Here is a 112783-nt window from a genome sequence, read left to right as displayed (position 1 = left end):
TGCTCCGGCAGCGGCTGCGGCTGGCAGCGATCTGATCAGTGATCACGAATTCGAATCGCTGCTCGACGAATTGCACGGCAAAGGCAAGTTCACTGAGGTAGGGACTGCGTCTGCCGGCAGCACTGCCGCCGTCGCAAAACCTGCCGCCAAGGCCCCGGCCGCAGCGCCCACGCCTGCGCCGAAAGCCGAATCGCCAAAACCGGCGGCCGCTGCTGCACCGGCTCCGGCCCGTGCGCCAGCCGCGCCACCGCCGGAAAAACCGGCCAGCGAAGCCGAAACCACCGTGCGGGTCGACACTGCACGTCTCGACGAAATCATGAACATGGTCGGCGAGCTGGTGCTGGTGCGTAACCGTCTGGTGCGCCTGGGCCTGAACAGCGGCGACGAAGCCATGCAAAAGGCTGTGTCGAACCTCGACGTGGTCACGGCTGACTTGCAGACTGCGGTGATGAAAACGCGGATGCAACCGATCAAGAAGGTCTTCGGGCGCTTCCCGCGTCTGGTTCGCGATCTGGCTCGTCAGCTCAAGAAAGAAATCAACCTGGAACTGGTCGGCGAAGAAACCGACCTCGACAAAAACCTTGTCGAGGCCCTGGCCGATCCGCTGGTCCACTTGGTGCGCAACGCGGTCGACCACGGCATCGAGTCGCCGGAAGAACGCGAAGCTTCGGGCAAGGCCCGTGGCGGTAAAGTGGTGCTGGCCGCCGAGCAGGAAGGCGATCACATCCTGCTGTCGATTTCCGATGACGGCAAAGGCATGGACCCGAACGTCCTGCGCGCCATCGCGGTGAAACGCGGTGTGATGGACAAGGATGCAGCCGATCGCCTGAGCGATACCGAGTGCTACAACCTGATCTTCGCCCCTGGGTTCTCGACCAAGACCGAGATCTCCGACGTGTCCGGCCGCGGTGTCGGCATGGACGTGGTGAAGACCAAGATTTCCCAGCTCAACGGTTCGATCAACATCTACTCGACCAAGGGCCAGGGCTCGAAGATCGTCATCAAGGTGCCGTTGACCTTGGCGATCATGCCGACGCTGATGGTCATGCTGGGCAATCAGGCGTTTGCGTTCCCGCTGGTCAACGTCAACGAAATCTTCCACCTCGACCTGTCGACCACCAACGTCGTCGACGGTCAGGAAGTGGTGATCGTGCGGGACAAGGCCTTGCCATTGTTCTACCTCAAGCGCTGGCTGGTCAGCTCCGCCGCTCACGAAGAGCAGCGCGAAGGCCATGTGGTGATCCTTTCGGTGGGCACCCAGCGGATCGGCTTCGTCGTCGATCAACTGGTTGGCCAGGAAGAAGTGGTCATCAAGCCATTGGGCAAAATGCTTCAGGGCACTCCGGGCATGTCCGGCGCCACCATCACTGGTGACGGCCGTATCGCACTGATCCTTGATGTTCCGAGCATGCTCAAGCGTTACGCCGCACGGCGTATTTGAATCCGGGGCGGCGGGGCGATGACGCTCCGCTGCACCTAATGGAGTGTTTATGGCAGTCAAAGTCCTGGTGGTGGACGATTCGGGTTTTTTCCGCCGCCGCGTCTCGGAAATTCTTTCAGCGGATCCGAGCATCCAGGTTGTCGGTACGGCAACCAACGGTAAAGAGGCGATCGATCAGGCTATGGCGCTCAAGCCTGACGTGATCACCATGGACTACGAGATGCCAATGATGGACGGCATCACGGCAGTGCGGCACATCATGCAGCGCTGCCCGACCCCGGTGTTGATGTTCTCCTCGCTGACCCACGAAGGCGCCCGGGTAACCCTGGATGCGCTGGACGCCGGCGCGGTGGATTTTCTGCCGAAGAATTTCGAAGACATCTCGCGTAATCCCGAGAAGGTCAAGCAACTGCTGTGCGAAAAGGTGCATAGCATCTCGCGCAGTAATCGTCGTTTCAGTGCCTACAGCGCGCCTGCACCTGTTGCTGCTCCAGCCCCTGCGCCGACGCCGGCCCCGGCTGCGTCGAGTTTCAGCGGCCATGGCAGCCACACCAGCAGCGCGCCGGCACGTCCGGCACCTGCTCCGGCGCCGACCCGCGCGCCGGCAGCCAGTGCTTCGTCGCCGGCACCAAAACGCAAGGCCTACAAACTGGTCGCTATCGGTACATCGACAGGTGGCCCGGTTGCGCTGCAACGCGTGCTGACTCAGTTGCCGGCGAATTTCCCGGCGCCGATCGTGCTGATCCAGCATATGCCGGCGGCGTTCACCAAAGCCTTTGCCGAACGTCTGGACAAGCTCTGCCGCATCAGCGTCAAAGAGGCCGAGGATGGTGACATCCTGCGTCCGGGGCTGGCGCTGCTGGCGCCGGGTGGCAAGCAAATGATGATCGACGGCCGTGGCGCGGTGAAAATCCTGCCCGGCGACGAGCGCCTGAATTACAAGCCGTGCGTGGACATCACCTTCGGTTCTGCGGCCAAGTCGTACGGCGACAAAGTTCTGGCGGTCGTGCTGACCGGCATGGGTGCCGACGGCCGTGAAGGCGCGCGCCTGCTCAAGCAGGGCGGCAGTTCGGTGTGGGCCCAGGATGAGGCAAGCTGCGTGATCTACGGCATGCCGATGGCCATCGTCAAAGCCGACCTCGCTGACGCGGTGTACGGTCTGGACGACATCGGCAAGCACATCGTCGAGGCGTGTATCTGATGGATGTTCTAAGCCTTATCGGGATCATCATGGCGTTCGTCGCCATCATCGGCGGCAACTACCTGGAAGGTGGTCACCTCGGTGCGCTGGCCAACGGCCCGGCGGCACTGATCGTAATAGGCGGCACCATCGGTGCCGCGCTGTTGCAATCGCCGATGAGCGCGTTCAAACGCGCGATGCAGATCCTCGCGTGGATCTTCTTTCCGCCACGCGTGGACCTGGCTGGCGGCATCGACCGCGTGGTCAACTGGAGCCTCACCGCACGCAAGGAAGGCTTGCTCGGGCTGGAAGGGGTGGCTGACGCCGAACCTGACAACTACTCGCGCAAAGGCCTGCAACTGCTGGTCGATGGCGCCGAGCCGGAAGCGATCCGCAGTATCCTCGAAGTGGATTTTTACACCCAGGAAGCGCGCGATATCGAAGCCGCCAAAGTCTTTGAAAGCATGGGCGGCTACGCGCCAACCATCGGCATCATCGGCGCGGTGATGGGCCTGATCCACGTGATGGGCAACCTCGCCGACCCGACGCAACTGGGCAGCGGCATCGCCGTGGCGTTCGTTGCGACGATCTATGGTGTGGCCAGTGCCAACCTGATCCTGTTGCCCGTAGCGGCCAAACTGAAGTCCATCGCGTTACGGCAGTCGCGTTATCGCGAAATGTTGTTGGAAGGGATCCTGTCGATCGCCGAAGGTGAAAACCCGCGTTCTATCGAGCTGAAGCTTCAGGGCTTCATGGATTGATGGGGGTAATGGACTATGGCTCGTCGCAGGCATCAGGAAGAACACGTTAATCACGAGCGCTGGCTCGTGTCCTACGCCGACTTCATTACGCTGCTGTTCGCTTTCTTCGTGGTGATGTACTCGATCTCGTCGATCAACGAAGGCAAGTACAAGGAAATTTCCGAAGCGCTGGTCGGGGTCTTTACCGACTCCGATCGCGCGCTCAAGCCGATCCAGATTGGCGACGAGCGACCGAAGACCGTGACCCCGGCCAAGCCGCTGGTCAAGGACGCCGAGCAGGTTGACGCCGGTATCGCCGGCGCCAGCGATCCGCTGAAGAGCATCGCCGACGACATCAGCGCCGCATTCGGTGACCTGATCAGCTCCAACCAGATGACGGTGCGCGGCAATGAGTTGTGGGTCGAGATCGAACTCAACTCCAGCCTGTTGTTCGGCAGCGGCGACGCCATGCCGAGCGACATCGCCTTCACTATCATCGACAAGGTTGCAGCGATCCTCAAACCGTTCGACAACCCGATTCACGTCGAAGGTTTTACCGACAATCAGCCGATCCGCACCGCGCAGTACCCGACCAACTGGGAACTGTCCTCGGCGCGCTCGGCGAGCATCGTGCGCATGCTGGCGATGCAGGGCGTCAACCCTGGTCGACTGGCTTCGGTGGGCTACGGCGAGTTCCAGCCGGTAGCCAATAACGCTACCGCCGAAGGCCGGGGCAAAAACCGTCGCGTGGTGCTGGTGGTGTCGCGCAATCTGGATGTGCGCCGCAGCCTGACCGGTACCGGAACCGCTCATGCGCAACCGGACGCCGCCCTGAAGCGCGCTGGCACACAAACTGCACCGACCCCGGTCAAGACGCCGGGACGCGAGAGTGCCGTCAATTCTCCGTCACCCGCATTAATACGCTGAGCCATGTCTCGGCCGAGCATCTCGGTCGAGAGGAACGAACTGAATGAGAGTCTGGGCAGTCGCCAATCAAAAGGGTGGGGTCGGTAAAACCACCTCTTCCATCGCTTTAGCCGGATTGCTGGCCGAGGCGGGCAAGCGCGTGGTCGTGGTCGATCTCGACCCGCATGGCTCGATGACCAGCTATTTCGGCTACGATCCCGACAGCCTGGAACACAGCAACTATGACCTGTTCCTGCACAAGGGCAGCGTGCCGCAAGGCTTGCCCGGGCAGTTGCTGCTGTCGACCAGTGACGAACGCATTTCCCTGCTGCCATCGAGCACCGCGCTGGCAACGCTCGAGCGCCAGTCGCCCGGGCAAAGTGGCCTGGGGCTGGTGATCGCCAAGAGTCTGGCGCAGTTGTGGCAGGACTTTGATTACGCGGTCATCGACAGCCCGCCGTTGCTCGGCGTGCTGATGGTCAACGCCCTTGCGGCGAGCCAGCAACTGGTGATCCCGGTACAGACCGAGCACCTGGCCGTCAAAGGCCTGGAGCGCATGGTCAACACATTGGCAATGATCAACCGCTCACGCAAACAGGCGCTGCCGTTCAGCATCGTGCCGACGTTGTTCGACCGCCGTACTCAAGCGTCGATGAGCACCTTGCGCGTGCTGCGCGACAAATTTCCCGACGATATTTGGCAGGGCTACATCCCGGTCGATACGCGTCTGCGCGACGCCAGCCGCGCGGGTGTCACGCCTTCGCAATTCGACGGCAAGAGTCGTGGCGTGCTGGCTTACCGCGCGCTGCTCAAGCATTTGTTGGCGCAACAACTTGTTGCGCAGGTGGCTTGAGATGATTTTGTCCTGTGTAGGAACTGCCGCAGGCTGCGATCTTTTGATCGGGCTTTGTCGCGCTTCTGAAAAGATCAAAAGATCGCAGCGTTCCGCAGCGCCTACAGGGGGTTGTGTATGAATCGGCCGGTGAAGCTGACATCCAGGCCGCAGATGGCGTTGCAGTCCTATCTGGACAGTTTGTTGGAGGAAATCCCGGACGAGTTGCCGGAGCAGGTCGCTTCCCAGCCTGAGGTGATTGAAAGCGCCGAAGCGCTGGATGAGTTCCAGGCGGCGGTGCTTGAAGAGCAGGCGCGCGACGCCGAGAAAGCGGCCAGACCTGTTGCGCCGGTCGCTGCGCCCGCCCCGGTGGCCAAGGCGCCCGTGGTGTTGCTCGAAACAGCTGAACCTGTGCGCGTGGTATCGACCCTTGCGCCGCTTCTGCAAACGCAGTTGCTGCAAGCCGTGCCTGAACCCGTCGAGCCAGAGCCAGAAGCGCCAGCCGCCGAACCGGTTGTTCAAGCGCTCGTCACGCCGCTGGTGGAAGTGCATCTGCCGCCAAGCAACACACCGCCGCCGGTCGACACCGACGGCCGTCCGGCCTGGGCCTCCGAAGCCTTCGAATGCCTGCTGTTCGATGTCGCCGGATTGACTCTGGCCGTGCCACTGGTCTGCCTGGGTTCGATCTACTCGCTGGCCGGTCACGAGTTGACGCCGCTGTTCGGTCAGCCGGAATGGTTCCTCGGGATTCTGCCGAGCCAGGCCGGCAACCTGAAAGTGTTGGACACCGCGCGCTGGGTCATGCCGGATCGCTATCGCGATGATTTCCGTCAGGGCTTGCAGTACGTGATTTCGGTACAAGGTTACGAGTGGGGCCTGGCGGTGCATCAGGTCAGTCGTTCGTTGCGTCTTGATCCGAATGAAATCAAATGGAGAAGTCATCGGGGTCAGCGGCCATGGCTTGCCGGCACCGTGATTGAACACATGTGCGCCTTGCTCGATGTCGCAGCTCTTGCGGAGTTGATCGCCAGCGGCGGGGCAAAGCACATGCCCGGCAGTAAGCCGAACCACAAACCGATTTAACACTTACATAACAGACAAGCACCGGCATACGCATGGCGGGGCACGGAACATACACCGCCAGTGGCGGTACTTCGAGGGGCTAGGGTATGAACGACAAGGCGACGGCGGCAAAGGGTTCTGAAGATCCGATCCTGCAATGGGTGACCTTCAAGCTGGACAACGAAACCTACGGCATCAACGTGATGCGCGTTCAGGAAGTGCTGCGCTACACCGAGATCGCTCCGGTGCCGGGTGCGCCAAGCTACGTGCTGGGCATCATCAACCTGCGCGGTAACGTGGTCACCGTGATCGACACCCGTCAGCGCTTCGGCCTGAGCACCGGCCAGATCAGCGACAACACCCGTATCGTCATCATCGAAGCCGACAAGCAAGTCGTCGGCATCATGGTCGACAGCGTGGCCGAAGTGGTTTACCTGCGTCAGTCGGAAATCGAAACGGCGCCAAACGTCGGTAACGAAGAGTCGGCCAAGTTCATCCAGGGCGTGTGCAACAAGAACAACGAGTTGCTGATCCTGGTCGAGCTGGACAAGATGATGAGCGAAGAAGAGTGGTCGGACCTGGAGAACATCTGATTGATTCTCGAAGTGGCGGTCATTGTCCTGTTCCTCTTCTGGGCAGGCACGCTGGCAATGTTTCTGGCGTACATCAAGGCGCAGCGGGTGATCGCTGCGCAACAGGCCGAGGGCGATGCGCTGCGTGATCAGCGCATCAAGGAACTGGCCAAGCGCGTTGACGATTATCAGAACGGCAATGTGCGCATGGGCGACGCCCTGCACGAACTGCGTGCGGTCGTCGGCCCGTTGCCGGACAAAATCGTTCAGCTGGAACAGCGTGATCCATCCAGCCTGTCGTTCGCCCAAGCGGCGAAACTGGTGGGGATGGGCGCGAGCGTTGATGAACTGACTCAGTCCTGCGGCTTGACCCAGGCTGAGGCGGAGTTGATGCGCAAGCTACACAAGAACTGAAGCAAGCAAGATCAAAAGATCGCAGCCTTCGGCAGCTCCTACATCGGAATTCGCATTTCCCTGTAGGAGCTGCCGAAGGCTGCGATCTTTGCTTTTACGGCCTAATAATCATCGCCGCGCTCTGTGACATCCTTCTCGACCATCGGCGCATCCGGGTCGTGTCCCTCGGGGAATTTCCCCTTCAGATTCCACGCAAACGCGATGATCTCGGCGATGGTGCGGTACAGCTCTTCGGGAATGCTGTCGCCCAATTCCATTCGCGCCAACAGCCTCACCAGTTCGGCGTTCTCATAGATCGGCACTTCACAGTCGCGGGCGATCCGCAGGATTTCTTCGGCCAGTTCGTCGTCACCTTTGGCGGTGAGCGTCGGTGCGTGGTTGCCGTCGTATTTGAGGGCGATGGCCTGGCGTGGAGCGGTGGCGTCATTCATGCGGTTTCATCAACCCAGCGGTGGTCGAGACGGGTTTGATTGCCTTGTGGCGGGGTGCCGTGGTGGCAGTCGATATCACCCACGTTGAGCCCACGATCCAGCAGGCGCTGGCGCAGCGCGAACAGGTTGTTTTCGATCAGATCGGCGGTGTACGGCCGTTCGGCCCACAGCTGGCCCGATAGGCTGCCGGCGATCAATTGCGCCTGAATCTGCATCGGCCCGAGCGGTTCCATGTCGAACGCCAGATCGACGCGCCACAGTTGCTGTTTCGGCTCGCGTTCGTCGCGGCGCTCGTTCGGTTGCGGTTCTTTCTCCGGCGCTTCCTCACGCTGGAACTTGACCTGCAACGGCACGATGTCTTGCAGGTTGCGCATGGGAATTTCCAGCTGCCAGGTGCTGAGCAGCCGGCCGTCATCGGTGACGCCCGTCTGTTCCAGGCTCGACAACTGATGGCTTTGCAAGCGCGATACGGCAGCAGCCGCGAGGCGCAGCAAGTGCTCCAGATCACCTTCGCCGTCCTGGCTTTGCAGCAAACGGTCGGGCAGCGGGAAGCTGCTGGGCAGCGGTTTGGCGCTGACCTGGCCGAGCATGCCGAGGGCGTTGCGTACGAAACTCGGCATCGCCTGCGCGAGGGTGTTGGCGGCGATGATGGCGTTGAAATTGGTGCTGCTCGGCAGGCCCGGTGTCAGTTGCGCGACCAGTTTGAGCAGATCGGCTTTCATGTCCGGCGCCAGCGTCGGGGTTTGTCCGGTCAGCAGTTTGGCTTCGAGAAACATCCCGCTGTTGGCCAAGGCCTGTGCGACGCCTTTGGCGGTGCTCAGTTGTTGCACATTCGGCAGGCTGGCGAGCAGGCGATCTACCGCAGCGCGTAAATCCGTGGACGTTTGATCGGTGTTGGCTGGCAGGTTTTGCAGCGCGTTCATCAAACCGGTCAACGAAGCCTGACGACTTTGCTGGCCGAGCAGTTGCTGGCTCACCGCCAATTGCTCCTGACGGTTGCTCAGCGGCAGGAATTTCAACGTTTGCGAATCTTCGACCAACGCCGAGAGCAGGGTGCCAATGCGCAGTGGCTGCGGGCTGTCGACGGTCAATGTGCTGCCGCTCAAGGCGGTATTGAGCAGGCTGACCATCGAACGAAACACCGTCGCTTGCCCCGGCGTTTGCGGGAGCACCTGCGAGGTCAGCACTTTGCCTTGCAGCAGGGTGCCCACCGGCAGTTGCGCAGTATCGATGCGGGTGAGGGTGGCGACGCTGCTGGCAATGGCCTGTTGCACGGTAATTGCCAGGTTACCGGCAGACGGCTGGGTAATCGCCAGACTGGTGCCTTGCGCCAGCGGTAAATTGCTGGTCGCTTGCACGGTGGTCTGGCGACCGCTGTCCAGCGTTACCTTGAGCAGCAGTTCAAACGTCTGATCCGCCTGCTTGAGCGACAACACCTCAGCTTTGGCGCTCTGGCCGGTCCCGATCAAGCCTTCGACCGGTGTCAGCAGCTTGAGCAACTCACCGACCTGCGGGCGAACGGTCGCCGGGGTGGTCGTCGGGAGCGGGAGGATGTTCATTTCGCCTGTCATACGCGGACACAACCTGAGGAAATTGCACTCTTGAGAGTAAGGCACGACATGTATAATGCCGCCCGTCTTGCGCTTCGTTCAAAAAACATAGCAATTGTTTGACGCAGCTCTCTAGATCGAGCCGTCATTGCATTTATGCTGCATCTCTTTAACGGCCGCACCAGAGCCGACTTGAACCGTATAAGGCCCGTGATCCCTTGACCAGTCCTGTCCTGCAAACCGTTGCCCTTGCGTGTGAACGTGATCTGAGGCTGCTCTTCGAAAATCTCGAATTGCGACTCGTCAGCGGCGATATGGTGCAGATCAGCGGCCCTAACGGCAGCGGTAAAACCAGTTTGCTGCGTTTGCTGGCCGGTCTGATGCAGCCGACCGAAGGTCAGGTCCTGCTCAATGGTCAGCCCTTGACCGAGCAACGCAGTGAACTGGCGCGCAATCTGTTATGGATCGGCCATGCCGCCGGGATCAAGGACTTGTTGACCCCGGAAGAGAACCTGTCGTGGCTCTGCGCCCTGCATCATCCCGCCGAACGCGACGCCATCTGGCAAGCCTTGGCAGCAGTAGGATTGCGCGGCTTCGAAGATGTTCCCTGCCACAGTCTTTCTGCCGGCCAACAACGTCGCGTGGCGCTGGCCCGCCTGTATCTCGATAGCCCGCCGCTGTGGATTCTCGATGAGCCGTTTACCGCCCTCGACAAGCAGGGCGTGGCGCAACTCGAAGAACATCTGGCCGGACACTGTGAGCGCGGCGGTCTGGTGGTGTTGACCACGCACCACACCCTGACACGGATGCCTTCGGGTTATCGCGACATCGATTTGGGGAGCTGGGCAGTATGAGTGTTTTCGGCCTGCTGGTTGCCCGTGAATCCCGACTGCTGTTTCGCCGCCCGGCGGAGCTGGCCAATCCACTGATTTTCTTTGCCATCGTCATCGCCTTGTTCCCGCTGGCCGTCGGCCCGGAAACTCAAGTGTTGCAAAACCTGTCCCCGGGGTTAGTCTGGGTGGCGGCGCTTTTATCCGTGCTGCTCTCGCTGGACGGGCTTTTCCGCAGTGATTTCGAAGACGGCTCTCTGGAGCAGTGGGTCCTTTCGTCGCACCCGCTGCCACTTCTGGTTTTGGCCAAGGTGCTGGCACACTGGCTCTTTTCCGGGCTGGCGCTGGTTTTGCTCTCACCCTTGCTGGCGTTGATGCTCGGTTTGCCTGCTGCCTGCCTGCCGGTATTGCTGCTGTCATTGCTACTGGGTACCCCGGTGCTGAGCTTGCTCGGCGCGGTGGGTGCGGCGTTGACTGTGGGTTTGAAGCGTGGCGGCCTGTTGCTGGCGCTGCTGATTCTGCCGTTTTACATCCCGGTGTTGATCCTCGGCAGTGGCGCCTTGCAGGCAGCCTTGCAAGGCATGCCGGCGACCGGTTATCTGCTGTGGCTTGGGAGCCTGACCGCCCTGGCGATAACCCTGACACCCTTTGCAATAGCGGCTGGCCTGAAGATCAGCGTCGGCGAATAATAATGAGGTCTGGTTAAAAATTAACCGCTTTTTTCAGGAAAGGCATGACCCAAATGCCAGCTCACACCGATGAGCGGCACCCGTGATGGATACAGTATGAACTGGACCTGGTTTCACAAGCTCGGCTCGCCCAAGTGGTTCTACGGCATCAGCAGCAAGTTTTTGCCGTGGTTGAGCATTGCAGCGTTGCTGCTGATTGGTGTCGGCGTTGTCTGGGGCCTGGCCTTCGCGCCGCCGGATTATCAGCAAGGCAACAGCTTTCGCATCATCTACATTCACGTGCCCGCCGCGATGCTCGCTCAGTCGATTTACGTGATGTTGGCGGTGTGCGGTGTGGTGGGTCTGGTGTGGAAGATGAAACTGGCCGACGTCGCCCTGCAATGCGCCGCACCGATCGGCGCGTGGATGACCGCCGTGGCGCTGGTCACCGGGGCGATCTGGGGCAAACCGACGTGGGGCTCGTGGTGGGTCTGGGATGCGCGCCTGACGTCAATGCTGATTCTGCTGTTCCTGTACTTCGGCCTGATCGCGCTGGGCAACGCGATCAGCAACCGCGACAGCGCCGCCAAGGCCTGCGCGGTGTTGGCCATCGTCGGTGTGATCAACATCCCGATCATCAAGTACTCGGTGGAGTGGTGGAACACCCTGCACCAGGGCGCGACGTTCACCCTCACTGAAAAACCGGCAATGCCCGTCGAAATGTGGCTGCCGCTGTTGCTGACAGTGTTGGGTTTCTACTGCTTCTTCGGCGCCGTGTTGTTGCTGCGCATGCGCCTCGAAGTGCTCAAGCGCGAAGCCCGCGCCAGTTGGGTGAAAGAAGAAGTGCAGAACAGTCTGGAGGGCGCGCGATGAGTTTTGCTTCGTTCGGCGACTTCCTCGCCATGGGCCATCATGGCCTGTATGTCTGGTCCGCCTACGGCATCTGTCTGGCGGTACTGGTCCTCAACGTCGCGGCGCCCATTGCCGCCCGCAAGCGCTATCTGCAACAAGAGGCGCGTCGTCTGCGCCGGGAGAACGGCAAGTGAATCCGCTGCGTAAAAAGCGTCTGATCATCATTCTGGCAATTCTGGTCGGGGTCGGCGCTGCCGTCGGCCTGGCCTTGAGTGCGCTGCAGGAAAACATCAACCTGTTTTACACGCCAACCCAGATCGCCAATGGCGAAGCCCCACAGGGTACGCGCATTCGCGCCGGCGGCATGGTGGAGGCCGGTTCCCTGCAACGCTCCCCGGACTCGCTGGACGTCAGATTCGTCGTCACCGATTTCAAGAAGTCCGTGACCATCACCTATCGCGGCATCCTTCCGGACCTGTTTCGCGAAGGGCAGGGCATTGTCGCCCTGGGCAAGCTCGACGCCGACGGTGTCGTCGTCGCCGATGAAGTGCTGGCCAAGCATGACGAGAAGTACATGCCGCCGGAAGTGACCAAAGCGTTGAAAGACAGCGGTCAATCCGCCCCGACCCCAGCGAAGGAGAGTTGATTGATGACTTCCGCAATCTTTATTCCCGAGCTCGGCCATCTGGCGATGATTCTGGCGCTGTGTTTTGCGCTGGTGCAGGCCGTGGTGCCCTTGGTCGGTGCCTGGCGCGGTGATCGCTTCTGGATGAGTCTGGCCCAGCCGGCCGCGTGGGGGCAGTTCGCGTTTCTGCTGTTCGCCTTCGGCTGCCTGACCTACGCATTCATGGCCGATGACTTCTCCGTCGCCTATGTGGCCAACAACTCCAACAGCGCGTTGCCGTGGTATTACAAATTCAGCGCGGTGTGGGGCGCCCACGAAGGCTCGTTGCTGCTGTGGGCATTGATCCTCGGCGGCTGGACGTTCGCCGTGTCGGTATTCTCGCGCCAGTTGCCGCAAGTCATGCTCGCCCGCGTGCTGGCAGTGATGGGCATGATCAGCACCGGTTTCCTGCTGTTCCTGATCCTCACGTCCAACCCGTTCAAACGCATCCTGCCGCAAATGCCCAGCGATGGCGCCGACCTGAACCCGTTGTTGCAAGACATCGGCCTGATCGTTCATCCGCCGATGTTGTACATGGGTTACGTCGGGTTTTCGGTGGCGTTCGCGTTTGCCATCGCGGCATTGATGGGGGGTCGTCTTGATGCGGCGTGGGCGCGCTGGTCGCGTCCCTGGACTATCGTTGCCTGGGCCTTTCTCGGTATCGGTATCACCCTCGGGTCGTGGTGGGCTTACTACGAACTCGGCTGGGGCGGCTGGTGGTTCTGGGACCCGGTGGAAAACGCCTCGTTCATGCCATGGCTGGTCGGCACCGCGCTGATTCACTCGCTGGCGGTTACCGAAAAACGTGGCGTGTTTAAAAGCTGGACGGTGTTGCTGGCGATTGCCGCTTTCTCGCTGAGCCTGCTCGGTACGTTCCTGGTGCGTTCCGGTGTGCTGACTTCGGTGCATGCATTTGCATCCGACCCGGAGCGCGGTGTGTTCATCCTGATCTTCCTGCTGTTTGTCGTCGGTGGTTCGCTGACCCTGTTTGCGTTGCGCGCGCCGGTCGTAAAAAGCCAGGTCGGATTCAACCTGTGGTCGCGTGAAACACTGCTGCTGGGCAACAACTTGGTGCTGGTCGTGGCGGCGTCAATGATCCTGCTTGGTACCTTGTACCCGCTCATTCTCGATGCCCTGAGCGGCGCCAAACTGTCGGTCGGGCCGCCGTACTTCAACGCGCTGTTTATTCCGTTGATGGCGCTGTTGATGATGGTGATGGCGGTGGGCATGCTCGTGCGCTGGAAAGACACTCCGGTGAAATGGCTGCTGAACATGCTGGCCCCGGTGCTGCTCGGCAGCGTTGCGCTGGCCGTGATCGCCGGTATTGCTTACGGCGATTTCAACTGGGCGGTGATCGCCACCTTCCTGCTCGCCGCGTGGGTATTGCTCGCCGGTGTGCGCGACATCTTCGACAAGACGCGCCACAAAGGCCTGATCAAAGGCCTGCCAACCCTGACTCGCAGCTACTGGGGCATGCAGATCGCTCACCTCGGTATCGCCGTTTGCGCGTTGGGCGTGGTGTTGTCGAGCCAGAACAGTGCCGAGCGCGACCTGCGTCTGGCACCGGGCGAGTCGATGGATCTGGGCGGTTACCAATTCGTGTTCGAAGGCGCCAAGCACTTCGAAGGGCCGAACTTCACGTCCGACAAAGGCACCATCCGCGTGATCCGTGACGGCAAGGAAATCAGCGTGCTGCACCCTGAGAAGCGTCTATACACCGTGCAGAACTCGGTGATGACCGAAGCCGGGATCGACGCCGGTTTTACCCGTGACCTCTACGTCGCATTGGGTGAACCGCTGGAAAACGGCGCGTGGGCGGTGCGCGTACACGTCAAACCGTTCGTGCGCTGGATCTGGTTCGGCGGCTTGCTGACCGGTTTCGGCGGGTTGCTGGCGGCGATGGATCGACGCTACCGAGTCAAGGTTAAAGCCCGTGTGCGTGAAGCACTGGGCATGGAAGGAGCGGCTGCATGAGACGTTGGTTGATGCTGGTGCCCCTGGCGATTTTTCTGCTGGTGGCGGTATTCCTTTATCGCGGTCTGTACCTTGATCCGGCCGAACTGCCGTCGGCGATGATCAACAAGCCATTTCCGGAGTTTTCCCTGCCAAACGTGCAGGGTGATAAAACCCTGACCAAAGCCGATATTCTCGGCAAACCGGCACTGGTCAACGTCTGGGGCACCTGGTGCATTTCCTGTCGGGTCGAGCATCCGGTGCTGAACAAGCTCGCCGAGCGCGGGGTGGTGATCTACGGCATCAACTACAAGGACACCAACGCCGATGCCTTGAAGTGGCTGGCCGAGTTCCACAATCCTTATCAGCTCGACATCCGTGACGACGAAGGCTCGCTGGGCTTGAACCTCGGTGTTTATGGCGCGCCGGAAACCTTTTTCATCGACGCCAAGGGCATCATCCGCGACAAGTATGTCGGTGTGATCGACGAGCAGGTCTGGCGCGAAAAACTCGCGGCCAAGTACCAGGCGCTGGTCGATGAGGCCAAGCCATGAAGCGCTTTTTAGCTGCCCTGATGCTGGGTTTGAGTCTGGTCGGCGTGGCTCACGCGGCCATCGACACTTACGAGTTTGCCAAAGAAGGTGACCGCGAGCGTTTCCGCGAACTGACCAAGGAACTGCGTTGCCCCAAGTGCCAGAATCAGGACATTGCAGACTCCAATGCACCGATTGCCGCTGACCTGCGCAAAGAGATTTTCCGCATGCTGGGCGAGGGCAAGGACAATCAGCAGATCATCGACTTCATGGTCGATCGCTACGGTGATTTCGTCCGCTACAAACCCGCGCTGAACGCCAAGACCGCGCTGCTGTGGTTTGGCCCGGCCGGTCTGCTGCTCGGTGGTTTTGTGGTGATCGCCGTGATCGTCCGCCGCCGTCGCGGACAACGCGCCCAGACACCGCAATCGCTGTCTGCCGAAGAACGTCAGCGCCTCGACCAACTGTTGGATAAAAACCAAGAATGATTGATTTCTGGCTTGCCGCAGGGCTGTTGCTTCTGGTCGCCCTGAGTTTTCTGCTGATCCCGGTGTTGCGTGAACGTCGCGCCCAGCGTGAAGAGGATCGAACTGCCCTGAACGTCGCGCTCTATCAGGAGCGCGTTGCCGAGTTGCAAACGCAACAGGCCGAAGGCGTACTCGATGCCGTGCAAATGGACAGCGGCCGCGCTGAAGCGGCGCGCGAGTTACTTGCCGATACCGAAGGCGTTACCGCGCCGCGGGTGTCCCGACTGGGCAAGCCGTTGCCGCTGCTGGCTGCCGTGTTGGTGCCGGTATTGGGCCTGGCGCTGTACTTGCACTTCGGCGCCGCCGACAAGGTTGAACTGACCCGCGAATTTGCCCAGGCGCCGCAGTCGATGGAAGAGATGACCCAGCGTCTGGAGCGCGCCGTTGCGGCGCAACCGGATTCCGCTGAAGGCCTCTACTTCCTCGGCCGTACTTACATGGCTCAGGAGCGTCCGGCGGACGCGGCGAAGATGTTCGAACGCGCTGCCAGCCTCGCCGGTCGCCAACCGGAGTTGCTTGGTCAGTGGGCGCAGGCACAGTATTTTGCCGACGGTAAAAAGTGGTCGGACAAGATTCAGGCCTTGACCGACGAAGCACTGAAGGCTGATCCGAAAGAAGTGACCAGCCTCGGCCTGCTCGGCATCGCCGCGTTTGAAGGCGAGCGTTATCAGCAAGCCATCGATTACTGGAACCGCTTGCTGGCGCAACTGCCACCGGACGACAAATCCCGGGCCGCGCTGCAAGGCGGGATCGAACGTGCAGCCGAGCGTCTCAAGGCCAGTGGCGGCACAGTCGCTGAGGCCACAGCGCCGAAAGCCGCATTGTTGAAGGTCCGCGTCGATCTGGCCAGCGAACTCAAAGGCAAAGTGCAACCGGGCGACAGCGTGTTCATTTTCGCCCGCGCCACGTCCGGTCCGCCGGCGCCATTGGCGGCCAAGCGCCTGACCGTGGCTGATCTGCCGGTGACTGTTGAGCTGGGCGATGCCGACGCGATGATGCCGCAGTTGAAACTGTCGAACTTCCCTGAAGTCCAACTGGTTGCGCGCATCTCCCGTGCCGGCCAGCCGACTGCTGGCGAATGGGTCGGTCGCAGCGGGCCTTTGCCCAGCAGCACCACCGCGCCGCAAAAACTGACCATCGACAGCCCGGATAAATAACCGGCACCAGAGGAAAGCACCGACATGCACACCATCGCCCGAATCACAGTCCTTACACTGGCCCTGGGCATGAGTGCGTGTGCGGTGCAACGCCCGGAACCGACCACCAACCTGCCGCCGATTCCGCCCTCACAGCCAAGCCCGACCCCGTCGACTTCGCCGACGCCAGGCAAAAGCATCCCGGCCAAACCGGCAAAACCGGTGCCGCGCACCTCGGCCAGCTTCGCCCCACCACCGGGCGGCAACAGCCACTGGGATCAGAAACTTGGCGTCTACGTGCTCGACGATCAGACCAATACGTTCTATCGCCAGCGCACCTACTACCGCTGGAACAACGGCTGGAGCCGCGCGGTCAGCCCCAACGGCCCATGGGAAGACACCAACATCCATGGCGTGCCTCCGGGGTTGGGCAAGAAATTCGGGCAGTAAATGAAAACGGCGATCTTCGGATCGCCGTTTTGCTGTGTGCCTGTTGGGTGCGCACAGAAATTGCTCATGGAAGTGCTGCACAAAGCTCAGGGTTTAGCGGTTTCAATCACACCCTGTAAAACAACCAGACGTCGTTCTGCCTATTCCTGTGCTTGAGTAAAGATAACTCTAGAGTTATTTTTAACGGGCCTTGGCAAGGAGGCGATTGGTGCAAAGCAGGTTATTGATCAAGGAACTGGAGGAAGCAGGCTGGACGCTGGATCGTGTCACCGGCAGTCATCACATCTTCAGGCACCGTTACAACCCGAACACGATTCCCGTCCCGCATCCGAAAAAGGATCTGCCATTGGGAACGGTCAAAAGCATCAGGAGGCGTGCTGGGTTGTACAACCCGCCAGCCAGTTATGAAGGAGATCCATAATGCAATATCCAATCTGCATCGAGTGGGGCGATGAGAGCACCGCCATTGGTATTCAGATCCCCGATATTCCTGGCGCCGTAACGGCCGGGGATACCTTTGAAGATGCCTACAACGCAGCGGTAGAGATTGCACACATCATGCTGCAAGAGATTGCGGCGGATGGACATTCGATCCCGTTGCCGACCTCGGCGGCGGCACATCGCAATAACCCGGAATTCGCCGAGATGGGCTGGGGCATGCTGGAGCTGGATATCTCGCCGTATCTGGGCAAGACCGAAAAGGTCAATGTGACGCTGCCCGGTTACGTGATCCAGCGAATCGACCGTTATGTGCGCGAGCACAACGTCAAAAGCCGCTCCTCGTTTCTGGCGGATGCGGCGATGGAAAAATTGGTTCGGTATTGACGACAATGCCCCGGCAGGGTCAGTGATTAACCTGTGGGGGCGAGTCTGCTGGCGATATTTTTAGCGTGTCAGGCAGCCGCCAGTGAGCGCTTTTCAGAAACACTCAAGAATCGCAGCAACGCCAGCAACGGAAACACGCTGCCGACGATCACGATCCATAACCAACCGCCATGTTCATACACCGCGCTGGCCACCGACGAGCCGAAAGCGCCGCCGATGAAGATACTGGTCATGTACAGCGCGTTCAGACGACCACGGCTTTTCGCGTCCAGCGAGTACACCGCACGCTGGCCGAGCACCATGTTCATCTGCACGCAGAAGTCGAGGACGACGCCGGTCACGGCCAGGCCGATGACGCTGTAGGCCGGGTGGATGAAGGCGGGCAGGAAGCTCAGGCTGGCGAACAGCATGGCCAGCAAGGACGCGATTCGGGTGTGGCCGGCGTCGGCCAGGCGACCGCTGATCGGCGCGGCGATGGCACCGATGGCGCCGACCAGGGCGAAGATCGCAATCTCGGTTTGCGACAAGCCATGATTGCGCGCCAGTTCCAGCGGCACTGCGGTCCAGAACAGGCTGAACGCGGCGAACATGCAGCCCTGATAAAACGCACGCTGACGCAGCACCGGTTGCTGGCGCAGCAACGTCCATAGCGAGCCGAGCAGTTGTCCATAGGACGCGCTGTGATCCGGTTGGCGCTTGGGGACTGTCAGCGCCAACACCACGCTGATCGCCGCCATCAGCGCCGCCGCGATCATGAACATCGCCCGCCAGCCCAAGTGGTCGGCCACCACGCTCGATACCGGCCGCGCCAACAGGATGCCCAGCAATAAGCCGCCCATGATTCCGCCGACAACGCGACCGCGAGATTCCTCAGGCGCCAGATGCGCGGCCAATGGAATCAGGATCTGCACCGACACCGAACTGAAGCCCACCAGCAACGAGATCAGCAGAAACAGGTTGGGTTGATCGGTGAACGCCGCAGCCAGCAGGCTGGCTATCGCCACCACGGTGGTGATGATCATCAACCGGCGGTTTTCCAGCAGGTCCGCCAGCGGCACCAGAAAGAACAGGCCCAACGCATAGCCGATCTGCGTCAGCGAGACGATGAAACTGGCCATGGTGTCGGTCAGACCGATGTCCGGCGCGATCAGGCCGATGATCGGCTGCGCGTAGTAGATGTTGGCAACGATGGCGCCGCAGCAAAAAGCGAACAGCAGCACCATGCCTCGGGTCATTGCGTGAGTCGTGGCGGTCATAGGGTTTCTCGATCCAGCGAAAGGAATGCGGTGAGGCTATGGGACAAACCGGGCGGGCAGAAGACGCCGTTGGTTGATATCAGTTATCAAGGTGCGCAATGTTGGAGTGTTTCAGCGTGTCGTCCTGGATCGACTGTCGTCCGACGGATGAGCGCTGATGATACATTCACTTACATCTGTTCGATAGCGTGCTTATGATCACAAGCTTCCCCTCACCCTAGCCCTCTCCCGAGGGAGAGGGAACTGATTGGGGGATGCTGGAGAAATACGCCGACTTGAACGAGCGTAACCGAATCCATAATCGCCACCATCTTTCAGGTCGACGCATGACCCAGAACAACGCGGTCGGCTCCCTCTCCCTCTGGGAGAGGGCTGGGGTGAGGGGATGCTTGGCCACAAAAAAGGCGACCTGCCGAGGTCGCCTTTTTCACTGCCACTTAAGCCTTACTGCCCCGTGTAAATCTGATCAAACACCCCACCGTCATTGAAGTGAGTCTTCTGCACGGTGCGCCAGTCACCAAAAGTCTTCTCCACCGACAGGAAATCGACTTTCGGGAAACGATCGGTGTACTTCGCCAGCACCGCCGGATCACGCGGGCGCAGGTAGTTGGCGGCAGCAATTTCCTGACCTTGTGGCGACCACAGGTACTTCAGATATTCATCAGCCGCCGCACGCGAGCCTTTCTTGTCGACGACTTTGTCGACCACGGAAACCGGTGGCTCGGCCTCAGCGGAGACACTTGGGTAGACGACTTCAAACTGATCACGGCCAAACTCGCGGGCGATCATTTCGGCTTCGTTCTCGAAGGTCACCAGCACGTCGCCGATCTGGTTGGTCATGAACGTGGTGGTGGCGGCGCGGCCACCGGTATCGAGCACCGGCGCTTGCTTGAACAGTTTGCCGACGAAGTCCTTGGCCTTGTTCTCGTCACCGCCGTTCTTCAGCACATAGCCCCATGCCGACAGGTAGGTATAGCGTCCGTTGCCCGACGTTTTCGGGTTCGGCACGATCACTTGCACGCCGTCCTTGAGCAGATCCGGCCAGTCTTTCAGGGCTTTCGGGTTGCCTTTGCGGACGATGAATACGGTGGCGGAAGTGAACGGCGCGCTGTTGTTCGGCAGGCGTGTGACCCAGTTCTCCGGCACCAGTTTGCCGTTGTCGGCGAGGGCGTTGATGTCAGTTGCCATGTTCATGGTGATGACGTCAGCCGGCAGGCCGTCGATCACTGATCGCGCCTGTTTGCTCGAACCGCCGAAGGACATCTGCACCGTGATGTTTTCGTTGTGCTCGGCTTGCCAGTGTTTCTGGAACGCAGTGTTGTAGTCCTTGTAGAAATCGCGCATCACGTCGTACGAAACGTTGAGCAGGGTCGGTGCGGCTTGAGCCACGCTGCCGAACGCGAGACCTGCGGCGAGAAGTGAGGCGCCAAAGAGTTTTTTCACTGCGCATTCCTTGTTCTGTGGGGGTGTTGTGCCAAAACTGAGGCCATTTGCCAGCGACTATAGCGGGCCTCGCATAGTCGCTTAAAGATTAAAAAGCTCTTTGCTTATTCCATTTTTTTGAACAGCGCGTTGCCACAGCGCGAGCAAAACGCGGCGCCATGTTCGTGGCTGTTTTTCTTGCACACAGGGCAATCATGTTGCAGCTGTTCACCGCGCATGGCGTTGGCCAGTTCGGCGGTGAAAATTCCGGTTGGCACGGCGATGATCGAGTAACCGGTGATCATCACCAGCGACGAAATCACCTGACCCAGAGGCGTTTTCGGCACGATGTCGCCAAACCCCACGGTGGTCAGCGTCACGATAGCCCAATAGATGCCTTTGGGAATGCTGGTGAAGCCGTGCTCCGGGCCTTCGATCACGTACATCAACGTACCGAACACCGTCACCAGCGTGCAGACACTGACCAGAAACACCACGATTTTCTGTTTGCTGCCGCGCAGCGCCGACATCAGGTAATTGGCTTGCTTGAGGTACGGACTGAGCTTGAGCACGCGGAAAATCCGCAGCATGCGGATGATGCGAATAATCAGCAGATACTGCGCATCGCTGTAATACAGCGCGAGAATGCCCGGCACGATCGCCAGCAAATCCACCAGCCCGTAAAAACTGAAGGCATAGCGCAGCGGCTTGGGCGAACAGTAAAGACGCAGGATGTACTCACCGAGAAAGATGATCGTGAAACCCCACTCGATGTAGGCCAGCACGTTGGCGTAGTTCTGGTGAATGCTGTCGATGCTGTCGAGCATCACGATCACCAGACTGGCGAGGATGATCAACAGCAAAATGCCGTCGAAGCGCCGTCCGGCGAGGGTGTCGCTCTGGAAAATCATGACGTAAAGCCGTTCACGCCAGTTGCTGCTGCTGTCCATGAATAATGCCTGAATCAAAGATCAGCGCAGCCTAGGTTGATTCTCCCCCTGAGCGCAAGGCGTGCTGTCGACGTTGGCTTTGCCAAGCATCTGGATACCGGCGCGGATCAGCCAGCAGGCCAGGATGAACGGCGCGGTCAATGTGGCCAGACCCATGGCGGCGAACAGCGGTGTGATCAGCAATGCCAGGACGATGCCGAGCAATGGCAACCACGGTTGTTCGCGTTGAGCACTGAAGGCGAGGGCGGCGAGCACGGCGTTGTAGCTGCCCAGGCCCAGCAGCGCGGAACTGGTTTCGTGGTGCAGCAAACTGGACGCCAGACCGATTGCAGAAGCCAGCAGTGCCCAGGCAAAAGCGCGGCGATCAGCGATCAGCAAACCGATGGCAATCAACCCCCCGGCCAATGGATGCCCGAGGAACATCACCTGTCCGAGCCCTTTGAACTCGGCAGCGAACAGATTGAGCAGGTTCATCTCGACGTGAGGCATCGGCGCCGACGGTTCGGCGAACAGCAGTAACACCCAACTCATGGCCACGAACGGCGAGGTGTAGGCCGGTATGAATCGGTTGCGGTACACATGTTTGAGCCATTGTTGCGTGAGCATCGCACTCAAGCCACCAGCGGCGAGAATCAGCGGCGGCAGCAGCGGTGACCACGGGAAATACAGGCTCAGCAACAAACCAAGCAGGACGCCGTTGTAGCTGAACAACCCGGCCTGGCGATCAGCCTTGGCGTAGTTGCGCCGTTGCGCGGTGAGCAATCCGGCGACGGCGCCCAGCAGCGCACCGGCGAACAGCACAGGCGCTGTCAGCAGGATCGCTAGCAGACACAGCAGGCCGCACAGTGGATGGCGCTGGAGGAATATCTGACTGAAACCGTTGAGCAAAGCCTCGGCCCAGTCGGGGCAGTGGGTATTGAAATGTTTGGCAGGCATGGCAGTTCTGAAAGTCAGTGAAACCGAGTCGCCTGCTTCGCGAGCAAGCTCACTCCCACATTGAATCTTTGTTCAGTCATTGAATTTGTGATTCACACAAATCAACTGTGGGAGCGAGCTTGCTCGCGAAGAGGCCAGTAAAAACGATGAGTCTCTTTGTCATAGGAACTCTGTGGCCAGAGGATTTCCCCCCTCGCCACAGGTTGTGTCGCTGTCTTTAAATCAACGTCTCGATACGCAGCGAGTTCGTCGACCCCGGCTGCCCAAACGGCACGCCGGCAGTGATCAGCAGCGTGTCACCACGCTCGGCCATTCCCTGCGCCTGGGCGATTTCCAGCGCGGTCGAGCAGACTTCATCGACCTGACGCAGGCGATCATTGACCACCGAGTGAATGCCCCATGCCACGCTCAAACGGCGCGCGGTCTGCAGGTTCGGCGTCAGGTTGAGGATCGGTGCTTTTGGCCGTTCCCGCGATGCACGCAGGCTCGATGCGCCCGACTCGCTGTAGTTGACCAAAACGGCCACCGGCAACACGTTGCTGATGCGCCGGATCGCGCAACTGATCGCATCCGACACGGTGGCCTCAGCCTTCGGCCGACTGACGTCCAGTTGCGTCTGATAATCCGGACCGTTTTCCACCTGGCGGATGATCTTGCTCATCATCTGCACAGCTTCCAGCGGGTACTCGCCGGACGCGGTTTCCGCCGACAGCATCACCGCATCGGCACCCTCGGCCACCGCGTTGGCGACGTCGGTGACTTCGGCGCGAGTGGGGGCAGGGGAGAAGCGCATCGACTCGAGCATTTGCGTCGCGACGACGACAGGTTTGCCGAGTTCGCGGCAGGTGGTGATGATGTTTTTCTGGATCTGCGGCACGCTCTCGGCCGGGACTTCTACGCCCAGATCACCGCGAGCCACCATGATCGCGTCGCTCAGTTCGGCGATTTCACGCAGTTGCTCAACCGCCGACGGCTTCTCGATTTTCGCCATCAGGAACGCTTTGTCACCGATCAGTGCGCGGGCCTCGAGAATGTCTTGCGGGCGCTGCACAAACGACAGCGCGACCCAATCCACACCCAGTTCCAGACCGAAACTCAGGTCGCGGCGATCCTTGGCGGTCAACGGGCTGAGTTCGAGCACCGCTTGTGGCACGTTCACGCCTTTGCGATCCGACAGTTCGCCGCCATTGAGCACGGTGGTGTCGATCGCATCGGCGTATTTGGTCACCACGCGCAGGCGCAGTTTGCCGTCGTCGAGCAGCAGATCCATGCCCGCTTCCAGCGCTTCGATAATCTCCGGATGGGGCAGGTTGATCCGGCGCTCATCGCCCGGTGTCGCGTCCAGATCGAGACGGAATGCCTGGCCGCGATGCAGCTGCACCTTGCCGTCAGCGAATTTGCCGACGCGCAGTTTCGGCCCTTGCAGGTCCATCAGAATGCCCAGCGGATAGTTGAGCTGGCGCTCGACTTCGCGGATCCACTGATAGCGCTTGGCGTGGTCGGCGTGATCACCGTGGCTAAAGTTGAGGCGGAAGATATTGACCCCGGCCTCGACCAGTTCGCGGATAGCGTCGATGCCATCGACCGCAGGCCCGAGGGTGGCGAGGATTTTGACCTTTTTATCAGGCGTCATGATTTAGAGTTCTCAAGGATCAGAATGGCGCGGAAGTCGTTGACGTTGGTGCGGGTCGGTTCGGTGACGATCAGCGCGTCGAGTGCCTGGAAGTAGCCGTAGCCGTTGTTGTTATCCAGCTCGTCGCTGGCGCTCAGGCCAAGGGCGGCGGCGCGGGCGTAGCTGTCCGGGGTCATGATGGCGCCGGCATTGTCTTCCGAGCCGTCGATGCCGTCAGTGTCACCGGCCAAGGCGTAGACGCCGGGCTGGCCCTTGAGACTGTCGGTCAGGCTCAGGAGGAATTCGGCATTGCGGCCGCCACGGCCATTGCCGCGCACGGTCACGGTGGTTTCGCCGCCGGAGAGGATCACGCAGGGGGCGGCCAGTGGCTGACCGTGGTTGATGATCTGGCGGGCGATGCCAGCGTGGACTTTCGCCACTTCGCGCGACTCACCTTCCAGGTCGCCGAGGATCAGCGTGCTGAAACCGGCCTGGCGGCATTTCACCGCGGCGGCATCCAGCGATTGCTGCGGACGGGCGATCAACTGGAAATGACTGCGAGCCAGGCTCGGGTCGCCGGGTTTGACGGTTTCCGACTCGGAGCTTTGCAGCCAGGTGCGTACCGACGCCGGGATCTCGATGCCGTAGCGCTTGATGATCGCCAAGGCTTCGGCTGACGTGCTCGGGTCGGCCACGGTCGGGCCGGAAGCGATGACCGTGGCGAGGTCGCCCGGTACATCGGAAATCGCATAGGTATAAACAGTCGCCGGCCAGCAGGCCTTGCCGAGACGGCCGCCCTTGATCGCCGAGAGGTGCTTGCGCACGCAGTTCATCTCGCCGATGGTCGCGCCGGATTTGAGCAGGGCTTTGTTGATCGACTGCTTGTCGGCAAGCGTGATGCCTTCGGCTGGCAGGGCGAGCAGGGCAGAGCCGCCACCGGACAGCAGGAAGATCACGCGGTCGTCTTCGCTCAGGTTACTGACCAGGTCCAGCACGCGTTTGGCGACGGCCAGACCGGCAGCGTCCGGCACTGGATGCGCGGCCTCGACCACTTCGATTTTTTCGCACGGGGCGCCGTGACCGTAACGGGTCACAACCAGGCCAGATACTTCACCCTGCCAGCAGCGCTCGACCACTTGCGCCATGGCAGCGGCGGCTTTGCCGGCGCCGATGACGATCACCCGACCGGTACGATCGGCTGGCAGATGGGCTTCGAGGACTTGCTGCGGATGCGCCGCGTCAATGGCTGTAGCAAACAGCTCGCGCAGCAGTTGTTGCGGATCGACCGACATGGCGGGCTCCCGGAATTCTTGTTATTGGGATAAAGCGACAACGGTGTAGCGACGCGGTCCTTGTGGGAGCTGGCTCGCCAGCGATTCAGGCACTGCGGTCGTTCAGGCAGACCGAGTTGATGCCATCGCGGGCAAGCCCGCTCCCACAGGGAGCGAGCCATAGGCGCAGATTATTTCTTGTCGCGAATCGAGAAGTTGGCCATGTGTTCCAGGCCCTTGATCAGCGCCGAGTGGTCCCAGTTGCTGCCACCGATCGCCGCGCAGGTGCTGAACACTTGCTGAGTGTTGGCGGTGTTCGGCAGGTTGATGTTCAGCTCCTTGGCGCCTTGCAGGGCCAGGTTCAGGTCCTTCTGGTGCAGGCTGATGCGGAAGCCTGGATCGAAGGTGCCTTTGATCATGCGCTCGCCGTGCACTTCGAGGATCTTGGAGGAGGCGAAACCACCCATCAGCGCTTCACGCACCTTGGCTGGATCCGCACCGTTTTTCGAAGCGAACAGCAGCGCTTCGGCGACGGCCTGGATGTTCAGGGCAACGATGATCTGGTTGGCAACTTTGGCGGTCTGACCGTCGCCATTGCCACCGACCAGGGTGATGTTCTTGCCCATGGCCTGGAACAGCGGCAATGCGCGTTCGAAGGCATCGGCGTCGCCACCGATCATGATGCTCAGGGTCGCGGCTTTGGCGCCGACTTCACCGCCGGACACTGGCGCGTCGAGGTATTGCGCGCCTTTCTCGTTGATCTTCGCCGCAAAAGTCTTGGTGGCGGTCGGCGAGATCGAGCTCATGTCGATGACGATTTTGCCTTTGCTGATGCCTGCCGCAACGCCGTCGGCGCGGAACAGCACGTCATCGACCTGCGGGGTATCCGGCACCATGACGATGATGAATTCAGCTTCCTGCGCGACTTCGCGCGGGTTGGCCAATGCGACGGCGCCAGCGGCAACCAGGTCGGCAGGCGCGGCGTCGTGGTGCGCCGACAGGAACAGGCTGTGACCGGCTTTCTGCAGGTTCGCCGCCATTGGGTGGCCCATGATGCCGGTGCCGATAAATCCGATTTTAGCCATGAGAAAATCCTCTTGTTTTTGTCTTGCTCAAGCAAATAGGGGGAGTTGCTTTTATGTGGGAACTAGCCTGCTCGCGAATGCGGTATGGCAGGCGCCACTGAGGGTGAATGTGCCGGCCTCTTCGCGAGCAAGCTCGCTCCCACAGGGTTGTTGCAGTGTTCTTAAATTGCGTTGTGGGTTTTCAGCCAGCCGAGGCCTGCTTCGGTGGTGGTCAGCGGCTTGTATTCACAGCCCACCCAACCCTGATAACCGATGCGATCAAGGTGTTCGAACAGGAAGCGGTAGTTGATCTCGCCAGTGCCCGGCTCGTTGCGGCCCGGGTTATCCGCGAGCTGCACATGGTTGATCTCGCTCAGGTGCGATTGCAGGGTGCGGGCCAGATCGCCTTCCATGATTTGCATGTGATAGATGTCGTACTGCAGGAACAGATTGGCGCTGCCGACCTGCTCGCGAATCGACAGGGCTTGCGCCGTGTTATTCAGGTAGAAGCCCGGAATGTCACGGGTGTTGATGGCTTCCATCACCAGTTTGATGCCCGCCGCTTGCAGCTTGTCGGCGGCGTACTTGAGGTTGGCGACGAAGGTCTTTTCAACCGTGGCATCGTCTACACCTTGCGGACGGATACCGGCCAGGCAGTTGATCTGGGTGTTGCCCAGCACTTGTGCGTAAGCAATCGCCAGATCAACCCCGGCGCGGAACTCTTCAACCCGATCCGGCAGACACGCGATACCGCGCTCGCCCTTGGCCCAGTCACCGGCCGGCAGGTTGAACAGCACTTGGGTCAGACCGTTGGCGTCGAGCCTGGCCTTGATTTCGGCAGAGCTGAAGTCGTACGGGAACAGGTATTCAACACCGCTGAAACCCGCCTTGGCGGCGGCGTCGAAACGGGCAAGGAAATCCTGTTCGGTGAACAGCATGGACAGGTTGGCTGCGAAACGCGGCATGGTGGTCTCCTAAAAACGGATTTGACACGGTGGGTCAGACTGAACGCAATCAGTCCCCTCTCCTGGGGGAGAGGGTTAGGGCGAGGGGGAATCCTGAGTCTGATCCCGATTTTGCGAGCACCGCAAAACCTTTCCCTCACCCCAGCCCTCTCCCGGGGGGAGAGGGCGCTAATGACGTTCAATCAAGCAGCGAAATCGCCGTTGGCGCATCGTTGCCGACCAGCGCCAGGTCTTCGAATTCGTTGACGGCGTTGATCTCGGTACCCATGGAGATGTTGGTCACACGCTCCAGAATGATCTCGACGATCACCGGCACCTTGAACTCTTCGATCATCTGTTCGGCCTTGCGCAGGGCAGGGGCGATTTCCGATGGTTCGAACACACGCAGTGCCTTACAGCCCAGGCCTTCGGCCACTGCGACGTGGTCAACACCGTAACCGTTGAGTTCCGGCGCGTTGAGGTTATCGAAGGACAGCTGCACGCAGTAGTCCATTTCAAACCCGCGCTGTGCCTGACGAATCAGGCCCAGGTACGAGTTGTTCACCACGACGTGGATGTAAGGCAGTTTGAACTGAGCGCCGACCGCCAGTTCTTCGATCATGAACTGGAAATCATAGTCCCCCGACAGGGCCACGACTTTACGGCTCGGATCGGCCTTGACCACGCCCAGTGCTGCCGGAATGGTCCAGCCCAACGGGCCAGCCTGACCGCAGTTGATCCAGTGACGCGGCTTGTAGACGTGCAGGAACTGCGCGCCGGCAATCTGCGACAGACCGATGGTGCTGACGTAGCAGGTGTCTTTGCCGAACACCTGGTTCATCTCTTCATACACGCGCTGCGGTTTGACCGGCACGTTGTCGAAGTGGGTCTTGCGGTGCAGGCTGGCTTTGCGCTGCTGGCAATCCTGCAGCCAGGCACTGCGGTTTTTCAGCTTGCCGGCCGCTTGCCACTCACGGGCGACTTCGATGAACACGGTCAGCGCGGCAGCGGCGTCGGACACGATGCCCAGGTCCGGTGTGAACACACGGCCGATCTGCGTGCCTTCGATGTCGACGTGAATGAACTTGCGACCTTCGGTGTAGACGTCAACCGAACCGGTGTGACGGTTGGCCCAACGGTTACCGATGCCCAGCACCACGTCGGATTTCAGCATGGTGGCGTTGCCGTAGCGGTGCGAAGTCTGCAGACCAACCATGCCGACCATCAACGGGTGATCGTCCGGGATGGTGCCCCAGCCCATCAGGGTCGGGATGACCGGAATCCCGGTCAGTTCAGCGAACTCGACCAGCAGATCACTGGCATCGGCGTTGATGATGCCACCACCGGCCACCAGCAATGGACGCTCGGCCTGATCGAGCAGGGCCAAAGCCTTCTCGACCTGAACGCGGGTCGCGGTCGGCTTGGCCAGCGGCAGAGGCTGGTAAGCGTCGATGTCGAATTCGATTTCGGCCATCTGCACGTCGAACGGCAGATCGATCAGCACAGGGCCTGGACGGCCGGAGCGCATTTCAAAAAAAGCTTTCTGGAACGCGTAAGGCACCTGGCCTGGTTCCAGCACCGTGGTTGCCCACTTGGTGACTGGCTTGACGATGCTGGTGATGTCGACAGCCTGGAAGTCTTCCTTGTGCATACGGGCGCGGGGTGCCTGGCCGGTAATGCAGAGGATTGGAATCGAGTCGGCCGAGGCGCTGTAGAGCCCGGTGACCATGTCGGTACCGGCAGGGCCGGAAGTCCCGATGCACACGCCGATGTTGCCGGCCTTGGTGCGGGTGTAGCCCTCGGCCATGTGCGAGGCGCCTTCAACGTGGCGAGCAAGGACGTGATCGATGCCACCGACTTTCTGCAAGGCGGAGTACAGCGGGTTGATGGCAGCGCCCGGAATGCCAAAAGCGGTATCAACCCCTTCACGGCGCATCACCAGAACGGCGGCTTCGATTGCTCTCATTTTGCTCATGGTTTTGTGCCTCTTTACGTTTTGTAATTGTATACAAGTGGCTTTGCGCAGAGTGTATTCACGGCGGACGGCGCAGGTCAATCCATTTTCTCAAGCGACTGTTTCATTCGTCGCAAGCCGGTTCTGCTGTGGCTTTTCGTCGCATGTGGCGCTTTTCGAGAATTATTGTATACAAAAAAATAACTCATTGTGTTCTATTTGTTTGCATCGGACTGCGGCATTCGAGCGCAGCTCCACGACTTTCCCTATAACAAAATGAGGACGGCACCATGAGCGCTTTAACCTTGAAAGTCGCAGTCAATCTGGTCAACGAAGCCATCAGTGCAGGGCGAGGCATCAATGCCGCGCCGTTGACCATCGCGGTACTCGATAGCGGCGGCCACCTGATCACCCTGCAACGCGAAGACGGCGCCAGCCTGCTGCGCCCGCAGATCGCCATCGGCAAAGCCTGGGGCGCGATTGCGCTGGGCAAGGGCTCACGCCTGCTGGCAGTGGACGCTCAACAACGCCCGGCATTCTTCGCGGCACTCAACAGCACGGGCCAGGGCAGCGTCGTGCCGGCACCGGGCGGTGTGTTGATCCGCGATCAGGCGGGGAATTTGCTGGGTGCGATCGGGATTAGCGGCGACCTGTCGGACATTGATGAGCAGGTGGCGATCAAAGCGGTGCAGGCGCTGGATTTGAGGGCGGATGGGGGGGGGGCTGCTTGATTTTTGGCGTCTGAACTGGCGCCTTCGCGAGCAAGCTCGCTCCCACAGGATTTGTGGTCTGACATAAAATGTCTGAATCACTCAGCTCCTCAGTGGGAGCGAGCTTGCTCGCGAAGACGTTTCATTTGACACATCCTGCCAAAAGTCTTTCTCCGCCTCCCTGGTTCGCAGATCTAACCTTTCAAGTCTCTACTTGGAAGGGCAAAGGAATGCCGAAATTATCAGCCTCACATCGATTGCGTTTTGGCCGGTATGACGAGCCCAATCGCCTATATTTACTCACTGCGAATACACTGCACCGCGAACCGGTTTTCAGCGATTTTGCATTGGGCAGGTTGGTCGTCGATCAGTTTCGTAATGCCCAGGATATTGGCCTTGCCAACTCAATGGCGTGGGTTGTCATGCCAGATCATTTCCATTGGCTGCTCGACTTGAGGCGAGGTTCACTGAGTGAGTTGATGCAAAGAACCAAGTCCTTAAGTGCGAGGGCGGTAAATATGACTACAGGTAGAAATGGCAGTATTTGGCAGCAGGGATTTCATGATCGAGCGCTGCGGCGTGAGGATGATTTGGTGAAAATGGCGCGTTACGTGGTGGCCAATCCATTGCGGGCAGGGTTGGTAGAGAAGCTTGGAGACTATCCGCTGTGGGATGCGATTTGGGTTTGAGCTGAAACCGAGGTGCCTTCATTCGCGAGCAAGCTCGCTCCCACAGGGGATTTGTGGTGTTCACCGATCCAATGTGGGAGCGAGCTTGCTCGCGAAGCAGGCGCCTCGGTCTCAATCCGGCTCACACCCCTTCAACACCAACCGAATTATCGTCTGCGCCGCGGCTTCATAATCCGCTTCATCCAGTTTGTCCTTGCCGGTGATCGCCGAGATCTGCCAGTCGAAGTCGGCGTAGGTCTGGGTAGCGGCCCAGATGCTGAACATCAGGTGATTGGGGTCGATCGGGGCGATCTGGCCGCGGTCGATCCAGGTCTGGATGCAGTCGATGTTGTGCTTGGCCTGGCCGTTGAGCTGCTCGACCAGGTCGGCACTCAGGTGCGGGGCGCCGTGCATGATTTCGCTGGCGAACACCTTGGAAGCGAAGGGCAGGTCGCGGGAGATGCGGATCTTCGAGCGGATGTAGCCGCTGAGCACTTCGCTCGGCACGCCTTCCGCGTTGAACGGAGTTGAAGCCTGCAAGATCGGCACGATGATGCTTTCCAACACCTCGCGGTAGAGGTTTTCCTTGGACTTGAAGTAGTAGTAGACGTTGGGCTTGGGCAATCCTGCCTTCGCGGCGATGTCGCTGGTTTTTGTCGCAGCGAAGCCCTTGTCGGCAAACTCCTCACTGGCAGCACGCAGGATCAGTTCTTTGTTGCGCTCGCGGATTGTGCTCATAAACCCGGTGGTTCCTTGCCTGTTCTGGCGGTGGCGCATGGTAGCACCGGCCTCGCGCAGCGCTCAACAATGCCCCATGTGGCCCGCGGTCGCGTTATGCTTCGCAACATTCATACATAGAAGGAAACAGGATTCATGGCAGGAAGCAGTTTGCTGGTGCTGATCGACGATATCGCCACCGTTCTGGATGACGTTGCGTTGATGACCAAAATGGCCGCCAAGAAGACCGCCGGGGTGCTCGGCGATGATTTGGCGCTCAACGCCCAGCAGGTCTCCGGCGTGCGCGCCGAGCGGGAAATCCCGGTGGTGTGGGCGGTGGCCAAGGGCTCGTTCCTCAACAAACTGATTTTGGTGCCCTCGGCGCTGGCGATCAGTGCGTTCGTGCCATGGCTGGTGACGCCGCTGTTGATGGTCGGTGGTGCGTATCTGTGCTTCGAAGGTTTCGAAAAGCTCGCGCACAAATTTCTGCACAGCAAGGCTGAAGATGACGCCGATCACGCGCAACTGAGTGCGGCCGTAGCCGATCCTGCGACTGATCTGGTGGCGTTCGAGAAGGACAAGATCAAAGGCGCGATCCGCACCGACTTCATCCTGTCGGCAGAAATCATCGCCATCACCCTGGGTGCCGTGGCTGGCGCCACGCTGACCCAGCAAGTGATCGTGCTGTCCGGCATCGCTATTGTCATGACCATTGGTGTGTATGGCCTGGTGGCCGGCATCGTCAAGCTCGACGACCTGGGGCTGTGGCTGACCCGGAAACCTGGGCAAATGGCCCAAAAAATCGGCAACGGCATTCTGGTCGCCGCGCCCTACATGATGAAGGCTCTGTCGGTGATCGGCACGGCGGCGATGTTCCTGGTCGGCGGCGGCATCCTGACCCACGGCGTGCCGGTGGTTCATCACTGGATTGAAAGCATCGGCGCAGCGGCGGGTAGCGCGGGGTTTGTGGTGCCGGTGTTGATTAATGGTGTGGCGGGGATTATCGCCGGTGCGGTGGTGCTGGCGGTTGTAACGCTCGTCGGCAAGATCTGGAAAGCTGTCAAAAGTTGAACGCATAACCTTGTGGGAGTTGGCAGGCTTGGCCCCCACAGTTTTAGCGTTGTTGTGTCATGAAAAAGGCCATTCGACTCGCATCGAATGGCCTTTTTTGTACCTGCCGAATCTACTCGGCAATCTGCAACTTGCGCGACTCGGTGTACACGTAGCGCACTTTCTCGTACTCGAACGGTGAGTTCAGCTGACCGTAGCGGAAGCCGGTCTGGTAGCGCTTGTCCACCGCGCGCAGGGCCCAGACTTCCGGGTGGTTGGAGCTGACTTCCGAGACGTTGAGGAAGTTGATCGCCGATTCGGTGGTGTAGTCCACGGCCAGACCTGCGGTGTCACGCAGGTTGGATGGGCCGAAAATTGGCAGGACGAAATAGGCGCCGCCCGGTACGCCGTAGAAGCCCAGCGTCTGACCGAAGTCTTCGCTCTGACGCGGCAGGCCCATGGCGGTGGCCGGGTCCCACAGGCCGGCGATGCCGATCGTGGTGTTGAGCAACAGGCGCGCGGTGGTTTCCATCGAGCGCTGGCCTTTGAACTGCAGCAGGCTGTTGACCAGGTTCGGCACATCGCCAAGGTTGTTGAAGAAGTTGCTCACGCCGGTGCGCAGGAAACCTGGCGTGACGTAACGATAGCCGTCGACTACAGGCAGAAACACCCATTGGTCGAAGCGATAGTTGAAGTGGTAAACCCGACGGTTCCACGACTCCAAAGGGTCATAGACGGCCAGCGCATTGAGCGTCGAACGTTCGAATTCACGCTGGTCCAGGCCCGGGTTGAACTTGAGTTTGGACAGCGGTTCCTTGAAACCGTCACTGTCGACCACCACCGGTGCGTTGGCTTTGCTGTTGTCGGCCTGGGCCACGCCTGCACAGAGGAACGCTGCTACCAGCAGGAGATATTTAGCCACGGAAGAACTCCAGCATCGCGTCGCTGTTGACGCGGTAGTTAATGTTGCCGCAATGGCCGCCCAGTGGATAAACGGTCAGGCGATCACCGAAGGTCTTGCGCAGGAAGCCGAGGTCGCCCGGGCCGAGAATCACGTCGTCGGCGTTGTGCATCACCGCGATTTTCGGGCTGTCGTGCAGGTAATCCTTGAGTGCGTACAGGCTGACCTGGTCGATCAGTTGCAGCAGGCTGCCGCCGTCGGTGCGCGCGCGCCACATCGGAATGACCTGTTCGGTCAGGTAGCAATCGAAGTCGCATTGCAGCGCACGCTTGAGGAACGGCGTGAGGCTGGTGCCTTCCGTGATCGGGTATTTCGGCGGGGTGATCAGGCCGCGACGGTTGATCAGGTCCGAGGTAAAGGCAATGTCGGCTGCCGAGAAGCGGAACGAAGTGCCGATCAGCATCGCCATCTGCTCGTTGGTCAGATGCTGCTTGGACTGCTGGAAGTCGTAAAGCAAGGCGTCATTGAGATCGATATAGCCTTTCTGCTGGAAGTAGCGGGTCAGCTTGGCCAGCACCAGTTCATAAAAGGTGGTGCTGTTGTTGATGCCTTTAACCTCGGTCTGCACGAGTTTGTCGAGGTTGGTGATCGAGGTGTAGAGATTGACCGGCGGATTGAGCAGCAGGACTTTCTTGAAGTTGAAGCTGCGTCGGGTCTCGTCCAGGTGTGCGACGAAGGCGGCATCCAGCGCACCGAGGCTATAACCGGTGAGGTAATAGTCGGTGACCGGCACGTCCGGATTTTGCGCCCGTACGGCCTGCATCACCCGGTACATGTCTTCGGCGTCTTCTTTGGTAATGCCCGGCGTGGCGAAGCGGGACGCAGCGCTGATGAAGTCGAAGCTGGTCGGTGAAGACAGCTGCACGACGTGGTAGCCGGCCTTGTAGTAGAGCTTTTTCAGGTATTCGTTGAGCGTGCTGTCGAAGCGCGCGCCGGTGCCGGCGATCAGGAAGATCAGCGGCGCGGGTTTGTCCTGTTCGGCGATGCGGTAGGTCAGCTTCTTCACCGGCCAGAAGTTGTCCGGCAGGATGAACTCGCGCTCCGGACGCAGAGTGACGCTGCGGTCCGATTGATTGATGTCGTCGTCCAACGGCAGTTCCGGGCGCAAGTCCGGCGGAGTCGTGGCGATGGTCGCCTCGAACGGGTTGGTCAGGGGATAGCCATAACTGGCGGCGTCGATATCCACCGCCAGTGCGGACGCACTCAAAATAAGGCCGCTAAACAGCGCGGCGAAGCGCAAGGAATGGAGCATGACTGGATCCCTAAGAGGAAGGTGCCGAATGAAGTTCGCAGGCTATGACCACCGTGCTTGCGCCAAAGTGCCATGCCGCGGCACCAAACAGGCAGAATTCGGAGTAATAGTAGCTGGACGATACACTTTGCACTGATTGGATGACTAGTTAACAGTTGTTATTGCTTGCGTATGGTTGGCGGCGGATTAAGCTGGCCGCCGATTTCCGAAGATTGGAGTGCTTCATGTCCCGCCGCTTGCCCGTGATTCTGTTACTCGTTTTGTTGCCATTGTGGCTGGCCGCCAGCTATGGCGCGCGTTATGGCTTCATGGAGGATGGCAAATGGGTGGGGATTTGCGTCGATGAGGCCAGCCGTTGGGAATGTCAGCTGCGAGCCAATCTTGGGCTGCTGATTCACTTCAAGGTATTGGGCTGGGCGGCACTGGGTTGTGCGCTGACCGGTTTTGTCGTGCCGGGGCGGGCAGGGTGGTGGTTGGCGGTGTTGGCGCTGATGTTCGGGCTGCCGGCACTGGCGTTGTACAACACGACGTTGGCGGTGTTTGCAGGGGTGATTGCGGGGCTGCGCTTGGTCCGGGCGTCCCGTAGCGCCTGATAGTCAGTCATCGCGGGCAAGCCCGCTCCCACAGGGATATGGGTAACACAATATATGTGCACGACTCAAAAACCTGTGGGAGCTGGCTTGCCAGCGATGAGGCCGGTACAGACGCTGAAGATCAGCGGCTGCGAACCCGCAAGCAGCGCCACAACGCCACAACCATCAACCCGCTGACCAGTGCCCAACCCCAGGCCTGTTGATTCTGCATCCCTTCCAGATACAACTGCGGCGCAATGCCGGCGCCTATGATGAACGTCAGCAGAGCAATCTCCCGACGCGGCACGTTCACCGGTCGGCACAGGTAAACCAGCGCCGGCAGCATAAATGCCATGGTGGCAAAGCTGCGGTAACGTGCATCGAACACCATCTCGAGCATCATCACCGCCGCCGCAAATCCGGCGGCCGCTACCAGCCATCCGGCGCGCTGTTCCAGCAGATTGAAGATGCGTTCGCGCCAGCCCGTACGAGCGCTCAAGGTCAGCGCGGCATGCGCCAGCACCAACAGATTCAAGGCCGTCAGCAACCCGACCCACAGCCATTCGCTGGCAAATCGTGTGGTCACAAATGCCAGATCACCCCAGGCCCCGATCGAGCAAGCGGCGAGGGCGCCCAACAGCGGCAGCACCAATGCCGAGCGCGTATTGCGCACCCGGCCACCGAGAAACAGGGTGCCAAGGAAAATCAGACCGCCGACCGCCAGCCACTGCTTCCAGTGCGGCACGTTCGTCACCGGCCCCGCGAGTATGCCTTTGTCCTGACGGTCGGCATCGAACAGCCCCCAATACCCGCCAACCGCGCCTTCACTGGCACGCTTCCAGGGCTGATCGAAAGCTTCGATCAGGTTGTAATGCCAGCCTTCTTTCTCGGCCATGGCAACAAAACCACGAATGAACTTCGCTTCGTTGACCCGGCTCGGCAGTGCTGTCTCACGCTGGCGACCTTCACTCGGCCAGCCGGTTTCGCCAATCATCACGTCCTTGGGCGCGAACTTGTTGCCGAATACCTGGCGCACCTGCGCCACATGCTGCAGCGCCGCATCGATATTCGACGGATCGTCTTCCCAGTACGGCAGCAAGTGAATGGTCAGGAAATCCACCGCTGGCGCGACTTCCGGGTGTTTGAGCCAGAATTCCCAGACATCGGCGTACGTCACCGGTTGTTTGATCTGACTTTTGACCTTGTTGATCAGCTTTACCAGCTGTCCGCCGGTGACCTCCTTGCGCAGCAACACTTCGTTGCCGACGATCACCGAGCTGACCACGTCCGGGTTGGCGTTGGCCGATGCGATCAGCAGGTCGACTTCCTTCTCGCTGTCCACCGGGTTGCTGTTGACCCAGGCACCGATCATCAATTTCAGGCCATGTTTGCGCGCCAGATCCGGCAGTGCTTCAAGGCCGGTCATGGAGTAGGTGCGGATGCATTCGAAGCGGGTGGCGAGCAGGGCGAGGTCGGCGTCCATGCGCTCCGGGCGCAACTTGAAGGGTACGTCGAATGGCGACTGGTCTTTGTCGAACGGGGTGTAGGAGGCGCATTGCAGCTTGTGCGTCGGTGTCGCGGCATCCGGGAGGATCACCGGTTTGCCGAGGCCATACCAGAAGCCGCCGAAGGCAAACAGTCCGAGCAGGCAGGCGAAGAGATACGGGAGAAAAGGAAAGCGGGACGTCGCGGACATGGTCAGGCCGAGTGGCTGCAAAGCGACGCATGTTACCTGCATTTATCCGGCGGTTGGTGGCTCGCATGATTTTGACATGCAAAGTTCGGGCGGATTATTTGGCGCCATTTATATAGACGTGGTTAATGGCCTTCTAATGTCGTTTCTCGTTGCCTTGAGGTCGCTGGCAGAGCAGGTCGCCTTGGGCGTCAGGTTGATGATCGAAGTCGTCAGTAACCCTTATTGATAAATCGCGCTGATGTTCGAATGAGTGTGCGGTCGGGCGTGATGGGGGCGCTGTGCACCATAACAATACGTTGACGATGCCCGGCATCCGTCGGGCGCAGCATTTCGGGGAAGTAACGATGAAGATGCGACGACTTTTAAGCGCAGGTGCCGTTCTGGCGCTTGCGATGAGCTCCACTTTCGCCAGCGCTGAAAAACAGACCCTGAACATCGGTTACGTTGACGGCTGGTCCGACAGCGTCGCGACCACCCATGTGGCGGCCGAAGTGATCAAGCAGAAACTGGGCTACGACGTGAAACTGCAAGCCGTCGCCACCGGGATCATGTGGCAAGGTGTGGCCACCGGCAAACTCGACGCCATGCTCTCGGCCTGGCTGCCAGTGACCCATGGTGATTACTGGACGAAGAACAAGGATCAGGTCGTCGACTACGGCCCGAACTTCAAGGATGCAAAAATCGGCCTGATCGTGCCGGAGTACGTCAAAGCCAAATCCATCGAAGACCTGAAAACCGACGACACCTTCAAAAATCGCATCGTCGGCATTGATGCCGGTTCAGGTGTGATGCTCAAGACTGATCAGGCGATCAAGGATTACGGCCTCGATAAATACTCGCTGAAGGCCAGTTCCGGTGCCGGCATGATCGCCGAACTGACCCGCGCCGAAAAGAAAAACGAATCCATCGCCGTCACCGGTTGGGTACCGCACTGGATGTTCGCCAAGTGGAAACTGCGCTTCCTCGACGACCCGAAAGGCGTTTACGGTGCAGCTGAAACCGTGAATAGCATCGGCAGTAAAGAGCTTGATGCCAAAGCGCCGGAAGTGGCGAAGTTCCTGAAGAACTTCCAGTGGGCTTCGAAAGACGAAATTGGCGAAGTGATGCTGGCGATTCAGGACGGTGCAAAACCTGACGCCGCCGCCAAAGCCTGGGTAGCCAAGCACCCGGAGCGCGTGGCTGACTGGACTAAATAACCTGACATAGCTTTTTCACCGCGAACCCTGTGGGAGCGGGCTTGCCCTCGATAGCGGTCTGTCAGTTGGCTAATCAGTCGACTGGCATGACGCAATCGCTGGCAAGCCAGCTCCCACAGTTTTTTATATGTGCTTGAGAATGGCAGAGCTGTCATGGCGTTCTACTACTAAGGTCGTCTGGAACCTGGCTCGCAGCCGCATACAGTGGATATCGTTCCAACAATAATCTGTGCTGCGAGGATAAAAACAATGAACGACAGCATTTACCTCTCGATTCAAAACAGTCCCCGATTCAAGGAACTGGTTAGCAAGCGAGAAAAGTTCGCCTGGATTCTTTCAGCGATCATGCTTGGGCTTTACTCCGGTTTCATCCTTCTGATTGCTTACGGGCCGCATCTCCTGGGCGCGAAGATCAGTCCTGAGTCCTCCATTACCTGGGGCATTCCTATCGGTGTCGGGCTGATTCTCTCGGCCTTCATCCTGACCGGTATCTACGTAAAGCGCGCCAATGGCGAGTTCGACGACCTGAACAATGCGATTCTCAAGGAGGCTCAGCAATGATCCGGCGTCTACTGGCTCTATTGAGCGTTGCAGCTTTCGCACCGGGTGCCTGGGCGGCTGATGCCTTGACCGGTGCGGTGGCCAAACAGCCGCTGAACATCCCTGCGATCCTGATGTTCGTGGCATTTGTCGGCGCCACTTTGTACATCACCTACTGGGCCTCGAAGAAAAACAACTCCGCGGCCGACTACTATGCCGCGGGCGGCAAGATCACCGGTTTCCAGAACGGTCTGGCGATTGCCGGTGACTACATGTCGGCGGCGTCCTTCCTGGGGATTTCCGCGCTGGTGTTCACCTCCGGCTACGATGGGTTGATCTACTCGATCGGCTTCCTGGTGGGCTGGCCGATCATTCTGTTCCTGATCGCCGAGCGTCTGCGTAACCTGGGTAAATACACTTTTGCCGACGTGGCGTCCTATCGCCTCGGGCAAACCCAGATTCGCTCGCTGTCCGCCTGCGGTTCGCTGGTGGTGGTGGCGTTCTACCTGATCGCGCAAATGGTGGGTGCGGGCAAGCTGATCCAGTTGCTGTTTGGTCTGGATTACCACGTTGCGGTGATTCTGGTCGGTGTGCTGATGTGCATGTACGTGCTGTTCGGCGGCATGCTGGCAACCACCTGGGTGCAGATCATCAAGGCTGTGTTGCTGCTGTCGGGTGCATCGTTCATGGCACTGATGGTGATGAAGCACGTCAACTTCGACTTCAACACGCTGTTCTCCGAGGCGATCAAGGTGCACGCCAAGGGCGAAGCGATCATGAGCCCGGGCGGTCTGGTCAAGGATCCGGTTTCGGCATTCTCGCTGGGTCTGGCGTTGATGTTCGGTACCGCTGGCCTGCCGCACATTCTCATGCGCTTCTTCACCGTGAGTGATGCAAAAGAAGCCCGTAAGAGCGTGCTGTACGCAACCGGGTTCATTGGCTACTTCTACATCCTGACGTTCATCATCGGCTTCGGCGCGATCCTGCTGGTCAGCACTAACCCGGCCTTCAAAGATGCTGCTGGCGCGCTGTTGGGCGGCAACAACATGGCGGCGGTGCACCTGGCCAACGCGGTCGGCGGTAGCATCTTCCTTGGCTTCATCTCGGCGGTTGCCTTCGCGACCATCCTCGCTGTAGTGGCAGGCCTGACCCTGGCGGGTGCTTCGGCGGTTTCTCACGACCTCTACGCCAGCGTTATCAAGAAGGGCAAGGCGAACGAGAAGGACGAGATTCGCGTCTCGAAGATCACCACGATTGCCCTGGCGGTGCTGGCGATTGGTCTGGGTATCCTCTTCGAGAGCCAGAACATTGCGTTCATGGTTGGCCTGGCGTTCTCGATCGCGGCGAGCTGTAACTTCCCGGTGCTGCTGCTTTCGATGTACTGGAAGAAGCTGACGACTCGTGGGGCAATGATTGGTGGCTGGTTGGGTCTGGTCAGCGCTGTTGGCCTGATGATTCTTGGCCCGACCATCTGGGTGCAGATTCTGCATCACGAGAAGGCGATCTTCCCTTATGAGTACCCGGCGCTGTTCTCGATGATCATTGCGTTTGTGGGGATCTGGTTCTTCTCGATCACTGACAAGTCGGCGGCTGCAGACCGGGAACGTGCGTTGTTCTTCCCTCAGTTTGTGCGTTCGCAGACGGGGTTGGGGGCAAGTGGGGCGGTTTCGCATTGATCGCTTGATGGTTTTGTAATGTTGTTCTGAATGCCCCGGTTGAGAAATCGGGGCATTTGTGGGCGGTTATCGGGCAGACTGTATTTTTTGTGTGGATCGTGTACATATCCGTTGCTGCGGTGACGGCCTACGGTTTGCTTCGCTGCACCTCCTCTCGCTGTGTTTGGCTTCGCCAAACGGTCGCTGCGCTCCCACCCCCGGATCAATCCCGGAACGAAGCCTTCCGACGTCGCCTTACAGATCAAAAGCTGCAGCCGAGCTAACGCTCATCCTGTTGAGTGGTGGGAGAGCGATGCGGTCGGCTTAGTTTTTGGGTTGGGTTCGCCCCTCACCCCAGCCCTCTCCCCGAGGAGAGGGAGCCGATTTGTGAGGCTTTCAGAATCTGAGTTCGACTCGGTATCCCAGGTCGGCATAGCGCTGCCAAACACCTCGATCAGTTCCCTCTCCCTCCGGGAGAGGGCTAGGGTGAGGGGCTCTTGATCTGATTCAGAATCTGAGTTCGACTCGGTATCCCAGGTCGGCGTAGCTCTGCCAAACATCTCGATCAGTTCCCTTTCCCTCCGGGAGAGGGCTAGGGTGGGGGGGGCTCCTGATCTGGTTTGTGATCTTGCTTTGGCTTTGGCTTTGGCTTTTTTGCCCCATCGGCAGGCCGAGCGTAGGTGTTCATCAGGGGGTAGACGCGCAGCGCCGTGCGGCGAAGCCGCATCCATCGACAGGAGGTGCAGCGAAGCAAACCGCAAGCGATGCCCCCGGATGGACACCGTAGCGAGGGAACACTGAGCTTCAGCGAAGTGCCGTACGCCAGGGGCAAAGCCTTTTGGTTCCTTTTTGGCGTTTGAAAAAGGGACTCGCTGTAAGAGCGAAACCGCCAGCGGCATCACCCGCAGCAACGGATATGCCCCCAAAACCTACGCCCCAAAAACGCCACAAACAAAAACGGCCCCTATATAAATAGAGGCCGTTCCCGGTACAACTAAGACTTCATCGCAAGACAAATCTTATTTGCGGTCTTCCAGCTTGGTAATGTCACGCGACTCGTAGCCGGTGTACAACTGGCGCGGACGGCCAATCTTGTACGGGCTCGAGAGCATCTCTTTCCAGTGGGAGATCCAGCCAACAGTACGTGCCAGCGCGAAAATCACCGTGAACATGCTGGTCGGAATGCCGATCGCCTTGAGGATGATCCCCGAGTAGAAGTCGACGTTCGGGTACAGCGAGCGTTCGATGAAGTACGGGTCGGTCAGCGCGATCTCTTCCAGGCGCATGGCCAGTTGGAGTTGCGGATCGTCGTTGATACCCAGTTCCTTCAATACTTCGTCGCAGGTCTGCTTCATTACAGTCGCGCGAGGATCGCGGTTCTTGTAAACGCGGTGACCGAAGCCCATCAGCTTGAACGGGTCGTTCTTGTCCTTGGCCTTGGCGATGAACTTGTCGATGTTGGACACATCGCCAATCTCGTCAAGCATGGTCAGAACGGCTTCGTTCGCACCGCCGTGAGCAGGGCCCCACAGTGCGGCGATACCGGCGGCGATACAGGCGAACGGGTTGGCACCCGAAGAGCCCGCCAGACGCACGGTGGAAGTCGATGCGTTCTGCTCGTGGTCGGCATGGAGGATGAAGATCTTGTCCATGGCCTTGGCGAGCACCGGGCTGATCGGTTTGATCTCGCACGGGGTGTTGAACATCATGTGCAGGAAGTTTTCCGCGTACGTCAGGTCGTTGCGCGGGTACATCATGGGTTGACCCATGGAGTACTTGTAAACCATCGCTGCCAGGGTCGGCATCTTAGCAACCAGACGGATCGCGGAGATTTCGCGATGCTGCGGGTTATTGATGTCGAGGGAGTCGTGGTAGAAGGCCGAGAGGGCGCCGACTACGCCGCACATGACGGCCATAGGGTGGGCGTCGCGACGGAAACCGTTGAAGAAGGTTTTCAGCTGCTCGTGAACCATCGTGTGGTTTTTCACGGTGCTGACGAACTGGGCCTTCTGTTCTGCGGTCGGCAGTTCGCCGTTGAGCAGCAGATAGCAGGTTTCCAGGTAGTCCGACTTTTCAGCCAGCTGTTCGATCGGGTAGCCGCGGTGCAACAGAATGCCGTTGTCGCCGTCGATATAGGTGATCTTCGATTCGCACGAGGCGGTCGACATGAAACCCGGGTCGAAAGTGAAGCGGCCCGTGGCCGTCAGGCCCCGAACATCAATAACATCGGGACCAACGGTGCCGGTTAAAATGGGCAGCTCGACGGGGGCTGCGCCCTCGATGATCAACTGCGCTTTTTTGTCAGCCATGTGGCCTCCTATTTATGCTTGAACCATCAGACAGACCCCCCACGCAGGGCCCGCACCACTATAGTGAGATAAATTCGAATGTCAATTTGCCTAAAGTCTTGCTCCAGAAGGCTTTAACTGCCCTTTTTCCTCGAAATTGACTGCCATTTACGCCTTTTATACGACTTGTGCAATGCGCTATTTGGGGTAGGTGATTGCGTTGTCATTAGTAGCCTAACTGTCTATACTCGGCCACCGACCGCCAAGGGCTTTTGGGCCTGCTTTATTGGGGGTCGCATCCCTGGGTGGTGGTTACCTGACCAGTGCACTCCCCAACAACTTTGCCCTGATTGTTAGGGGCTCTTCAGTGTGAAAAAAAAGCCGTGAAAAGCCAACGACCTGTAAACCTAGACCTAAGGACCATCAAACTCCCCATCACCGGCGTTACGTCGTTTCTTCACCGTGTTTCCGGCATCATCCTCTTCCTGGGCCTGGGCTTCATGCTTTATGCATTGGGCAAATCCCTGGATTCCGAGGAAGGTTTTGCCGAAGTGAAGGCATGCTTGACCAGCCCGCTGGCCAAGTTCGTAGCATGGGGCCTCCTGTCCGCTCTGCTGTATCACCTGGTAGCCGGTGTGCGCCACTTGATCATGGATATGGGCATCGGTGAGACGCTGGAAGGCGGCCGCCTGGGCTCGAAAATCATCATCGCCATTTCCGTGGTGCTGATCGTTCTGGCAGGAGTTTGGATATGGTAACCAGCGTTACGAACCTTTCGCGTTCGGGCCTCTATGACTGGATGGCGCAACGTGTGTCTGCGGTTGTTCTCGCGGCTTATTTCATCTTCCTGATCGGATACCTTGCAGCGAATCCGGGCATTGGTTACGACCAGTGGCATGGCCTGTTCGCCCACAACGGGATGCGTATCTTCAGTCTGCTGGCCCTCGTTGCCCTTGGCGCTCACGCCTGGGTCGGCATGTGGACCATCGCGACCGACTACCTGACGCCAATGGCGCTGGGCAAGTCCGCGACCGCAGTACGTTTCCTTTTCCAGGCAGTATGCGGCGTTGCGATGTTCGCTTACTTCGTCTGGGGTGTGCAGATTCTCTGGGGTATCTGATTCATGGCTAACATTCCAACGATTTCTTTCGACGCCATCATTATTGGTGGCGGCGGTGCTGGCATGCGCGCTGCGCTGCAACTGGCACAGGGCGGTCACAAGACTGCCGTGATCACCAAGGTTTTCCCGACTCGTTCGCACACTGTATCGGCTCAGGGTGGCATCACCTGCGCGATCGCTTCTGCCGATCCGAACGATGACTGGCGCTGGCACATGTACGATACCGTCAAGGGCTCCGACTACATCGGTGACCAGGACGCTATCGAATACATGTGTCAGGAAGGCCCGGCTGCCGTTTATGAGCTGGACCACATGGGGATGCCGTTCTCGCGTACCGAACAGGGCCGCATCTACCAGCGTCCGTTCGGCGGTCAGTCGAAGGATTACGGTAAAGGCGGGCAGGCTGCCCGTACTTGCGCCGCTTCCGACCGTACCGGTCACGCACTGCTGCACACCCTTTATCAGGGCAACCTGAAAGCCGGTACCACGTTCCTGAACGAGTACTACGCTGTCGACCTGGTGAAAAACGCTCAAGGCGAGTTCGTCGGTGTGATCGCCATCTGCATCGAAACCGGTGAAACCACCTACATCCGCGCCAAGGCTACTGTTCTGGCAACCGGCGGTGCAGGTCGGATCTACGCGTCCACCACCAACGCCCTGATCAACACCGGTGACGGCGTCGGCATGGCGCTGCGTGCGGGTGTGCCGGTACAGGACATCGAAATGTGGCAGTTCCACCCAACCGGCATCGCCGGCGCCGGTGTACTGGTTACCGAAGGTTGCCGTGGTGAAGGTGGATACCTGATCAACAAGCACGGCGAGCGTTTCATGGAGCGTTATGCTCCGAACGCCAAAGACCTCGCCGGTCGTGACGTTGTTGCCCGCTCGATGGTTAAAGAGATCATCGCGGGTAACGGTTGCGGCCCGAATGGCGACCACGTGCTGCTCAAGCTCGATCACCTGGGTGAAGAAGTGCTGCACAGCCGTCTGCCAGGCATCTGCGAACTGTCGAAGACTTTCGCACACGTTGACCCGGTTGTTGCTCCGGTTCCGGTTGTTCCGACTTGCCACTATATGATGGGCGGTGTTCCGACCAACATTCATGGCCAGGCGATCACCCAGAACGCTGAAGGCGTGGACGAGATCATTCATGGTCTGTTCGCCGTCGGCGAAGTGGCTTGCGTATCGGTTCATGGTGCCAACCGTCTGGGCGGCAACTCGCTGCTCGATCTGGTGGTGTTCGGCCGCGCTGCCGGTCTGCACCTCGAGAAAGCACTGACTGACGGCATCGAATACGATGACGCCACCGAAGCTGATATCGACGCTGCCCTGTCGCGCCTCAATGCACTGAACAGCCGTACCGATGGCGAAGACGTCGCTACGCTGCGTCGCGAGCTGCAAAGCTGCATGCAGAACTACTTCGGCGTATTCCGTACCGGCGAATACATGCAGAAAGGTATTGCCCAGCTGGCAGACCTGCGCACCCGTATCGCCAACGTGAAAATCAACGATAAGTCGCAGGCGTTCAACACTGCACGTATCGAAGCGCTTGAGCTGCAAAACCTGCTGGAAGTCGCTGAAGCCACTGCCATCGCGGCCGAAGTCCGTAAAGAGTCCCGCGGCGCGCACGCCCGTGAAGACTTTGAAGACCGTGACGACGAAAACTGGCTGTGCCACACCCTGTACTTCCCGGGTGACAAGCGCGTTGCCAAGCGTGCCGTGAATTTCTCGCCGAAAACTGTTCCGACTTTTGAACCTAAGATTCGGACTTATTAAGGGTGGCCGCCATGTTGCAAGTCAGCGTTTATCGTTACAACCCTGATCAGGACGCCGCGCCGTTCATGCAGGAATTCCAGGTCGATACCGGTGGTAAAGACCTGATGGTGCTGGACGTGCTGGCCCTGATCAAAGAGCAGGATGAGGGTTTCTCCTATCGTCGCTCTTGCCGTGAAGGTGTTTGCGGTTCCGACGGCATGAACATCAACGGCAAAAACGGCCTGGCGTGCATCACGCCACTGTCCGCTGTCGTAAAAGGCAACAAGTTGATCGTTCGTCCGCTGCCAGGTTTGCCGGTTATCCGTGACCTGGTTGTCGATATGAGCATCTTCTACAAGCAATACGAGAAGGTTAAGCCATTCCTGCAGAACGACACGCCGGCTCCGGCCATCGAGCGTCTGCAGTCCCCTGAAGAGCGTGAAAAGCTCGACGGTCTGTACGAGTGCATTCTGTGCGCTTGCTGCTCGACCTCTTGCCCGTCCTTCTGGTGGAACCCGGACAAGTTCCTGGGCCCGGCCGCACTGCTGCAAGCTTATCGCTTCCTGGCAGACAGCCGTGACACCAAGACGTCCGAGCGTCTGGCTTCGCTGGATGACCCGTTCAGTGTTTTCCGCTGCCGGGGCATCATGAACTGCGTCAACGTATGTCCGAAAGGCCTGAACCCGACTAAGGCCATCGGTCACATCCGTAACATGCTGCTTTCGAGCGGCGTGTGATTCAGCTGCTGTAACCGCTGCACCGTAGAGGCTGTGGCGCGGGCTTCAACCCGCGTCATGGCTATAACCAGAGCAGCAGCCACAAGCTGCGGCTCTTATTTTGAAGAAATGAGACAAGCAGGGGCATCCGGGCTGGTACCCGGACTATCAGTGTGATCCTAAGTGGCTTGTTTTAGTCGCTGCATTCGGACTTCTGCAAGTTTGCTCGGTGTCGACATCGATGGTGTTCCCCTAACCGAGGGTGACCAAGCATGCAAGAAAGCGTGATGCAGCGCATGTGGAACAGCGCCTACCTTTCAGGTGGAAACGCTGCCTATGTGGAAGAGCTTTATGAGCTCTACCTGCACGACCCTAACGCTGTGCCAGAAGAGTGGCGCACCTACTTTCAGAAGCTGCCTGCCGACGGCGGCTCTGCCACTGATGTTTCGCACTCCACGATTCGCGATCATTTCGTGCTGCTGGCAAAGAACCAGCGCCGCGCTCAACCGGTTTCCGCCGGCAGCGTGAGCAGTGAGCACGAGAAGAAGCAAGTTGAAGTGCTGCGATTGATCCAGGCCTACCGTATGCGTGGCCACCAGGCAGCCCAGCTTGACCCGCTGGGGCTGTGGCAGCGTCCTGCACCTGCAGACCTGTCGATCAATCATTACGGCTTGACCAATGCCGATCTTGATACGACCTTCCGTGCCGGCGACCTGTTCATCGGCAAAGAGGAAGCGAGCCTACGCGAAATTCACGAAGCGTTGCAGCAGACATATTGCCGCACCATCGGCGCTGAATTTACGCACATCACCGATTCCGAGCAGCGTCACTGGTTCCAGCAGCGTCTGGAAAGCGTGCGCGGCCGTCCAACGTACTCCGCCGACATCAAGAGCCACCTGCTCGAGCGCGTCACCGCCGGCGAAGGTCTGGAAAAATACCTGGGCACCAAATACCCTGGTACCAAGCGTTTCGGTCTGGAAGGCGGCGAAAGCCTGATTCCGATGCTCGACGAGCTGATTCAGCGTTCCGGTTCGTATGGCACCAAGGAAGTCGTGATCGGCATGGCCCACCGTGGCCGTCTCAACGTGCTGGTCAACACCTTCGGCAAGAACCCGCGCGAGCTGTTCGACGAGTTCGAAGGCAAGAAGAAGGTCGAGCTGGGTTCCGGTGACGTTAAATACCACCAGGGCTTCTCGTCCAACGTGATGACCACCGGTGGTGAAGTTCACCTGGCCATGGCGTTCAACCCGTCCCACCTGGAAATCGTTTCCCCGGTGGTCGAGGGTTCGGTTCGTGCCCGTCAGGATCGTCGTAACGACCCTACCGGTGAGAAGGTTCTGCCAATCTCCATCCACGGCGACGCGGCATTTGCCGGCCAGGGCGTGGTGATGGAAACCTTCCAGATGTCGCAGACCCGCGGTTTCAAGACCGGCGGTACCGTGCACATCGTGATCAACAACCAGGTTGGTTTCACCATCAGCAACCCGCTGGACTCGCGTTCCACCGAGTACGCGACCGACGTTGCGAAAATGATCCAGGCACCGATCCTCCATGTGAATGGCGATGATCCGGAAGCCGTATTGTTCGTGACTCAGCTGGCCATCGACTACCGCATGCAGTTCAAGCGTGACGTGGTGATCGACCTGGTCTGCTACCGTCGTCGCGGCCACAACGAAGCTGACGAGCCAAGCGGCACCCAGCCTCTGATGTATCAGCAGATCACCAAACAGCGCACCACCCGTGAGCTGTACGCTGACAGTCTGACTCAGAGCGGTGTGCTCGACGCTGAGCGTGTTCAGGCGAAAGTCGACGAATACCGCAACGCGCTGGACAACGGTCTGCACGTAGTAAAAAGCCTGGTCAAAGAGCCGAACAAAGAGTTGTTCGTGGACTGGCGTCCATATCTGGGCCACGCCTGGACCGCGCGTCATGACACTCGCTTCGACCTCAAGACCCTGCAGGAACTGTCCGCCAAGCTGCTGGAAATTCCGGATGGCTTCGTGGTTCAGCGCCAGGTCTCGAAAATCTACGAAGACCGTCAGAAGATGCAAGCCGGCGGCCTGCCGATCAACTGGGGTTACGCCGAAACCATGGCGTACGCGACCCTGGCGTTCGAAGGTCACCCGATTCGCATGACCGGTCAGGACATCGGCCGCGGTACGTTCTCGCACCGTCACGCTGTTCTGCACAACCAGAAAGATGCGGGCACTTACATTCCGCTGCAGCACTTGTACGACGGTCAGCCACGTTTTGACCTGTACGACTCGTTCCTGTCGGAAGAAGCCGTTCTGGCGTTCGAATACGGTTACTCGACCACCACGCCGGATGCGCTGGTGATCTGGGAAGCCCAGTTCGGCGACTTCGCCAACGGTGCGCAAGTGGTTATCGACCAGTTCATCACCAGTGGCGAGCACAAGTGGGGCCGTCTGTGCGGTCTGACCATGCTGCTGCCGCACGGTTATGAAGGTCAGGGGCCTGAGCACTCTTCGGCGCGTCTGGAGCGTTACCTGCAATTGTGCGCCGAGCACAACATTCAGGTAGCGGTACCGACCACGCCGGCTCAGATCTACCACTTGCTGCGTCGTCAGGTGATTCGTCCGCTGCGCAAACCGTTGATCGTCCTGACTCCGAAGTCGCTGCTGCGCCACAAGCTGGCTGTCTCGACCCTGGAAGATCTGGCCGAGGGTTCGTTCCAGACCGTTATCCCGGAAATCGATGTACTGGACCCGAACAAGGTCGAGCGCGTTGTTCTGTGTAGCGGCAAGGTCTACTACGACCTGCTGGAAAAACGCCGTGCCGAAGGCCGTGACGATATTGCCATCGTGCGTATCGAGCAGTTGTACCCATTCCCTGAGGACGACTTGATTGAAGTCCTGGCTCCGTACACCAACCTCAAACATATCGTTTGGTGTCAGGAAGAGCCGATGAACCAGGGTGCCTGGTACTGCAGCCAACACCACATGCGCCGCATCGTTGGCAAACACGACAAATCTCTCGTACTCGAGTACGCGGGCCGTGATGCCTCTGCTGCACCTGCCTGTGGTTACGCATCGATGCACGCCGAGCAGCAGGAAAAACTGCTGCAAGCCGCGTTTACCGTTTAACGCCTTCGCGCACCTGAAACCGAATTTAAGGAACTACAGATAATGGCTATCGAGATCAAAGCCCCCACTTTCCCGGAATCGGTTGCCGATGGCACCGTTGCCACCTGGCACAAGCAACCGGGCGACGCCGTCAAGCGTGACGACCTGATCGTCGACATCGAAACTGACAAAGTCGTACTGGAAGTTCTGGCGACTGCCGACGGCGTACTGGGCGCTATCGTCAAGAACGAAGGCGACACTGTTCTGTCCGACGAAGTCCTGGGCTCCATCGAAGCAGGTGGCGCTGCTGCCGCTGCTCCGGCTGCCGCTGCTGCTCCAGCCGCTGCTCCGGCCGCTGCCCAAGCTGCTGCACCTGCTGCCGGCACCGACGAAGATGCTATCGCCGCGCCTGCTGCACGCAAACTGGCTGAAGAAAACGGCATCAACCTGGCGTCCGTCAAAGGCACCGGTAAAGATGGCCGTGTAACCAAGGAAGACGTGGTTGCCGCTGTTGAAGCCAAGAAAGCTGCTCCGGCCGCCGCTCCTGCCAAGGCTGCTGCACCCTCGGCTGCTGCTCCTGTGTTCGCCGCTGGCGACCGCATCGAGAAGCGCGTTCCGATGACCCGCGTTCGTGCCACAGTGGCCAAGCGTCTGGTTGAAGCGCAGTCGAACATGGCGATGCTGACCACTTTCAACGAAGTCGACATGACTGAAGTCATGGCGCTGCGTTCGAAGTACAAAGACCTGTTCGAGAAGTCGCACAACGGCGTACGTCTGGGCTTCATGTCGTTCTTCGTGAAGGCTGCTACCGAAGCGCTGAAACGCTTCCCGGCTGTCAACGCTTCGATCGACGGTGCCGACATCGTTTACCACGGCTATGCCGACGTAGGTGTTGCTGTTTCCAGCGACCGCGGTCTGGTGGTTCCGGTTCTGCGTAACGCCGAATTGATGAGCCTGGCTGAAATCGAAGGCGGCATCGCCACCTTCGGCAAGAAAGCCCGTGACGGCAAACTGTCGATGGACGAGATGACCGGTGGTACCTTCACCATCACCAACGGTGGTACCTTCGGTTCGATGATGTCGACCCCGATCGTCAACCCGCCGCAGGCAGCGATTCTGGGCATGCACAACATCATCCAGCGTCCGATGGCCATCAACGGTCAGGTCGTTATCCGTCCGATGATGTACCTTGCACTGTCCTACGATCACCGTCTGATCGATGGCAAAGAAGCTGTGACCTTCCTGGTGACCATCAAGAACCTGCTGGAAGATCCAGCTCGTCTGTTGCTGGATATCTAAAAAGCAGCTGCAAGCTTTCAGCTACAAGCCTCAAGCTCAAGGCGAGCGGGTGGGCTTGCAGCTTGAAGCTTGCGGCTTGTAGCTTTATTGCTAAAGAGGATTTTTTGAATGTCGCAGAAATTTGACGTAGTAGTGATCGGTGCGGGCCCTGGTGGCTATGTGGCTGCCATCAAGGCTGCGCAGCTGGGTCTGACCACTGCCTGCATCGAGAAGTACACCGACGCCGAAGGCAAGCAAGCCCTGGGCGGCACCTGCCTGAACGTCGGCTGCATTCCTTCCAAGGCGCTGCTCGACAGCTCCTGGAAATACAAGGAAGCGAAAGAAAGCTTCAACGTTCACGGTATCTCGACCGGCGAAGTCAAAATGGACGTTGCTGCGATGGTTGGCCGCAAGGCTGGCATCGTCAAGAACCTGACCGGCGGCGTTGCCACTCTGTTCAAGGCCAACGGCGTTACTTCGATCCAGGGCCACGGCAAACTGCTGGCCGGCAAGAAAGTCGAAGTCACCAAGCCAGACGGCTCGGTAGAAATCATCGACGCTGAAAACGTCATCCTGGCACCAGGTTCGCGTCCGATCGACATCCCGCCGGCTCCGGTTGACCAGAATGTCATCGTCGATTCGACTGGCGCACTGGAATTCCAGGCCGTACCTAAGCGTCTGGGCGTTATCGGCGCTGGCGTGATCGGTCTGGAACTGGGTTCGGTATGGTCGCGTCTGGGTTCGCAAGTGGTTGTCCTCGAAGCATTGGACACCTTCCTGATGGCAGCGGACACCGCTGTTTCCAAGGAAGCGCTGAAAACCCTGACCAAGCAAGGTCTGGACATCAAGCTGGGCGCTCGCGTCACCGGTTCTAAAGTGAATGGCGACGAAGTCGTTGTGAACTACACCGATGCCAACGGCGAACAGACCATCACTTTCGACAAGCTGATCGTAGCCGTTGGTCGCCGTCCGGTGACCACTGATCTGCTGGCGGCCGACAGCGGCGTGACCCTGGACGAGCGCGGTTTCGTGCACGTTGACGATCACTGCGCTACCACCGTACCGGGCGTTTTCGCCATCGGTGACGTGGTTCGCGGCATGATGCTGGCTCACAAGGCTTCGGAAGAAGGCATCATGGTTGTCGAGCGCATCAAGGGCCACAAAGCCCAGATGAACTATGACCTGATCCCTTCGGTTATTTATACTCACCCGGAAATCGCGTGGGTTGGCAAAACCGAGCAGGCCTTGAAAGCTGAAGGCGTTGAAGTTAACGTCGGCACCTTCCCGTTCGCCGCTTCCGGCCGTGCCATGGCCGCCAACGATACCGGTGGTTTCGTCAAGGTCATCGCTGATGCCAAGACTGACCGCGTATTGGGCGTGCATGTAATTGGTCCGAGCGCTGCAGAACTGGTTCAGCAGGGCGCGATCGGTATGGAATTCGGCACCAGCGCTGAAGACCTGGGCATGATGGTTTTCTCCCATCCGACCCTGTCTGAAGCCTTGCACGAAGCTGCTCTGGCTGTGAATGGCGGCGCCATCCACATTGCCAACCGCAAGAAGCGTTAACAGACAATAAGAAACCACGGCGGTAACGGCCCGTCGTGAGCCTTGCGAGCAAGACTCACCGCGGAATGTCCGCTGGACGCAGTCTTGCGTAGCTCAGCTACGCAAGCAGCAGTCACAGGTGGCGCGGCACTCATCACGAGCGCAGCGCCGAATGCGCAGTACCTAACGAAGACGGTAAAAAGCATGAATCTTCACGAGTATCAGGGTAAGCAGCTGTTCGCTGAATACGGCCTGCCAGTTTCCACTGGTTACGCAGTAGACACCCCAGAAGCAGCAGCAGAAGCTTGCGACAAAATCGGCGGCAGCGAGTGGGTTGTCAAAGCCCAGGTCCACGCCGGTGGTCGCGGTAAAGCGGGCGGCGTCAAGCTGGTTCGCAGCAAAGAAGACGCCAAAGCCTTCGCACAGCAGTGGCTGGGCAAGCGTCTGGTGACTTACCAGACTGACGCCAATGGCCAGCCAGTCACCAAGATCCTGGTTGAATCGTGCACTGATATCGCTAAAGAGCTGTACCTGGGCGCTGTCGTTGACCGTTCGAGCCGTCGCATCGTGTTCATGGCTTCCACCGAAGGTGGCGTGGACATCGAGAAAATCGCTCACGACACTCCAGAAAAAATTCTGAAAGCCACTATCGATCCACTGGTTGGCGCTCAGCCATTCCAGGGTCGCGAGCTGGCATTCCAGTTGGGTCTGGAAGGCAAGCAGGTTGCTCAGTTCGCCAAGATCTTCGTAGGTCTGGCCAAGCTGTTCAAGGATCACGACCTGGCTCTGCTGGAAGTGAACCCGCTGGTGATCAAGGCTGACGGCGATCTGCACTGCCTCGACGCCAAGATCAACATCGACGCCAACGCAATGTACCGTCAGCCTAAGCTGAAGACTTTCCACGATCCGTCGCAAGACGATCCGCGCGAAGCGCACGCTGCCAAGTTCGAACTGAACTACGTAGCGCTGGAAGGCAACATCGGCTGCATGGTCAACGGTGCTGGCCTGGCCATGGGTACCATGGACATCGTCAACCTGCATGGCGGCAAGCCAGCCAACTTCCTCGACGTAGGTGGTGGCGCTACCAAAGAACGCGTCACTGAAGCGTTCAAGATCATTCTGTCCGACACCAACGTCGCTGCAGTACTGGTCAACATCTTCGGCGGCATCGTTCGCTGCGACATGATTGCCGAAGGCATCATCGGCGCTGTGAAAGAAGTCGGCGTAAAAATCCCGGTTGTTGTTCGCCTTGAAGGCAACAACGCTGAGCTGGGCGCTAAAGTACTGGCAGAAAGCGGTTTGAACATCATCGCTGCTACCAGCCTGACCGACGCTGCTCAACAAGTTGTTAAAGCTGCGGAGGGCAAATAATGAGCGTCCTGATCAATAAAGACACCAAAGTTATCTGCCAGGGTATTACCGGTTCGCAAGGTAGTTTCCACACCCAGCAAGCCATCGAATACGGCACCAAGATGGTCGGTGGCGTTACGCCTGGTAAAGGCGGCACCGAGCACCTGGGTCTGCCAGTGTTCAACACCGTGAAAGATGCTGTTGCTCAAACTGGCGCCACCGCCAGCGTGATCTACGTTCCAGCTCCTTTCTGCAAGGACTCGATCCTGGAAGCGGCTTTCGGCGGCATCAAGCTGATCGTCTGCATCACCGAAGGCATTCCTACCCTGGACATGCTGGACGCTAAAGTTAAGTGCGACGAGCTGGGCGTAGTCCTGATCGGCCCTAACTGCCCAGGCGTGATCACCCCAGGCGAATGCAAGATCGGCATCATGCCAGGTCACATTCACTTGCCAGGCAAGGTCGGTATCGTTTCGCGTTCCGGCACCCTGACCTACGAAGCTGTGAAGCAGACGACTGACGCCGGTTTCGGCCAGTCGACTTGCGTCGGCATCGGTGGTGACCCGATCCCGGGTTCGAACTTCATCGACATCCTGAAGCTGTTCCAGGAAGACCCGAAGACCGAAGCGATCGTGATGATCGGTGAGATCGGCGGTTCGGCTGAAGAAGAAGCGGCTGCCTACATCAAGGCACACGTGACCAAGCCGGTTGTTTCCTACATCGCTGGTGTGACTGCTCCTCCGGGCAAGCGCATGGGCCATGCTGGCGCAATCATCTCTGGCGGCAAAGGCACTGCAGACGAGAAGTTTGCTGCCCTGGAAGACGCAGGCGTTAAAACCGTGCGTTCGCTGGCAGACATCGGCAAGGCTTTGTCCGAGCTGACCGGTTGGGCTGTCAAGTAAGCTTCCCGCTTAGCTGACGCTTTACCAAACAAAGGCCACCTTCGGGTGGCCTTTGTCGTTTCAGAGCGGTTGCAAGCTTCAAGTTGCTGGCTACAAGACAAAAGCTTGCCGCTTGAAACTTGTAGCCTGGAGCGGCTTTTCATACATAAACGCGACACGGAAACGTCGCGTATCGGATAGTTCGCCCTCTAACAGTGCGTTTGTCAGGCAAATTCGTTAGGCTAGCAGCCATTTTTGCGTCTGCCGCCCACAAGGCATGCACCGCGCGTTACGGGTCAGTCCCATACGGATTGACAGCATTTCCCTAATCCCAAAGGGCAATCCCCCTCTAAATTCCGATTCAGTAGTGTGGTATTTCCTTAATGAAAGTTTTGAAAGGTCAGGACATCCTGGCGCTCGGTTTTATGACGTTTGCCCTGTTCGTTGGGGCCGGTAACATCATCTTCCCGCCTATCGTCGGTTTGCAGGCCGGACCTCACGTCTGGATGGCGGCACTGGGCTTTTTGATCACCGCAGTCGGTTTGCCGGTGATCACCGTGGTTGCGCTGGCCAAGGTCGGTGGAGCGATGGACGCCCTGAGCAGCCCGATCGGCAAAATTGCCGGTGGTGTGCTGGCTGCCGCGTGCTACCTGGCGGTCGGCCCGCTGTTCGCTACCCCGCGTACTGCAACCGTGTCGTTCGAAGTGGGCTTGGCGCCGTTGACCGGCGAGAGCCCGTTGGCGCTGTTCCTCTACAGCTCGGTTTATTTCCTGCTGGTGTTCTTCATCTCGCTGTATCCGGGCCGTTTGCTGGATACCGTCGGGCGTTTCCTCGCGCCGTTGAAGATCATCGCGCTGGCCGTCCTGGGCATCGCTGCCTTCGCCTTGCCGGCCGGGGATATCGGTCAGGGCACGCCTGAATACGTGGCGGCGCCGTTCTCCCAGGGGTTCATTAATGGTTATCTGACCATGGATACCCTCGGCGCATTGGTGTTCGGCATCGTCATCGTTAACGCAATTCGCTCCCGTGGCGTCGAGTCGCCAGCGCTGATCACCCGTTACGCGATCATCGCCGGGCTGATTGCCGGTGTCGGTCTGGCGCTGGTGTATGTCAGCCTGTTCCGTCTCGGTTCGGGTAGCCATGAAGTGGCTGTCGGTGCCACCAACGGTGCGGCGGTATTGCACGCTTATGTGCAACACACCTTCGGCTCGTTGGGCAGCGGTTTCCTTGCGGTGTTGATCTCGCTGGCGTGTCTGGTGACGGCGGTGGGCCTGACCTGCGCCTGCGCCGAATATTTCAGCCGCGTGCTGCCACTGTCCTACAAGACGCTAGTGATCATTCTTGCTGTGTTCTCCCTGTTGGTGTCCAACCTGGGCCTGACGAACCTCATTGCCTTCTCGATTCCGGTGCTGACGGCGATTTACCCACCGTGCATCGTTCTGGTCGCCCTGAGTTTCTGCTCGAGCTTCTGGAACGAGCAGGTGCGCATCGTCGGCCCGGTCATGCTGGTGTCGTTCCTGTTCGGCTGCGTTGACGCGCTCAAAGGCGCCGATCTGGCAGGCTGGATGCCTGGACCGCTCGCAACGCTGCCACTGAGTGAGCAGGGCCTTGCATGGCTGATCCCGTCCGTGATCACGCTGGTGTTCGCCGTGGCGATCGATAACGCCTTGGGCAAACGTCGTAGTGCCATCGCCTGACGTTCACCAGGCCCGTCATAAGCGGGCCGGTGACGCTTAAACAGAAATGCCCCGTATCAATCGATACGGGGCATTTTTTATGGGCATCAGGCAGTGTCTTTTTCCGTGAGCTAGCGTCGAAGGGTTGCACAGGTTTTAGGTAGGAGGAGCTTGCTCGCGAAAGCGGTGGATCAGCCAGCATTGACGCTGACTGTACAATCGTCTTCGCGAGCAAGCTTGCTCCTACAGGTCATCGGTACAGCGCCAACACATCACAAGGAACCGCATGTCGTTCATCCAGGCCAATCTGATTCATCTGCTCGCCGCACTCTGGTTTGTCATCTGTTGGGGCGGCTACACCCGATACGCCAGTTGGAAGGCTCGCGACACCGCGTGTCTGGCCAGCGTGTTGCACCTGTACCGCGAAGACTGGATGCGCCGCATGTTGCTGCGCGACAACCGCATCGCGGACGCCAGCGTGATCGGCAACCTGGAACGTAACGCCTCGTTCTTCGCTTCCAGCACCCTGATCATCCTTGCCGGTATCCTCACCGTGCTGGGCGCTTCCGACCGTGCGGTGTCATTGCTGGCGGATATTCCAATGGTGCAGCAGGCCTCGCAAGGCATGTCGGAGATCAAGTTGCTGTGCCTGGCAATGGTATTTGTCTACGCGTTTTTCACGTTCAGCTGGTGCATGCGCCAGTACAACTTTGCGGCGATTCTGGTGGGCTCGGCGCCGATGATCGGTGAGCGACAAGTCTCCGAGCTGGAGCGCAAAGCCTTCGCTTCGCGAGCGGCGCGGGTAATTTCGATGGCGGCCAACCAGTTCAACTTCGGCCTGCGCTCGTACTACTTCGGCATGAGTATGCTGGCGTGGTTTGTCAGCCCTTGGTTGTTCATGCTGATGAGTGCCGCAGTGGTCGTCGTCTTGTACCGCCGCGAGTTTCATTCCGACGTTCTGGATGTCATGGTCTATACCCCTACAGAGGCGCCCATTCCCGAGGCGAACAAAGAGGTCGTTTCATGAGTATTCCGTTCTGGTGTGTGTTTGTCAGTGCTCTGTTGATTTATATCGCGCGCCTGCCAGTGGGCAAGGCCATGAAAGAGCAGGGCGGTTACAACAACCACCTGCCGCGTCAACAGCAGGCACAGCTCACGGGTTACGGCGCGAGGGCGCTGGCGGCGCACCAGAACAGCATCGAGGCGTTCATATTGTTCGCAGTGGGGGTGCTTATGGCGCATACCACGCAAACGGCGGGATGGCTGATCGATACCTTGGCGATCATTTTTGTCATCGCCCGGATCCTCTACGTGTGGCTCTATCTGGCAGATAAGCCTGCGTTGCGCAGCTTGATCTGGCTGGTCGGCCTGGTGTGTTCGTTGTTGCTGATGATTAGTCCGACTTTTAGAACTGTTCTGCTCTAAAAAGTCATTGCCAATAAAACGCAGGCAAAAGAAAACCCGCACTTGGCGGGTTTTCTTTTGTCACACCAGAAAGCGGATTATTGCTTTTTGGCAGCTTCTTCTTGTGCAGCGGCGTTCGATTCGGCCTGAGCTTTGGCAGCTTCGGCGTTTTCTTTCGCAGCGTCGTTCACTTTATCCTGAGCTTTGTTCATGTCTTGCTGAGCTTGTTCAGCATGTTGGTTTGCATCTTGAGCTTTGTCCTCGGATTTTTTATCGCAGGCAGCGAGACCGAGGGAAGCGGTCAACATCAAGGCAATAGCTAAAGTCTTACGCATGGGGTGTTTCTCCTTATGGAAAATAACTACTGGCCTTAAGAACTCAGCGCTGAGGGTTAAGTTCCTCATTTGTTTCAGATATATAAGATCTTTTTTCAGTGGAACTTTTGCGGTTTTTCTTACTACTGGCAAAAGTCTCTAACGAGAGTAATTATCATATGGCTGAAAACCCCGTTTTTGAGCGTGCGACGCGATTTCTTTCGGCGTTGCGACACTGCCAGGTCCTTGGGTTGCAAGTGCACAGCGCTTCTACCGATGGGCTCACGGTGATCCTGCCATACAGCACGAAAATCGTCGGTAACCCGCAGACAGGCGTGATACACGGAGGCGCTATCACTTCGTTGATGGACACCGCGTGCGGCATGTCGACCCTGTGCGTACTGCCGGAATTCGAAGTCTGCCCGACCCTCGATCTGCGCATCGACTACATGCACGCCGCAGAACCCAACAAAGCCGTTTACGGCTTCGCCCAATGTTATCGAGTGACGACCGATGTGATCTTCGCCCGCGGCTTCGCCTACCAGGACGATCCCGAGCAGCCGATTGCCCACGTCGTTGGCACGTTCATGCGCATGGGCAAAAACATCAGGGGCACCAAGGGTTTTGGTGGCGCTATCAAGGGAGAGGGCCAATGAGCGCCGACCTTAAGGATCAGTTGCAGCGGGCCCATGCGCGAGGCGACTACGCACCGCTGCTCACGTTGATTCCGTATGCCGGGCTGATCGGCATCGAGTGCTCTCGCGTAGGCGATGACTTGCTGTTCAAGCTGCCGGCGAATAAGGACAACATTGGTAACCCTTTATTGCCGGCGATTCATGGCGGGGTGATTGCCGGGTTCATGGAACTGGCCGCAGCCCTGCATTTATTGATTTTTACCGGGGCGCCGGGCGTGCCGAAGATCATCGATTTTTCCCTCGATTACCTGCGCGCCGGGCAGTTTCGCGACACCTGGGCCAGGTGTCAGGTCTGCCGACAGGGGCGGCGGGTGGCGAACGTTGCGATCACGGCGTGGCAAAGTACCGAAAGCGAACCGATTGCCACGGCGCGGGCGCATTTCAAAATCGATGAGCCCTTGAAATCCTGAACACTGCCCCAAACTCAGATGACAACCCGCCGCAGACCATTCGGGTCGCGGCCAATGCCATCTGATTGGAGTTTGATGACCATGAGTGTGGAAACTCAAAAGGAAACCCTGGGCTTCCAGACCGAGGTGAAGCAGCTGCTGCACCTCATGATCCATTCGCTGTATTCCAACAAGGAAATCTTCCTTCGCGAATTGATCTCGAACGCCTCTGACGCTGTCGACAAGCTGCGCTTCGAAGCCCTGGCCAAGCCTGAGTTGCTCGAAGGTGGCGCAGATCTGAAAATCCGTGTGAGCTTCGACAAGGACGCCAAGACCGTCACCCTCGAAGACAACGGTATCGGCATGAACCGTGACGATGTGATCACCCATCTGGGGACCATTGCCAAGTCGGGCACCGCCGATTTCATGAAAAATCTGTCGGGCGATCAGAAAAAAGATTCGCACCTGATCGGCCAGTTCGGTGTTGGCTTCTACTCGGCCTTCATCGTTGCCGACCAGGTTGACGTGTACAGCCGTCGCGCCGGCACTCCGGTCAGCGAGGGCGTGCACTGGTCGTCGAAAGGCGAGGGCGAGTTCGAAGTCGCCACCATCGAAAAGCCTGAGCGCGGCACTCGCATCGTCCTGCATCTGAAAGCTGCAGAAGACGAGTTCGCCGATGGCTGGCGTCTGCGCAACATCATCAAGAAGTACTCCGACCATATCGCTTTGCCGATCGAGCTGCCGAAAGAAGTCACGGCTGCCGAAGGCGAAGAGGCGCCAGCGCTCGAGTGGGAAACCGTCAACCGCGCCAGTGCCCTTTGGACTCGTCCGCGCACCGAAGTGAAAGACGAGGAATACCAGGAGTTCTACAAGCACATCGCCCACGATTTCGAGAACCCGCTGGCCTGGAGCCACAACAAGGTTGAAGGCAAACTCGAATATAGCTCGTTGCTCTACGTGCCGGCCCGCGCACCGTTCGATTTGTACCAGCGTGAAGCGCCGAAAGGCCTGAAGCTGTATGTGCAACGCGTGTTCGTGATGGATCAGGCCGAGTCGTTCCTGCCGCTCTACCTGCGCTTCATCAAAGGCGTGGTCGACTCCAACGACCTGTCGCTGAACGTGTCGCGGGAAATTCTGCAGAAAGACCCGATCATCGACTCGATGAAGTCGGCGCTGACCAAGCGTGTGCTCGACATGCTGGAAAAACTGGCGAAGAACGAGCCTGAGCAATACAAGGGCTTCTGGAAGAACTTTGGTCAGGTCATGAAAGAAGGCCCGGCAGAAGACTTCGCCAACAAGGAGAAAATCGCGGGTCTTCTGCGTTTCGCGTCGACCAACGGCGACGACGGTGAGCAGATCGTCGGTCTGGCTGACTACCTGGCACGCGCCAAGGAAGGTCAGGACAAGATCTACTACCTCACCGGCGAAACCTACGCGCAGGTCAAAAACAGCCCGCACCTGGAAGTCTTCCGCAAGAAAGGCATCGAAGTGCTGCTGCTGACCGACCGTATCGACGAGTGGCTGATGAGCTACCTCAGCGACTTCGACGGCAAGTCGTTTGTCGACGTGGCACGCGGTGACCTGGACCTGGGCAATCTGGACTCGGAAGAGGACAAGAAAGCCGCAGAAGAAGTCGCCAAGTCCAAAGAAGGTCTGGTCGAGCGTCTGAAAACCGCGCTGGGCGATTCCGTTGCTGAAGTGCGGGTTTCCCATCGTCTGACCGATTCGCCGGCCATTCTGGCCATCGGCGAACAGGACCTGGGTCTGCAAATGCGTCAGATCCTCGAGGCCAGCGGTCAGAAGGTGCCGGATTCGAAGCCTATCTTCGAATTCAACCCGAGCCACCCGCTGATCGAGAAACTCGACGGCGAGCAGAGCGAAGAGCGGTTTGGCGACCTGTCGCACATCCTCTTCGATCAGGCAGCCCTGGCTGCCGGCGACAGCTTGAAGGACCCGGCCGCTTATGTGCGCCGCTTGAACAAGCTGCTGGTCGAACTGTCGGTTTGATGAAGTTGTAAAAAAACCCGCTTCGGCGGGTTTTTTCATTCTGGTGTTCAAGTAATCAGGAGTCAGAAATGAGCCAAGTTACGGTACGTTCCGTGATCTATCAGATTGATGGCCAGCCTTATGAAGGTCGGCTTGCATTCGACGCCGAGCACAAAGGCGCGCGTCCGGGTTTGTTGATGGCGCCGAACTGGATGGGCGTCAGCGCTGGCGCTGAAGAAATCGCCAGGTCGGTGGCGGCCAAGGGCTACGTGGTGTTGATCGCTGATGTCTACGGTCAGGCCGTGCGTCCGCAGAACGCTGATCAGGCCGGTGCGGCGATGATGCCGCTCAAGGATGATCGTGCACTGCTGCGCACGCGTATGCAGGCTGCGTTCGAGCAGTTGCAGACCCAGGGCGAAGCGGCAGTCGATACGTCGAAGCTGGCGGTGTTCGGTTTCTGCTTTGGCGGTTGCTGCGCGCTGGATCTGGCGCGCACCGGTGCGCCGGTGAAAGCGGCGGTGTCGTTCCACGGCACGCTGGATTCACCGAACCCTGCGGATGCGCAGAACATCAAAGGCTCGGTACTGGTGCTTCACGGCGCGTCCGATCCGTTGGTGCCGAAGGAGCAGTTGCCGGCCTTCGAAGACGAGATGAACGCGGCGAAGGTGGATTGGCAATTGCTCAGTTACGGCGGTGCGGTGCACTCGTTTACCGACCCGCACGCCAATGTGCCGGGCAAGATGATGTACGACGCGAAGACGGCCAAACGGGCGTTCAAGTCGATGCATGATTTGCTGGATGAAGTGTTCAGCGGCTGATTCAGTTGTCAGGCACTGACTTGGGCGGTGTCTGACGGGGCCTCATCGCTGGCAAGCCAGCTCCCACAGTTATCGCGCCGTTAGCAAAGCCTGTGTTCGACGCGAAATCCTGTGGGAGCTGGCTTGCCAGCGATGGCTGACTCAAAGGCAATAAAAATTTCAGGGCAGTTCGATCCGCTCACTTTCCCCCGGCACCGTCGGCCATTCCCCGGCCGCCCATTTGCGTCGAGCCTCATCAATCGCCGCCGGATCGCTCGCAACAAAATTCCAGTTGATCCGCCTTGGGCCATCCAGCGGTGCGCCGCCGAACACCACCGCGTGAACCTCGCTCTCGGCAAACAGACTCATTTCTTCCCCAACCGGCAACACCACCAGCGCATGGGATTCGACCGTTTCGCCGTTAAGTTGTGCATCGCCACTCAATACATACAGCGCCCGCTCTTCATGCTCTGAGGGAACAAGCAATGTGGTCGCCGTTTGCATCTTCACTTCGGCATACAACGTAGGAGAAAGCACCGGAACGGGCGATTCCAGACAAAAGCCTGACCCGGCAATCATCCGAATCTGCACGCCGAGGTTATCGCTGACTGGCAGGGTTGCTGCCGGGTGATGACTGTAATGCCCCGGGCCTTGTTCGTGATCCTTGGGCGAGGCTAGCCAGATCTGCAAGCCGTGCATCGTGAAACTCTGATCCCACAGCGGCGCCGGCGTGCGTTCAACGTGGGCAATCGCGCTGCCGGCGGTCATCCAGCTGACATCGCCAGCGCTGACTACCTGATCGGAGCCCAGGCTGTCCTTGTGCTGAAGTTGGCCTTCAAACAAATAGGTCAGTGTCGACAGGCCAATGTGCGGATGCTGTCGGATGTTCATGCCTTTGCCCGTCGGATAAACCGTTTCGAGCATGTGATCAAAAAACACGAATGGCCCGACGCTGCGGCATTTGGCTGACGGCAACGGGCGAAGAATCGGCTGGCCTTCGACGTCTTCGGCTCGCGGGCGGATGATCAGGGGTTGCGTGTCCATGGTGCATTCCAGGCTGAGCGGGTGATGCCAGGAGCATAACCCGCCGCTGGCATCAGGAGGGTTATTGGCTGTCGAAGCCCTGTGGGGCATGGGTTTCGATGCTGACTTCGCTGGTGGTCATGAGCTTGTGGATCGGGCAGCGGTCGGCGACTCGCAGCAGTTCCTCGCGTTGGGCGTCTGTGAGCACGCCTTTGAGGGTGAGGGTGACGTGCAGAGCGTATTTGCCTTTCTGCTCTTCACTGTTATCGCGTTTGACCTCGACTCCCACGCCGGTCAGCGGGATGTCTTTCTTCTTCGCGTACATCTTCACGGTCAGGGCCTTGCAGGCGCCGAGTGCGGCGTCGAAGTAATCGTGCGGCTCTGGCGCCGTGCCTTCGCCGCCGGCAGAGGCCGGTACGTCGGCAAACAGTTCGTGTTCATCGATCTGGACAGTGTGACGAAAACCTTCAGCGGAGACGGTATTGACGGTAACGGTCATGTGAACCTCACTGGCAGCAGGAAAAGTCGTTCGATCAAAAAGACCTTGCAGTTATAGAGCATTGCCAGCGGCACGCGTTCCACTTTCCTGCGGGATGAACCCTTGGGGGCAGGGCGGGGTCTAGGCTATGCCTACTTGTCGGAGATTAATTGTGTCCCTGTATCGTTTGAGTCTTGCCTGCCTGCTGGTGTTTGCCGGTAACGCCAGCGCCCGCGAATACACCTACAGCGATGCGCACCTGCACTACGTGGATTTTTTCCAGGAAACCGCCGGCATGGCGAAATTGCTGACGGCCATGAAAGAAAACTCCATTGAGCATGTGATGATTTCCGGCATTCCCGTGGCGAAGAAGTGGCATGAGGATGAACCGAAACGCCCGCGCTATTACGCCGGTGATGATGCCGACGCCTATTGGTACAGCGCCACCGACGTGATCGTCGCTGATGCCGTGCAAAAACTGACGCCTGAGCAGCGGCCGTACTTTCATCCGTTTCTGTCAGGCTTCAACCCTAACGACAAGAACTCCGCCGCGCATATTCAGCGCATGCTCAAACTGTATCCGGGGCTGTGGCAAGGCATTGGCGAAGTGTTCACACGGCATGACGACCTGACGGCGCTGACGTCCGGTGACACGCCGCGCGCCAACAACGAGGCGATGACCAAGATTTATCATCTGGCGGCAGAAAACGATCTGCCGGTAATGGTGCATTCCAATATCACTTCCAAACGTGAGAGAAATCCGCTGTACCTGCAGGAAATCGAAGAGCCGCTGCGTAATCACCCGCACACACGGTTCATCTGGGCGCACGCCGGCACCAGCGCGGAAATCCATCGGCACCAGACACAACTCGACTTTCTCCTGCCGACCCTCACGCGCATGCTCGAGGCGTATCCGAATCTGTTCATTGATCTGTCGTGGAGCATGCTCACGCCGTATCTGCTGGATGAACACGGCAAGCCGCGCCCGGAATGGCTGGCGCTGGTTAAAAAATACCCGGAGCGCTTCATGCTCGGCTCGGATGTCGTAGGGCGATTCAACAAGCTCGATGAGGAAATGCACAACTTCGTGCCTTTCCTTGATGCGCTTCCCGAAGAAATTGCACAAAAGATCGCTCGCGATAACTTCCTGGCGATATTGCCGCGAACAGCGCTCAAATCCGGCAAAACGCCGCTGAATCGTTAATGCCGCGGGTTAGAAGTATTAAGGCGTTTTGATATCACGTTTTCGTCTTACGCAAATTCTTTCCGGGCCGATACCTTCTAGAGCAACCCGCTGTAGGTTGATGCAGCGCTTTTGGAAGGAAGCCAAATTAATGAGTATCCGTAGTCTCAATATTGCCCCGCGTGCCGGCCTCGGTTTTGGTCTGTTGGCGTTGATGGTGTGCGCCCTCGGGGCGTTTGCTCTGCTACAAATGTCGAACATGCGCGCTCAGTCCGACGAGGTCGACAATAACTGGCTGCCGAGCGTGATGGCGGTCGGCGAGATGAGTCAGGACATGTTGCGCCTGCGCGCGCTGACCATGCGCCTGTTGCTCAATCGTGATCCGCAGGCGTTGCAGCAGAATGTTGCCAAACTCAATGACCTGCGCGAAGGGCTGAATGAGGCCCAGCAGCGTTATGACGTGCTGATCGTGCTGCCTGAAGAGCGCCAATTGTTTGATCGCTTCAAGGTGGCCGAGCATCAATATCTGGAGCTTCAAGCGCAAGTCTTGCAGCTGTCTGCGCAGAACCGGGTGGAGGAGGCGGCGCGCATTCTCAATGGCGAGATGAGCCCGTTGGCCGATGAAATCGCCGTCGTCCTGCGTCAGTTGGTCGAACTGAACAAACACAATGCCAATCTCGCCACCGAGGGCGCGCGGCTGGTGTTCACTCAATCACGGGTTTGGGTCGGGGTCATGATCGGCGTTACCGCGCTGATCACCATCGGCCTGGCGCTGTTGCTGACGCGCAGCATCGTCTTGCCATTGGCGCAGTCCTTAAGCGTGGCGCAAGTAGTGGCCGGCGGCGATCTTACCGGTGACATCAGCATTTCCGGCAAGGACGAGCCGGCGCGGCTGCTGCAAGCGCTCAAAAGCATGCAGCACAACCTGCGCGACACGATTCGGCAAATTTCCGAGTCGTCCAGTCAGTTGGCTTCGGCGTCGGAAGAGCTGAGTTGCGTCACGGAAGACGCGACGCGTGGGCTGCACCAGCAGAGTCTGGAAATCGAACAGGCGGCGACAGCGGTCAATCAGATGACGGCGGCAGTGGAGGAGGTGGCCAGCAATGCCGTGGCGACCTCCGAGGCCTCGCGCGAATCCGATCGCATTGCCCAGCATGGCCGCGAGCAGGTGCAGCAGACCGTATCGTCAATCGAATCCCTCGCCGAGGATGTGACGGCCAATGCGACGCAGATGGAAGATCTGGCGCAGAAGGTTCATGGCATCAGCAAAGTGCTGGATGTGATCCGCTCGATCGCCGAGCAGACCAATCTGCTGGCGTTGAACGCGGCGATCGAAGCCGCACGGGCTGGCGATGCCGGGCGCGGTTTTGCAGTGGTCGCGGATGAGGTGCGGGCGCTGGCGCATCGCACTCAGCAGTCGACTCAGGAAATCGAGCAGATGATCGGTGGCATTCAGCAAGGCACGGATTCAGCGGTCGGTTCGATGCAGCAGAGCAATGTGCGGGCGCGTGCGACGCTGGACCTGGCCAAGTCGGCCGGCACTGCGCTGGAGGAAATTGCTTCGGCATTCACCGTGATCAACGAGCGCAATCTGGTGATCGCCAGTGCTTCGGAAGAGCAAGCGGCGGTGGCGCGGGAGGTGGATCGCAATTTGATGAATATTCGTGATCTGGCGATGCAGACGTCGGCAGGTGCGAATCAGACCAGTGCAGCGAGCCAGGAGTTGTCGCGATTGGCGGTGGATTTGAACAGCATGGTGGCCAGGTTTTCAGTTTGAGTGTGGGGTGATCCCGGGGTGGCCCTCTCCCAAGGGGAGAGGGGACAGACCGTGGGAGAGTGGCAAGTTACGCCGACCTGATCTCGCTTTGGAGAACCAATAATCGACTCGATCTAACAGGCCGACGTATAGCGCCAGACATCTCGCTCAGCCCCCTCTCCCTCGGGAGAGGGCTGGGGTGAGGGGCGAGCCTCGCACCATTCTTCAGGCCAACATTCAGGCAATAAAAAGCCCCGCAATCGCGGGGCTTTTTCACATCACTTCGGATCAGCTGCCTTTCACAGCCTTGCCGTTGACCGTGCCGTCCTGGAGCATGATGTTGTACTCCTTGCCGTCGGTTTCAACTTGTTGCAAGCGAACCAGCAGGTAATCCCAATCCTTGGCGAACCAGAGGACGGTGATGCGCTTGCTTTGTGTCGGGTCGCGTACGCGCTCGACCTTGATCGCATCGATCTTGCCTGCCTTGGTGTCGACTTTTTCCGAGCCAAGCACGCGGAAGTCATAGGTATCGATCTCGCCGTCATCGACCACTTGGTAGCTCATGGTCTTCTTGCCGGCGGCGACGTCATGTTGCAGTGCCAGCTGATAAGTCGATTTGTCGACCATGCCACGGTTCAGCGGGATTTTCACCGCATCGCCACGGTCGGTGCCGGTGACCAGTTTGTTGGTCCAGTCGAAGTCCAGATCAGCTTTTTTCGCTTTGCCCAGACCGCCACGTTCGAAGTGGTAGGACTGAGGCAGCAGGGTGTCTTTGTCCAGGGTCAGGGTGCTGGTCTCGGTGAGGCTGGCGATCATCATCGACGCCTTGAAGCTGAGCGTCCAGACGCCTTTGGCATCCTTTGACAGGCTGCGCTCGGCAGTGCCGCTCATCGGCAGCTGTTTCCAGTCGGCGGTGTAGCTGGCGGAGAACGGTTGAAGGTCTGCCGCCTGCGCGAAAGGCAGGGCGAGCAGTGCGCAAGCAAATAGCAGGGCGCGACGCATAATATCTCCTAGTGTCGAATCAAATGGCCGCTGGCCGCGAGTAACTGGCCGTCCAGTGAAGCACCTTCGCCCCCGAGTGCAAGCCTGCCTTCGGCAAACCAGCGTACCGCCATGGGGTAGATCAAGTGTTCCTGAACATGCACTCGCTGCGCCAGACTCTGCGGCGTGTCGTGCAACTCTACCGGTATTACTGCCTGTACGACCAGTGGTCCGCCATCGAGTTCCTCGGTGACGAAGTGGACGGAGCAGCCGTGCTCGGTGTCGCCGGCCTCCAGCGCGCGCTGATGGGTGTGTAACCCTTTGTATTTGGGCAGCAGCGAAGGATGGATGTTGAGCAGGCGACCCTGATAGTGGCGTACGAAGTCAGCGCTGAGAATGCGCATGAAACCGGCCAGTACCACGAGTTTGGGATTGAATTCGTCGATCAGTTCGATCAGGGCAGCATCGAAGGCCTCGCGACCTTCGAATGCCTTGTGATCCAGCGAGCGGGTGGCGATACCCGCGTCACTGGCGCGTTGCAGGCCGTAGGCGTCGGCGCGGTTGGAAATCACCGCAGCGATGCGGACCGGGCTTTCACCGGTCCGCGTGCTGTCGATCAAGGCCTGCAAGTTACTGCCGGTGCCGGACAACAGCACCACGACATCACAGGTTGCGGACATTAATGAGCCTTAAGGTTCTTCAGTTCGACCTGAGCAGCGCCTTCGGCAGCGACTGCGATCTGGCCGATGACCCAAGGCTGTTCGCCAGCGTCACGCAGGGTGTTGAGCGCAACTTCAACGTGCTCCTGAGCCACGCAGATGACCATGCCGACGCCGCAGTTCAGAACGCGGTGCATCTCGGTCTCGTCAACGTTGCCTTTCTCTTGCAGCCAGTCGAACACGGCCGGGCGATTCCAGCTGGCGACGTCAACCACGGCCTGAGCGCCTTTTGGCAGAACGCGCGGGATGTTGTCGAGCAGGCCGCCACCGGTGATGTGGGCCATGGCTTTGACGGCGCCGGTGTCTTTGATCAGCTTGAGCAGCGGCTTCACATAGATACGGGTCGGGGCCATCAGCAGGTCGGTCAGCGGTTTGCCGTCGAGCTGAATGTTTTCGATGTCGGAGCCGGACACCTCGATGATCTTGCGGATCAGCGAGTAGCCGTTGGAATGCGGGCCGGACGAAGGCAGGGCGATCAGTGCGTCACCGGTGGCGACTTTCGAGCCGTCGATGATTTCGGCTTTTTCCACGACGCCGACGCAGAAGCCGGCCAGGTCGTAGTCTTCGCCTTCGTACATGCCAGGCATTTCAGCGGTTTCGCCGCCAACCAGCGAGCAACCGGACAGTTCGCAGCCGGCGCCGATGCCGGTCACAACCTGGGCTGCGGTCTCGACGTTGAGTTTGCCGGTGGCGTAGTAGTCGAGGAAGAACAGCGGCTCGGCACCGCACACCACCAGGTCGTTGACGCACATGGCGACCAGGTCGATACCGATGGTGTCGTGCTTGTTCAGGTTCAGGGCCAGGCGCAGCTTGGTGCCGACGCCGTCAGTGCCGGAAACCAGTACGGGCTGCTTGTAGCCGGCCGGGATTTCGCAGAGGGCGCCGAAACCGCCCAGGCCGCCCATGACTTCCGGACGCGCAGTGCGCTTGGCGACGCTCTTGATGCGTTCGACCAATGCTTCACCGGCGTCGATGTCTACACCGGCGTCCTTGTAGCTCAGGGAGGGTTGCTTGCTCATGATCCAGGCCTTTAGGGGGGATTCAGGGGTAACGACCGAGTTCAGCGGGGCGCCGAAGTCGATGGGGCGATAGCCTCACGCGAGTTTCGAGGTGCCCGGCTGTTGCCGGTCTGCGAAGGCGCGCGATTTTATCAGGCTTGAGGGGCAGCGGCCATCCTCGTACCGACGGGCAGGGCCATATCACCCGAAATTTTTTGCAATTGAGGCGTACGGCTGCCTGTATAAGGTGTGGCAATTAACCGTCTATCGTTATCACTGTGCAAAAACTTACCGCCGCCGTGTGAATGTTTGGTGCTGGCAGCTTGTCACAGCCTTGCCAAATCGGTTCACGCGGCCTGTTCCAGCCGCTCCAGTCGACGGGAATTCTCCATGCGTTTTTGTAAATTGTTGTTTGTGGGCTGTTTGTCTGTGGTCAGCCTGGCGAGTCATGCCGAAAACCTCAAAGGCCTTTATCAGGTGCGTGAGCCGGTCCAGGGCCAGGCTCCGCAGGAGCGTGAACGCGCGACTCAGGCCGCGCTGGATACGCTGGTATTGCGCCTGACCGGTGACCCTAAAGCTGCGCAAAGCCCGGGGTTGGCAGCCGTGCGCAAGGATCCGCAGCAGATCATCAGTCAGTTCGGTTTCGATGCCGGGCCGCCGGAGGTGCTGAAAGTCGATTTCGATCCGAGCAGTACCGAGCAGGCATTGCGTCGTGCCGGCTTATCCCTGTGGGGCGCCAGCCGGCCGTCGATACTGGGCTGGTGGCTGAACGACTCGGCCGAGGGTTCGAGTCTGGTCGGTGATGGTCAGGCTGCTGCCGCGCCGTTGCGCACGGCGGCTCAGCATCGTGGTTTGCCGTTGCGTTTGCCGCTGGCTGATCTGAGTGAACAACTGGTCGCCACGGCGCCGGCACTCGAGGGCACGGATGCTGCTCCTTTGCGCGATGCTTCGGAGCGCTATAACGCTGACGCTTTGCTGGCTGTGCATGCGCGGGAAGAGGGTGGTCAGTGGCAGGCCAAATGGCATTTGTGGCTAGGTGATCAAAAAGAAGCGGGCAGTGTGCAGGGGCCGGATCAGGCAGCCATTGCGGATGCCGTGATGCTGGCGGTTGCCCAGCGCCTGGCGCCACGCTTTGCGGCCAAGCCTGGGGCAACCGGGCAGCAGACTCTGGAAGTGCAGGGCATGAATCTCGAGCGTTACGCCGCGTTGTTGCAGTTACTTGAACCGTTTGGCGTGCGTCTGAAAAGCGTTGATGGCGATCGTATCGTCTATCGGGTCAACGGCAGTGCCGATCAGATGCGCGCGCAGTTGTCGCTGGCGAAGCTGCAGGAGTTACCCGCTGAAGCGCCGGTCCCTGTGGCGGCGCCAGAGCCTGCGGTCGCAGGCGCAGCGCCTGTTGCGGCGCCAGCCCCGGCACCTGTGGCGCCGTCATTGCGATTTCGCTGGTAAGTCTTTCCCTATATAGAAGCAGTAGTAGGAGTGGTACATGGCCGATACGCGGCGTTGGTTCTGGCTCGGTGGGGTAGTCCTGCTTTGCGTGTTTGTGTGGTTATTGCACTCGATCCTCACGCCGTTTCTGGTGGCGCTGTTGCTGGCGTATCTGTTCGATCCGCTGGTGGATCGCCTGGAGAAGCTCGGTTTGTCGCGCACCTGGGGTGTTATCGCGGTGTTCACGTTGTTCACGCTGATCTTCACCGCGCTGATGCTGGTGTTGGTGCCGATGCTCGCCAAACAGCTGCTGCGCCTGTACGAACTGGTGCCGCAGATGCTCGACTGGTTGCAGCACTCGGCGGTGCCGTGGGCGCAGTCGAAGCTGGGACTGTCGGACGGCTTCTGGAAGTTCGACAAGGTCAAGGCCGCGATCAGTGAGCACATGGGTCAGACCACCGATATTGTCGGTGTGGTCCTGAGCCAAGCGACGGCTTCGAGTCTGGCGCTGATCGGCTGGCTGGCCAATCTGGTGCTGATCCCGGTGGTGAGTTTCTACTTGCTGCGCGACTGGGACGTGATGATGGCCAAGATCCGCAGCCTGTTGCCGCGTGATCGTGAGCCAACCATCGTCGCGCTGGCCGGTGAATGCCATGAGGTGCTCGGGGCATTCGTGCGCGGGCAGTTAATGGTGATGGTGGCGCTAGGGGTGATTTACGCGGCTGGGCTGATGATCGTCGGCCTCGAACTTGGACTGTTGATCGGGTTAATCGCGGGGCTGGCGGCGATCGTGCCGTACATGGGCTTTGTGATCGGCATCGGTGCGGCGTTGGTTGCCGGGTTGTTCCAGTTCGGTGGTGATCTGTATCCGATGGTCGGGATCGTCGCGGTGTTCATGGTCGGTCAGGCCTTGGAAGGCATGGTGTTGACCCCATTATTGGTGGGCGACCGCATCGGCCTGCACCCGGTGGCGGTAATCTTCGCGATCCTGGCCGGCGGCGAGCTGTTTGGCTTCACGGGTGTGTTGCTGGCGCTGCCAGTGGCGGCGGTGATCATGGTGTTGGTGCGCCATATGCACGACTTGTACAAGGACTCCGACATTTATAGTGGTGCTGACGATCCGCAGCTGTAGCGCAGATGGGCGACCCGGCGAATAGCCGGGTTGGCCCGTGTATTGCGGAAAATAGCGGCTCGACTGCGTCAGAGAAACTGTCATAAAACCAGTGCGTTAACGCAAACCTTTGATTTTGCTTGGACTCTGTCGCATTGTGCGCTTAGCTTCACGGGTATAAACTTCGCCAACTTTACACAGAGGCCACTAACGGTTCCTTGAGAACTGTTCAGTCAGCATGAAACCGATTCAGCTGCCCCTAGGTGTGCGTCTGCGTGACGACGCCACCTTCATCAACTACTACCCAGGCGCCAATGCCGCTGCACTCGGCTATGTCGAGCGCCTATGCGAAGCCGACGCCGGCTGGACGGAAAGCCTTATCTATCTGTGGGGCAAGCACGGCGTAGGGCGTACGCATCTGTTGCAGGCTGCTTGCCTGCGATTCGAGCAGATGGGTGAACCGGCGGTGTATTTGCCGCTGGCCGAATTGATGGATCGCGGCACCGAAATTCTCGACAACCTTGAACAGTACGAACTGGTTTGCCTGGATGACTTGCAGGTGATTGCCGGCAAAGCTGATTGGGAAGAGGCGATGTTTCATCTGTTCAATCGTCTGCGTGACAGCGGTCGGCGCCTGCTAATCGCCGCGTCCACCTCACCCCGAGAGCTGCCGGTCAAACTGGCTGACCTGAAATCACGCCTGACGCTGGCGCTGATTTTCCAGATGCGCCCACTTTCTGATGAAGACAAATTGCGTGCCCTGCAATTGCGCGCATCGCGTCGTGGTCTGCATCTGACCGATGAAGTCGGGCATTTTATCTTGACCCGTGGCACCCGCAGCATGAGCGCGCTGTTTGATCTGCTGGAACAGCTCGATCAGGCTTCCTTGCAGGCGCAGCGCAAGCTGACCATTCCCTTCCTGAAAGAAACCCTGGGCTGGTAGCCGAGCCTTGCAGTCTGTGGCTTTCAGCGGGTTTCGGCGTATTTCAGGCGCCAGAAAATCCGCTTTTCTGCACGGTGTGCAGAGCGCGTATCGGTTCAAACGGGCTTAAGCGCTTAGATGTAAACGAGAAACCGAGAAGTCACAAAAAGATCGATTGAATTTGCAAATGAGGTTGATAGCGGGCATAGTCTCGCCTTCTTTACAACTATCAGCCACGGTCGTGCCCATGCTAAAGCGCTTCGCACCCCTCGTGCCTCTCGCACTCGTCACCCTGTTATACGGTTGCGCTGCTCATTCTCCAGTTCAAGAGCAGCCTCAACAGGTCAAGAATTCCGTCACCGCCCAGTCTTCCGTTATTTACCAGGAAGAGCTGGACACCGAAAAAGAACTGTCGGATTTCAACGGCAACAAGCCTTACCAGCTGCCAGTTCTGGCCGACAGTATCCTCGAACGCGGCATGTCCCTGATCGGTACCCGTTACCGTTTCGGCGGAACCTCTGAAGCCGGTTTCGATTGCAGTGGTTTCATCGGCTACCTGTTCCGCGAAGAAGCTGGTATGAACCTGCCGCGCTCAACCCGCGAAATGATCAACGTGGATGCACCGCTGGTGTCGCGCAAAAACCTTGAGCCGGGCGATCTGCTGTTCTTCGCCACCAATGGTCGTCGCGGCCGCGTCAGTCACGCCGGGATCTACCTGGGTGACAACCAGTTCATTCACTCCAGCAGTCGTCGCAGTGGCGGTGTTCGCATCGACAGCCTGGGTGACAGCTACTGGAGCAAGACCTTCATCGAAGCGAAACGCGCTCTGGCTAACGCTCCGACCGTCGTCACTGCTCGCAAGTAATTCCCCGATGCCGCGGCGTTCGCAGCGGCAATTAGGCTCCTGGCAACGGAGTAGACCTAGACTTTACAAGGTGAAGTTAAAGTCTTACTTGAAGTTTGCCGCGTAGCCGCTAGAATCCTGAATCTATATTGATGGCAAACCGCCTGCGTGCTGACGCAGGCGGTTTTGTTTTCTGTCCCTCCGGCAGAAAAAGCCGCAGCCAGATCAGGATGTTCTGCTTATGACCATGTCGGCCCGCCTCACATTGATCGTTTTCGCAGCGCTGCTCAGCGCCTGCGCCAGCCGTACGCCGCCACCAGCACCCGTGGTACGCGCTCCAGTGGTATTCGGCCCCTCGCAATCATTCTCGCCCGCTGCTGAAGACGTACTGTTTCGCGCGCTCGGTCTGGTGGGTACGCCTTATCGCTGGGGCGGCAATACACCGGACTCGGGATTTGATTGCAGTGGGCTGATCGGTTTTGTTTACCGTGATGCCGCGGGTATTTTGCTGCCAAGAACCACGCGCGACCTGATCGTCATGCAGGCGCCGAATGTGGGTAAGGAAGGTTTGCAGACAGGCGATCTGATCTTCTTCGCCACCAATGGCGGTTCGCAGGTCAGTCATGCGGGAATTTATGTCGGGGAAGGGCGCTTCGTACATGCGCCGGCAACCGGCGGCACGGTGAAGCTCGACAGCCTGTCGAAGGCGTATTGGCAGAAGGCTTATCTGAGTGCCAAGCGGGTGTTGCAGCCGGAACATCTGGCGCATAACCCGTAGCTGGAGTTTCAACAACATTGTGGGGGCGAGCTTGCTCGCGAAGAGGGAGGGTCAGTCAATTTGAATGTCGACTGATCCACCGCATTCGCGAGCAAGCTCGCTCCCACATTTGTTTTGTATTCAGGTCAGGTTATTTAGCGGAAGACACCCGCCACACTTTGTTCCCCACATCATCAGCCACCAGCAAGCCACCTTGCTGGTCGATCACTACGCCCACCGGGCGACCCAGTGCGTTCTCGTCCTTGTCGAGAAAACCGCTCAGCACATCCACCGGCTGGCCTGTTGGTTTGCCCGCCGCGAACGGTACGAAAATCACTTTATAACCACTGTGCGGCTTGCGGTTCCAAGACCCGTGCTGGCCGATGAATGCGCCTTCCTTGAACTGCGCTGGCAGCTTGTTGCCCTCCGCGAACGTCAGACCCAGCGAAGCGGTGTGCGGGCCAACGGCGTAGTCCGGCGCAATGGCTTTGGCGACCAGGTCGGGATTCTGCGGCTCGACGCGTACATCGACATGCTGGCCGTAATAGCTGAACGGCCAACCATAGAAGCCACCGTCCTTCACCGAAGTGATGTAGTCCGGCACCAGGTCGCTGCCGATTTCGTCGCGCTCGTTGACCGCGGTCCACAACGCGCCACTGGTGGGCTCCCACGCGAGGCCGTTGGGGTTGCGGATGCCCGAGGCGAAGATGCGGTGATTGCCGGTTGCGCGGTCCACTTCCCAGATTGCGGCGCGGCCTTCCTCTTTATCCAGACCGTTTTCGCCGACGTTACTGTTCGAGCCGACCGTGACGTACAGTTTGCTGCCGTCCTTGCTGGCGATGACGTTCTTGGTCCAGTGATGGTTGAGCGTGCCGCCAGGCAGATCGACCACCTTGATCGGCTGCGTCTTGATTTCGGTTGCGCCGGGTTCGTAGTTGAAGCGCAACAGGCGATCGGTGTCGGCGACGTACAGGTCGTTGCCCACCAGCGTCATGCCGAACGGTGAATTGAGATTCTGCAGGAATACCGTGCGCGTTTCAGCCACGCCGTCGTGGTCGGCATCGCGCAGCAGGGTTATGCGATTGGGGCTTGGTACGCCGGCGCCGGCCTTGCCCATGACTTTTTCCATGACCCAGCCGCGCACGCCTTTGCTGTCATCAGGTTTGGGCGGTGCATTGGTTTCTGCGACCAGCACATCGCCATTGGGCAACACATAGAGCCAGCGCGGATGATCGAGACCTTCGGCAAACGCGGCGACTTGTGTGCCTGCCGCAGCGGTCGGTTTGCCGCCCGCGGGCCAGCCGACCGCCGGGGCGATATTCACCGTCGGGATCAGGGTTTTGTTCGGTTCGGGCAGTTTCGGTGACGGGCCGGTGCCGTCGATGACCTGCAGGCTGGACGATTCACCACAGGCGGCGAGCCCTCCGGCGAGGGCGATGACGAAAACGAGTTGGGGCTTGCGCATTGCTGATCTTCCCTATGAATGCATTCCTAGTCATAGAGGATCGCACAAGCCCGATGGTTCAACTGCTCAGCCGCGGGCCTCTTTGAACAGCAAGGCAATGCCCGGGTGATAGTTACCGGCCTCATTGCGCAATTTGCGATAGGCGTAGGGGAAATACCAGGCGACGGCGCAGGTGTGTTCCTTTTGCAGGTCGTCGACCATGTCCTGCAATTCTTCCGGGCTGGCGCTGTGCTGGGCTTTTTGCGGGGCGACAAACAGGCAACCGAGTTTGAGGTCGCTGGCGTAGCTGAGGCGTTTGGCGTCGTGGGTGATATCCAGCAGGGGCTGAGTCAGGTTGAGGTTGTTGACGCGTGGCCAGCGTTGCGTGGCCTGGATAAATGCGCGGTCTTCGGCACCCGCCAGGAACAGATCGGCGCGGGCGTTGCGCTCGCCTTCCTCGTTCTGCTTGCGAGTGGCGGTGTCTCGCAACGTCACCAACTCCGCCATCCAGGCGGCCGCACAGAGCAATCCGAGATTGGCTTTCTCGTCATGCCAGTAGGGCGTGTCGCTGTCGCCGCGCACGGCGTTGTAGCGGTCGATACAGTCAAACCAGCGTTCTAGCACCGGGCGCAGGAATTCCAGGCGCGGATTGCTGATGATCATGCCTTGCATCGTAATCATCCTTATTGTTGTGGTGTGCTTTGCGGTAAAAGCATGGCTCTTTGATATCATTTGTTTTGGCGTGGCACAAGATTGGCGTCGGATAATTGATCGCCGGCAGTTATTCGCCCGATGACCCCCTCTTTAATTGACGCTCCACCCCCAACCCTCTAACCTTCGCGGCTTGTTTCAGGTGCTCTGTGACCTGCGTCGACAGAGTGAAACAGGGAAGCCGGTGAGGGTTGTTTTCACGCGAAGCACAACCACGATCCCGGCGCTGCCCCCGCAACGGTAAATGAGTGAAAACTGCGTCTTGTGCCACTGCTTAACGGCGGGAAGGCGCGCAGTCAGGCGAACGCCGCTCATGAGCCCGGAGACCGGCCTGATCCATCCAGCGGCATCACGGTGGGCGATGCCAGGCTTTTTGCCGTCTATTCTTGTGCCTGCCCGCCGTTATCCAGCCTCAACGGAGAGCTCCCCCATGACTGATTCCCCCGAGCGTGACGAACGCCACCTGGCGCGTATGCAGCGCAAAAAAGCCGTGATCGATGAACGCATCGCCAACTCGCCCGACGAGTGTGGCCTGGTGCTGGTGCTGACCGGCAACGGCAAAGGCAAAAGCAGCTCGGCGTTCGGCATGCTCGCCCGCGCGATGGGCCACGGCATGCAGTGCGGCGTGGTGCAGTTCATCAAGGGTCGCAACAGCACCGGTGAAGAGCTGTTCTTCCGCCGCTTTCCCGAGCAGGTGCGTTTTCACGTGATGGGCGAGGGCTTCACCTGGGAGACTCAGGATCGCCAACGCGACATCGCCGCCGCCGAGGCTGCGTGGGCGGTGTCGCGCGAGTTGCTGCGTGATCCGTCGATCGGTCTGGTGGTGCTCGATGAATTGAACATCGCTCTCAAGCACGGCTACCTCGATCTCGATCAGGTGCTGAGCGATTTGCAGGCGCGTCCGCCGATGCAGCATGTGATCGTCACCGGTCGCGGGGCGAAGCCGGAAATGATCGAGATGGGCGACACGGTCACCGAAATGGGCATGCTCAAACACGCCTTTCAGGCTGGCATCAAAGCGCAGAAGGGCGTCGAACTTTGAATCAGCCACGTCACTGCCCGGCGGTATTGATTGCCGCGCCGGCCTCCGGTCAGGGCAAGACCACCGTTACTGCCGCGCTCGCTCGTTTGCATCGCAATCAGGGGCGCAAGGTGCGCGTGTTCAAGTGCGGCCCGGACTTCCTCGACCCGATGATCCTCGAGCGCGCCAGCGGTGCGCCGGTTTATCAACTCGATATGTGGATGGTCGGCGAGCAGGAAAGTCGTCGCCTGTTGTGGGAAGCCGCCGCCGAAGCTGATCTGATTTTGATCGAAGGCGTGATGGGACTGTTTGACGGCACACCATCGAGCGCTGATCTGGCGCGGCATTTCGGCGTGCCGGTACTCGGCGTGATCGACGGCACCGCGATGGCGCAGACCTTTGGCGCATTGGCGCTGGGGCTTGCGCGTTATCAGCCGGACTTGCCGTTTGCGGGCGTGCTGGCCAATCGCGTGGGTACGTTGCGTCATGCGCAACTGCTTGAAGGCAGCCTCACCGAGGGTTTGCGTTGGTACGGCGCGCTGTCCCGCGAGACCGGGATCGAATTGCCGAGCCGTCATCTGGGGCTGGTGCAGGCCAGCGAGCTGAATGACCTGGATGTTCGTCTCGACGCCGCCGCCGAAGCGCTCGCCAGCAGTTGCGAGGTAGCGCTGCCACCGGCCGTGGAATTCGCGGCGCCGGAAGTGATCGTTGCTGAACCGCTACTGCAAGGTGTGCGAATCGCGATCGCCCATGATGAGGCGTTTGCCTTCACCTACGGCGCCAGCCTCGATTTGCTACGGGCGATGGGCGCCGAGTTGAGTTTCTTCTCGCCGATCCGCGACACGCAATTACCCGAGGCGGACAGTCTGTATCTGCCGGGCGGCTATCCGGAATTGCACCATGTGGCGTTGTCGCGGAACACCGCGATGCTCGACGCGATCCGCGCGCACCATGCGGCGGGCAAACCCTTGCTGGCCGAGTGTGGCGGCATGCTTTATCTGCTTGATTCGCTGACTGATGTGGAAGGCGTGCGCGCCGAACTGGTCGGTTTGCTGAGCGGCGATGCGGTGATGCAAAAACGTCTGGCCGCATTGGCGCTGCAAGCGGTTGACCTGCCTGAGGGCTCGCTGCGTGGGCACACGTATCATCACTCCCTGACGACGACTGAATTGACCCCGATTGCTCGCGGCCTTAGCCCGAATGGTGGGCGTGGGGCGGAGGCGGTTTATCGCGATGGGCGAATGACCGCTTCTTATGTGCACTTCTACTTTCCGTCGAATCCTGCGGCGATCGCAGCACTGTTTGCGCCTGACCTTGCGGCCGCCTTCGCGAGCAAGCTCGCTCCCACAGTTGAAACGGTGGTGACTGAAGCAATGCTATCCGCTGTGGGAGCGAGCTTGCTCGCGAAAGGGCCATGACAGACAACGCATTCTCCGAAGCCGAACGCGCAGCGGTCTACAAAGCCATCGCCGAGCGCCGTGACATGCGCCACTTCACCGGTGGCAGCGTCGCGCCCGAGCTGCTGCGCCGACTGCTCGAAGCCGCGCATCAGGCCCCGAGCGTCGGCCTGATGCAGCCGTGGCGCTTCATTCGCATCAGCGACCGAGCCCTGCGCGGGCAGATCCAGAACCTGGTGGAAGAAGAACGTGTCCGCACCGCCGAGGCCCTCGGCGAGCGCAGCGATGAGTTCATGACACTCAAGGTCGAAGGCATCAATGATTGCGCGGAAGTGCTGGTCGCCGCGTTGATGGACGATCGCGAGAAACACATCTTCGGTCGCCGCACGCTGCCGGAAATGGACATGGCGTCACTGTCCTGTGCGATCCAGAACCTGTGGCTGGCGTCCCGCGCCGAAGGTCTGGGCATGGGCTGGGTCTCGCTGTTCGAGCCACAGGCGCTGGCCGATCTGTTGAAACTGCCGGAAGGTGCCAAGCCACTCGCGGTGTTGTGCCTGGGCCCGGTCAAGGAATTCTATCCGGCGCCGATGCTGGTGCTTGAGGGGTGGGCGCAGGCGCGTCCGCTCAATGAGTTGCTGTATGAAAATTATTGGGGAGTGAATCAATGAGTGTGGCGTTGTTGAGTGTCGCCGCCGTGGCGCTGGATGCGCTGCTGGGTGAACCGAAACGCTGGCATCCGCTGGTGGCGTTCGGCAACTTTGCCGGGCGCATCGAGCAACGTTTCAACGCCGGTGGCCGTGGCTGGCGCAGTCATGGCGTCACCGCGTGGGTGATCGCGGTGCTACCGCTGACGTTGCTCGCCACCGCGTTTTCCTGGGCGCCTTATGTTGGCTGGATCGTCGAGATACTCGCGCTGTATTGCGCCCTCGGCATGCGCAGCCTCGGCGAGCACGTCGAGCCGGTGGCCAAGGCGTTGCGCGCCGATGATCTGGATGAGGCGCGCAAGCGTGTCGGCTATCTGGTCAGCCGCCAGACCAGCGAACTCGACAGCACCGCCGTCGCCCGTGCTGCCACCGAATCGGTGCTGGAGAATGGCAGCGATGCGGTGTTTGCCGCATTGTTCTGGTTTGCCGTGGCCGGCGCGCCGGGCGTGGTGCTCTATCGCTTGAGCAATACGCTTGATGCGATGTGGGGTTATCGCAACGAACGTTTCGAACGATTTGGCTGGTGTGCGGCAAAAATCGACGACGTCCTCAACTACATTCCCGCGCGTCTCGTGGCGTTGACCTACGCGCTGCTGGGCAAAACCCGACTGGCCCTGAAGTGCTGGCGTACACAGGCGCCAAAATGGGACAGCCCCAACGCCGGCCCGGTAATGGCGGCAGGCGCGGGCGCGCTGGGCGTGGAGCTGGGCGGCCCGGCAATCTATCACGGCGAATTGCATGAACGTCCGCAACTCGGCGAGGGCACACCTGCCGATGCCGATTCCATCGACCGTGGCTGGCAATTGGTCCAGCGCGGGGTATGGTTATGGCTGCTGATTCTTTGCGTGGGAGCTGAATTCTATGCTTGAGCACGGTGGCCGACTGCGCAAGGCTTCACTCGATCACGGCATCGCCGAGGCTGATTGGCTGGATCTTTCCAGCGGTCTGGCGCCATGGCCGTTCCCGATCCCGGATATTCCGCTGCGCGCCTGGGCACGCTTGCCGGAAACCGACGATGGTCTGGAGCAGGCAGCGTGTGATTACTACGGTGCGGCGCAGGTGTTGCCGGTGGCCGGTTCGCAAATGGCCATTCAGTTGCTGCCGCGCTTGCGCCGGGCCGGCAAGGTCGGCGTGTTGTCGCCGTGTTATGCCGAGCATGCCGAGGCGTGGCGCCGCAGCGGTTACATCGTGCGCGAAGTGCTGGAGCAGGAAGTCGAGTTCTTTATCGACAACCTCGACGTACTGGTGGTGGTCAACCCGAACAATCCCACCGGCCTGAGCCTGACCCCGGCGCGCTTGCTCGACTGGCATGCGCGGCTCGCGCAGCGCGGTGGCTGGCTGGTGGTCGATGAAGCGTTCATGGACAACACGCCACCATTGAGTCTGGCCGCGCACACGCATTTGGTGGGCCTGGTCGTATTGCGTTCGTTTGGCAAGTTCTTCGGTCTGGCCGGGGTGCGACTGGGCTTTGTGCTGGCCGAGCGCAAATTGCTCAAGCTGCTCGCCGAACAGGTCGGGCCGTGGGCGATCAGCGGGCCGACCCGGGTGCTCGCCCAGGTCTGTTTGCAGGACACCGAAGGTCATGCACGCCAGCGGATACGCAGCGATGAGGCGAGTGCGCGACTGGCCGCGTTGCTGGCGCGATACGGCTTCAAGCCCCAGGGCGGTTGCGCACTGTTTCAATGGTTGATCACCGATCAGGCGCAAGCACTGCACGAATTCATGGCCCGACGCGGCATCCTCCTGCGCCTCTTCACACACAACAGCAGCTTGCGTTTCGGCCTCCCTGCCGATACCGCTCAAGAGGCGCGCCTCGAACAAGCGTTGCAAGCGTTCGCCAAGGAAACCCAATGACCACCCTGATGGTGCAGGGCACCACGTCCGACGCCGGTAAAAGCACACTGGTGACGGCACTCTGCCGCTGGGCCACCCGTCAGGGTGTAGCGGTGGTGCCGTTCAAACCGCAGAACATGGCGCTCAACAGCGCGGTGACGGCTGATGGCGGCGAGATCGGTCGCGCGCAAGCGGTGCAGGCGCAAGCGGCGAATCTTGAACCACACACCGACATGAACCCGGTGCTGCTCAAGCCGAACAGCGACACCGGCGCGCAAGTGATCATCCATGGCCGCGCCGTCACCAGCATGAACGCCGTCGCCTATCACGACTACAAAGCCATCGCGATGCAAGCCGTGCTGGCCTCCCACGATCGCCTCAGCGCCGCGTATCCGTTGGTGATGGTCGAAGGCGCAGGCTCGCCGGCGGAAATTAACCTGCGCGCTGGCGACATTGCCAACATGGGCTTTGCCGAGGCGGTGGATTGCCCGGTGCTGCTGATTGCCGACATCAATCGCGGCGGCGTTTTTGCCCATTTGGTCGGCACGCTGGAGTTGCTGTCGCCGAGCGAACAGGCGCGGGTCAAAGGCTTCATCATCAACCGTTTTCGCGGCGACATCGCGTTGCTGCAATCGGGCCTCGACTGGCTGGAACAGCGCACCGGCAAACCGGTGGTCGGCGTGCTCCCTTACGTAATGGACCTGCATCTTGAGGCCGAGGACGGCATCGATCAGCGCCAGACCGACAAGGCCGAACACGTACTGAAAGTCGTGGTACCGGTGCTGCCGCGCATCAGCAACCACACCGATTTTGATCCGCTGCGTTTGCATCCACAGGTCGATCTGCATTTCGTCGGCCCGGGACAGGCGATTCCGTCGGCCGATCTGATCATTCTGCCGGGCTCGAAAAGTGTACGCAGTGACCTGGCGTATCTGCGAGCCAATGGTTGGGACACAGCGATCAGTCGCCATTTGCGTTACGGCGGCAAAGTGCTCGGTATCTGTGGCGGTCTGCAAATGCTCGGCGAGCACGTGCACGATCCGTTGGGTCTTGAGGGCGCGCCCGGTTCCAGTGCCGGTTTGGGTTTGCTGGCCTTCGAAACGCAGCTCGAAGCCGACAAGCAATTGCGCAATGTGCGCGGTCGTCTGGCGCTGGAAGATGCCGAAGTCAGCGGCTACGAAATTCATGCTGGCGTGACCACCGGGCCGGCGCTGGAAAACGCGGCGGTGCGGCTGGAGGACGGTCGTTGTGACGGTGCGCAGAGTGCTGACGGTCAGGTGTTGGGCACTTATCTGCATGGCTTGTTCGAATCGCCGGCAGCCAGTTCGGCGTTGCTGCGCTGGGCCGGGTTGAGCGATGTGCAAACGGTGGATTACCACGAGTTGCGTGAGCGCGATATCGAGCGTTTGGCCGATCTGGTGGAGAAGCATCTGGATACCGGGTTGTTGCGTCAGCTCTGTGGGATCCAGGGTGAATGTCATGGCCCCATCGCTGGCAAGCCAGGTCCCACAGGGGGCTGAGGTGATCCGGCTACCGCGATCACTGTGGGAGCTGGCTTGCCAGCGATGGGGCCGGTTGCCTCAACAGATAATTTTCAGGATGTCCCCATGCTTCAACTGATCCTCGGCGGCGCCCGCTCCGGCAAAAGTCGCCTCGCCGAAAAACTCGCGACTGACAGCGCGCTGGCCGTCACCTACATCGCCACCAGCCAGCCACTGGACGGTGAAATGAGCGAGCGTGTCGCCCATCACCGCGCGCGCCGTCCCGTCGAGTGGGCACTCATCGAAGAACCGCTACAACTCGCTCGCATCTTGCGTGAAAACGCCAGCGCCGAGCGCTGCCTGCTGGTCGATTGCCTGACGCTGTGGCTGACCAATCTGCTGATGCTCGAGGACGCCACTCGTCTCGCCGCCGAACGCGAAGCTCTGCTGGACTGCCTGGCGTCACTGCCGGGCGAAATCATTTTTGTCAGCAACGAGACCGGAATGGGTGTCGTGCCGCTGGGCGAATTGACTCGCCGCTACGTCGATGAAGCCGGTTGGCTGCATCAAGCCCTGGCTGAGCGCTGTCAGCGTGTCGTCTTGACCGTCGCCGGCCTGCCCCTGACTCTGAAAGGACCTGCGTTATGACTCAAGCCTGGTGGCTCAATCCGTGTAAAGCGGTGCAGGTCGATATCGTTGAACAAGCGGCGGCACGGCAACAGCAACTGACCAAGCCGGCCGGTTCGCTGGGGCGTCTTGAGTCAGTGGCGGTGCAACTGGCCGGCCTGCAAGGGCAGGTCAAACCGACGCTTGCGCAGGTCTGGATTGCGATTTTTGCCGGGGACCACGGTGTGGTCGCTGAAGGCGTGTCGGCATTCCCGCAGGAAGTCACCGGGCAAATGTTGCTCAACTTCGTCAGCGGTGGCGCGGCGATCAGCGTGCTCGCGCGTCAACTCAATGCGCAGTTGGAAGTGGTGGATCTGGGCACGGTGACGCCGTCGCTGAACCTGCCGGGCGTGCGGCACTTGAACATCGGCCCGGGCACGGCGAATTTCGCCAGGGGCGCAGCGATGACTCAGGCCCAGGGCGAATTGGCGTTACAGGCTGGTCGCGACAGCGCGCTGCGGGCGAAAGCTGCCGGCACTCAGCTGTTCATCGGCGGTGAAATGGGCATCGGCAACACCACTGCGGCAAGTGCCCTGGCCTGTGCCTTGCTCGACTGTCCGGTGGCCCATCTGACCGGCCCCGGCACTGGCCTGAATGCAGAAGGCGTCAGTCATAAAGCGCAAGTGATCGAGCGCGCCCTGGCGCTGCACGCGGCCCAGCGTGGCGATGTGTTGCAGACGCTGTTCAACCTGGGCGGTTTCGAAATCGCCGCGCTGGTCGGCGCGTATCTGGCCTGTGCGCAGGAAGGTATCGCGGTATTGGTCGACGGCTTTATCTGCACCGTCGCTGCGCTGGTGGCGGTGCGTTTGAATCCGGCCTGTCGCGAGTGGCTGCTGTTCGGCCATCGCGGGGCCGAGCCGGGCCATCGTCACGTGTTGGAAACCCTGAGCGCCGAACCGCTGCTCGAACTGGGTCTGCGCCTGGGCGAGGGCAGTGGTGCGGCGTTGGCGGTGCCGTTGTTGCGTCTGGCGTGTGATCTGCACGGGCAGATGGCAACGTTCGCGGAAGCGGCGGTGGCGGATCGTCCGGTATGACCTTGCGACTTGATCTGCTGCGCCATGGTGAAACCGAACTCGGCGGTGGCTTGCGCGGCAGCCTCGACGATGCGCTCACCGAAAAGGGTTGGGCGCAGATGCGCGAAGCGGTGATCGAAGGTGGGCCGTGGGATCGCTTGGTCAGTTCGCCGTTGCAACGCTGCGCGCGGTTTGCCGCCGAGTTGGGCGAGCAGCTGAATCTGCCGGTGCATCTGGAAAAGGATTTGCAAGAACTGCATTTCGGCGCGTGGGAGGGGCAGAGCGCGGCGGCGCTGATGGAGACGGATGCCGAAGCGTTAGGGCTGTTCTGGGCCGATCCGTATGCGTTTACGCCACCGCAGGGTGAGCCGGTCAGCGATTTTTCTACGCGCGTATTGACGGCCGTCGCACGGCTGCAAGCAGCGTACGCTGGCGAGCGCGTGTTGTTGGTCAGTCATGGCGGTGTCATGCGCCTGCTGCTGGCGCAGGCACGGGGCCTGCCGCGTGAGCAATTGCTCAACGTCGAAGTGGCGCACGGTGCGCTGTTTTCGCTGAGTGTCGAAGCCGATGGTTCGCTCAAGGAAGGTCGCTGACATGTTGCCGCTGTGGATCGCTGTGCAATTTCTCAGCAGTCTGCCGATTCGCCTGCCAGGGATGCCGGAGCCCGGACAACTGGGGCGTTCGCTGCTGTTCTATCCGCTGGTGGGATTGCTGTTCGGGGTGATTCTTTGGGGGCTGAACCTGGCATTGGCGGGCGCGCCGCTGCTGTTGCACGCGGCAGTGCTGTTGACGATTTGGGTATTGCTCAGCGGCGCATTGCACCTTGATGGCCTGGCGGACAGCGCCGATGCCTGGCTCGGCGGTTTCGGTGATCGCGAACGTACGCTGACGATCATGAAAGATCCGCGCAGCGGGCCGATTGCGGTGGTGACGCTGGTGCTCGTGTTGCTGCTCAAGTTTGCTGCGTTGCTGGCGCTGATCGAGCAGCAGCAAGGTTTGGTGCTGATCATCGCGCCGCTGCTTGGGCGCGCCGCGCTACTGGGATTGTTTTTGACCACGCCTTACGTGCGCAAAGGGGGGTTGGGGCAGGCGCTGGCCGATCATCTGCCGCGCAGGGCGGGTTGGTGGGTGCTTGCGGGCAGCGCGCTGGCCTGTGTAGCGATTGCGGGGTTCCAGGCGATTATTGCGCTGCTGGTAGCGGTCGGCGTGTTTGTCTGGTTGCGGCATGTGATGATGCGGCGGTTGGGCGGGACGACCGGGGATACGGCCGGGGCGTTGCTGGAATTGCTTGAGATGGCGGTGCTGGTTGGTTTGGCATTGGTCTGAGAGATTAGCGCTGACGGGACTTGCCCTATCGCTGGCAAGCCAGCTCCCACAAGTGATGCGGGTGTTTGCAAATTTTGTGAAACCTGCAAACCCTTTGGGAGCTGGCTTGCCAGCGATGGCGGCTCGTCAGGCGCAGGAAATGTTACTGCAAAACCGCATGTAACTTGATTTAACACAGTCGCGGGTATATACACGCATCATGCTTCCTTCTCAGTGTTTGTGCACCAACCTGCGTCGCGCCGCTCGTGGCGTCAGCAGGCATTACGACGGCGCCCTCGACGGCTTCGGGATCAACGTTGCGCAGTATTCTTTGCTGTGCAATCTGCAGCGTCTGGATCAGCCGAGCATCTCCGAACTCGCCGAAGCCATGGGCCTGGATCGCAGCACCCTCGGGCGCAATCTGCGGGTGCTGGAAGGCGAAGGGCTGGTGGCGCTGGCGGAGGGTGAAGACATGCGCAATCGCATCGTCTGCCTCACCGAAACCGGTGCGCAACGTCTGGCAGCAGCCTTGCCGGCCTGGGAAGCGGCGCAACAGCGATTGATTGATCGTCTGGGCGCGGAGAAGCGTGAAACCTTGCTGAAATTGCTCGACGAACTGGCTTGATGCCAGTTTGTTCGAACTCAAGCGGGTATATACCCGCGACTGGAGAATAATAATGACATCGATGTGGCGTACGTGCGGTTGGGTGTTGCTGGGAAGTGCGTTGATCCTGGCGTTGTCATTGGGCGTGCGACACGGCTTTGGCCTGTTCCTGTCACCGATGAGCGCGCAATTCGGCTGGGGGCGTGAGGTATTCGCCTTCGCCATTGCCTTGCAGAATTTGATCTGGGGTCTGGCGCAGCCGTTTACCGGCGCGCTGGCCGACCGTTTCGGCGCGGCGAAAGTGGTGCTGGTTGGCGGTGTGCTCTACGCCGTGGGTCTGGTGTGCATGGGCTTGTCCGACTCGGCGATGACGTTGTCATTGAGCGCTGGGTTGCTGATCGGTATCGGCCTGTCCGGCACTTCGTTCTCGGTGATCCTCGGCGTGGTCGGGCGGGCCGTGCCGCCGGAGAAACGCAGCATGGGCATGGGCATCGCCAGTGCCGCCGGGTCGTTCGGGCAGTTCGCCATGTTGCCGGGCACGCTCGGACTGATTGGTTGGCTCGGCTGGTCGGCCGCATTGCTCGTATTGGGTCTGTTGGTGGCGATGATTGTGCCGCTGGTGAGCATGCTCAAGGACAAGCCGCTGCCGGTACTGGGCCATGAGCAGACGCTGTCCGAAGCCCTTCGCGAAGCCTGTTCGCATTCCGGATTCTGGCTGTTGGCGCTCGGTTTCTTCGTCTGCGGGTTTCAGGTGGTGTTTATCGGCGTGCATTTGCCCGCGTATCTGGTCGATCAACATCTGCCGGCCACCGTCGGCACTACGGTGCTGGCGTTGATCGGGCTGTTCAATATCTTTGGCACGTACACGGCCGGATGGTTGGGTGGACGTATGTCCAAACCGCGCTTGCTGACGGCGCTGTATCTGATGAGGGCGGTGGTGATCGTGCTGTTCCTGTGGTTGCCGGTGACGACCACGACGGCTTATCTGTTCGGCATGGCCATGGGCTTCCTGTGGCTGTCGACGGTGCCATTGACCAATGGCACGGTGGCAACCTTGTTCGGCGTGCGAAATCTGTCCATGCTCGGAGGCATCGTGTTCCTGTTCCATCAGCTCGGCTCGTTCCTCGGCGGCTGGCTGGGCGGGGTGGTGTATGACCGTACCGGGAGTTATGACTTGATCTGGCAAGTGGCGGTGCTTCTGAGTTTGCTGGCGGCGGCGTTGAACTGGCCGGTGCGCGAGCGTCCGGTCGAACGTCTGCAACCTCGCGCGAGCGTCGCATGAGCCGTTTCTGGCCACGAATCGTCATTACCGCACTGGCTGCTGCATTCTTGGCGCTGGTGTGGTGGGGCTGGCATCAGGGCGGCCTGGCCTTGATGCAATTAGGCATGAGCATTTGCTAGAGGCGGGCTTGGCGAGTAACTTCGGAGGCTGATGACTGCTCAAGGATGCTCGACATGCTGATGCGCTGGTGTGCTGTTCCCGTGTTGCTGATGGGGTTGACTGGCCTGGCCCAGGCCGCTGACTGTCCGGAATTGTTGCAAGGCTCGCTGCCCAAGTTGCGTGCCAAGGAATCCATCGATCTGTGCAAACAGTACGCGGACAAACCGCTGGTGGTCATCAACACCGCCAGCTTCTGCGGTTTTGCGCCGCAATTCGAAGGCCTTGAGGCGCTCAATCAGCGCTACAAGGCGCAGGGGCTGGAAATGCTTGGCGTGCCTTCCAATGACTTCAAGCAGGAGTCCAAGGACAGCGTCGAGACCGCCAAGGTCTGCTACGCCAATTACGGCGTGACGTTTGCCATGACCGAGCCGCAGAAAGTCCGCGGCGATGATGCCACGCATATGTTCCAGGTGCTGGCCGCTCAGAGCAGCGCGCCGAAGTGGAATTTCTACAAATATGTAGTGGATCGCCAAGGCAAGGTGATCGCCAACTTCTCCAGCCTGACCAAACCGGATGATCCGGAGTTTATTGCGGCGATCGAGAAGGCCATTGCCTCAAAACCGCGCACTCCCTGATCCAGGTTTACTGTGGGAGTTGTGGTGTATCAGAGGATAAACACGCAGGCACAAAAAAGCCCCGCCTTCTGCAAAGAGAGCGGGGCTTTTCAGTGGGCGAGGGGTTAGCCCCGCCCGATAGCATCAGAAGCGGTAGGTAGCGCCGACGCCGAAGCCGTTTGCCGAGTTTTCATACTTGGCGTTGTAAGTCTGGCCACGATTGTTTTCGTTACGAACGTTGACCGACTCTTCCTTCAGGTACGAATAGGCGACGTCGATGGTCAGGTCTTCGGTCGGGCTCCAGCCGGCACCGACGCTGAAGATGGTCCGGTCGCCAGTCGGGATGCGTGGCGAACGGTCGACGTTGTTGGTCGGCGACTGGTCGAAGGTCAGACCGGTGCGCAGCACCCATTCCTTGTTCAACTGGTACGAAGTACCGATCGCGTACGCCCAGGAGTCGTGCCAGTTCTGGTCTTCGTTGATTTCGCCGAACTGACCGGCCAGTGCAGGCTGAACGCCGGAGTTCTCGACGGTGATTTTATCCAGCTGGCTCCAGCGGGTAAAAGTCGAACCGGCGTAAACAGTCCACTGATCGTTGATCGCTTGAGTGACGGACAGATCCACCGACTCAGGTGTGGTGATCTTCAGCGACGCGTCGTACTTCTGGCTGGAGCTCAGACCGGCCAGGCCCAGTACGCCATAGTTGACCTTGGTGTCGCCTTCGAGCTTGTAGTCGACTTTCGAGTGGTAAGTCAGACCCACGCGGGTGGAGTCGGTCGCTTGTACCAATACACCGATGTTGTAGCCCAGCGCGGTGTCGTCACCCTTGATCTTGACCTTGCCGTCGGGGAAGGCCGGGGTGATTGACAGGTTGGATTCCAGCTTGCCGTCGATGCGGTTGATGGTCGGGCCGAAACCGATCGACACCTTGTCGTTGAAGGCGTAGCTGATGGTCGGCTGGAAGGTGATGACTTGCACTTCCGACTTGCTGCCGAAATAACGGCCGGCGAAGTTGTTTTCGTAGTCGGTGATCAGGCCGAACGGCACATAAACGCCGAAACCGAATGCCCAGTGATCGTCGATTGGCTTGACGTAGTAGCCCATAGGTACGGCGGTGAAGGGCACCATGTCGCCTTTGTTGCTCCCGCCATTCGGGCTGGAGCTGGCATTGCTGATATCGGTCGATGCGTCGAGGAATGCAGCGCCGCCGGTGATTTGTTCGCGCTTGATGCGCGACATGCCGGCAGGGTTGCCATAAACAGTGCTTGCGTCATCGGCAGAAGAAGATCGCCCGGCGTACCCAGTCCCCATCCCGCTAATGCTGTGTTCGTTGATGGCAAAGCCAGCGGCGAAAATCTGCGTGGATGCCAAGGTTACGGCAAGGCTAAGGGTGGTTTTGAGCATTACTTTTTTCATTATTAGAACTCCTGGTGATCACCGGGGCGAAAATTACCAACATTTTCGTCCCAGCGCTATAGCCTGAATGCCTTGATTTAGAGCGGTTTTGTAGGACAATCCGACCAAATTCGCGACCTGTTACAGGATCTTGCGGAACTGGACGGTCAGCAAGCGACCTGATTCAGCGGTGAAACACAAGTCTGCCAGGCGCAGGTGAAATCGCGCAGACGACCTTGAGGCTGGAAGGTCTGACGCCAGATTCGCGCCATACCGAGCAAGTCGTTCGGGTCGGGGAGGGTGGGGTTTTGTTCTTCGACCAGCAGCCAGGCGATAGCGGTGGCGTAACGCAGATTGACGGTCAATTCCAGGTGCGGTCCGCTGAGAAATGCGTGTTGGCTGGCCAGTCCGCGAACGAGGCTGGCGCGCTCCGGATCAAGCGCCAGATAGTCATCCCACAGTGCTTGATGGCGATGCTCGGCAATGCGGTAGAGGCCGTGTCCACGGCGGTCGTGCAGGGCGGAGCCGAGGGCGGACTGGCTGGCGGCAATGCCCAGCAACAGTGATTCGGCGGTGGCGCAGTGACGTCCCAGATAAATCAGCGTGGGTCGAATCACGTAGCGGCACAGTTCGCTGGCAGCGATACCCATAAAGCCCTCGGATCTTGTTGTTGGGCGGCGACACCTGAAAGGGGCCTTGGCAGCGGTGGATCGGTTCAGGCTCGCCGGAAGCGGACAGCGCCGCTTGAGTTGAAGTGTAGTGTCATATTCGCGACGTAAAGGACTGTTTTTAAAATATTTCCGGCTGCCCGTTATAACCGTTATATCCGATGGTGCTTAGGCGCCAAGGCTTAAAAGTGAAACATCAGGCAATAAAAAGCCCCGCGTTTTAAGCGGGGCTTCGTTTGTTGCAGCCTTTTCGGCGCTCAGGCAACCAGTGCCTGACGCGTTCGATCAATGACAGCCTGCAGCGGTTCGGCGCTGGAGTACTGATCGGGATACAGACGCTCGCTGTGGCGGGCGATCCCGTGTTCGTTGACCAGTGTGAAGCTGAAGCAGCCTTTGCGAGCGGCCATGATCAGGCAGTTCATTGGAGCAAAAGCGTTGGTTAGGGCGCGAATGGCGTCCTGAGTATGGATTTGAGTCGACATAGTTATTAGGTGTTCCTACAAATGACACGGATAAGAACCGTGCAACGTTAAAACGTTCCAGTAACGTCGACCACCATTGGTCGAACGAAGAACCCGACTGGAACAAAGCAGCCAGTTTGAAGCGCTGATAATTTGGCGCGCTTGGGCTGGCAGGTAGGTACTTAGGAGGACAGGCAACACATCAAGGGCAAAGGTTCTGGGCCCGGGGTGAAGATCCTGATCAATTTGCAGGTTGGTTCGGTCAGAGTAAACGGTCTTCGCAACACCCTTTGCATCATTCAAAGGCTGTGTCGTCGCAAGATTTACCTGGAAACCATCGAGGGGTCGTATCCGCTTTTTTTCGGTGAGGGCTTCTTGGTGGAAGGCGCACCGTGGGGATATGTTCGACCGGAATTGACTTTCAGCTTGGTACTAACGCCGCGGATAGTAACGGATCGAAATAGGTAAAGCAAACCCTGCGCCAAAAAAGTTACGTTCTACAAGAAACGCAGCCCATTGTGGGTGCGATCTTCCCCTCGGGGGCGGTAATCGGATAACACGCGAACGCCTGGGTGACCATTCGTCGCCACAAAACCGTGTGCGGTTCCCACCGAGACGCCGCTTATCCCCAGCCTGAAGCGCAAAACGACCCGAAAAAGCGCACCGATATAACCGGGTAACAGGTACTTGTGCACATTAGTTGCTCAGGCTGTAACGGCACTGTCATATCAAACCTGACCTTGATGGCTGCCTGTATCGAAAGTTTAAGTCAATGAAAAACATCGCTTTTTTTTGTTGGTGAAAAAATCGTCAGTTTGACTGCGGGCCCCATTCCATAAGGCTTTGCGAGGGTTGGAGGACGGTTGTCCACTGACTTATCCACAGCTTCTGTGGATTGTCCCGAGCGCTTGCTCTAGGACGGGCGTGCCGGGTTTTATTTAGACTTTACCTGTAAGAAAAAGAGAGTAGAGTGGCGCGCCTTCCGATCTGTCCCACAGTGCTTTATGAAGTTTCGCTCAGTATCAGACCCTGTTACCTCACAACCCCCTTCTGTTATCCCGCCCAAGCGATTTTCCGTGCGCGTGGCCGAATGGCTGCTCGACAGCCCGCGCCTGAGCGAAAGCCACAATGCCAAGCACCTTGCCGGCCGCCTGCTCAAGCAACCGGCGCGTGAAGGTGTGGTTGCCGCGCAAAGCCGCCTCGGCCAGTTGATGTGCCGCGAGTGTGGTAATGCGCGTGATCGCCGCATTGGTCAGGATCTGCTGCGTCAGGCTGCTCGCGCTGGCGATCAGCGTGCCCAAGTGGAACTCGGTCTGCTCGAAGACTGAGCTGTCCAAGTTCTGACACCTTGGTTACCCTTCAGGCTTTAACCGATCGGCAGGAGTTGCTATGGCTATGGACTTGACCAGCGTATTGCTTGGTCTGGCAGGCGCTGGGCTGCCGTTGTTGGCTTTGGCTTGGCAACTGCAACGTCGGGCAAGCAACGGGCAAGCGCAGGTGGCGTTGCTGGAAGAGAGGTTGGCCATGGCGCAACTGGCGCAGGACGGGCTCAACGCGCAACTGGAGGCCGGTCGCGATGAAATCGCCGACCTTGGCCAAGCCAACGCCGCCAAGCAAGCAGAACTGGCAGCCCTGCGCCGCGAAGTCGAGCTGTTGCAGATAGAACGTGACGACGCCCGTGACGCCTCCCACGCCTGGAACCTTGAGCGCGCCAACAAGGAGGCCGAGCTGCGCCGTCTCGACGCACAGGCGGCTTCGCTGAACGCCGAACTGCGCGAGCAGCAGGAGAGCCACCAACAGCGCCTGGATGATCTGCAAGGTTCGCGTGATGAATTACGGGCGCAGTTCGCCGAACTGGCGGGCAAGATCTTCGATGAGCGTGAACAGCGCTTTGCCGAAACCAGCCAACAACGCCTCGGTCAGTTACTCGATCCGTTGAAAGAACGCATTCAATCCTTCGAAAAACGTGTGGAAGAAAGTTACCAGGCCGAGGCCCGCGAGCGCTTTTCGCTGGCCAAGGAACTGGAGCGTCTGCAAGCGCTCAATCTGCGTTTGAGTGACGAAGCCACGAACCTGACCCGTGCCCTTAAAGGCCAGAAAACCCAAGGCAATTGGGGCGAGTTGATTCTCGAACGCGTGCTGGAACACGCAGGTCTGGAGAAGGGCCGCGAGTACCAGACGCAGGTCAATCTCAAAGGCCCGGATGGTGAGCGTTTCCAGCCAGACGTGGTCATTTATCTGCCAGGCGACAAACAGGTAGTGGTCGACTCCAAGGTCAGTCTCACGGCGTATCAGCAATACGTCGCGGCCGAGGACGACACGCTCGGGCAGATCGCAATCAAGCAGCACGTACTGTCCCTGCGCAATCACGTCAAAGGCCTGGCCGGCAAGGATTACAAACGCCTGGAGGGCCTGCACAGCCTCGATTTCGTTTTGCTCTTCGTGCCGATCGAAGCCGCGTTTTCGGCGGCCTTGCAGGCCGAGCCATCGCTGTTTCAGGAAGCGTTCGACCGCAACATTGTGATCGTCAGCCCAACCACATTGCTGGCGACATTGCGCGTCATTGACAGCCTGTGGAAGCAAGAGCGTCAGAGCCAGAACGCCCGCGAAATCGCCGAGCGCGCCGGATGGCTGTATGACAAGTTCGTGCTGTTCATTCAGGATCTGGACGAAGTCGGCAATCGTCTGCAACAACTGGACAAAGCCTACAGCTCGGCGCGCAACAAACTGACAGAAGGGCGCGGCAACCTGGTCAGCCGCAGTGAGCAACTCAAACTGTTGGGCGCACGGGCGAGCAAAAGCTTGCCGGCGGATCTGCTGGAGCGGGCGATGACGGATGTAGATGGGTTGGTTGAGTTGCCGGAATAGTCTGGAAAGCTTCGCGAGCAAGCTCGCTCCCACAAGGATCAGCTAAACCCTGTGGGAGCGAGCTTGCTCGCGAAAGCGTCAATGATCGCGCTTCAGCCTTTGGATCAATCGTTACAGCGGCAAATACCGACTCAACAACGCCCGCAACGCCGCCGGTTTCACCGGTTTGGCCAGATAATCCAGGCCCGCCGCATGCACCTGCGCAATCATCTCAGGGCGCCCGTCGGCGCTGATCACCACGCCCGGCACCGGCTCGCCAAGACGCGTGCGCAACCACGCCATCAACTCGGTGCCGGTATCGCCGTGATCCAGGTGATAGTCGACCAGCGCCAGTTGCGGCCGCACGCCGTCACTGAGCAATGCCTCGCATTCCTCACGATTGCGCGCCGTCCAGACCTGGCAGCCCCAGCGGCTTAACAGGCTGTTCATGCCGATCAGAATGCTGTCTTCATTGTCGATGCACAGCACTTGTGCGCCGTTCTGCAATTTGCCGTTCAATTCCACAATGGCAGTGGCCGGTATGGTTTGCGTGCGCGCATACGGCACCGTAACGCTGAACACACTGCCGCGCCCCGGCCACGAGCGCACGCGCAGGGTATGCCCGAGTACGCGACACAGGCCGTCAGCGATTGCCAGCCCAAGCCCCAGGCCTTTTTCGGCGCGCGTCTGATGGCTGTCGAGACGTTTGAATTCTTCGAATATCACCTGTTGCTTGTCTTCCGGAATGCCCGGTCCGCGATCCCATACTTCCAGGCACAACTGCCCGCCGCGCCGCCGTACACCGAGTAATACCGGGCCTTTGGCGTAGCGGAAAGCGTTGGTCAGGAAGTTTTGCAAAATCCGCCGCAGCAATTTGATGTCGCTGTCGATGCGCATGTGGCTGCCACGCACACGGAAGGTCAAACCTTGCTCCTGGGCCAGCGCCTTGAACTCGGCGCCGAGAATGTCGAACAGTTCGTTCACCGCAAAGGATTTGCGATCGGGATTGATCTTGCCGTTTTCCAGGCGGGAGATGTCCAGCAGATCGCTGATCAGATCCTCGGCCGAACGCAACGAACTGTCGAGATGCTGCACCAGTTTCTGCGCCTCGCTGCTCAAGCCGTCGTCTTGGTGGGAGAGGGCGGCGGAGAACAGTCGCGCGGCGTTCAATGGCTGCATCAAGTCATGGCTGACCGCCGCGAGAAAGCGGGTTTTCGACTGGTTGGCGGTTTCGGCCGTGCCCTTGGCTTCGGTCAGCGCGACGTTGAGTTGCGACAGTTCCTGGGTTCGCTCGCTGACCCGTTGTTCCAGGCCTTCGTTGGCCTCGGTCAGCGCCTGTTCGGCTTCACGGAACGCGGTGATGTCGGTGAAACTCATGACGAAGCCGCCACCGGGCATCGGATTGCCGATCAGCTCAATCACCCGGCCGTTGGGGAACAGCCGTTCGGAGGTGTGCGCGCGGCCCTGACGCATCCAGTGCAAACGGCGCGCGACATGCACTTCCGCCTCGCCGGGACCACACAACCCGCGCTCGGCGTTGTAGCGAATGATGTCGGCGATTGGCCTGCCGACGCTGATCAAACCGTCCGGGTAGTTGAACAACTCCAGGTAACGTCGGTTCCAGGCGACAAGCTTCAGCGACTGGTCGACCACGCTGATGCCTTGGGTGATGTTTTCAATCGCGCCTTGCAGCAGCGCGCGGTTGAATTGCAGGACTTCCGAGGCTTCGTCAGCGATTCGGACGACGTCCTCCAACTGCATTTCCCGGCCTTCGATGGCGGCTTTTACCACCGCTCGCGTCGAAGAAGCGCCCAGGACACCGGCCAGCAAGCGTTCGGTATGGGCGATCCATTCGCCGTCGGCGTTCTGGTTCGGGTTGAAAGCCTTGCCTTGGCGGTAGGCGAATCGAATGAAGCTCTGGCGTGCACGCTCCTCACCGACAAACCGCGCCGCCAGTTGCAGCAGATCGTCGACTTGCACCGACAGCATCGACCGCGCACTGGGCCGGGCGCTGATCTCCTGACCGATGAATCGCCCAGCCTGCCAGTGCTCCGACACCCGCGTACGGGATAGCACCGAAACCCAGGCAAACAGCGTGAAATTGCCGGCCAGCGACAACACCACGCCTTGGGTCAACGGGCTGATTGGCAGGTTCAGCGGGTTACTGTGCAGCCACGCCAACCCCGGGAAACTGTTCAGCGACCAGCCAAGGCTGTGGGCGGCAATCGGCAAAACCAGCGTGTAAAACCACAGGAAAGTGCCGGCGGCGAGACCGGCGAACACGCCGCGTCGGTTGGCCTGTTTCCAGTACAGCGCGCCGAGCATGGCCGGCGCCAGTTGGGTCACGGCGGCGAAGGCAATCTGGCCGATGGTCGCCAGGCTCGCCGTCGAACCGAGCAGGCGATAGCTGACGTACGCCAGCAACAGAATCACCACAATGCTCACGCGGCGCACCGACAGCATCCACTGGCGGAACACTTCAAACGGGCGCTCGGCGTTATTGCGCCGCAGCAGCCACGGCAACAGCATGTCGTTGGAAACCATGGTCGACAGCGCCACACTCGCGACAATGACCATGCCGGTGGCCGCCGACGCGCCGCCGATAAACGCCAGCATCGCCAACGCCGGATGGGCCTGAGCCAGCGGCAGACTGATCACGAACGAGTCGGGCAATACGTCGCTCGGCAGCAGCATCTGACCGGCCAAAGCGATCGGGACTACAAACAGTGCAGCCAGCGCGAGGTACGCGGGGAACACCCATTTGGCCAGGCGCAGATCCTGCGGATCAATGTTCTCGACCACGGTGACGTGAAACTGCCGTGGCAGGCAGATGATCGCCATCATCGCGACGCCTGTCTGCACCACCATCGACGGCCAATTAATGGTTTCTTTCCAGTATTCCTCGAGGCGCGGGGCGAGCATGGCTTGATTGAACAGGTCGTCGAAACCGTCGTAGAGGCCATAGGTGACGAACGCCCCGACGGCGAGAAAGGCGAACAGCTTGACCAGCGACTCAAAGGCAATCGCCAGCACCATGCCGCGGTGGTGCTCGGTGGCGTCAAGGTTGCGCGTGCCGAAGACAATGGTGAACAGCGCCAGCACCAGTGACACGATCAGCGCGGTGTCCTGGGCGCGCGTGCCCATCGCGTCCGCACCGGCACCGATCAACAGGTTCACACCGAGGACGATGCCCTTGAGTTGCAGGGCGATGTAGGGGAGGACGCCGACCAGGCAGATCAGCGCGACGACGACCGCCAGCGATTGCGATTTGCCGTAGCGCGCGGCGATGAAGTCAGCGATGGAGGTGATGTTCTCCTGTTTGCTGATCATCACCATTTTTTGCAAGACCCACGGCGCCCCGACCAACAGCAATATCGGCCCGAGGTAAATCGGCAGGAAGGACCACAACTGTTCAGCCGCCTGGCCGACCGCGCCGAAAAATGTCCAACTGGTGCAATACACCGCCAGCGACAGGCTGTAGACCCACGCGCGCACCCGCGGCGGCAACGGCGTGCTGCGACGGTCGCCGTAGAAGGCGATGGCGAACATGATGGCCATATAGGCCAGGGCGACGGCGGCGATCAGCCCGGTGGACAACGACATGCAACACTCCCGACTAAAGACTCCCCGGCACTCCTGCCCGGGCGGACAGTCTCGCATGCGCGCGGCGGTTAGTCAGTGTCGACCAAGGTCGTGGCGTGGCGGGGTGTCGCAGGAATGGAACCGGGCGGTTCTGCGGTGACCGTTAAGGTCTCATCGCTGGCAAGCCAGCTCCCACAGGGAGCTTCAGTGAACACAAAATTTGTGAACTCCACAGATCCTGTGGGAGCTGGCTTGCCAGCGATGGCGTTAGTCCTGCTGCAACGCGATATCAATCAGTCGGTGCAATTCATCCACCTCCAGCGCCGCCGCTGAAAACAGAATCCGAAACACGACCGGCGCCACGACCTGATTGATCAATTGGTCAACACTGGGCGCCGCCTCATCGGGATAGCGCTCGATAATGGTCTGCAACTGCGCGCCGATGATCGCCACGCAATACCCCGGCGTGGCGCTCGCCTGCACGTCGCGCATCATGTTGCGCCCGGGCTCTGAGCTCATTTCGTCGAGATATTGCTCGGCCCACGCGCGGATGTCGCTGCGCAAACTGCCGGTTTCTGCGGGCTCGCTGTCGGGGCGCATGCGGGCGAGGGCGACGTCGGCCAGTAATGCAGCCAGATCGCCCCAGCGCCGATAGATCGTCGACGGCGTAACGCCCGCACGCGCCGCAATCTGCGGGACGGTCACGGTCGAGCGCTCCTGCTCTTGCAGCAGTGCGCGGACTGCCGAATGTATCGACTCTTGTACCCGGGCGCTGCGACCGCCGGGGCGTAACCCTTCTTTAATAGCCATGCGTCAGACCTTAACACAAAGAATTTGCTTTAAGCATTGAGCGGTAGCACACTCCGCAAAAGCAAAAAATTAGCTTTTGCGGAGTGTGCACATGATTAACCCCCAGTCCCGATTAGCGTCCAACCGGCCCAGCCTGTGGTTTCTGGCGATCACCTTACTCAGTTTTCTCGCCGCTTCCACCGCGCCGACGCCGCTGTACCACCTGTATCAGGATCAACTGCACTTCTCGGCAGCGGTGCTGACCCTGATCTTCGGCGTCTACGCCCTGAGTCTGTTGGCGGCGCTATTGACCGTCGGTTCGCTCTCCGATCATCTGGGGCGCAAACCGGTGATCTTCACCGCCGTGTTGCTCAACGCACTGGCGATGTTGCTGTTCATCAGCGCCGACAGCGTGACGTGGTTGATCAGCGCGCGCGTGCTGCAAGGCTTCGCCACCGGCATGGCGACTGCGGTCCTCAGCGCGACATTGCTCGACATCGACCGTCAGCAAGGACCGTTGATCAACAGCGTCGCGCCATTGTTGGGCATGGCGCTGGGCGGCATGGGCTGTGGCTTGTTGGCGGAGTTCGCGCCGGCGCCGTTGCAACTGACCTATTGGTTGCTGCTCGCGCTGTTTGTGGGGCAGGCACTGTATGTCTGGCGGCTTCCCGAAAGCGTTACTCCGCAAGCGGGCGCATGGGCATCGTTGCGACCGACACTGCATGTGCCGGCTCAGGCCCGCGCAACGCTATGGCGAGTCCTGCCGCTGAATACCGCGACCTGGGCGCTCGGAGGTTTTTACGCATCGCTTGCACCGTCGCTGGTGCGCACCGCCACAGGCTCCACGTCCAACCTGATCGGCGGCGCAACCGTAGCGGCATTGACCGTGACCGGGGCGCTGATGATCTTCACCCTGCGCAATCGTCCTGCTACCCGCGCATTGCAACTGGGCGCAAGCTTGCTGCCGATCGGGCTGGTGCTGATTCTGCTCGGTGTGCACAGCGCCAGCCTGTCGCTGTTCTTCCTCGGCACACTGGTGGCCGGTTGTGGGTTTGGTGCCGGATTTCTCGGCGCGGTGCGCAGCCTCGTACCGCTGGCCTTGCCCCATGAACGGGCGGGTCTGCTGTCGGCGTTTTATGTGCTGAGTTATCTGGCGTTTTGCTTGCCGGCGCTATTGGCAGGGCATTTCACCCATCGCCTGGGGCTGCTCGCAACGACCGATGTGTATGGCGCGGTGCTGATCGTGCTGGCAGTGGCGGCGCTGTTGCTCAGCCTGCGGGCTCGACCGGCCAAGGTGTGCGGCGCTCCATAACCACCGCGCTTTCGGTTAGCCTTGCGCAGCCATTCTGCCAACGGATCGACTCATGAAGATTATTCGCAGCAAAACCTTCACCGCCGAGCGTGCCTGGGGTGCCCTGGACATCGCCACGATGAACGGCATCACCACGCGCCTGCACTGGACTGATCAGCCTTATAAATGGCACGTCAACGACGGCGAGGAAGTGTTCGTGGTACTCGATGGTCAGGTGCAGATGCGCTATCGCGAAAAGGGTGAGGAAAAGCAAGTCATGCTCGAAGTCGGTGACATTTTTTACGCCTCGGTGGGCACCGAACACGTTGCACATCCGCAGGGCGTGGCGCGGATTCTGGTGATCGAGTGCGAAGGCAGCGTCTGATTACTAAACTGGCTGATTATCGATAAAGCAGATAACAGTTAGAGATATTACCCGTTATATAGATATTCGATTCGGATCTACCATGGACTCAACCTCACCAGAGGAAGAGGATTTCATGATGATTTGCACCAATAGCACCAACCCTGGCTTAAAGCCGCTCAGCCAGCTTCAGCACCCGCGCGAAGTGATCCGCCAATTCACGCCGAACTGGTTCGCCGCGACCATGGGTACCGGTGTGCTGGCACTGGCCTTGGCGAATTTGCCGGTCGCGATCCCCGGTTTACACGCCGTGGCTGAAGGGCTGTGGCTGTTCAACATCCTGTTGTTCACCTTGTTTACCGTAGCCTACGCCGCCCGCTGGATTCTGTTCTTCGACGAGGCACGGCGGATTTTCGGGCATTCCACCGTGTCGATGTTCTTCGGCACCATTCCCATGGGCCTGGCGACGATCATTAACGGCTTTCTGCTGTTCGGGCTGCCGCGTTGGGGCGAGGGCGTCATTCAGCTTGTCGAGGTGCTGTGGTGGATCGATGTGGCGATGTCGCTGGCCTGTGGCGTATTGATCCCCTACATGATGTTTACTCGGCAGGAACACAGCATCGACCAGATGACAGCCGTTTGGCTGTTGCCGGTGGTGGCAGCAGAAGTCGCGGCGGCCAGTGGGGGGCTGCTCGCGCCGCACCTGACCGATGCCCACTCGCAACTGGTGGTGCTGACCACAAGCTACGTGCTCTGGGCATTTTCCCTACCGGTGGCGTTCAGCATTCTGACCATCCTGTTGTTGCGCATGGCCCTGCACAAACTGCCCCACGAAAACATGGCCGCCTCGAGCTGGCTGGCACTCGGGCCAATCGGCACCGGTGCGCTGGGCATGTTGTTGATGGGCGCTGAAGCACCGGCGATTTTCGCTGCCAACGGGCTGCCGGGCATTGGCGAAATCGCTTCGGGCCTTGGTCTGGTGGCCGGAATCACGCTGTGGGGGTTCGGGCTGTGGTGGATGCTGATGGCGTTGTTGATCACCGTTCGCTATCTGCGTGACGGCATTCCGTTCAACCTCGGCTGGTGGGGGTTCACCTTCCCGTTGGGCGTGTATTCCCTAGCGACACTGAAACTCGCCAGTACGCTGAACCTTGGCTTTTTCAGCGTGGTCGGCTGCGTGTTGGTGACATTGTTGGCGGTGATGTGGCTGATCGTTGGCAAGCGCACCGCACAAGGTGCGTGGCGCGGCGAGCTGTTTGTCTCGCCGTGCATTGCAGGTTTGAAGAAATAACCTGAAAAGTTTAGGTAAGGTGTGGCCTGGATCGCGGATCGGGATTCCAATAAGCATTATCCAGGCCTCTCTACCTTAAACATCAGGGAAACACGGAAGATGAGTCACCCCTCACAGTTCAACCTGCTGCGCACCCGGCGCTTCCTGCCGTTCTTCATCACGCAGTCGCTTGGCGCGTTCAACGACAACGTGTTCAAGCAGTCGCTGATCCTCGCCATTCTCTATCGGCTGACCATCGAAGGTGACCGCTCGATCTGGGTCAACCTGTGTGCGTTGCTGTTTATCCTGCCGTTCTTCCTGTTTTCGGCGCTGGCCGGGCAGTTCGGCGAGAAATTCGCCAAGGACGCGCTGATCCGTCTGATCAAACTGGCGGAAATCGCCATCATGGCTGTGGGATCCGTCGGGTTCCTCTTCGATCACTTGTCGCTGATGCTGGTGGCGTTGTTCGCCATGGGCACTCACTCGGCGCTGTTCGGGCCGGTGAAATATTCCATCCTGCCGCAAGCCTTGCGCGAAGAAGAACTGGTCGGCGGTAATGGTCTGGTGGAGATGGGCACGTTTTTGGCGATTCTGGCCGGCACCATCGGCGCCGGGGTGATCATGTCGTCAACCCAGTACGCGCCACTGGTGTCGATCGCCATCGTCGGCATTGCAGTGCTGGGTTATCTGGCCAGCCGCAGCATTCCCCGCGCGGCGGCTTCATCCCCGGATATGCGCCTGAACTGGAACATCTTCAGTCAGTCCTGGGCCACCCTGAAACTGGGCTTGGGCCAGACGCCGGCGGTGTCGCGCTCGATAGTCGGCAACTCGTGGTTCTGGTTTGTCGGGGCGATTTATCTGACGCAGATCCCGGCCTACGCCAAGGAGTGGATGCACGGCGACGAAACCGTGGTCACCTTGATCCTCACCGTGTTCTCGGTCGGGATCGCGCTGGGTTCGATGCTCTGCGAGAAACTCTCCGGGCGCAAAGTCGAGATCGGTCTGGTGCCGTTTGGTTCGTTCGGTCTGACCGTGTTTGGTCTGCTGCTGTGGTGGCATTCCGGGGGAATTCCCGACAGTGTCACTGGCCATAGCTGGATTGAAGTGCTGAGTTTCGGCCACACCTGGGCGGTGCTGTTCGACATTCTCGGCCTCGGCGTTTTCGGCGGTTTCTACATCGTGCCGTTGTATGCGTTGATCCAGTCGCGCACTGCCGAGAACGAGCGGGCACGGGTGATCGCGGCCAACAACATTCTCAACGCGCTGTTTATGGTTATTTCGGCCATCGTGTCGATCGTGCTGCTGAGTGTGGTCGAGTTGTCGATCCCGCAATTGTTCCTTGTGGTGTCGCTGCTCAACATCGGCGTCAATGCCTACATCTTCAAGATCGTCCCTGAGTTCAGCATGCGCTTCATGATCTGGCTGCTCAGCCATTCCATGTACCGCGTCGAACATCGCAACCTGGACGCGATTCCGGATGAGGGTGCCGCGTTACTGGTGTGCAATCACGTTTCGTTCGTCGATGCGTTGCTGATTGGCGGCGCAGTGCGTAGGCCAATTCGCTTCGTCATGTACTACAAAATCTACAATCTGCCGGTGCTGAACTTTATCTTTCGCACGGCCGGGACGATTCCGATTGCCGGACGCAACGAAGACATCCAGATCTACGAAAAAGCCTTCAGCCGGATCGCCCAATACCTGAAGGACGGTGAGCTGGTGTGCCTCTTCCCTGAGGGCAAGTTGACGACCGATGGCGAGATCAATGAGTTCAAGGGCGGGCTGACACGGATTCTCGAAGAGACACCGGTGCCGGTGATTCCGCTGGCATTGCAGGGATTGTGGGGGAGTTTCTTCAGTCGCGATCCGAACAAAGGCGTGTTTCGGCGGTTGTGGTCGCGGGTGACGCTGGTGGCGGGTTCTGCTGTTGCTGTGGAAGCGGCTGAGCCGGCGAAGTTGCAGGGGTTGGTGGGGGAATTGCGCGGCACTGTTAGATAAATAATGATTGTGCTGGCCTCATCGCTGGCAAGCCAGCTCCCACAGGGAGCTTCGGTGAACACCGGTTTTGTGTACACCAACGAAACGGTGGGAGCTGGCTCGCCAGCGATGGGGCCAGTGGTCTAAGCGCTGACCTTGAGGCCAATCAACCCGGTAATGATCAACGCCACACTGGCCAGCCGAATCAGCGCCATCGACTCACCAAACAGAATAATCCCGGCAATCACCGTGCCCACGGCACCCACACCCGTCCAGATCGCATAGGCCGTGCCCAGCGGCAATTCCTTCATCGCAAGGCCCAGCAAGCCAAGGCTGACGGCCATGGCTGCAATGGTCAGTGCGGTGGGGAGTGGACGGCTGAAGCCATCGGTGTATTTGAGGCCGACGGCCCAGCCGACTTCGAACAGGCCGGCGAAAAACAGAATGATCCAGGACATGAAAGACCTCCATCGGTTGACGGGGTCGTCCCCAGATTAAAACTCGATCGAGCCGCAGGGTCGTCCCCGCGTTACGCAACATATTGACGAGCATTAACCCGGGGATCAAGTTCGACGGTCAGTCAGTCGCCTGTTGTGCCAACGTTTCGCGATCTTCCTTTTCGCTCATCCGCCGGAAATACGTCGACAGCAGCGCCCCGGAAATATTGTGCCAAACGCTGAACAAGGCGCTCGGTACCGCCGCCAGTGGCGAAAAGTGTGCACTGGCCAGCGCGGCGCCCAACCCCGAGTTCTGCATGCCCACCTCCAGTGCCAGCGATTTGCGCTGCGCCAGCGGCAGGTTGAACAAACGCCCGGTGAAGTAGCCCAGCAAGTAGCCGAAGCTGTTGTGCAGCATCACCACCGCCATGATCAACACGCCGGATTCGGCGATTTTGGCCTGACTGGCCGCCACTACAGCGGTGACGATGATCACGATGCTCACCACCGACACCAGCGGCAACACCTCCACCGCATGACGAACCTTGTCGCCCAGCACACGTTGCGCAACCACGCCCAGAACGATCGGCAACAGCACCACTTGCAGGATCGACCAGAACAGCTCCATGAACGACACCGGCAACCACGCCGAGGCCAGCAGCCAGATCAGCGCCGGGGTCAGCAGCGGAGCGAGGAGGGTGGTGACGGCGGCGATGGCCACCGACAACGCCAGATCACCGCGGGCCAGCCAGGTCATCACGTTGGATGAAGTCCCGCTCGGGCAGCAACCGACCAGAATCACGCCGACGGCGATCTCCGGTGGCAGATGAAAAATCTGGCAAAGCAACCACGCCATGCCCGGCATGATCACGAAATGTGCGACCACGCCCAGTGCCACACGCCAGGGCTGGCGGGCGACGGCGGCGAAGTCATCGAGTTTGAGGGTCAGGCCCATGCCGAACATCACCAGCCCGAGCAACGGCACGATCGCGCTCTTCAGGCCGAGGAACCACGAAGGTTGCAGGAAGGCCACAACGGCGAAAATCAGAACCCAGTAAGCGAAAGTGTTGCCGACAAAGCGGCTGAGTGCTGCCAGTGCGCGCATGGCTTGTTCCCTGTTATTAAATGAACACACAAAACCAACTGTGGGAGCTGGCTTGCCAGCGATGGCGGTGTGTCAGGCAACCTTGAGCTAACTGATGTACCGCTATCGCTGGCAAGCCAGCTCCCACAGTGATCCCGGTTCCCTCATGGGAAACCGGTTTTATTTAGATCCCCTGCGGAGTCTCTTCGCCACCCAACGCTTCAACCAGCGCCGGCAGGAAGTCGCCGAACGTCAGCATCATCAGTGTGAAGCTGGCATCCAGTTGGCCGAGGGCTTCTTCGCCGCCGTCCTGTTCCGCCTGATCCTGCAACAGATCTTCGAACTTCAGGCGTTTGACGGTCATCTTGTCGTCGAGCATGAACGACAACTTGTCCTGCCAGGCCAGCGACAGTTGAGTCACGACTTTGCCGGTGCTCAGGTGCAGCTGGATTTCTTCGCTGGTCAGGTCCTGACGCTTGCAACGCACGATACCGCCGTCTTCGTGGGTGTCGCGCAGTTCGCACTCGTCCAGCACATAGAAGTCGTCGGCGGCTTTCTGCGTGGTGACCCATTCGGTCATGGTCGCGGTTGGCGACATTTTCACGGTCAACGGGCGAACGGGCAGGGTGCCGATCACTTCACGCAGGGTCGACAGCAGGTCTTCGGCGCGTTTCGGGCTGGCCGAGTTGACCAGGATCAGACCCTGTTTCGGCGCGATGGCAGCGAAGGTCGACGAACGACGGATAAAGGCGCGCGGCAGGAAGGCCTGGATGATTTCATCCTTGATCTGATCGCGTTCCTTCTTATAGACCTTGCGCATCTGCTCGGCTTCGATCTCTTCGACCTTTTCCTTGACCGCATCGCGTACGACGCTGCCCGGCAGAATGCGTTCTTCTTTACGCGCAGAGATCAGCAGGAAATCACCGCTGACGTGCACCAGTGGAGCATCTTCGCCTTTGCCGAACGGCGCGACGAAACCGTAGGTGGTCAACTCCTGGCTTGCACATGGACGCGCCAGTTTGGTGGCCAGTGCAGTTTCCAGCGCCTCGGCATCGACAGGCAGGTCTTGGGTCAGGCGATAGATAAGCAGGTTTTTGAACCACATGGGGTGAGTCTCTCCTTTATACAAAGGGGGGCATTATTGTCTTCGCCGGGGCATAGGCCAACCCTTCTCTAAGCCTTTGGAAGGCCTCGGAAAATTATTTAAAAAAGTGCTTGCCAGAGGTGGGGTCGCTCCGTAGAATGCGCGCCACACCGAAGCGAAGGGTGATTAGCTCAGCTGGGAGAGCGTCTGCCTTACAAGCAGAATGTCGGCGGTTCGATCCCGTCATCACCCACCATTCGTTTCATGTGTTACGCGCAGCGGTAGTTCAGTCGGTTAGAATACCGGCCTGTCACGCCGGGGGTCGCGGGTTCGAGTCCCGTCCGCTGCGCCATATTCGGTAATCTGGAACGCTGAACGCCAGGTCACCACGGAAAAACCCGCCAAGGCGGGTTTTTTTCTGCTCCAAGGTTGTACCCGCGGGATGTGTCGTTTTACCTGTTTTCGGATTTATTTGAAAAAATATTCAATTAAATCAACACGTTACGAAAACTTGTGGCATAATACGTCCCGTAACGAAGCGAAGGGTGATTAGCTCAGCTGGGAGAGCGTCTGCCTTACAAGCAGAATGTCGGCGGTTCGATCCCGTCATCACCCACCATTCGTTTCAAGCGTTTCGCGCAGCGGTAGTTCAGTCGGTTAGAATACCGGCCTGTCACGCCGGGGGTCGCGGGTTCGAGTCCCGTCCGCTGCGCCATATTCGGTAATCTGGAGCACTGAACGCCAGATCGCCACAGAAAGCCCGCCTAGTGCGGGCTTTTTGCTGTCTGGCGTTTGGCTTTTTGTGTGCCAGACACAAGTCCCGGGGTGATGGGACTTAAGTTCCCGATGGCTTGCACCGCAGGCTCAGAGTTTCAAATCCTGGGGTCGCTTAGCGGCCCATCGGGGATTAAATCTAATCGCCAGAGCCAGTCTGCCTGTCTCGCTATTGTGTGGCGTTTTGGCTATGTCGATAGTCACTCACGGCCTCATACACGGCTTTACGCAAGCGGTTGATTCCGCCGATCGGCCGATGCGCCTCAATCCCAAACCACGGGTTGAACGACAGGTTGTCACACGCGAGATTCAGCGCCGGGGTGTCGAAGTCCTGCGGGGGCAGGGTGATGTGGGCCACGGTTTCGAAGGGCGCATCGCGCTCGCGCCACTCGATGCTGGTGTCCTCGATGGGCATGTATCGGTTGGCGTCCTGACGCTGAATCTGCAAGACAAAACACGCGGGGACGCGATCCGTCGACAACTGCTGGGTCAAGGCACTGCGCAGGAAATTCGGCAGATCCTGATTTTGCCGGGGCAGGGTGTACGCCGGGCAATTGTCGGGGGCCGGTGCCACCCTGAACTTGGCGTTGGCTTCACTGAATTTATACGGTGAAACCGAGAAATACGTAGTCTCTGTCGGGCTCTTGGGGGCCGGCGACAAGGTTGCCAAGGCAATAAACAAATGTCGGATCTGCCAGGTACGTGAGTCCCATCCGGGGAAAAATGCCATGACCTTTTTGCCGTCAGCCTGCGCGGCCACATTCTGACGGTACTCGGCGACATCGCTGACAAAGAAGTTCGGGTGACTGAACATCACGAAGTCTTGTTCATGTTGCTGCTGGCGGTTTTCGAGTAATTGTTTGCCGGGAACGTCGAACAGTTTGATCGCCATACCCCGGGCATCACGCAGGCTGTCGAACTGCGGGTAGGCATTGCCGTTGGACAGGCGAATCATCGCCTGCCAGGTTTTACCCGGCTCGCTGAACACGCCCTGTCGCAACGACTGAGCCAGTTCCGGCAATACGTTCACTTCAGCTTTTACGCAACCATGCGCCTTGGCGTGAGCATCGCGAAGATAGCGCGTGCCTTCACGGTGTTGATCGACGATGCGCACGGCCGTTTGGATCACGTCCTGCGTCATGCCTGCCTCATCGACCGGGATCTGCTCCAGTGCCGACACCGGGCCACGATGCTGCCAGGCAAACCATGCCGTGCTGATCGCCCAGCCGAGCAGGCCGATGGCGAGCAGGATCAACAGGGTTTTGCCTAGCAGACGGCCCAGCCAAAGCCAGAATCGAGCCAGCGGTGGCAGTTCTTTCTTGAAGGTCGAGATCATGGCAATTGTGCCTCCAATGGGCCGCCGAGCACTTTCAGGTATTCCAGCAATGCCCAGCGCTCTTCGGGTTGCAGCAGGCGGCCGATGACGCCATTGCCACGTTCGCCGGCGCGGAATTCATGACCGCTGTTGCGATTGCCGCTGATCCGCGTATCGAACAGGAAGCCGTTGGTAAAGGCTTCGGTGCGATAGCCCAGATGCCGAGGGTCGTATTCGAAGGTGCCTTTATAGAAGGTGGTGGCGCGCTCATCCTGTGGCGACAGCAACTGATAAAGGCTCGGCACCGAGCCGTTGTGCAGAAACGGTGCGGTGGCCCAGGCGCCAGCCAGCGGGCGCGCGGTGTAGGCGACCTTTTCGCGCACGCCGATGGGCAGGCCGAAGCCGTCGAGGCGGGGTTTTTCTTCAGGGCTGACGTTTGCCTCGCGATAAGCACGGTTTTCGACGAATGCGGTGACGTACGCCAGGCCTTTGGCCACGGACAACTGGCTAAGGTCCAGCGGATCCTTGGGCGACGGATGCAGTTTCACGTCCATTTTTTCCAGCTCCTGCAGATTCCATTGCAGGGCTGTCAGGTCGAAACGGTGGCTGGCAACGTTGTTGGCCGCGTTCGGATCGGTGCCGATCACCGCGACGGGCAACATGTGCAAATGCTGCACCCAGCGGTCGCCTTCCTGAGTCTTGCGCGGAACGTGGCAACTGGCGCAGTTTTCGGCAAACAGCGTGCGGCCCTTGGCGGCCAGTCCCTTGTCGACCGCACCGAACAGCTCCTCGGGCCAGGCGGGCGGTTGCAGGCGTTGCAGGGTTTCTTCGATTTTATTCAGGTCGCGCACGCGCACGCTGGAGGGGTAGCGGTCATCGCCTTGCAGCGGCTGGCCGTTGGCATCGAAGAAGTTCAGCGTCGCGCCGACGCCCAGAGCCTCGCCAATATTGCGCGCCATCGGCTGTTGCGCCGAACCGTTCCACTGCACCCAGTCGAACGTCCACATGTCCCACAGTTGCGGGTAATCCACCGGCGCGTTGGCCACGCGATAGTTGGCGGGGGAAATGGCGTCACCGAATGTCGCGTTGGCAATTCGCCCGAACGCATCGGTACGGCCCGGGCCTTCCTCGGTTGGGTAAAGGCCACGGTGAGTGTCGTTCCAGGCGATTTTCAGAAAGGTATCCAGCGAGGCTTTGAAATCCTTGCGCAGCTGTTCGTGGCGAGCGTCGTAGTCATCGCCCAGAACGCTTCGCGCGAAGCGTTCGAATTTCCACGGGTTGTAGTAAGTCGAGGTCAGACTGGCGACCAATGCCTGTCCGAAACTGCCACCGCGTAACGTAGGAACGCTGGAAGGCAGGACATGCTGTGCCGTGCCGCCGTCGATGCGCACAGCCTGACCGTTGAAACGCAGTTCACCGGTGTGGCAAGCCGCGCAAGTTATGTCCAGATATTGCTCGGAGCTGCCAGGATTCTGGTGTCGTGCGAAACCGACCGGAAGGTTGCCAGGGTTGTGTGGCGTGGCTTTCTGCTGCGGATCAATCAAAAAGCCAAAGCGTGCGAGGTATTCAGGGGAGGCGAAACGCTGCTGCGAGAATGGCAGCTCCAATGCCTGGAACCATGCATAGCGCAGCCCTTTGACCTGTGTGCCCTGCGGCGTGAAGTAATAGGTCTGCCGCTCCTGTTCAGTCCACTGATTCAGGTAATGCACCTGCTGGGCCGGGGTGTAGAAGGGCAATTTCGGGTTGGCGACGTAATACAAAACCACCGCAAGGACGAGTCCCAGCAGGAGCGCGATCAGGCTCAGGACGCGGAGTAAGAGGCGCAAGTTAAACATCCTTGTCGAATTGTTGCGCTGTTATGCCTGAGCCTGACCTGGTGCGGCAAGTGGCCATTACGCCAGATGTTGGAGCAAGGAGAGTCGGTTGTTGTCGGCGGCAGATGACAGAAGCTTCATCGTGTCTGCGCCCCAATGCGTTTTAATCCCTGAACTTATCGGAAGTTTCCTGCTCTCATGCCGGTAGCCATTGGTCGTGGCGGCCTGATAAGCTCGCGGCTTTACTCGATTGCCCTTTCGGCGCATGAACAAGGAAATAGCATGAAACAGCATCGGTTGGCGGCGGCGGTAGCCCTGGTTAGCCTGGTACTTGCGGGTTGTGATTCGCAGACCAGCGTAGAGCTGAAAACCCCGGCGCAAAAAGCTTCCTACGGTATCGGCCTGAACATGGGCAAGAGCCTGGCTCAGGAAGGCATGGATGATCTGGACTCCAAAGCGGTAGCCCAGGGCATCGAAGATGCCGTCGGCAAGAAAGAACAGAAGCTGAAAGATGAAGAGCTGGTCGAAGCGTTCGCCGCGCTGCAAAAGCGTGCCGAAGAGCGCATGGCCAAGATGAGCGAAGAGTCGGCATCCGCCGGCAAGAAATTCCTCGAAGAAAACGGCAAGAAGGCGGGTGTGACGACTACCGCTTCCGGCCTGCAATACGAAGTGGTCAAGAAAGCCGACGGCGCACAGCCTAAGCCTACTGACGTAGTGACCGTTCACTACACTGGCAAGCTGACCAATGGCACCGTATTCGACAGCTCCGTCGAGCGCGGCAGCCCGATCGATCTGCCGGTGAGCGGTGTGATTCCGGGTTGGGTAGAAGGTCTGCAACTGATGCACGTTGGCGAGAAGTACAAACTGTACATCCCTAGCGATCTGGCTTACGGTGCGCAATCGCCAAGCCCGGCAATCCCGGCCAACTCGGTTCTGGTCTTCGACCTGGAACTGCTGGCCATCAAGGATCCCGCCAAAGAAGACGCCGCTGCCAAGTAATCGGTAACGGCTTCGACGACAACGCCTCGCTTATGCGGGGCGTTGTTGCATCTGGACCTTGACGAGGTTAAACAAAGCGAACCGATGCCGGTCAGAAGAGTCATAGGCTTTGAGGCTGGCCGCGCTAGACGCCCTGAGCCGCCAAGTCAATGAAATATTGGGGTTTTTTATGTGAGTAAAAAACGCCCGATCTGAGCGCAGCCCTTATAAAACGGGGCTCTCAGCGCGCAAATGCAGGTCTGTTCACAAGGTTATCCACAATTTGTGTGGATAACATTTCAACGGGAGGAATAGATGAAAGCTCCGTGGAATTTCGCTCGATTCCTGCCTTTGGCTGGCCGTCTGCTGGCTCGTGGTCGCCTGCCGACCTTGCTGTTCGCGGTGGCCAGCAAAGGTGCGGCGCAAGGCAATCGGCTCGGCAAGCTCAAGGATGACCTGCGTTTGCTTCAGGCATTGTGTCTGGCCTACTGGCGCGGAGAGTATCGGGCGATCAGTGGCAAGGCCCTGGTCTCAGTGGTCGCGGGCCTAATGTACTTTCTCAGCCCGGTCGACGCGATTCCGGATTTCATCCCGGTCTTCGGCATGCTCGATGACATCGCCGTCCTCGCCTGGCTGATGAAAGTTCTCGACGATGAACTGGGTGCCTTCCGGCTCTGGCGTAATCGCCAGAATCCGGAAAAACTCGCCGTCGCAGAACGCTTGCCCGATACCCCCGAGCAACTGCAGCTTCAGGGTCCGAAAAAGTCCTGATTCATTCAGCCTGCAGACAGATAGATACCCCTCGCGACCTTGGCCGCTGTTAGGATTACACTTCTAGGGAAAAGTGCCGACTCGCTAAGTGTTGTTGTCCTACGGGGTAGTCATGGATATTCAGATAATTGCACGCGATGGCGAACCCGAATACGCGGTTCTGCCTTGGGCTCAGTATCAGGCTCTACTAAAAGCAGCAGGTATCAAAGAAGCACCGTCGCAGCAGGCTCCAGAGCCGCTCGCGACAACGCCGGACCCGATTCTCCCAGGTCTGGATCAACTACGCAGTTTGCGCGAAGGGAAGGGCATCGCCATCGAGGCGTTGGCCCGCACGGTAGGCATTAGCCCGTCATATCTGGCCATGATTGAAAGTGGTGAGCGTCTGCCTGACGCCGCGATTCGTCGTAGCCTCGCTTGGGAGCTGACGGTGCCAGGGTGGAGGGATCAATCGTGAGCGTACGCATCAGTCGTCAACATTGGGACGGATTACTCGGTGAACTGGACCAGGCGCGCCGACAGCGTCATCTGCTGACCTATCGGGCGCTGCTTGAACGGCTGCAATTGCCGACGCCGGCGATGCAAACCTTGACCGCCGCACTTGAGCACCTGGCCGCGCTGGATGCCAAGGCCGAACAGCCGTTGCGCAGTTCGTTGGTGATCAGCCAAGGCGCGAGTCGTTTGCCGCGCACCGGTTTTTTTGAATGTGTCGAACGTCTGGGGCGGTTTTCCGGGCCGTCCGATGGTGTTGCCGCAGCGTCCTGGCATGCATCGGAAGTGGTCAGGGTTTTCGAATATGAATACCCGGAATCAGCGGAGGCCTGAGTGTTTTTACGACTCAAGGCACGGGCCAGCTATTGGCTGGCTCGCAGGCTGTTTCACTGGTCATGGTTTGTGCGCCAGCCTCGCGGGTGGCGCTGGCTTGAAGGTCAATTTGCGCGCATGGCCAACCTCGGCGATGTCGGCGCGCAAAGCTTCTATGGCCACATCCTGACCTTTCGCGGTGTGGGGCTGGGAGCGCGTGAAGAAGGCGTGCGCCTGTTGCGCTTGGCGGCACTGGCCGGTGATGGCAAAGCAGCCTATCAGGTTGGCGTGATCAGCCTGGCTGGCACCGCGAGCAAAGCGCCAGACCCTGTCGAAGCTGCGCGCTGGTGGAGTATGGCGGCCAAGGCCGGGCACCCGTTGGCCGAGCTTAAATTGAAAGAGCTGGGTGCTGGAGATTCAACGCAGTAAATCCATTTGTGTCGTCCGATAAACGGGGCGTGAGGGAAACCTCACGCCCCGTTTGCGTTTTGTCTGTCCATTTAGCTCTTTTGCTGTTTTTGCAGACAAATCCTACAGTCATCGCCTACTCGCCTGACTTCTTTTCTAACTGATCCCCCGCACAGTTCCCGCGCCTATTTTTTGCGCGAGGGAACGCTCATGTTTGACCCGGTAACTCAGTCCGCCCAGCACCCCGACGTGCGTTGATGGAAGCCATCACTCGCATCGAGCAAGCACTCGACAGCTTCCCCGAAACCCTCAGTCTCTACCGCGAACAGCTTGAACACTGGGCCAGCCGCACGGCCGACACCGTCAGCCACGCCGCTGATCTGCCTTCACTGGTGGGCATGGAGCGGATCATCCGCTTCGGCGATCGCACGACGGCCGTCAGCAGCAGCGACGATGCATTTTTCTCCAATGTCGTCCAGTGCCCGAAGGGCGGATTGATGTTGATCGAGAGCAAGTTCGAATCGGTCTACGACATTCCGCTGGGCAATATCGTGGTCGATGTGGTGGCGGTGGATGGAGGCGAAACAACACCCATCACCCTCGATGCCGAAGGCAAGGGCGAATTCAGGGGAACAGAAGGTAAGTTCTATCGCGTGCAGGTGCACGGTGAGGTCACCGCGGAACAGGTCAGGGCGTTGTTCAAGTCCTATGACGGTTTAACCGGTGAGCTGGACGACTGGTTGCGCGGCGAATGGCAAGGGTTCAAACCGCAGTGGTCGCATTCGGTGGCGACGGCGGCGGGCAACGGCATGCTCGCCGGCAGTTGGGCGGCGATCGAGGGGGTGTGGGACAGCATCGGGATGCTGTCCGACATTCTCAAGGATCCGGGCCAGTTTGCCGAGCGGTTGGGCAGTGGCGCGACTGACCTGATTGATCTGGCCGCCACGGCTCCTGAGGTCATGGAGAAGCTTCAGTTACTGGTCAGTGACGAAGCGGTGCTGTGTTTGCTGTTGCGTACCGCCAGCCTGTGGCT

The 112783-nt window shown here is 59.4% G+C and carries 110 protein-coding genes, 4 tRNA genes, 1 pseudogene and 1 riboswitch (2 of these 116 cut by a window edge); of the genes and pseudogenes, 81 read left to right on the top strand and 34 right to left on the bottom strand.

The genetic code is table 11. The features are described 5' to 3' along the window. From AB4P91_RS24870 to AB4P91_RS24835, 8 genes are all read left to right on the top strand, one after another. Positions 1-1441: the 3' portion of a chemotaxis protein CheA gene (locus AB4P91_RS24870; protein WP_150594242.1), read on the top strand. 797 nt of this gene lie to the left of the window's left edge; only the last 1441 of its 2238 coding nucleotides appear in the window; its start codon lies off the left edge, out of view; it ends in the stop codon at positions 1439-1441. Positions 1442-1490: 49 nt separating this feature from the next. Next, positions 1491-2642: a chemotaxis response regulator protein-glutamate methylesterase gene (locus AB4P91_RS24865; protein WP_395603906.1), complete on the top strand. Its 1152-nt coding sequence runs from the start codon at positions 1491-1493 to the stop codon at positions 2640-2642. After that, a complete protein-coding gene (locus AB4P91_RS24860; RefSeq protein WP_047300280.1) occupies positions 2642-3382 on the top strand; it encodes a flagellar motor protein in 741 nt (246 codons plus the stop codon). Before AB4P91_RS24865 ends, AB4P91_RS24860 begins: the two co-directional genes overlap by 1 nt. 15 nt (positions 3383-3397) lie before the next feature. Next, on the top strand, positions 3398-4288 hold the full coding sequence (gene motD / locus AB4P91_RS24855) for a flagellar motor protein MotD (RefSeq protein WP_150594240.1): 891 nt from the start codon (positions 3398-3400) through the stop codon (positions 4286-4288). A gap of 43 nt (positions 4289-4331) precedes the next feature. Continuing rightward, positions 4332-5120 carry a ParA family protein gene (locus tag AB4P91_RS24850; protein ID WP_042558249.1) on the top strand — a complete coding sequence of 263 codons (789 nt, stop codon included), beginning with the start codon at positions 4332-4334 and terminating at the stop codon, positions 5118-5120. Positions 5121-5237: 117 nt separating this feature from the next. Next, positions 5238-6182, top strand: coding sequence for a CheW domain-containing protein (locus AB4P91_RS24845; RefSeq protein ID WP_395603905.1), 945 nt, complete (start codon positions 5238-5240; stop codon positions 6180-6182). Between the two features lie 86 nt (positions 6183-6268). Beyond that, the gene (locus tag AB4P91_RS24840) at positions 6269-6754 is read left to right on the top strand and encodes a chemotaxis protein CheW (RefSeq protein ID WP_395603904.1); all 486 of its coding nucleotides are present in this window, start codon (positions 6269-6271) and stop codon (positions 6752-6754) included. After that, positions 6755-7147 (top strand): DUF2802 domain-containing protein, encoded by a 393-nt coding sequence (locus tag AB4P91_RS24835; RefSeq protein WP_395603903.1) that lies wholly within the window; start codon positions 6755-6757, stop codon positions 7145-7147. It begins immediately after the preceding gene. A gap of 101 nt (positions 7148-7248) precedes the next feature. On the opposite strand, the gene AB4P91_RS24830 is transcribed toward AB4P91_RS24835, so the two are convergent. Both AB4P91_RS24830 and AB4P91_RS24825 read right to left on the bottom strand, forming a co-directional pair. Next, entirely contained in the window at positions 7249-7578 is a 330-nt protein-coding gene (locus AB4P91_RS24830) for an EscU/YscU/HrcU family type III secretion system export apparatus switch protein (protein ID WP_210700838.1), read from the bottom strand. Further along, positions 7575-9149 (bottom strand): flagellar hook-length control protein FliK, encoded by a 1575-nt coding sequence (locus AB4P91_RS24825; protein ID WP_150687869.1) that lies wholly within the window; start codon positions 9147-9149, stop codon positions 7575-7577. The genes AB4P91_RS24830 and AB4P91_RS24825 overlap by 4 nt, the downstream gene beginning before the upstream one ends. Positions 9150-9346: 197 nt before the next feature. On the opposite strand from AB4P91_RS24825, the gene ccmA reads away from it, so the two are divergent. The 12 genes from ccmA to AB4P91_RS24765 all read left to right on the top strand — a co-directional run bounded on the left by ccmA (position 9347) and on the right by AB4P91_RS24765 (position 17566). After that, positions 9347-9982 carry a cytochrome c biogenesis heme-transporting ATPase CcmA gene (ccmA, locus tag AB4P91_RS24820; protein WP_042558256.1) on the top strand — a complete coding sequence of 212 codons (636 nt, stop codon included), beginning with the start codon at positions 9347-9349 and terminating at the stop codon, positions 9980-9982. Beyond that, entirely contained in the window at positions 9979-10647 is a 669-nt protein-coding gene (gene ccmB, locus AB4P91_RS24815; RefSeq protein ID WP_395603902.1) for a heme exporter protein CcmB, read from the top strand. The genes ccmA and ccmB overlap by 4 nt, the downstream gene beginning before the upstream one ends. Before the next feature lie 96 nt (positions 10648-10743). Next, complete coding sequence (locus tag AB4P91_RS24810) at positions 10744-11499, top strand: heme ABC transporter permease (RefSeq protein WP_042558258.1); 756 nt, start codon at positions 10744-10746, stop codon at positions 11497-11499. After that, on the top strand, positions 11496-11672 hold the full coding sequence (ccmD, locus tag AB4P91_RS24805; protein WP_007959239.1) for a heme exporter protein CcmD: 177 nt from the start codon (positions 11496-11498) through the stop codon (positions 11670-11672). The genes AB4P91_RS24810 and ccmD overlap by 4 nt, the downstream gene beginning before the upstream one ends. Then, on the top strand, positions 11669-12124 hold the full coding sequence (gene ccmE, locus AB4P91_RS24800) for a cytochrome c maturation protein CcmE (protein WP_150597147.1): 456 nt from the start codon (positions 11669-11671) through the stop codon (positions 12122-12124). Before ccmD ends, ccmE begins: the two co-directional genes overlap by 4 nt. A gap of 3 nt (positions 12125-12127) precedes the next feature. Next, positions 12128-14116, top strand: a complete 1989-nt coding sequence (locus AB4P91_RS24795; protein ID WP_115147811.1) for a heme lyase CcmF/NrfE family subunit — start codon at positions 12128-12130, stop codon at positions 14114-14116. Next, on the top strand, positions 14113-14649 hold the full coding sequence (locus tag AB4P91_RS24790; RefSeq protein ID WP_150594234.1) for a DsbE family thiol:disulfide interchange protein: 537 nt from the start codon (positions 14113-14115) through the stop codon (positions 14647-14649). The genes AB4P91_RS24795 and AB4P91_RS24790 overlap by 4 nt, the downstream gene beginning before the upstream one ends. Continuing rightward, positions 14646-15116, top strand: coding sequence for a cytochrome c-type biogenesis protein (locus tag AB4P91_RS24785; protein ID WP_395603901.1), 471 nt, complete (start codon positions 14646-14648; stop codon positions 15114-15116). The genes AB4P91_RS24790 and AB4P91_RS24785 overlap by 4 nt, the downstream gene beginning before the upstream one ends. Then, positions 15113-16312, top strand: a complete 1200-nt coding sequence (gene ccmI, locus AB4P91_RS24780; RefSeq protein WP_150597144.1) for a c-type cytochrome biogenesis protein CcmI — start codon at positions 15113-15115, stop codon at positions 16310-16312. The genes AB4P91_RS24785 and ccmI overlap by 4 nt, the downstream gene beginning before the upstream one ends. Before the next feature lie 24 nt (positions 16313-16336). Next, entirely contained in the window at positions 16337-16741 is a 405-nt protein-coding gene (locus AB4P91_RS24775) for a hypothetical protein (RefSeq protein WP_150594231.1), read from the top strand. A gap of 208 nt (positions 16742-16949) precedes the next feature. Beyond that, complete coding sequence (locus AB4P91_RS24770) at positions 16950-17162, top strand: type II toxin-antitoxin system HicA family toxin (RefSeq protein ID WP_150597143.1); 213 nt, start codon at positions 16950-16952, stop codon at positions 17160-17162. Next, positions 17162-17566 carry a type II toxin-antitoxin system HicB family antitoxin gene (locus AB4P91_RS24765; protein WP_150594229.1) on the top strand — a complete coding sequence of 135 codons (405 nt, stop codon included), beginning with the start codon at positions 17162-17164 and terminating at the stop codon, positions 17564-17566. The genes AB4P91_RS24770 and AB4P91_RS24765 overlap by 1 nt, the downstream gene beginning before the upstream one ends. A 68-nt stretch (positions 17567-17634) precedes the next feature. Here the strand turns inward: AB4P91_RS24765 and AB4P91_RS24760 are convergent, their stop codons facing one another. The 9 genes from AB4P91_RS24760 to gcl all read right to left on the bottom strand — a co-directional run bounded on the left by AB4P91_RS24760 (position 17635) and on the right by gcl (position 28996). Continuing rightward, positions 17635-18822: an MFS transporter gene (locus tag AB4P91_RS24760; RefSeq protein ID WP_150597142.1), complete on the bottom strand. Its 1188-nt coding sequence runs from the start codon at positions 18820-18822 to the stop codon at positions 17635-17637. Positions 18823-19266: 444 nt separating this feature from the next. Continuing rightward, positions 19267-20265, bottom strand: coding sequence for a sulfate ABC transporter substrate-binding protein (locus AB4P91_RS24755; protein ID WP_042558269.1), 999 nt, complete (start codon positions 20263-20265; stop codon positions 19267-19269). A 104-nt stretch (positions 20266-20369) separates the two neighbouring features. After that, positions 20370-21194, bottom strand: coding sequence for an ion transporter (locus AB4P91_RS24750; RefSeq protein ID WP_042558270.1), 825 nt, complete (start codon positions 21192-21194; stop codon positions 20370-20372). Between the two features lie 21 nt (positions 21195-21215). Beyond that, the gene (locus tag AB4P91_RS24745; protein ID WP_395603900.1) at positions 21216-22130 is read right to left on the bottom strand and encodes an urea transporter; all 915 of its coding nucleotides are present in this window, start codon (positions 22128-22130) and stop codon (positions 21216-21218) included. Positions 22131-22347: 217 nt separating this feature from the next. Then, positions 22348-23763 carry a pyruvate kinase gene (pyk, locus tag AB4P91_RS24740; protein ID WP_150594225.1) on the bottom strand — a complete coding sequence of 472 codons (1416 nt, stop codon included), beginning with the start codon at positions 23761-23763 and terminating at the stop codon, positions 22348-22350. Next, positions 23760-25034 (bottom strand): glycerate kinase, encoded by a 1275-nt coding sequence (locus tag AB4P91_RS24735; RefSeq protein ID WP_395603899.1) that lies wholly within the window; start codon positions 25032-25034, stop codon positions 23760-23762. Before AB4P91_RS24735 ends, pyk begins: the two co-directional genes overlap by 4 nt. Before the next feature lie 170 nt (positions 25035-25204). Continuing rightward, a complete protein-coding gene (locus tag AB4P91_RS24730; RefSeq protein WP_150594223.1) occupies positions 25205-26098 on the bottom strand; it encodes a 2-hydroxy-3-oxopropionate reductase in 894 nt (297 codons plus the stop codon). A gap of 161 nt (positions 26099-26259) precedes the next feature. Continuing rightward, positions 26260-27042, bottom strand: a complete 783-nt coding sequence (gene hyi / locus AB4P91_RS24725) for a hydroxypyruvate isomerase (RefSeq protein WP_102900802.1) — start codon at positions 27040-27042, stop codon at positions 26260-26262. Positions 27043-27220: 178 nt separating this feature from the next. Beyond that, positions 27221-28996, bottom strand: coding sequence for a glyoxylate carboligase (gene gcl, locus AB4P91_RS24720; protein WP_007919935.1), 1776 nt, complete (start codon positions 28994-28996; stop codon positions 27221-27223). Between the two features lie 269 nt (positions 28997-29265). Between gcl and AB4P91_RS24715 the strand changes: the two genes are divergently transcribed. After that, a complete protein-coding gene (locus AB4P91_RS24715; protein ID WP_395603898.1) occupies positions 29266-29706 on the top strand; it encodes a heme-binding protein in 441 nt (146 codons plus the stop codon). 209 nt (positions 29707-29915) lie between these two features. Beyond that, on the top strand, positions 29916-30374 hold the full coding sequence (locus AB4P91_RS24710; RefSeq protein ID WP_150594220.1) for a transposase: 459 nt from the start codon (positions 29916-29918) through the stop codon (positions 30372-30374). Positions 30375-30485: 111 nt separating this feature from the next. Here the strand turns inward: AB4P91_RS24710 and AB4P91_RS24705 are convergent, their stop codons facing one another. After that, positions 30486-31091: a TetR/AcrR family transcriptional regulator gene (locus AB4P91_RS24705; protein ID WP_150594219.1), complete on the bottom strand. Its 606-nt coding sequence runs from the start codon at positions 31089-31091 to the stop codon at positions 30486-30488. Between the two features lie 135 nt (positions 31092-31226). Here AB4P91_RS24705 and AB4P91_RS24700 point away from each other — a divergent pair, with 135 nt between their 5' ends. Further along, positions 31227-32141 (top strand): DUF808 domain-containing protein, encoded by a 915-nt coding sequence (locus tag AB4P91_RS24700; RefSeq protein WP_395603897.1) that lies wholly within the window; start codon positions 31227-31229, stop codon positions 32139-32141. A gap of 112 nt (positions 32142-32253) precedes the next feature. Here AB4P91_RS24700 and AB4P91_RS24695 read toward each other — a convergent pair whose 3' ends face one another. Together AB4P91_RS24695 and AB4P91_RS24690 are read right to left on the bottom strand one after the other, a co-directional pair. After that, entirely contained in the window at positions 32254-33042 is a 789-nt protein-coding gene (locus AB4P91_RS24695) for a VacJ family lipoprotein (protein ID WP_150597135.1), read from the bottom strand. Next, complete coding sequence (locus tag AB4P91_RS24690) at positions 33035-34333, bottom strand: serine/threonine protein kinase (protein WP_150594216.1); 1299 nt, start codon at positions 34331-34333, stop codon at positions 33035-33037. The genes AB4P91_RS24695 and AB4P91_RS24690 overlap by 8 nt, the downstream gene beginning before the upstream one ends. Positions 34334-34557: 224 nt before the next feature. Here AB4P91_RS24690 and AB4P91_RS24685 point away from each other — a divergent pair, with 224 nt between their 5' ends. Next, complete coding sequence (locus tag AB4P91_RS24685) at positions 34558-34926, top strand: hypothetical protein (RefSeq protein WP_395603896.1); 369 nt, start codon at positions 34558-34560, stop codon at positions 34924-34926. A gap of 121 nt (positions 34927-35047) precedes the next feature. Here AB4P91_RS24685 and AB4P91_RS24680 read toward each other — a convergent pair whose 3' ends face one another. Next, positions 35048-36643: a glycosyl hydrolase family 17 protein gene (locus AB4P91_RS24680; RefSeq protein WP_150594214.1), complete on the bottom strand. Its 1596-nt coding sequence runs from the start codon at positions 36641-36643 to the stop codon at positions 35048-35050. A gap of 302 nt (positions 36644-36945) precedes the next feature. On the opposite strand from AB4P91_RS24680, the gene AB4P91_RS24675 reads away from it, so the two are divergent. The 3 genes from AB4P91_RS24675 to AB4P91_RS24665 all read left to right on the top strand — a co-directional run bounded on the left by AB4P91_RS24675 (position 36946) and on the right by AB4P91_RS24665 (position 40013). Beyond that, entirely contained in the window at positions 36946-37797 is an 852-nt protein-coding gene (locus tag AB4P91_RS24675) for a glycine betaine ABC transporter substrate-binding protein (protein ID WP_042558285.1), read from the top strand. A gap of 249 nt (positions 37798-38046) precedes the next feature. Then, a complete protein-coding gene (locus AB4P91_RS24670; protein ID WP_042558286.1) occupies positions 38047-38358 on the top strand; it encodes a DUF485 domain-containing protein in 312 nt (103 codons plus the stop codon). Then, positions 38355-40013: a cation acetate symporter gene (locus tag AB4P91_RS24665; protein WP_150594211.1), complete on the top strand. Its 1659-nt coding sequence runs from the start codon at positions 38355-38357 to the stop codon at positions 40011-40013. The genes AB4P91_RS24670 and AB4P91_RS24665 overlap by 4 nt, the downstream gene beginning before the upstream one ends. Positions 40014-41011: 998 nt before the next feature. Here the strand turns inward: AB4P91_RS24665 and gltA are convergent. Next, positions 41012-42301, bottom strand: coding sequence for a citrate synthase (gene gltA, locus AB4P91_RS24660; protein WP_150594210.1), 1290 nt, complete (start codon positions 42299-42301; stop codon positions 41012-41014). A 362-nt stretch (positions 42302-42663) separates the two neighbouring features. Between gltA and sdhC the strand changes: the two genes are divergently transcribed. The 12 genes from sdhC (at position 42664) to AB4P91_RS24600 (ending at position 57109) form a co-directional block, all read left to right on the top strand. Then, a complete protein-coding gene (sdhC, locus tag AB4P91_RS24655) occupies positions 42664-43038 on the top strand; it encodes a succinate dehydrogenase, cytochrome b556 subunit (RefSeq protein WP_150687876.1) in 375 nt (124 codons plus the stop codon). Continuing rightward, a complete protein-coding gene (gene sdhD / locus AB4P91_RS24650) occupies positions 43032-43400 on the top strand; it encodes a succinate dehydrogenase, hydrophobic membrane anchor protein (RefSeq protein ID WP_007977503.1) in 369 nt (122 codons plus the stop codon). The genes sdhC and sdhD overlap by 7 nt, the downstream gene beginning before the upstream one ends. 3 nt (positions 43401-43403) lie before the next feature. Next, positions 43404-45176 (top strand): succinate dehydrogenase flavoprotein subunit, encoded by a 1773-nt coding sequence (gene sdhA, locus AB4P91_RS24645; RefSeq protein ID WP_042558290.1) that lies wholly within the window; start codon positions 43404-43406, stop codon positions 45174-45176. An 11-nt stretch (positions 45177-45187) separates the two neighbouring features. Continuing rightward, the gene (locus tag AB4P91_RS24640; protein ID WP_007959035.1) at positions 45188-45892 is read left to right on the top strand and encodes a succinate dehydrogenase iron-sulfur subunit; all 705 of its coding nucleotides are present in this window, start codon (positions 45188-45190) and stop codon (positions 45890-45892) included. Between the two features lie 251 nt (positions 45893-46143). Next, positions 46144-48975: a 2-oxoglutarate dehydrogenase E1 component gene (locus tag AB4P91_RS24635; protein ID WP_150594209.1), complete on the top strand. Its 2832-nt coding sequence runs from the start codon at positions 46144-46146 to the stop codon at positions 48973-48975. A 42-nt stretch (positions 48976-49017) separates the two neighbouring features. Then, complete coding sequence (odhB, locus tag AB4P91_RS24630; protein WP_150594208.1) at positions 49018-50253, top strand: 2-oxoglutarate dehydrogenase complex dihydrolipoyllysine-residue succinyltransferase; 1236 nt, start codon at positions 49018-49020, stop codon at positions 50251-50253. Positions 50254-50361: 108 nt separating this feature from the next. Continuing rightward, entirely contained in the window at positions 50362-51798 is a 1437-nt protein-coding gene (gene lpdA, locus AB4P91_RS24625) for a dihydrolipoyl dehydrogenase (protein WP_150594207.1), read from the top strand. Between the two features lie 183 nt (positions 51799-51981). Continuing rightward, complete coding sequence (sucC, locus tag AB4P91_RS24620) at positions 51982-53148, top strand: ADP-forming succinate--CoA ligase subunit beta (protein ID WP_007919879.1); 1167 nt, start codon at positions 51982-51984, stop codon at positions 53146-53148. Next, the gene (gene sucD / locus AB4P91_RS24615) at positions 53148-54029 is read left to right on the top strand and encodes a succinate--CoA ligase subunit alpha (protein WP_042558294.1); all 882 of its coding nucleotides are present in this window, start codon (positions 53148-53150) and stop codon (positions 54027-54029) included. Before sucC ends, sucD begins: the two co-directional genes overlap by 1 nt. 362 nt (positions 54030-54391) lie before the next feature. Further along, entirely contained in the window at positions 54392-55705 is a 1314-nt protein-coding gene (gene brnQ / locus AB4P91_RS24610) for a branched-chain amino acid transport system II carrier protein (RefSeq protein ID WP_150594206.1), read from the top strand. A 265-nt stretch (positions 55706-55970) separates the two neighbouring features. Next, on the top strand, positions 55971-56711 hold the full coding sequence (locus AB4P91_RS24605) for a DUF599 domain-containing protein (protein ID WP_150597011.1): 741 nt from the start codon (positions 55971-55973) through the stop codon (positions 56709-56711). After that, on the top strand, positions 56708-57109 hold the full coding sequence (locus AB4P91_RS24600) for an MAPEG family protein (RefSeq protein WP_395603895.1): 402 nt from the start codon (positions 56708-56710) through the stop codon (positions 57107-57109). The genes AB4P91_RS24605 and AB4P91_RS24600 overlap by 4 nt, the downstream gene beginning before the upstream one ends. A 77-nt stretch (positions 57110-57186) precedes the next feature. On the opposite strand, the gene AB4P91_RS24595 is transcribed toward AB4P91_RS24600, so the two are convergent. Beyond that, on the bottom strand, positions 57187-57423 hold the full coding sequence (locus tag AB4P91_RS24595; protein WP_007959016.1) for a hypothetical protein: 237 nt from the start codon (positions 57421-57423) through the stop codon (positions 57187-57189). A 158-nt stretch (positions 57424-57581) separates the two neighbouring features. Here AB4P91_RS24595 and AB4P91_RS24590 point away from each other — a divergent pair, with 158 nt between their 5' ends. From AB4P91_RS24590 to AB4P91_RS24575, 4 genes are all read left to right on the top strand, one after another. Beyond that, on the top strand, positions 57582-58058 hold the full coding sequence (locus AB4P91_RS24590) for a PaaI family thioesterase (protein ID WP_150594203.1): 477 nt from the start codon (positions 57582-57584) through the stop codon (positions 58056-58058). Further along, positions 58055-58507, top strand: coding sequence for a PaaI family thioesterase (locus AB4P91_RS24585; protein WP_395603894.1), 453 nt, complete (start codon positions 58055-58057; stop codon positions 58505-58507). The genes AB4P91_RS24590 and AB4P91_RS24585 overlap by 4 nt, the downstream gene beginning before the upstream one ends. 81 nt (positions 58508-58588) lie before the next feature. After that, positions 58589-60493, top strand: coding sequence for a molecular chaperone HtpG (gene htpG, locus AB4P91_RS24580; protein WP_395603893.1), 1905 nt, complete (start codon positions 58589-58591; stop codon positions 60491-60493). Between the two features lie 68 nt (positions 60494-60561). Beyond that, positions 60562-61290, top strand: coding sequence for a dienelactone hydrolase family protein (locus tag AB4P91_RS24575; RefSeq protein ID WP_042558300.1), 729 nt, complete (start codon positions 60562-60564; stop codon positions 61288-61290). Positions 61291-61449: 159 nt separating this feature from the next. Here AB4P91_RS24575 and AB4P91_RS24570 read toward each other — a convergent pair whose 3' ends face one another. Further along, positions 61450-62313 (bottom strand): pirin family protein, encoded by an 864-nt coding sequence (locus AB4P91_RS24570; RefSeq protein WP_395603892.1) that lies wholly within the window; start codon positions 62311-62313, stop codon positions 61450-61452. Between the two features lie 61 nt (positions 62314-62374). Further along, the gene (locus tag AB4P91_RS24565) at positions 62375-62791 is read right to left on the bottom strand and encodes an OsmC family protein (RefSeq protein WP_150597006.1); all 417 of its coding nucleotides are present in this window, start codon (positions 62789-62791) and stop codon (positions 62375-62377) included. Positions 62792-62918: 127 nt separating this feature from the next. On the opposite strand from AB4P91_RS24565, the gene AB4P91_RS24560 reads away from it, so the two are divergent. From AB4P91_RS24560 to AB4P91_RS24550, 3 genes and pseudogenes are all read left to right on the top strand, one after another. Continuing rightward, positions 62919-63974, top strand: a complete 1056-nt coding sequence (locus tag AB4P91_RS24560) for an amidohydrolase family protein (protein WP_395603891.1) — start codon at positions 62919-62921, stop codon at positions 63972-63974. Between the two features lie 100 nt (positions 63975-64074). Beyond that, a pseudogene (locus AB4P91_RS24555) lies at positions 64075-64827 on the top strand (MCP four helix bundle domain-containing protein); the annotation flags it as partial. A 39-nt stretch (positions 64828-64866) separates the two neighbouring features. Then, positions 64867-65730 carry a methyl-accepting chemotaxis protein gene (locus AB4P91_RS24550; RefSeq protein WP_395605003.1) on the top strand — a complete coding sequence of 288 codons (864 nt, stop codon included), beginning with the start codon at positions 64867-64869 and terminating at the stop codon, positions 65728-65730. A gap of 267 nt (positions 65731-65997) precedes the next feature. On the opposite strand, the gene AB4P91_RS24545 is transcribed toward AB4P91_RS24550, so the two are convergent. From AB4P91_RS24545 to purM, 3 genes are read right to left on the bottom strand one after another with little or no spacing between them, the layout of a single operon-like run. After that, complete coding sequence (locus AB4P91_RS24545) at positions 65998-66711, bottom strand: DUF3108 domain-containing protein (protein ID WP_042558305.1); 714 nt, start codon at positions 66709-66711, stop codon at positions 65998-66000. An 8-nt stretch (positions 66712-66719) separates the two neighbouring features. Further along, positions 66720-67370 carry a phosphoribosylglycinamide formyltransferase gene (purN, locus tag AB4P91_RS24540; RefSeq protein WP_042558306.1) on the bottom strand — a complete coding sequence of 217 codons (651 nt, stop codon included), beginning with the start codon at positions 67368-67370 and terminating at the stop codon, positions 66720-66722. Further along, a complete protein-coding gene (purM, locus tag AB4P91_RS24535; protein WP_042558307.1) occupies positions 67370-68428 on the bottom strand; it encodes a phosphoribosylformylglycinamidine cyclo-ligase in 1059 nt (352 codons plus the stop codon). Before purM ends, purN begins: the two co-directional genes overlap by 1 nt. A 369-nt stretch (positions 68429-68797) precedes the next feature. On the opposite strand from purM, the gene AB4P91_RS24530 reads away from it, so the two are divergent. The 5 genes from AB4P91_RS24530 to AB4P91_RS24510 all read left to right on the top strand — a co-directional run bounded on the left by AB4P91_RS24530 (position 68798) and on the right by AB4P91_RS24510 (position 73490). Next, positions 68798-69856: a DUF2066 domain-containing protein gene (locus AB4P91_RS24530; RefSeq protein ID WP_395603890.1), complete on the top strand. Its 1059-nt coding sequence runs from the start codon at positions 68798-68800 to the stop codon at positions 69854-69856. A 37-nt stretch (positions 69857-69893) separates the two neighbouring features. Then, complete coding sequence (locus AB4P91_RS24525) at positions 69894-70967, top strand: AI-2E family transporter (RefSeq protein ID WP_150594194.1); 1074 nt, start codon at positions 69894-69896, stop codon at positions 70965-70967. 217 nt (positions 70968-71184) lie between these two features. Continuing rightward, positions 71185-71889, top strand: coding sequence for a DnaA regulatory inactivator Hda (gene hda / locus AB4P91_RS24520; RefSeq protein ID WP_042558310.1), 705 nt, complete (start codon positions 71185-71187; stop codon positions 71887-71889). Positions 71890-72115: 226 nt separating this feature from the next. Beyond that, a complete protein-coding gene (locus AB4P91_RS24515) occupies positions 72116-72733 on the top strand; it encodes a C40 family peptidase (protein WP_042558311.1) in 618 nt (205 codons plus the stop codon). Between the two features lie 220 nt (positions 72734-72953). Then, positions 72954-73490 carry a C40 family peptidase gene (locus tag AB4P91_RS24510; protein ID WP_150594193.1) on the top strand — a complete coding sequence of 179 codons (537 nt, stop codon included), beginning with the start codon at positions 72954-72956 and terminating at the stop codon, positions 73488-73490. 130 nt (positions 73491-73620) lie between these two features. Here the strand turns inward: AB4P91_RS24510 and AB4P91_RS24505 are convergent, their stop codons facing one another. Both AB4P91_RS24505 and AB4P91_RS24500 read right to left on the bottom strand, forming a co-directional pair. Beyond that, positions 73621-74934: a PQQ-dependent sugar dehydrogenase gene (locus tag AB4P91_RS24505; RefSeq protein WP_395603889.1), complete on the bottom strand. Its 1314-nt coding sequence runs from the start codon at positions 74932-74934 to the stop codon at positions 73621-73623. A gap of 66 nt (positions 74935-75000) precedes the next feature. After that, positions 75001-75585, bottom strand: coding sequence for a hypothetical protein (locus AB4P91_RS24500; protein ID WP_115148241.1), 585 nt, complete (start codon positions 75583-75585; stop codon positions 75001-75003). Between the two features lie 162 nt (positions 75586-75747). Continuing rightward, positions 75748-75974, top strand: a riboswitch (cobalamin riboswitch). Positions 75975-76054: 80 nt separating this feature from the next. Here AB4P91_RS24500 and cobO point away from each other — a divergent pair. The 14 genes from cobO (at position 76055) to AB4P91_RS24430 (ending at position 87664) form a co-directional block, all read left to right on the top strand. Beyond that, entirely contained in the window at positions 76055-76666 is a 612-nt protein-coding gene (gene cobO / locus AB4P91_RS24495) for a cob(I)yrinic acid a,c-diamide adenosyltransferase (protein ID WP_047300314.1), read from the top strand. After that, positions 76663-78063, top strand: a complete 1401-nt coding sequence (locus AB4P91_RS24490; protein ID WP_395603888.1) for a cobyrinate a,c-diamide synthase — start codon at positions 76663-76665, stop codon at positions 78061-78063. The genes cobO and AB4P91_RS24490 overlap by 4 nt, the downstream gene beginning before the upstream one ends. After that, complete coding sequence (gene bluB / locus AB4P91_RS24485; protein WP_395603887.1) at positions 78060-78710, top strand: 5,6-dimethylbenzimidazole synthase; 651 nt, start codon at positions 78060-78062, stop codon at positions 78708-78710. Before AB4P91_RS24490 ends, bluB begins: the two co-directional genes overlap by 4 nt. Beyond that, on the top strand, positions 78707-79615 hold the full coding sequence (gene cbiB / locus AB4P91_RS24480; RefSeq protein ID WP_042558317.1) for an adenosylcobinamide-phosphate synthase CbiB: 909 nt from the start codon (positions 78707-78709) through the stop codon (positions 79613-79615). The genes bluB and cbiB overlap by 4 nt, the downstream gene beginning before the upstream one ends. Continuing rightward, positions 79608-80600, top strand: coding sequence for a threonine-phosphate decarboxylase CobD (gene cobD, locus AB4P91_RS24475; protein WP_395603886.1), 993 nt, complete (start codon positions 79608-79610; stop codon positions 80598-80600). The genes cbiB and cobD overlap by 8 nt, the downstream gene beginning before the upstream one ends. Then, the gene (locus tag AB4P91_RS24470; RefSeq protein WP_395603885.1) at positions 80597-82099 is read left to right on the top strand and encodes a cobyric acid synthase; all 1503 of its coding nucleotides are present in this window, start codon (positions 80597-80599) and stop codon (positions 82097-82099) included. Before cobD ends, AB4P91_RS24470 begins: the two co-directional genes overlap by 4 nt. Before the next feature lie 87 nt (positions 82100-82186). Continuing rightward, a complete protein-coding gene (cobU, locus tag AB4P91_RS24465; RefSeq protein ID WP_042558320.1) occupies positions 82187-82708 on the top strand; it encodes a bifunctional adenosylcobinamide kinase/adenosylcobinamide-phosphate guanylyltransferase in 522 nt (173 codons plus the stop codon). Beyond that, positions 82705-83760 carry a nicotinate-nucleotide--dimethylbenzimidazole phosphoribosyltransferase gene (gene cobT / locus AB4P91_RS24460; protein ID WP_395603884.1) on the top strand — a complete coding sequence of 352 codons (1056 nt, stop codon included), beginning with the start codon at positions 82705-82707 and terminating at the stop codon, positions 83758-83760. Before cobU ends, cobT begins: the two co-directional genes overlap by 4 nt. Beyond that, positions 83757-84332 carry an alpha-ribazole phosphatase family protein gene (gene cobC, locus AB4P91_RS24455; RefSeq protein WP_395603883.1) on the top strand — a complete coding sequence of 192 codons (576 nt, stop codon included), beginning with the start codon at positions 83757-83759 and terminating at the stop codon, positions 84330-84332. The genes cobT and cobC overlap by 4 nt, the downstream gene beginning before the upstream one ends. Position 84333: 1 nt before the next feature. After that, positions 84334-85065 (top strand): adenosylcobinamide-GDP ribazoletransferase, encoded by a 732-nt coding sequence (locus AB4P91_RS24450; protein ID WP_395603882.1) that lies wholly within the window; start codon positions 84334-84336, stop codon positions 85063-85065. A 199-nt stretch (positions 85066-85264) separates the two neighbouring features. Then, positions 85265-85669 (top strand): MarR family winged helix-turn-helix transcriptional regulator, encoded by a 405-nt coding sequence (locus AB4P91_RS24445; RefSeq protein ID WP_042558324.1) that lies wholly within the window; start codon positions 85265-85267, stop codon positions 85667-85669. Positions 85670-85721: 52 nt separating this feature from the next. Further along, the gene (locus AB4P91_RS24440; RefSeq protein ID WP_395603881.1) at positions 85722-86930 is read left to right on the top strand and encodes an MFS transporter; all 1209 of its coding nucleotides are present in this window, start codon (positions 85722-85724) and stop codon (positions 86928-86930) included. Further along, positions 86927-87049 (top strand): hypothetical protein, encoded by a 123-nt coding sequence (locus AB4P91_RS24435; RefSeq protein WP_263596662.1) that lies wholly within the window; start codon positions 86927-86929, stop codon positions 87047-87049. Before AB4P91_RS24440 ends, AB4P91_RS24435 begins: the two co-directional genes overlap by 4 nt. 54 nt (positions 87050-87103) lie before the next feature. Beyond that, on the top strand, positions 87104-87664 hold the full coding sequence (locus AB4P91_RS24430; protein ID WP_150596994.1) for a glutathione peroxidase: 561 nt from the start codon (positions 87104-87106) through the stop codon (positions 87662-87664). A gap of 123 nt (positions 87665-87787) precedes the next feature. On the opposite strand, the gene AB4P91_RS24425 is transcribed toward AB4P91_RS24430, so the two are convergent. From AB4P91_RS24425 to AB4P91_RS24415, 3 genes are all read right to left on the bottom strand, one after another. Continuing rightward, complete coding sequence (locus AB4P91_RS24425) at positions 87788-89059, bottom strand: OmpP1/FadL family transporter (protein ID WP_042558327.1); 1272 nt, start codon at positions 89057-89059, stop codon at positions 87788-87790. A gap of 146 nt (positions 89060-89205) precedes the next feature. Continuing rightward, complete coding sequence (locus tag AB4P91_RS24420; RefSeq protein ID WP_042558328.1) at positions 89206-89688, bottom strand: hypothetical protein; 483 nt, start codon at positions 89686-89688, stop codon at positions 89206-89208. A gap of 275 nt (positions 89689-89963) precedes the next feature. Beyond that, on the bottom strand, positions 89964-90188 hold the full coding sequence (locus AB4P91_RS24415; RefSeq protein ID WP_042558329.1) for a hypothetical protein: 225 nt from the start codon (positions 90186-90188) through the stop codon (positions 89964-89966). 983 nt (positions 90189-91171) lie between these two features. Between AB4P91_RS24415 and AB4P91_RS24410 the strand changes: the two genes are divergently transcribed. Both AB4P91_RS24410 and rmuC read left to right on the top strand, forming a co-directional pair. Continuing rightward, the gene (locus tag AB4P91_RS24410) at positions 91172-91495 is read left to right on the top strand and encodes a sel1 repeat family protein (RefSeq protein WP_150594179.1); all 324 of its coding nucleotides are present in this window, start codon (positions 91172-91174) and stop codon (positions 91493-91495) included. Positions 91496-91670: 175 nt separating this feature from the next. After that, complete coding sequence (rmuC, locus tag AB4P91_RS24405) at positions 91671-93035, top strand: DNA recombination protein RmuC (RefSeq protein ID WP_191624053.1); 1365 nt, start codon at positions 91671-91673, stop codon at positions 93033-93035. A 111-nt stretch (positions 93036-93146) separates the two neighbouring features. Here the strand turns inward: rmuC and AB4P91_RS24400 are convergent, their stop codons facing one another. Further along, entirely contained in the window at positions 93147-96617 is a 3471-nt protein-coding gene (locus AB4P91_RS24400) for a PAS domain-containing hybrid sensor histidine kinase/response regulator (RefSeq protein WP_150594177.1), read from the bottom strand. Between the two features lie 246 nt (positions 96618-96863). Beyond that, positions 96864-97406 (bottom strand): TetR/AcrR family transcriptional regulator, encoded by a 543-nt coding sequence (locus AB4P91_RS24395; RefSeq protein WP_395603880.1) that lies wholly within the window; start codon positions 97404-97406, stop codon positions 96864-96866. A 91-nt stretch (positions 97407-97497) separates the two neighbouring features. On the opposite strand from AB4P91_RS24395, the gene AB4P91_RS24390 reads away from it, so the two are divergent. The 4 genes from AB4P91_RS24390 (at position 97498) to AB4P91_RS24375 (ending at position 102305) form a co-directional block, all read left to right on the top strand. Then, complete coding sequence (locus AB4P91_RS24390) at positions 97498-98697, top strand: MFS transporter (protein WP_395603879.1); 1200 nt, start codon at positions 97498-97500, stop codon at positions 98695-98697. A gap of 52 nt (positions 98698-98749) precedes the next feature. Next, positions 98750-99061: a cupin domain-containing protein gene (locus AB4P91_RS24385; protein ID WP_395603878.1), complete on the top strand. Its 312-nt coding sequence runs from the start codon at positions 98750-98752 to the stop codon at positions 99059-99061. Positions 99062-99179: 118 nt separating this feature from the next. Continuing rightward, the gene (locus AB4P91_RS24380) at positions 99180-100331 is read left to right on the top strand and encodes a TDT family transporter (RefSeq protein WP_395603877.1); all 1152 of its coding nucleotides are present in this window, start codon (positions 99180-99182) and stop codon (positions 100329-100331) included. A 99-nt stretch (positions 100332-100430) separates the two neighbouring features. Further along, positions 100431-102305 (top strand): MFS transporter, encoded by a 1875-nt coding sequence (locus AB4P91_RS24375; RefSeq protein ID WP_395603876.1) that lies wholly within the window; start codon positions 100431-100433, stop codon positions 102303-102305. A 122-nt stretch (positions 102306-102427) separates the two neighbouring features. On the opposite strand, the gene sugE is transcribed toward AB4P91_RS24375, so the two are convergent. From sugE to rdgC, 3 genes are all read right to left on the bottom strand, one after another. Further along, the gene (sugE, locus tag AB4P91_RS24370; protein ID WP_042558337.1) at positions 102428-102742 is read right to left on the bottom strand and encodes a quaternary ammonium compound efflux SMR transporter SugE; all 315 of its coding nucleotides are present in this window, start codon (positions 102740-102742) and stop codon (positions 102428-102430) included. A 118-nt stretch (positions 102743-102860) separates the two neighbouring features. Then, a complete protein-coding gene (locus tag AB4P91_RS24365; protein ID WP_150596988.1) occupies positions 102861-103826 on the bottom strand; it encodes a bile acid:sodium symporter family protein in 966 nt (321 codons plus the stop codon). Between the two features lie 163 nt (positions 103827-103989). After that, on the bottom strand, positions 103990-104910 hold the full coding sequence (gene rdgC / locus AB4P91_RS24360; protein ID WP_042558339.1) for a recombination-associated protein RdgC: 921 nt from the start codon (positions 104908-104910) through the stop codon (positions 103990-103992). A 159-nt stretch (positions 104911-105069) separates the two neighbouring features. Between rdgC and AB4P91_RS24355 the strand changes: the two genes are divergently transcribed. The 4 genes from AB4P91_RS24355 to AB4P91_RS24340 all read left to right on the top strand — a co-directional run bounded on the left by AB4P91_RS24355 (position 105070) and on the right by AB4P91_RS24340 (position 105604). Next, a tRNA-Val gene (locus AB4P91_RS24355) sits at positions 105070-105145 on the top strand. Between the two features lie 19 nt (positions 105146-105164). Beyond that, positions 105165-105241 (top strand) — tRNA-Asp (locus AB4P91_RS24350). Between the two features lie 191 nt (positions 105242-105432). Continuing rightward, positions 105433-105508 (top strand) — tRNA-Val (locus AB4P91_RS24345). A gap of 19 nt (positions 105509-105527) precedes the next feature. Continuing rightward, positions 105528-105604: transfer RNA gene (locus AB4P91_RS24340), tRNA-Asp, on the top strand. Between the two features lie 228 nt (positions 105605-105832). On the opposite strand, the gene AB4P91_RS24335 is transcribed toward AB4P91_RS24340, so the two are convergent. Then, positions 105833-106999, bottom strand: a complete 1167-nt coding sequence (locus AB4P91_RS24335) for a catalase family protein (RefSeq protein ID WP_395603875.1) — start codon at positions 106997-106999, stop codon at positions 105833-105835. Further along, complete coding sequence (locus AB4P91_RS24330; protein ID WP_395603874.1) at positions 106996-108804, bottom strand: di-heme-cytochrome C peroxidase; 1809 nt, start codon at positions 108802-108804, stop codon at positions 106996-106998. Before AB4P91_RS24330 ends, AB4P91_RS24335 begins: the two co-directional genes overlap by 4 nt. Before the next feature lie 270 nt (positions 108805-109074). Between AB4P91_RS24330 and AB4P91_RS24325 the strand changes: the two genes are divergently transcribed. The 6 genes from AB4P91_RS24325 to AB4P91_RS24300 all read left to right on the top strand — a co-directional run. Beyond that, positions 109075-109791: an FKBP-type peptidyl-prolyl cis-trans isomerase gene (locus AB4P91_RS24325; protein ID WP_042558398.1), complete on the top strand. Its 717-nt coding sequence runs from the start codon at positions 109075-109077 to the stop codon at positions 109789-109791. Positions 109792-110085: 294 nt separating this feature from the next. Then, positions 110086-110541, top strand: coding sequence for a YkvA family protein (locus AB4P91_RS24320; protein WP_395603873.1), 456 nt, complete (start codon positions 110086-110088; stop codon positions 110539-110541). A gap of 112 nt (positions 110542-110653) precedes the next feature. Next, positions 110654-110995 (top strand): helix-turn-helix transcriptional regulator, encoded by a 342-nt coding sequence (locus AB4P91_RS24315; protein ID WP_150594169.1) that lies wholly within the window; start codon positions 110654-110656, stop codon positions 110993-110995. Continuing rightward, a complete protein-coding gene (locus AB4P91_RS24310) occupies positions 110992-111363 on the top strand; it encodes a hypothetical protein (protein ID WP_003223109.1) in 372 nt (123 codons plus the stop codon). Before AB4P91_RS24315 ends, AB4P91_RS24310 begins: the two co-directional genes overlap by 4 nt. Further along, complete coding sequence (locus AB4P91_RS24305) at positions 111364-111771, top strand: SEL1-like repeat protein (protein ID WP_150594168.1); 408 nt, start codon at positions 111364-111366, stop codon at positions 111769-111771. 236 nt (positions 111772-112007) lie between these two features. Then, positions 112008-112783 carry the beginning of an RHS repeat-associated core domain-containing protein gene (locus AB4P91_RS24300; protein ID WP_395603872.1) on the top strand. Its footprint extends 3952 nt past the window's final position, so 776 of the gene's 4728 nt are visible here — the first part of the coding sequence; it begins with the start codon at positions 112008-112010; its stop codon lies beyond the right edge, outside the window.

This window comes from Pseudomonas sp. B21128 (genome assembly GCF_044218865.1).
Taxonomy (GTDB): Bacteria; Pseudomonadota; Gammaproteobacteria; order Pseudomonadales; family Pseudomonadaceae; genus Aquipseudomonas; species Aquipseudomonas iridis.
The sequence above is the reverse complement of the archived record's forward strand: the minus strand, read 5'-3'. Positions and strand labels throughout refer to the sequence as shown.

Coding starts and splice junctions, on each gene's coding strand:
- AB4P91_RS24390 (WP_395603879.1), top strand. CDS start 97,498: ATGATTAACCCCCAGTCCCGATTAGCGTCCAACCGGCCCAGCCTGTGG.
- AB4P91_RS24700 (WP_395603897.1), top strand. CDS start 31,227: ATGGCAGGAAGCAGTTTGCTGGTGCTGATCGACGATATCGCCACCGTT.
- AB4P91_RS24435 (WP_263596662.1), top strand. CDS start 86,927: ATGAGCCGTTTCTGGCCACGAATCGTCATTACCGCACTGGCTGCTGCA.
- gcl (WP_007919935.1), bottom strand. CDS start 28,996: ATGAGCAAAATGAGAGCAATCGAAGCCGCCGTTCTGGTGATGCGCCGT.
- AB4P91_RS24600 (WP_395603895.1), top strand. CDS start 56,708: ATGAGTATTCCGTTCTGGTGTGTGTTTGTCAGTGCTCTGTTGATTTAT.
- AB4P91_RS24320 (WP_395603873.1), top strand. CDS start 110,086: ATGAAAGCTCCGTGGAATTTCGCTCGATTCCTGCCTTTGGCTGGCCGT.
- lpdA (WP_150594207.1), top strand. CDS start 50,362: ATGTCGCAGAAATTTGACGTAGTAGTGATCGGTGCGGGCCCTGGTGGC.
- AB4P91_RS24315 (WP_150594169.1), top strand. CDS start 110,654: ATGGATATTCAGATAATTGCACGCGATGGCGAACCCGAATACGCGGTT.
- AB4P91_RS24845 (WP_395603905.1), top strand. CDS start 5,238: ATGAATCGGCCGGTGAAGCTGACATCCAGGCCGCAGATGGCGTTGCAG.
- odhB (WP_150594208.1), top strand. CDS start 49,018: ATGGCTATCGAGATCAAAGCCCCCACTTTCCCGGAATCGGTTGCCGAT.
- rdgC (WP_042558339.1), bottom strand. CDS start 104,910: ATGTGGTTCAAAAACCTGCTTATCTATCGCCTGACCCAAGACCTGCCT.
- AB4P91_RS24335 (WP_395603875.1), bottom strand. CDS start 106,999: ATGATCTCGACCTTCAAGAAAGAACTGCCACCGCTGGCTCGATTCTGG.
- AB4P91_RS24325 (WP_042558398.1), top strand. CDS start 109,075: ATGAAACAGCATCGGTTGGCGGCGGCGGTAGCCCTGGTTAGCCTGGTA.
- AB4P91_RS24790 (WP_150594234.1), top strand. CDS start 14,113: ATGAGACGTTGGTTGATGCTGGTGCCCCTGGCGATTTTTCTGCTGGTG.
- AB4P91_RS24430 (WP_150596994.1), top strand. CDS start 87,104: ATGCTGATGCGCTGGTGTGCTGTTCCCGTGTTGCTGATGGGGTTGACT.
- AB4P91_RS24765 (WP_150594229.1), top strand. CDS start 17,162: ATGCAATATCCAATCTGCATCGAGTGGGGCGATGAGAGCACCGCCATT.
- AB4P91_RS24515 (WP_042558311.1), top strand. CDS start 72,116: ATGCTAAAGCGCTTCGCACCCCTCGTGCCTCTCGCACTCGTCACCCTG.
- AB4P91_RS24410 (WP_150594179.1), top strand. CDS start 91,172: ATGAAGTTTCGCTCAGTATCAGACCCTGTTACCTCACAACCCCCTTCT.
- AB4P91_RS24595 (WP_007959016.1), bottom strand. CDS start 57,423: ATGCGTAAGACTTTAGCTATTGCCTTGATGTTGACCGCTTCCCTCGGT.
- sucC (WP_007919879.1), top strand. CDS start 51,982: ATGAATCTTCACGAGTATCAGGGTAAGCAGCTGTTCGCTGAATACGGC.
- AB4P91_RS24690 (WP_150594216.1), bottom strand. CDS start 34,333: ATGCTCCATTCCTTGCGCTTCGCCGCGCTGTTTAGCGGCCTTATTTTG.
- brnQ (WP_150594206.1), top strand. CDS start 54,392: ATGAAAGTTTTGAAAGGTCAGGACATCCTGGCGCTCGGTTTTATGACG.
- AB4P91_RS24860 (WP_047300280.1), top strand. CDS start 2,642: ATGGATGTTCTAAGCCTTATCGGGATCATCATGGCGTTCGTCGCCATC.
- AB4P91_RS24575 (WP_042558300.1), top strand. CDS start 60,562: ATGAGCCAAGTTACGGTACGTTCCGTGATCTATCAGATTGATGGCCAG.
- AB4P91_RS24760 (WP_150597142.1), bottom strand. CDS start 18,822: ATGACCGCCACGACTCACGCAATGACCCGAGGCATGGTGCTGCTGTTC.
- AB4P91_RS24525 (WP_150594194.1), top strand. CDS start 69,894: ATGGCCGATACGCGGCGTTGGTTCTGGCTCGGTGGGGTAGTCCTGCTT.
- purM (WP_042558307.1), bottom strand. CDS start 68,428: ATGAGCAAGCAACCCTCCCTGAGCTACAAGGACGCCGGTGTAGACATC.
- AB4P91_RS24550 (WP_395605003.1), top strand. CDS start 64,867: ATGCAGCACAACCTGCGCGACACGATTCGGCAAATTTCCGAGTCGTCC.
- AB4P91_RS24590 (WP_150594203.1), top strand. CDS start 57,582: ATGGCTGAAAACCCCGTTTTTGAGCGTGCGACGCGATTTCTTTCGGCG.
- cobD (WP_395603886.1), top strand. CDS start 79,608: ATGCTTGAGCACGGTGGCCGACTGCGCAAGGCTTCACTCGATCACGGC.
- sdhA (WP_042558290.1), top strand. CDS start 43,404: ATGGCTAACATTCCAACGATTTCTTTCGACGCCATCATTATTGGTGGC.
- AB4P91_RS24685 (WP_395603896.1), top strand. CDS start 34,558: ATGTCCCGCCGCTTGCCCGTGATTCTGTTACTCGTTTTGTTGCCATTG.
- sdhD (WP_007977503.1), top strand. CDS start 43,032: ATGGTAACCAGCGTTACGAACCTTTCGCGTTCGGGCCTCTATGACTGG.
- cbiB (WP_042558317.1), top strand. CDS start 78,707: ATGAGTGTGGCGTTGTTGAGTGTCGCCGCCGTGGCGCTGGATGCGCTG.
- AB4P91_RS24745 (WP_395603900.1), bottom strand. CDS start 22,130: ATGCCTGCCAAACATTTCAATACCCACTGCCCCGACTGGGCCGAGGCT.
- AB4P91_RS24365 (WP_150596988.1), bottom strand. CDS start 103,826: ATGCGCGCACTGGCAGCACTCAGCCGCTTTGTCGGCAACACTTTCGCT.
- ccmB (WP_395603902.1), top strand. CDS start 9,979: ATGAGTGTTTTCGGCCTGCTGGTTGCCCGTGAATCCCGACTGCTGTTT.
- AB4P91_RS24675 (WP_042558285.1), top strand. CDS start 36,946: ATGAAGATGCGACGACTTTTAAGCGCAGGTGCCGTTCTGGCGCTTGCG.
- AB4P91_RS24635 (WP_150594209.1), top strand. CDS start 46,144: ATGCAAGAAAGCGTGATGCAGCGCATGTGGAACAGCGCCTACCTTTCA.
- purN (WP_042558306.1), bottom strand. CDS start 67,370: ATGTCCGCAACCTGTGATGTCGTGGTGCTGTTGTCCGGCACCGGCAGT.
- AB4P91_RS24830 (WP_210700838.1), bottom strand. CDS start 7,578: ATGAATGACGCCACCGCTCCACGCCAGGCCATCGCCCTCAAATACGAC.
- AB4P91_RS24385 (WP_395603878.1), top strand. CDS start 98,750: ATGAAGATTATTCGCAGCAAAACCTTCACCGCCGAGCGTGCCTGGGGT.
- AB4P91_RS24425 (WP_042558327.1), bottom strand. CDS start 89,059: ATGAAAAAAGTAATGCTCAAAACCACCCTTAGCCTTGCCGTAACCTTG.
- AB4P91_RS24750 (WP_042558270.1), bottom strand. CDS start 21,194: ATGGACAGCAGCAGCAACTGGCGTGAACGGCTTTACGTCATGATTTTC.
- AB4P91_RS24585 (WP_395603894.1), top strand. CDS start 58,055: ATGAGCGCCGACCTTAAGGATCAGTTGCAGCGGGCCCATGCGCGAGGC.
- AB4P91_RS24640 (WP_007959035.1), top strand. CDS start 45,188: ATGTTGCAAGTCAGCGTTTATCGTTACAACCCTGATCAGGACGCCGCG.
- AB4P91_RS24605 (WP_150597011.1), top strand. CDS start 55,971: ATGTCGTTCATCCAGGCCAATCTGATTCATCTGCTCGCCGCACTCTGG.
- AB4P91_RS24735 (WP_395603899.1), bottom strand. CDS start 25,034: ATGTCGGTCGATCCGCAACAACTGCTGCGCGAGCTGTTTGCTACAGCC.
- AB4P91_RS24715 (WP_395603898.1), top strand. CDS start 29,266: ATGAGCGCTTTAACCTTGAAAGTCGCAGTCAATCTGGTCAACGAAGCC.
- pyk (WP_150594225.1), bottom strand. CDS start 23,763: ATGACGCCTGATAAAAAGGTCAAAATCCTCGCCACCCTCGGGCCTGCG.
- AB4P91_RS24670 (WP_042558286.1), top strand. CDS start 38,047: ATGAACGACAGCATTTACCTCTCGATTCAAAACAGTCCCCGATTCAAG.
- AB4P91_RS24560 (WP_395603891.1), top strand. CDS start 62,919: ATGCCTACTTGTCGGAGATTAATTGTGTCCCTGTATCGTTTGAGTCTT.
- AB4P91_RS24825 (WP_150687869.1), bottom strand. CDS start 9,149: ATGACAGGCGAAATGAACATCCTCCCGCTCCCGACGACCACCCCGGCG.
- AB4P91_RS24440 (WP_395603881.1), top strand. CDS start 85,722: ATGACATCGATGTGGCGTACGTGCGGTTGGGTGTTGCTGGGAAGTGCG.
- AB4P91_RS24380 (WP_395603877.1), top strand. CDS start 99,180: ATGATTTGCACCAATAGCACCAACCCTGGCTTAAAGCCGCTCAGCCAG.
- AB4P91_RS24500 (WP_115148241.1), bottom strand. CDS start 75,585: ATGCAAGGCATGATCATCAGCAATCCGCGCCTGGAATTCCTGCGCCCG.
- AB4P91_RS24840 (WP_395603904.1), top strand. CDS start 6,269: ATGAACGACAAGGCGACGGCGGCAAAGGGTTCTGAAGATCCGATCCTG.
- AB4P91_RS24680 (WP_150594214.1), bottom strand. CDS start 36,643: ATGCAGGTAACATGCGTCGCTTTGCAGCCACTCGGCCTGACCATGTCC.
- AB4P91_RS24450 (WP_395603882.1), top strand. CDS start 84,334: ATGTTGCCGCTGTGGATCGCTGTGCAATTTCTCAGCAGTCTGCCGATT.
- bluB (WP_395603887.1), top strand. CDS start 78,060: ATGACAGACAACGCATTCTCCGAAGCCGAACGCGCAGCGGTCTACAAA.
- AB4P91_RS24395 (WP_395603880.1), bottom strand. CDS start 97,406: ATGGCTATTAAAGAAGGGTTACGCCCCGGCGGTCGCAGCGCCCGGGTA.
- AB4P91_RS24565 (WP_150597006.1), bottom strand. CDS start 62,791: ATGACCGTTACCGTCAATACCGTCTCCGCTGAAGGTTTTCGTCACACT.
- cobU (WP_042558320.1), top strand. CDS start 82,187: ATGCTTCAACTGATCCTCGGCGGCGCCCGCTCCGGCAAAAGTCGCCTC.
- gltA (WP_150594210.1), bottom strand. CDS start 42,301: ATGGCTGACAAAAAAGCGCAGTTGATCATCGAGGGCGCAGCCCCCGTC.
- sucD (WP_042558294.1), top strand. CDS start 53,148: ATGAGCGTCCTGATCAATAAAGACACCAAAGTTATCTGCCAGGGTATT.
- AB4P91_RS24730 (WP_150594223.1), bottom strand. CDS start 26,098: ATGGCTAAAATCGGATTTATCGGCACCGGCATCATGGGCCACCCAATG.
- AB4P91_RS24795 (WP_115147811.1), top strand. CDS start 12,128: ATGACTTCCGCAATCTTTATTCCCGAGCTCGGCCATCTGGCGATGATT.
- AB4P91_RS24445 (WP_042558324.1), top strand. CDS start 85,265: ATGCTTCCTTCTCAGTGTTTGTGCACCAACCTGCGTCGCGCCGCTCGT.
- AB4P91_RS24375 (WP_395603876.1), top strand. CDS start 100,431: ATGAGTCACCCCTCACAGTTCAACCTGCTGCGCACCCGGCGCTTCCTG.
- ccmI (WP_150597144.1), top strand. CDS start 15,113: ATGATTGATTTCTGGCTTGCCGCAGGGCTGTTGCTTCTGGTCGCCCTG.
- AB4P91_RS24785 (WP_395603901.1), top strand. CDS start 14,646: ATGAAGCGCTTTTTAGCTGCCCTGATGCTGGGTTTGAGTCTGGTCGGC.
- AB4P91_RS24710 (WP_150594220.1), top strand. CDS start 29,916: ATGCCGAAATTATCAGCCTCACATCGATTGCGTTTTGGCCGGTATGAC.
- AB4P91_RS24865 (WP_395603906.1), top strand. CDS start 1,491: ATGGCAGTCAAAGTCCTGGTGGTGGACGATTCGGGTTTTTTCCGCCGC.
- motD (WP_150594240.1), top strand. CDS start 3,398: ATGGCTCGTCGCAGGCATCAGGAAGAACACGTTAATCACGAGCGCTGG.
- AB4P91_RS24705 (WP_150594219.1), bottom strand. CDS start 31,091: ATGAGCACAATCCGCGAGCGCAACAAAGAACTGATCCTGCGTGCTGCC.
- AB4P91_RS24665 (WP_150594211.1), top strand. CDS start 38,355: ATGATCCGGCGTCTACTGGCTCTATTGAGCGTTGCAGCTTTCGCACCG.
- AB4P91_RS24530 (WP_395603890.1), top strand. CDS start 68,798: ATGCGTTTTTGTAAATTGTTGTTTGTGGGCTGTTTGTCTGTGGTCAGC.
- htpG (WP_395603893.1), top strand. CDS start 58,589: ATGAGTGTGGAAACTCAAAAGGAAACCCTGGGCTTCCAGACCGAGGTG.
- AB4P91_RS24510 (WP_150594193.1), top strand. CDS start 72,954: ATGACCATGTCGGCCCGCCTCACATTGATCGTTTTCGCAGCGCTGCTC.
- AB4P91_RS24415 (WP_042558329.1), bottom strand. CDS start 90,188: ATGTCGACTCAAATCCATACTCAGGACGCCATTCGCGCCCTAACCAAC.
- AB4P91_RS24545 (WP_042558305.1), bottom strand. CDS start 66,711: ATGCGTCGCGCCCTGCTATTTGCTTGCGCACTGCTCGCCCTGCCTTTC.
- AB4P91_RS24570 (WP_395603892.1), bottom strand. CDS start 62,313: ATGGACACGCAACCCCTGATCATCCGCCCGCGAGCCGAAGACGTCGAA.
- AB4P91_RS24400 (WP_150594177.1), bottom strand. CDS start 96,617: ATGTCGTTGTCCACCGGGCTGATCGCCGCCGTCGCCCTGGCCTATATG.
- AB4P91_RS24505 (WP_395603889.1), bottom strand. CDS start 74,934: ATGCGCAAGCCCCAACTCGTTTTCGTCATCGCCCTCGCCGGAGGGCTC.
- AB4P91_RS24850 (WP_042558249.1), top strand. CDS start 4,332: ATGAGAGTCTGGGCAGTCGCCAATCAAAAGGGTGGGGTCGGTAAAACC.
- AB4P91_RS24470 (WP_395603885.1), top strand. CDS start 80,597: ATGACCACCCTGATGGTGCAGGGCACCACGTCCGACGCCGGTAAAAGC.
- cobC (WP_395603883.1), top strand. CDS start 83,757: ATGACCTTGCGACTTGATCTGCTGCGCCATGGTGAAACCGAACTCGGC.
- sugE (WP_042558337.1), bottom strand. CDS start 102,742: ATGTCCTGGATCATTCTGTTTTTCGCCGGCCTGTTCGAAGTCGGCTGG.
- hda (WP_042558310.1), top strand. CDS start 71,185: ATGAAACCGATTCAGCTGCCCCTAGGTGTGCGTCTGCGTGACGACGCC.
- AB4P91_RS24775 (WP_150594231.1), top strand. CDS start 16,337: ATGCACACCATCGCCCGAATCACAGTCCTTACACTGGCCCTGGGCATG.
- cobO (WP_047300314.1), top strand. CDS start 76,055: ATGACTGATTCCCCCGAGCGTGACGAACGCCACCTGGCGCGTATGCAG.
- AB4P91_RS24810 (WP_042558258.1), top strand. CDS start 10,744: ATGAACTGGACCTGGTTTCACAAGCTCGGCTCGCCCAAGTGGTTCTAC.
- AB4P91_RS24420 (WP_042558328.1), bottom strand. CDS start 89,688: ATGGGTATCGCTGCCAGCGAACTGTGCCGCTACGTGATTCGACCCACG.
- hyi (WP_102900802.1), bottom strand. CDS start 27,042: ATGCCGCGTTTCGCAGCCAACCTGTCCATGCTGTTCACCGAACAGGAT.
- ccmD (WP_007959239.1), top strand. CDS start 11,496: ATGAGTTTTGCTTCGTTCGGCGACTTCCTCGCCATGGGCCATCATGGC.
- cobT (WP_395603884.1), top strand. CDS start 82,705: ATGACTCAAGCCTGGTGGCTCAATCCGTGTAAAGCGGTGCAGGTCGAT.